Annotated in this window: 94 protein-coding genes, 1 tRNA gene and 10 pseudogenes (2 of these 105 only partly in view); 60 read left to right on the top strand and 45 right to left on the bottom strand. The window is 41.1% G+C overall.

What is annotated here, in order from left to right:
* Window positions 1-1,347 carry the 3' portion of an FAD-dependent oxidoreductase gene (locus V7O67_RS02040; protein WP_342303695.1) on the top strand. It extends 24 nt beyond the left edge of the window, so only the last 1,347 of its 1,371 coding nucleotides appear in the window; its start codon lies beyond the left edge, outside the window; its stop codon occupies window positions 1,345-1,347.
* Complete coding sequence (gene rtcA, locus V7O67_RS02035; RefSeq protein ID WP_406670683.1) at window positions 1,344-2,339, top strand: RNA 3'-terminal phosphate cyclase; 996 nt, start codon at window positions 1,344-1,346, stop codon at window positions 2,337-2,339. Before V7O67_RS02040 ends, rtcA begins: the two co-directional genes overlap by 4 nt.
* Window positions 2,340-2,342: 3 nt before the next feature.
* Here the strand turns inward: rtcA and V7O67_RS02030 are convergent, their stop codons facing one another.
* Window positions 2,343-2,978, bottom strand: coding sequence for an RNA 2'-phosphotransferase (locus V7O67_RS02030; RefSeq protein ID WP_406670682.1), 636 nt, complete (start codon window positions 2,976-2,978; stop codon window positions 2,343-2,345).
* 197 nt (window positions 2,979-3,175) lie between these two features.
* Between V7O67_RS02030 and V7O67_RS02025 the strand changes: the two genes are divergently transcribed.
* The 7 genes from V7O67_RS02025 to V7O67_RS01995 all read left to right on the top strand — a co-directional run bounded on the left by V7O67_RS02025 (window position 3,176) and on the right by V7O67_RS01995 (window position 9,784).
* Complete coding sequence (locus tag V7O67_RS02025; RefSeq protein WP_406670681.1) at window positions 3,176-4,303, top strand: OB-fold nucleic acid binding domain-containing protein; 1,128 nt, start codon at window positions 3,176-3,178, stop codon at window positions 4,301-4,303.
* A 213-nt stretch (window positions 4,304-4,516) separates the two neighbouring features.
* Window positions 4,517-5,125, top strand: a complete 609-nt coding sequence (locus V7O67_RS02020; RefSeq protein ID WP_342303699.1) for a CBS domain-containing protein — start codon at window positions 4,517-4,519, stop codon at window positions 5,123-5,125.
* A 330-nt stretch (window positions 5,126-5,455) separates the two neighbouring features.
* Window positions 5,456-5,596 (top strand): hypothetical protein, encoded by a 141-nt coding sequence (locus V7O67_RS02015; RefSeq protein ID WP_342303700.1) that lies wholly within the window; start codon window positions 5,456-5,458, stop codon window positions 5,594-5,596.
* A 250-nt stretch (window positions 5,597-5,846) separates the two neighbouring features.
* Window positions 5,847-6,686, top strand: a complete 840-nt coding sequence (locus tag V7O67_RS02010) for a CBS domain-containing protein (RefSeq protein ID WP_406670680.1) — start codon at window positions 5,847-5,849, stop codon at window positions 6,684-6,686.
* Window positions 6,687-6,731: 45 nt separating this feature from the next.
* Window positions 6,732-7,508, top strand: coding sequence for a CBS domain-containing protein (locus V7O67_RS02005; RefSeq protein ID WP_342303702.1), 777 nt, complete (start codon window positions 6,732-6,734; stop codon window positions 7,506-7,508).
* 18 nt (window positions 7,509-7,526) lie between these two features.
* Window positions 7,527-8,693: an RNA ligase gene (locus V7O67_RS02000; RefSeq protein WP_342303703.1), complete on the top strand. Its 1,167-nt coding sequence runs from the start codon at window positions 7,527-7,529 to the stop codon at window positions 8,691-8,693.
* Between the two features lie 53 nt (window positions 8,694-8,746).
* Entirely contained in the window at window positions 8,747-9,784 is a 1,038-nt protein-coding gene (locus V7O67_RS01995) for an EF-Tu/IF-2/RF-3 family GTPase (RefSeq protein ID WP_342303704.1), read from the top strand.
* A 20-nt stretch (window positions 9,785-9,804) separates the two neighbouring features.
* Here the strand turns inward: V7O67_RS01995 and V7O67_RS01990 are convergent, their stop codons facing one another.
* Window positions 9,805-10,314 (bottom strand): hypothetical protein, encoded by a 510-nt coding sequence (locus V7O67_RS01990; protein ID WP_342303705.1) that lies wholly within the window; start codon window positions 10,312-10,314, stop codon window positions 9,805-9,807.
* A gap of 12 nt (window positions 10,315-10,326) precedes the next feature.
* Window positions 10,327-11,070 (bottom strand): ATPase domain-containing protein, encoded by a 744-nt coding sequence (locus tag V7O67_RS01985; protein WP_342303706.1) that lies wholly within the window; start codon window positions 11,068-11,070, stop codon window positions 10,327-10,329.
* Window positions 11,071-11,188: 118 nt separating this feature from the next.
* On the opposite strand from V7O67_RS01985, the gene V7O67_RS01980 reads away from it, so the two are divergent.
* Window positions 11,189-12,202 carry a stage II sporulation protein M gene (locus tag V7O67_RS01980; RefSeq protein WP_342303707.1) on the top strand — a complete coding sequence of 338 codons (1,014 nt, stop codon included), beginning with the start codon at window positions 11,189-11,191 and terminating at the stop codon, window positions 12,200-12,202.
* A gap of 24 nt (window positions 12,203-12,226) precedes the next feature.
* On the opposite strand, the gene V7O67_RS01975 is transcribed toward V7O67_RS01980, so the two are convergent.
* The 3 genes from V7O67_RS01975 to V7O67_RS01965 all read right to left on the bottom strand — a co-directional run bounded on the left by V7O67_RS01975 (window position 12,227) and on the right by V7O67_RS01965 (window position 15,810).
* On the bottom strand, window positions 12,227-13,261 hold the full coding sequence (locus tag V7O67_RS01975) for a methionine synthase (RefSeq protein WP_406670679.1): 1,035 nt from the start codon (window positions 13,259-13,261) through the stop codon (window positions 12,227-12,229).
* Window positions 13,262-13,390: 129 nt separating this feature from the next.
* Window positions 13,391-13,696, bottom strand: coding sequence for a hypothetical protein (locus V7O67_RS01970; RefSeq protein WP_406670678.1), 306 nt, complete (start codon window positions 13,694-13,696; stop codon window positions 13,391-13,393).
* Between the two features lie 176 nt (window positions 13,697-13,872).
* Complete coding sequence (locus V7O67_RS01965) at window positions 13,873-15,810, bottom strand: sodium:solute symporter (protein ID WP_406670677.1); 1,938 nt, start codon at window positions 15,808-15,810, stop codon at window positions 13,873-13,875.
* A 294-nt stretch (window positions 15,811-16,104) separates the two neighbouring features.
* Here V7O67_RS01965 and V7O67_RS01960 point away from each other — a divergent pair, with 294 nt between their 5' ends.
* The 4 genes from V7O67_RS01960 (at window position 16,105) to V7O67_RS01945 (ending at window position 19,612) form a co-directional block, all read left to right on the top strand.
* Window positions 16,105-17,388, top strand: coding sequence for a DNA double-strand break repair nuclease NurA (locus V7O67_RS01960; protein ID WP_406670676.1), 1,284 nt, complete (start codon window positions 16,105-16,107; stop codon window positions 17,386-17,388).
* Window positions 17,378-19,216 carry an ATP-binding protein gene (locus V7O67_RS01955; RefSeq protein ID WP_406670675.1) on the top strand — a complete coding sequence of 613 codons (1,839 nt, stop codon included), beginning with the start codon at window positions 17,378-17,380 and terminating at the stop codon, window positions 19,214-19,216. Before V7O67_RS01960 ends, V7O67_RS01955 begins: the two co-directional genes overlap by 11 nt.
* Window positions 19,217-19,291: 75 nt before the next feature.
* A tRNA-Lys gene (locus V7O67_RS01950) sits at window positions 19,292-19,365 on the top strand.
* A gap of 76 nt (window positions 19,366-19,441) precedes the next feature.
* Window positions 19,442-19,612 carry a ribbon-helix-helix domain-containing protein gene (locus V7O67_RS01945; protein ID WP_406656033.1) on the top strand — a complete coding sequence of 57 codons (171 nt, stop codon included), beginning with the start codon at window positions 19,442-19,444 and terminating at the stop codon, window positions 19,610-19,612.
* Window positions 19,613-19,636: 24 nt separating this feature from the next.
* On the opposite strand, the gene V7O67_RS01940 is transcribed toward V7O67_RS01945, so the two are convergent.
* From V7O67_RS01940 to V7O67_RS01930, 3 genes are read right to left on the bottom strand one after another with little or no spacing between them, the layout of a single operon-like run.
* Entirely contained in the window at window positions 19,637-20,410 is a 774-nt protein-coding gene (locus V7O67_RS01940; protein WP_406670674.1) for a sugar phosphate isomerase/epimerase family protein, read from the bottom strand.
* Window positions 20,411-20,422: 12 nt separating this feature from the next.
* Window positions 20,423-20,866: an RNA-binding domain-containing protein gene (locus tag V7O67_RS01935; RefSeq protein WP_406670673.1), complete on the bottom strand. Its 444-nt coding sequence runs from the start codon at window positions 20,864-20,866 to the stop codon at window positions 20,423-20,425.
* A gap of 5 nt (window positions 20,867-20,871) precedes the next feature.
* The gene (locus V7O67_RS01930) at window positions 20,872-21,408 is read right to left on the bottom strand and encodes an AAA family ATPase (protein ID WP_406670672.1); all 537 of its coding nucleotides are present in this window, start codon (window positions 21,406-21,408) and stop codon (window positions 20,872-20,874) included.
* A gap of 176 nt (window positions 21,409-21,584) precedes the next feature.
* On the opposite strand from V7O67_RS01930, the pseudogene dusB reads away from it, so the two are divergent.
* From dusB to nth, 6 genes and pseudogenes are all read left to right on the top strand, one after another.
* A pseudogene (gene dusB, locus V7O67_RS01925) lies at window positions 21,585-22,540 on the top strand (tRNA dihydrouridine synthase DusB).
* A gap of 278 nt (window positions 22,541-22,818) precedes the next feature.
* Window positions 22,819-23,364 (top strand): pyruvate ferredoxin oxidoreductase subunit gamma, encoded by a 546-nt coding sequence (locus V7O67_RS01920; RefSeq protein WP_406656027.1) that lies wholly within the window; start codon window positions 22,819-22,821, stop codon window positions 23,362-23,364.
* Complete coding sequence (porD, locus tag V7O67_RS01915) at window positions 23,361-23,621, top strand: pyruvate synthase subunit PorD (protein ID WP_406656026.1); 261 nt, start codon at window positions 23,361-23,363, stop codon at window positions 23,619-23,621. The genes V7O67_RS01920 and porD overlap by 4 nt, the downstream gene beginning before the upstream one ends.
* Window positions 23,622-24,836, top strand: a complete 1,215-nt coding sequence (porA, locus tag V7O67_RS01910; protein WP_406656025.1) for a pyruvate synthase subunit PorA — start codon at window positions 23,622-23,624, stop codon at window positions 24,834-24,836.
* On the top strand, window positions 24,833-25,708 hold the full coding sequence (porB, locus tag V7O67_RS01905) for a pyruvate synthase subunit PorB (RefSeq protein WP_406656023.1): 876 nt from the start codon (window positions 24,833-24,835) through the stop codon (window positions 25,706-25,708). Before porA ends, porB begins: the two co-directional genes overlap by 4 nt.
* Before the next feature lie 139 nt (window positions 25,709-25,847).
* Complete coding sequence (gene nth, locus V7O67_RS01900; protein ID WP_406670671.1) at window positions 25,848-26,501, top strand: endonuclease III; 654 nt, start codon at window positions 25,848-25,850, stop codon at window positions 26,499-26,501.
* A 17-nt stretch (window positions 26,502-26,518) separates the two neighbouring features.
* On the opposite strand, the gene V7O67_RS01895 is transcribed toward nth, so the two are convergent.
* Both V7O67_RS01895 and V7O67_RS01890 read right to left on the bottom strand, forming a co-directional pair.
* Window positions 26,519-27,991 (bottom strand): ATP-binding protein, encoded by a 1,473-nt coding sequence (locus V7O67_RS01895; RefSeq protein ID WP_342303723.1) that lies wholly within the window; start codon window positions 27,989-27,991, stop codon window positions 26,519-26,521.
* 168 nt (window positions 27,992-28,159) lie between these two features.
* Window positions 28,160-28,531, bottom strand: a complete 372-nt coding sequence (locus V7O67_RS01890) for a type I restriction endonuclease subunit R, EcoR124 family (protein ID WP_342306437.1) — start codon at window positions 28,529-28,531, stop codon at window positions 28,160-28,162.
* Window positions 28,532-28,693: 162 nt separating this feature from the next.
* Here V7O67_RS01890 and V7O67_RS01885 point away from each other — a divergent pair, with 162 nt between their 5' ends.
* Complete coding sequence (locus V7O67_RS01885) at window positions 28,694-29,266, top strand: acetate uptake transporter (protein ID WP_406670670.1); 573 nt, start codon at window positions 28,694-28,696, stop codon at window positions 29,264-29,266.
* Between the two features lie 118 nt (window positions 29,267-29,384).
* Here the strand turns inward: V7O67_RS01885 and V7O67_RS01880 are convergent, their stop codons facing one another.
* Together V7O67_RS01880 and V7O67_RS01875 are read right to left on the bottom strand one after the other, a co-directional pair.
* Window positions 29,385-29,558, bottom strand: coding sequence for a hypothetical protein (locus tag V7O67_RS01880; RefSeq protein ID WP_406670669.1), 174 nt, complete (start codon window positions 29,556-29,558; stop codon window positions 29,385-29,387).
* Window positions 29,555-30,262 (bottom strand): DNA alkylation repair protein, encoded by a 708-nt coding sequence (locus V7O67_RS01875; RefSeq protein ID WP_406670668.1) that lies wholly within the window; start codon window positions 30,260-30,262, stop codon window positions 29,555-29,557. The genes V7O67_RS01880 and V7O67_RS01875 overlap by 4 nt, the downstream gene beginning before the upstream one ends.
* Before the next feature lie 276 nt (window positions 30,263-30,538).
* Here V7O67_RS01875 and V7O67_RS01870 point away from each other — a divergent pair, with 276 nt between their 5' ends.
* Window positions 30,539-32,200 (top strand): SulP family inorganic anion transporter, encoded by a 1,662-nt coding sequence (locus V7O67_RS01870; protein ID WP_342303726.1) that lies wholly within the window; start codon window positions 30,539-30,541, stop codon window positions 32,198-32,200.
* Window positions 32,201-32,471: 271 nt separating this feature from the next.
* On the opposite strand, the gene V7O67_RS01865 is transcribed toward V7O67_RS01870, so the two are convergent.
* Both V7O67_RS01865 and V7O67_RS01860 read right to left on the bottom strand, forming a co-directional pair.
* Window positions 32,472-32,636 carry a hypothetical protein gene (locus V7O67_RS01865; protein WP_342303727.1) on the bottom strand — a complete coding sequence of 55 codons (165 nt, stop codon included), beginning with the start codon at window positions 32,634-32,636 and terminating at the stop codon, window positions 32,472-32,474.
* A 476-nt stretch (window positions 32,637-33,112) separates the two neighbouring features.
* Window positions 33,113-33,247, bottom strand: coding sequence for a hypothetical protein (locus V7O67_RS01860; RefSeq protein ID WP_406670666.1), 135 nt, complete (start codon window positions 33,245-33,247; stop codon window positions 33,113-33,115).
* A gap of 292 nt (window positions 33,248-33,539) precedes the next feature.
* Between V7O67_RS01860 and V7O67_RS01855 the strand changes: the two genes are divergently transcribed.
* Window positions 33,540-34,222 (top strand): IS1 family transposase gene (locus V7O67_RS01855; RefSeq protein ID WP_406669886.1). Its coding sequence is split into 2 segments (ribosomal slippage): window positions 33,540-33,900 and window positions 33,900-34,222, totalling 684 coding nucleotides; the frame shifts between segments, so codons are not numbered across the junction.
* A 7-nt stretch (window positions 34,223-34,229) separates the two neighbouring features.
* Here V7O67_RS01855 and V7O67_RS01850 read toward each other — a convergent pair.
* From V7O67_RS01850 to V7O67_RS01825, 6 genes and pseudogenes are all read right to left on the bottom strand, one after another.
* Window positions 34,230-35,540: pseudogene (locus V7O67_RS01850) on the bottom strand (transposase); the annotation flags it as partial.
* Window positions 35,541-35,576: 36 nt separating this feature from the next.
* Window positions 35,577-35,885 (bottom strand): GNAT family N-acetyltransferase, encoded by a 309-nt coding sequence (locus V7O67_RS01845; protein ID WP_342303729.1) that lies wholly within the window; start codon window positions 35,883-35,885, stop codon window positions 35,577-35,579.
* 100 nt (window positions 35,886-35,985) lie between these two features.
* The gene (locus V7O67_RS01840) at window positions 35,986-36,225 is read right to left on the bottom strand and encodes a transcriptional regulator FilR1 domain-containing protein (protein WP_342303730.1); all 240 of its coding nucleotides are present in this window, start codon (window positions 36,223-36,225) and stop codon (window positions 35,986-35,988) included.
* A gap of 17 nt (window positions 36,226-36,242) precedes the next feature.
* Window positions 36,243-37,264, bottom strand: a pseudogene (locus tag V7O67_RS01835) (IS630 family transposase).
* Between the two features lie 44 nt (window positions 37,265-37,308).
* Window positions 37,309-37,848: a hypothetical protein gene (locus V7O67_RS01830; protein ID WP_342303731.1), complete on the bottom strand. Its 540-nt coding sequence runs from the start codon at window positions 37,846-37,848 to the stop codon at window positions 37,309-37,311.
* 354 nt (window positions 37,849-38,202) lie between these two features.
* Entirely contained in the window at window positions 38,203-39,408 is a 1,206-nt protein-coding gene (locus V7O67_RS01825; protein WP_406670665.1) for an aldo/keto reductase, read from the bottom strand.
* A gap of 168 nt (window positions 39,409-39,576) precedes the next feature.
* On the opposite strand from V7O67_RS01825, the gene V7O67_RS01820 reads away from it, so the two are divergent.
* Window positions 39,577-40,278, top strand: a complete 702-nt coding sequence (locus V7O67_RS01820) for a class I SAM-dependent methyltransferase (RefSeq protein WP_406656015.1) — start codon at window positions 39,577-39,579, stop codon at window positions 40,276-40,278.
* A 39-nt stretch (window positions 40,279-40,317) separates the two neighbouring features.
* Here V7O67_RS01820 and V7O67_RS01815 read toward each other — a convergent pair whose 3' ends face one another.
* On the bottom strand, window positions 40,318-41,472 hold the full coding sequence (locus V7O67_RS01815; protein ID WP_406670664.1) for a Vms1/Ankzf1 family peptidyl-tRNA hydrolase: 1,155 nt from the start codon (window positions 41,470-41,472) through the stop codon (window positions 40,318-40,320).
* A 300-nt stretch (window positions 41,473-41,772) separates the two neighbouring features.
* Between V7O67_RS01815 and epsC the strand changes: the two genes are divergently transcribed.
* The 7 genes from epsC (at window position 41,773) to V7O67_RS01780 (ending at window position 50,093) form a co-directional block, all read left to right on the top strand.
* Window positions 41,773-42,738 (top strand): serine O-acetyltransferase EpsC, encoded by a 966-nt coding sequence (gene epsC, locus V7O67_RS01810; protein WP_342303735.1) that lies wholly within the window; start codon window positions 41,773-41,775, stop codon window positions 42,736-42,738.
* Window positions 42,739-42,830: 92 nt separating this feature from the next.
* On the top strand, window positions 42,831-43,775 hold the full coding sequence (locus V7O67_RS01805) for an IS5 family transposase (protein ID WP_342303665.1): 945 nt from the start codon (window positions 42,831-42,833) through the stop codon (window positions 43,773-43,775).
* Between the two features lie 185 nt (window positions 43,776-43,960).
* Window positions 43,961-44,890 (top strand): cysteine synthase A, encoded by a 930-nt coding sequence (cysK, locus tag V7O67_RS01800; RefSeq protein ID WP_342306438.1) that lies wholly within the window; start codon window positions 43,961-43,963, stop codon window positions 44,888-44,890.
* Between the two features lie 244 nt (window positions 44,891-45,134).
* A complete protein-coding gene (locus V7O67_RS01795) occupies window positions 45,135-46,193 on the top strand; it encodes a GNAT family N-acetyltransferase (RefSeq protein WP_342303736.1) in 1,059 nt (352 codons plus the stop codon).
* 54 nt (window positions 46,194-46,247) lie between these two features.
* A complete protein-coding gene (gene dinB / locus V7O67_RS01790; RefSeq protein ID WP_342303737.1) occupies window positions 46,248-47,336 on the top strand; it encodes a DNA polymerase IV in 1,089 nt (362 codons plus the stop codon).
* 10 nt (window positions 47,337-47,346) lie between these two features.
* Window positions 47,347-48,201: an ion transporter gene (locus tag V7O67_RS01785; protein ID WP_342303738.1), complete on the top strand. Its 855-nt coding sequence runs from the start codon at window positions 47,347-47,349 to the stop codon at window positions 48,199-48,201.
* Between the two features lie 383 nt (window positions 48,202-48,584).
* Window positions 48,585-50,093, top strand: coding sequence for an ATP-binding protein (locus V7O67_RS01780; RefSeq protein WP_406670663.1), 1,509 nt, complete (start codon window positions 48,585-48,587; stop codon window positions 50,091-50,093).
* A 25-nt stretch (window positions 50,094-50,118) separates the two neighbouring features.
* On the opposite strand, the gene V7O67_RS01775 is transcribed toward V7O67_RS01780, so the two are convergent.
* From V7O67_RS01775 to V7O67_RS01760, 4 genes are all read right to left on the bottom strand, one after another.
* Window positions 50,119-50,904 (bottom strand): ribonuclease HI family protein, encoded by a 786-nt coding sequence (locus tag V7O67_RS01775; protein WP_342303740.1) that lies wholly within the window; start codon window positions 50,902-50,904, stop codon window positions 50,119-50,121.
* A gap of 59 nt (window positions 50,905-50,963) precedes the next feature.
* Complete coding sequence (locus tag V7O67_RS01770) at window positions 50,964-51,593, bottom strand: 4Fe-4S binding protein (protein WP_342303741.1); 630 nt, start codon at window positions 51,591-51,593, stop codon at window positions 50,964-50,966.
* 87 nt (window positions 51,594-51,680) lie between these two features.
* A complete protein-coding gene (gene tnpC, locus V7O67_RS01765; protein WP_406671409.1) occupies window positions 51,681-53,129 on the bottom strand; it encodes an IS66 family transposase in 1,449 nt (482 codons plus the stop codon).
* A 324-nt stretch (window positions 53,130-53,453) separates the two neighbouring features.
* Window positions 53,454-54,362 carry a CAP domain-containing protein gene (locus V7O67_RS01760; protein ID WP_406670662.1) on the bottom strand — a complete coding sequence of 303 codons (909 nt, stop codon included), beginning with the start codon at window positions 54,360-54,362 and terminating at the stop codon, window positions 53,454-53,456.
* Window positions 54,363-55,011: 649 nt separating this feature from the next.
* Between V7O67_RS01760 and V7O67_RS01755 the strand changes: the two are divergent.
* The 4 genes and pseudogenes from V7O67_RS01755 to V7O67_RS01740 form a co-directional block, all read left to right on the top strand.
* Window positions 55,012-55,447: pseudogene (locus tag V7O67_RS01755) on the top strand (HAD-IC family P-type ATPase); the annotation flags it as partial.
* Between the two features lie 40 nt (window positions 55,448-55,487).
* Entirely contained in the window at window positions 55,488-57,164 is a 1,677-nt protein-coding gene (locus V7O67_RS01750) for a hypothetical protein (RefSeq protein ID WP_406670661.1), read from the top strand.
* A 111-nt stretch (window positions 57,165-57,275) separates the two neighbouring features.
* A complete protein-coding gene (gene fhcD, locus V7O67_RS01745) occupies window positions 57,276-58,169 on the top strand; it encodes a formylmethanofuran--tetrahydromethanopterin N-formyltransferase (protein ID WP_406655994.1) in 894 nt (297 codons plus the stop codon).
* A gap of 283 nt (window positions 58,170-58,452) precedes the next feature.
* Entirely contained in the window at window positions 58,453-59,757 is a 1,305-nt protein-coding gene (locus V7O67_RS01740; RefSeq protein WP_406670660.1) for a hypothetical protein, read from the top strand.
* Window positions 59,758-60,008: 251 nt separating this feature from the next.
* On the opposite strand, the gene V7O67_RS01735 is transcribed toward V7O67_RS01740, so the two are convergent.
* The 3 genes from V7O67_RS01735 to mfnA form a co-directional block, all read right to left on the bottom strand.
* Window positions 60,009-61,418 (bottom strand): TraB/GumN family protein, encoded by a 1,410-nt coding sequence (locus V7O67_RS01735; protein ID WP_342303748.1) that lies wholly within the window; start codon window positions 61,416-61,418, stop codon window positions 60,009-60,011.
* Between the two features lie 28 nt (window positions 61,419-61,446).
* Entirely contained in the window at window positions 61,447-62,538 is a 1,092-nt protein-coding gene (locus V7O67_RS01730) for a CBS domain-containing protein (RefSeq protein ID WP_406670659.1), read from the bottom strand.
* 250 nt (window positions 62,539-62,788) lie between these two features.
* On the bottom strand, window positions 62,789-63,934 hold the full coding sequence (gene mfnA, locus V7O67_RS01725; protein WP_406670658.1) for a tyrosine decarboxylase MfnA: 1,146 nt from the start codon (window positions 63,932-63,934) through the stop codon (window positions 62,789-62,791).
* A gap of 826 nt (window positions 63,935-64,760) precedes the next feature.
* Here mfnA and V7O67_RS01720 point away from each other — a divergent pair.
* A complete protein-coding gene (locus V7O67_RS01720) occupies window positions 64,761-65,996 on the top strand; it encodes an ORC1-type DNA replication protein (protein WP_406655975.1) in 1,236 nt (411 codons plus the stop codon).
* On the opposite strand, the gene V7O67_RS01715 is transcribed toward V7O67_RS01720, so the two are convergent.
* Window positions 65,997-66,557: a signal peptidase I gene (locus V7O67_RS01715; RefSeq protein WP_406670657.1), complete on the bottom strand. Its 561-nt coding sequence runs from the start codon at window positions 66,555-66,557 to the stop codon at window positions 65,997-65,999.
* Window positions 66,558-66,701: 144 nt separating this feature from the next.
* On the opposite strand from V7O67_RS01715, the pseudogene V7O67_RS01710 reads away from it, so the two are divergent.
* A pseudogene (locus V7O67_RS01710) lies at window positions 66,702-68,269 on the top strand (DNA-directed DNA polymerase II small subunit).
* A gap of 61 nt (window positions 68,270-68,330) precedes the next feature.
* Here the strand turns inward: V7O67_RS01710 and V7O67_RS01705 are convergent.
* The 9 genes from V7O67_RS01705 to V7O67_RS01665 all read right to left on the bottom strand — a co-directional run bounded on the left by V7O67_RS01705 (window position 68,331) and on the right by V7O67_RS01665 (window position 79,697).
* Window positions 68,331-69,959, bottom strand: a complete 1,629-nt coding sequence (locus V7O67_RS01705) for a methylamine methyltransferase corrinoid protein reductive activase (protein WP_406670656.1) — start codon at window positions 69,957-69,959, stop codon at window positions 68,331-68,333.
* 15 nt (window positions 69,960-69,974) lie between these two features.
* Window positions 69,975-70,760: a 3-methylornithyl-N6-L-lysine dehydrogenase PylD gene (gene pylD / locus V7O67_RS01700; protein ID WP_406670654.1), complete on the bottom strand. Its 786-nt coding sequence runs from the start codon at window positions 70,758-70,760 to the stop codon at window positions 69,975-69,977.
* Window positions 70,761-70,762: 2 nt separating this feature from the next.
* Window positions 70,763-71,860 (bottom strand): 3-methylornithine--L-lysine ligase PylC, encoded by a 1,098-nt coding sequence (gene pylC / locus V7O67_RS01695; RefSeq protein ID WP_406670652.1) that lies wholly within the window; start codon window positions 71,858-71,860, stop codon window positions 70,763-70,765.
* Window positions 71,857-72,936 carry a methylornithine synthase PylB gene (pylB, locus tag V7O67_RS01690; protein ID WP_406670651.1) on the bottom strand — a complete coding sequence of 360 codons (1,080 nt, stop codon included), beginning with the start codon at window positions 72,934-72,936 and terminating at the stop codon, window positions 71,857-71,859. Before pylB ends, pylC begins: the two co-directional genes overlap by 4 nt.
* Before the next feature lie 9 nt (window positions 72,937-72,945).
* Entirely contained in the window at window positions 72,946-74,277 is a 1,332-nt protein-coding gene (pylS, locus tag V7O67_RS01685; protein ID WP_406670650.1) for a pyrrolysine--tRNA(Pyl) ligase, read from the bottom strand.
* Window positions 74,278-74,761: 484 nt separating this feature from the next.
* Window positions 74,762-75,157, bottom strand: coding sequence for a response regulator (locus V7O67_RS01680; RefSeq protein WP_406670648.1), 396 nt, complete (start codon window positions 75,155-75,157; stop codon window positions 74,762-74,764).
* 10 nt (window positions 75,158-75,167) lie between these two features.
* Window positions 75,168-78,026 carry a PAS domain S-box protein gene (locus tag V7O67_RS01675; protein WP_406670647.1) on the bottom strand — a complete coding sequence of 953 codons (2,859 nt, stop codon included), beginning with the start codon at window positions 78,024-78,026 and terminating at the stop codon, window positions 75,168-75,170.
* A gap of 54 nt (window positions 78,027-78,080) precedes the next feature.
* Complete coding sequence (locus V7O67_RS01670) at window positions 78,081-78,866, bottom strand: winged helix-turn-helix domain-containing protein (protein ID WP_342303761.1); 786 nt, start codon at window positions 78,864-78,866, stop codon at window positions 78,081-78,083.
* Window positions 78,867-78,899: 33 nt separating this feature from the next.
* Window positions 78,900-79,697: a helix-turn-helix transcriptional regulator gene (locus V7O67_RS01665; protein ID WP_406670645.1), complete on the bottom strand. Its 798-nt coding sequence runs from the start codon at window positions 79,695-79,697 to the stop codon at window positions 78,900-78,902.
* Window positions 79,698-80,186: 489 nt separating this feature from the next.
* Between V7O67_RS01665 and V7O67_RS01660 the strand changes: the two genes are divergently transcribed.
* The 10 genes and pseudogenes from V7O67_RS01660 to V7O67_RS01615 all read left to right on the top strand — a co-directional run bounded on the left by V7O67_RS01660 (window position 80,187) and on the right by V7O67_RS01615 (window position 89,982).
* Window positions 80,187-80,837 carry a methyltransferase cognate corrinoid protein gene (locus V7O67_RS01660; RefSeq protein WP_406670644.1) on the top strand — a complete coding sequence of 217 codons (651 nt, stop codon included), beginning with the start codon at window positions 80,187-80,189 and terminating at the stop codon, window positions 80,835-80,837.
* Window positions 80,838-80,851: 14 nt separating this feature from the next.
* Window positions 80,852-82,228, top strand: a pseudogene (locus V7O67_RS01655) (monomethylamine:corrinoid methyltransferase).
* A 217-nt stretch (window positions 82,229-82,445) separates the two neighbouring features.
* Window positions 82,446-83,837: an APC family permease gene (locus tag V7O67_RS01650; RefSeq protein ID WP_406670643.1), complete on the top strand. Its 1,392-nt coding sequence runs from the start codon at window positions 82,446-82,448 to the stop codon at window positions 83,835-83,837.
* 5 nt (window positions 83,838-83,842) lie between these two features.
* Window positions 83,843-84,106: a monomethylamine permease gene (locus V7O67_RS01645; protein WP_342303765.1), complete on the top strand. Its 264-nt coding sequence runs from the start codon at window positions 83,843-83,845 to the stop codon at window positions 84,104-84,106.
* Window positions 84,107-84,116: 10 nt separating this feature from the next.
* Window positions 84,117-84,362 (top strand): AcrB/AcrD/AcrF family protein, encoded by a 246-nt coding sequence (locus V7O67_RS01640; protein ID WP_406670642.1) that lies wholly within the window; start codon window positions 84,117-84,119, stop codon window positions 84,360-84,362.
* Between the two features lie 93 nt (window positions 84,363-84,455).
* A complete protein-coding gene (locus V7O67_RS01635) occupies window positions 84,456-84,938 on the top strand; it encodes a desulfoferrodoxin family protein (protein WP_406670640.1) in 483 nt (160 codons plus the stop codon).
* Window positions 84,939-84,975: 37 nt separating this feature from the next.
* Window positions 84,976-85,995, top strand: coding sequence for a methylcobamide:CoM methyltransferase MtbA (mtbA, locus tag V7O67_RS01630; RefSeq protein WP_406670639.1), 1,020 nt, complete (start codon window positions 84,976-84,978; stop codon window positions 85,993-85,995).
* A 334-nt stretch (window positions 85,996-86,329) separates the two neighbouring features.
* On the top strand, window positions 86,330-86,959 hold the full coding sequence (gene mtbC, locus V7O67_RS01625) for a dimethylamine corrinoid protein MtbC (protein ID WP_406670638.1): 630 nt from the start codon (window positions 86,330-86,332) through the stop codon (window positions 86,957-86,959).
* Window positions 86,960-86,973: 14 nt separating this feature from the next.
* Window positions 86,974-88,377: pseudogene (gene mtbB / locus V7O67_RS01620) on the top strand ([dimethylamine--corrinoid protein] Co-methyltransferase).
* A gap of 120 nt (window positions 88,378-88,497) precedes the next feature.
* Window positions 88,498-89,982 carry an APC family permease gene (locus tag V7O67_RS01615; protein WP_406670637.1) on the top strand — a complete coding sequence of 495 codons (1,485 nt, stop codon included), beginning with the start codon at window positions 88,498-88,500 and terminating at the stop codon, window positions 89,980-89,982.
* Window positions 89,983-90,634: 652 nt separating this feature from the next.
* On the opposite strand, the gene V7O67_RS01610 is transcribed toward V7O67_RS01615, so the two are convergent.
* The 3 genes from V7O67_RS01610 to V7O67_RS01600 form a co-directional block, all read right to left on the bottom strand.
* A complete protein-coding gene (locus V7O67_RS01610) occupies window positions 90,635-91,414 on the bottom strand; it encodes a helix-turn-helix transcriptional regulator (RefSeq protein WP_406655954.1) in 780 nt (259 codons plus the stop codon).
* Window positions 91,415-91,481: 67 nt separating this feature from the next.
* A complete protein-coding gene (locus tag V7O67_RS01605; RefSeq protein ID WP_406670636.1) occupies window positions 91,482-91,898 on the bottom strand; it encodes a response regulator in 417 nt (138 codons plus the stop codon).
* A gap of 20 nt (window positions 91,899-91,918) precedes the next feature.
* Entirely contained in the window at window positions 91,919-93,946 is a 2,028-nt protein-coding gene (locus V7O67_RS01600) for a histidine kinase dimerization/phosphoacceptor domain -containing protein (RefSeq protein ID WP_406670635.1), read from the bottom strand.
* Between the two features lie 318 nt (window positions 93,947-94,264).
* Between V7O67_RS01600 and V7O67_RS01595 the strand changes: the two genes are divergently transcribed.
* The 4 genes and pseudogenes from V7O67_RS01595 to V7O67_RS01580 all read left to right on the top strand — a co-directional run bounded on the left by V7O67_RS01595 (window position 94,265) and on the right by V7O67_RS01580 (window position 98,981).
* Entirely contained in the window at window positions 94,265-94,915 is a 651-nt protein-coding gene (locus V7O67_RS01595) for a methyltransferase cognate corrinoid protein (protein WP_406670634.1), read from the top strand.
* A gap of 14 nt (window positions 94,916-94,929) precedes the next feature.
* Window positions 94,930-96,306: pseudogene (locus tag V7O67_RS01590) on the top strand (monomethylamine:corrinoid methyltransferase).
* Between the two features lie 92 nt (window positions 96,307-96,398).
* Entirely contained in the window at window positions 96,399-97,418 is a 1,020-nt protein-coding gene (mtbA, locus tag V7O67_RS01585; RefSeq protein WP_406655951.1) for a methylcobamide:CoM methyltransferase MtbA, read from the top strand.
* Window positions 97,419-97,652: 234 nt separating this feature from the next.
* A complete protein-coding gene (locus V7O67_RS01580; RefSeq protein ID WP_406670633.1) occupies window positions 97,653-98,981 on the top strand; it encodes a M18 family aminopeptidase in 1,329 nt (442 codons plus the stop codon).
* Between the two features lie 497 nt (window positions 98,982-99,478).
* Here the strand turns inward: V7O67_RS01580 and V7O67_RS01575 are convergent, their stop codons facing one another.
* Both V7O67_RS01575 and V7O67_RS01570 read right to left on the bottom strand, forming a co-directional pair.
* A complete protein-coding gene (locus V7O67_RS01575) occupies window positions 99,479-101,404 on the bottom strand; it encodes a hydantoinase/oxoprolinase family protein (RefSeq protein ID WP_342303777.1) in 1,926 nt (641 codons plus the stop codon).
* Entirely contained in the window at window positions 101,405-103,360 is a 1,956-nt protein-coding gene (locus V7O67_RS01570) for a hydantoinase/oxoprolinase family protein (RefSeq protein WP_406670631.1), read from the bottom strand.
* A 42-nt stretch (window positions 103,361-103,402) separates the two neighbouring features.
* On the opposite strand from V7O67_RS01570, the gene V7O67_RS01565 reads away from it, so the two are divergent.
* The gene (locus V7O67_RS01565; RefSeq protein WP_342303779.1) at window positions 103,403-103,609 is read left to right on the top strand and encodes a hypothetical protein; all 207 of its coding nucleotides are present in this window, start codon (window positions 103,403-103,405) and stop codon (window positions 103,607-103,609) included.
* 514 nt (window positions 103,610-104,123) lie between these two features.
* A complete protein-coding gene (locus V7O67_RS01560) occupies window positions 104,124-106,694 on the top strand; it encodes a PAS domain S-box protein (protein WP_406670630.1) in 2,571 nt (856 codons plus the stop codon).
* Here the strand turns inward: V7O67_RS01560 and V7O67_RS01555 are convergent.
* The gene (locus tag V7O67_RS01555) at window positions 106,691-108,625 is read right to left on the bottom strand and encodes a hydantoinase/oxoprolinase family protein (RefSeq protein ID WP_406670629.1); all 1,935 of its coding nucleotides are present in this window, start codon (window positions 108,623-108,625) and stop codon (window positions 106,691-106,693) included. The two genes, V7O67_RS01560 and V7O67_RS01555, sit on opposite strands and share 4 nt — an antisense overlap.
* A gap of 609 nt (window positions 108,626-109,234) precedes the next feature.
* On the opposite strand from V7O67_RS01555, the pseudogene mttB reads away from it, so the two are divergent.
* The 7 genes and pseudogenes from mttB to mtbB (V7O67_RS01520) form a co-directional block, all read left to right on the top strand.
* Window positions 109,235-110,725: pseudogene (gene mttB, locus V7O67_RS01550) on the top strand ([trimethylamine--corrinoid protein] Co-methyltransferase).
* A gap of 17 nt (window positions 110,726-110,742) precedes the next feature.
* Window positions 110,743-111,390 (top strand): methyltransferase cognate corrinoid protein, encoded by a 648-nt coding sequence (locus V7O67_RS01545; RefSeq protein WP_406655947.1) that lies wholly within the window; start codon window positions 110,743-110,745, stop codon window positions 111,388-111,390.
* Window positions 111,391-111,674: 284 nt separating this feature from the next.
* A complete protein-coding gene (locus tag V7O67_RS01540; protein WP_406655946.1) occupies window positions 111,675-112,721 on the top strand; it encodes a hypothetical protein in 1,047 nt (348 codons plus the stop codon).
* A 1-nt stretch (window position 112,722) separates the two neighbouring features.
* Window positions 112,723-113,013, top strand: coding sequence for a hypothetical protein (locus V7O67_RS01535; protein ID WP_406655945.1), 291 nt, complete (start codon window positions 112,723-112,725; stop codon window positions 113,011-113,013).
* Window positions 113,014-113,026: 13 nt separating this feature from the next.
* Window positions 113,027-113,176, top strand: coding sequence for a hypothetical protein (locus tag V7O67_RS01530; RefSeq protein WP_406655944.1), 150 nt, complete (start codon window positions 113,027-113,029; stop codon window positions 113,174-113,176).
* Between the two features lie 339 nt (window positions 113,177-113,515).
* Window positions 113,516-114,160 (top strand): dimethylamine corrinoid protein MtbC, encoded by a 645-nt coding sequence (mtbC, locus tag V7O67_RS01525; RefSeq protein ID WP_406670627.1) that lies wholly within the window; start codon window positions 113,516-113,518, stop codon window positions 114,158-114,160.
* A 14-nt stretch (window positions 114,161-114,174) separates the two neighbouring features.
* A pseudogene (gene mtbB / locus V7O67_RS01520) lies at window positions 114,175-115,343 on the top strand ([dimethylamine--corrinoid protein] Co-methyltransferase); it runs 235 nt beyond the window's last position.

The following is a 115,343-nucleotide window of genomic DNA, read 5'->3' as shown; positions in this document are numbered from 1 at the left end:
GACAAAAAAGTGATTATAATAGGCGGTGGTGCAGTAGGAATGGCTGTAGCTACAAGCCTTACCCGTCACAGCAACTATTCTGTAACCGTGTTCTCTGAAGACAAACACACAGCATATAGCCAGTGTGGGATGCCTTTTGTCATTGGAAAGCAGATCAAGAATTTCGAATCGTTGATCCTGAGAGATAATAAGTTCTTCAAAGATATGGGAATAGACCTTCGACTTGAAAGCAGAGTAGATTCCATAGACATTGAAGGACAAAACATTAGCTCCAACGAACAAGAATACCACTTCGACAAACTTGTTATTGCCACAGGCAGCAAACCAAGGATACCCGGGAATATCCAGGGAACCTCACTTAAAAATGTATTCACCCTGAGAACGCTCTCAGATGCTATGAAAATAGAGGAAGCACTTGCTAAAGCATCAAGTGGTGTGATAATTGGAGGGGGAGCAATTGGTGCAGAACTTGCAGCAGCCATTTCCCAGAGGGACATAAGCACCATACTTCTCAACAGAAGTTCATCTATTCTCTCACATAACATCGACCCTGACATGGCAGAATCAGTAAAGGAACATCTTGAATCCCTCGGAGTTAAAGTCATAACAGAACAGACACCTGAATCAATAAATGGAGAAACACATGCTGAATCCGTTACAATTGCTTCTACTAAATTTCCAGCAGACCTTGTAATAATATCCACAGGAATTGAACCAGAGAATGAACTGGCTTCCAGTGCAGGAATTGATATAGGAGATACCGGAGGGATAATTGTGAACAAATATTTGCACCCATCAGTTGGAGGAAAATTTCATCAGGACATTTTCTGTGGCGGAGAATGCGTAGAAGTCCATGAGCTTATCACCGGGAAACCAATGCTAAGCCAAATTGCAAGCACTGCAAGGAGGATGGCAGGAATCATAACGAACAATCTTACTTCAAGCCCCGGTGAATTTGGCCCTATTCTCAATCCCTGGGTAGCTGTCATAGGAGAATTACAAGTTGGAACTACAGGGCTCACGTCAAAAGGAGCAAGGGAAAATAATATCAAAATAGTAACCGGCCTGGCAACTGGATCAACACGGGCAGATTACTATCCAGGAGGCAGTAAACTTTTTATCAAGCTAATATTCAGTGAAAGATATCTCGTTGGAGCCCAGGTAGTTGGAGGGGAAGGAGTAAAAGAACGTATTGATGCACTCACACTTGCCATCAAAAAAAGAACAAGCGTGGATGAACTGGCAAACATCGAGACCTGCTACGCTCCACCCGTATCAATGCTTATAGACCCTGTTAGTTTTGCTGCGAAGGGTGCGTTGAAAAAGATGCGTAAAATAAGAAAATGATAGAAATAGATGGTTCCTACGGAGAAGGTGGAGGACAGATACTCAGGACAGCCGTTGCCCTTTCAGCTATTATTAAAGAAGATATCGAAATAAATAATATACGTCATAATCGTCCAAAAAAAGGACTGAAAACCCAGCATCTCAAATCCATTGAGGCTGTTGCCATGATGTGTGATGCCGACATCAATGGACTTTTTCCGGGCTCCACTCAGATATACTTTTCTCCATCGGAAATAAGGGGGGTTGAAACACACATACAGATTGGAACTGCAGGAAGTATTCCATTGCTCATGCAGTCTATCATGCCAATAGCCGCTTATTCTCCAGAAAGGACAAAACTGAGAATAACTGGGGGAACCGATGTTGCATGGTCTCCATCAATAGACTACTTGAAAGAACTGACATTAAATGCTCTGTCAAAAATGGGGTACAAAGCAGATATAAGACTTATTGAACGTGGATATTACCCAAAAGGTGGAGGGGTCGCAGAAATAGAAATAAAACCTTCCACATTAAAAGGATTTGACTTTAAAACAGTGAAAAAGGAGATACATGGAGTATCACATTGTTCTAACCTGCCTGAACATGTCGCAAAAAGGCAGGCTGATTCTGCGCAGAAAGTGCTGGAAGAGAATGGAACAGATGTGCATATTGACATTGAAACAGAAAATTACCACTCAACCGGAAGCGGAATCACATTATGGTCTGGTCTTGCGGGATCTGTAAATACAGGAAAAAAAGGAATGCCTGCAGAAAAAGTAGGTAGTCAGGCAGCCCTGATATTGCTTGATGAACTGAAATCCCGGGCAGCTGTTGATTGTCATCTTGCCGACCAATTAATTCCTTTCATGGGACTTGCCGGAAGCGGATCATTTACCACAAGGGAGCTTACACCGCATTGCCTGACAAACATCCACGTGACCGAACAGTTACTTGACGTACACTTCGTAATAAATAAAAGCAACGGCCTGATAAAAATATCCGTAGAATGAGGATCATTCCTCAAGTTCTACAACACTGAGATATTCCGGTGGAATTCCCCTTGCAAGAACAATGTCAGCATTTACGGTAACAATATCGACCCCATCCTGCTGAGCAGCATTTGCATCTATTTCGAAAATCACAGGATTCTCCGTGTGTATAGAAGCAGCTCTCATAGCTTTATCCAGTGATGTGCTAAGATGCACGTAGCATTGCCTCACAGGGGTTATGCCGTTTTCAAGCAGCATATCAGCTTCTTCCTGACTGACTCCATAGTACAGGTACGGAAGATCGTTTTCAGGATAATCGGAAACAAGGTCTACCTCTACTGAATGACCGTAACGCGCCCGAATGAAAGATCCGTCTATCTCATAACGACCTTTTTTGTCCGATTCCACAAGAGAGACCAGACGCTCCATGGTACCCCATTTATAGCGTTTTTTCATGATGTCACACAGGATATCCATATCGACCCATCCCTGAAGATCCATCTCAAGGCCGACATCATCCGGGAAGTGTCTAAGTGAACCGGAGACAAACCTTCCAAGCCGCTCTTCCCTCTCATCATCCAGCACATAACGTCCTTCGTCATCACATTCAGGGCATAGATCACCCCTGAAGTACCCATGCTGTTTACATTTACGGATCATGATATCTTCCAGATATATCTTATAATTAATATATCTTATTAAAATGACGCAACAATCACAATATAATTCATAAAATATCAAAATACCAGGATTTTTATAAACATCTTCGTTAGATTAATTATCTAAGAGAATACTAGACTAGTTGAAAGGTAAATGGATGATTTTAATATATTCAATTCAGTTTTCAAGGTATTATCATGGATGAGATAAATGACATATATGAAAAGCTCGGCGGCATCATCAGTAAAGAAGATTTTACACGTGAGGTTGAAGAGAAAGTAGAACAAATGAGCGGACTCTGCGACATCAGGACCGCCGCCATGCTTGTGGCCCACGACCATGGAGCCAGTGACACAGGAGAAAACCAATTGCAGAAAATATCAGGCATAACTCCAAGCAGTGGTAATATCAAGTTCATTGCAAAGGTAATGTCAGTTTTCCCTGCAAAGGAATTCAACCGCAACGATGGCACGGTTGGAAGGGTTGCAAACCTTATAGTCGCAGACGAGACAGGGTCCATACGCCTGACACTCTGGGATGATAAGGCAGATCTTGTAAAAACCGGGGATATTGAGATCGGACAAAGTTTCCAGATAAGTGGTTACGTAAAAGAAGGCTATTCCGGAGTTGAGGTAAACATTGGAAACAATGGCATCCTCTGTGAAACTGATGAGAAGATTGAAGCCCGCATCGATTCAAAAAAGATAGAAGATATCAAAAGTGGAATGGGTGACCTTAACATTCGTGGCAGGATCCTTGATATAGCCGATATAAGAACATTCAACAAAAAGGATGGGACTGAGGGAAGGGTCTCAAATATCACAATAGGCGATGATACCGGAAAAATAAGGGTCACACTCTGGGATGAGAAAACAGAGCTTGCATCTGAATTGAAAACAAATGATGCCGTTGAGATTATCAACGCCTACGCAAGAGAGAATAATTTTAACCAGCAAGTGGAAGTGCAGGTAGGAAGCCGCACTATTCTGAAAAAAATAGATGAAGAAGTAGAGTTCAAGGAAGATTTCACATCCATAGCTGATATCATACCGGGAGAATCATATTCCATATCAGGACAGGTGTCAGGACTTGGGGAAATGAAGGAATTCGATCGGGACGACGGGACTGTGAATATGGTCTCCAATATCTATGTTTCGGATGATAGCGGAAGGATAAGAATTGCACTCTGGGGAGACCATGCACTGCTGGTAGACGAACTTGACATCGATACCCAAATAGAGATCATCGACGCCTTCTCCAAATCAGGATTCAATGATGAAATCGAGCTGAGTGCAGGTAACAGGACCAGAGTAGTAGTTCGTTAAATGAATTATATTTTATTAGAATGTCCGGCACATTCACTTTGAATTGTTCCGGAATCTTTTTTTTATTATAGCAACTTGTCTGCTGCTATTATCGGCAACATGCAAATCATATTAAAAAATCTACGAACACCTATTTATACGATAAAAGTAACATTTTATCTAGTGGACTATGGGTAATTGATTCCTTTAATCCAGAATTTTGGGGTACATTTTATGGTCTTGAAAGTTCAGGATGACATTCAAACCGATGTCTCCATAATGGAGATTCATAATGAGATGTTGGTCAAGGAAATAATGTCAAAGCACGTTTTTGGCATTGATGTCACTGCTAGTGTCCTTGATGTTGCAAGGAAAATGGCGGAAAAAGATACAGGTAGCATCATCGTAAATGAAGACGGTGATAGTACCGGCATCATAACTGAACGTGACATAATAATCAAAACGGTTGTCAGAAATGTACTCCCTGCAAAGATGACTGCCAGAGAGATCATGTCGACTCCTATTATAGCAACAAAACCGGCGACGAACATAATCGAAGCTGCTGAAATGATGGTGAGATCCAACATTCGCAGGCTTGCTGTGATGGAAGGTGACCAAATAATTGGAATGGTAACTGACAGGGATATAATAGCTATTGCACCCGGTCTGAACACTATTCTGGAAGGTCTGATCGAACTACATCATGAGAATAACTATACTCAGGAACCGGAGCTTGAACGTGGCATATGCCAACGTTGCGGAGCTTTTGTTGACAGCCTGACGAATGTTAATGAATTGATGCTGTGTGAAGATTGTAAAGAAGAAGAAGGTTACTATGACTAGTCCTTTGACTTGGTATCTATTAAGAACGCTTCAAGTTGGTGAAATAAATGTCTGTCCCGATATATCTTAAAAGAAGAAATGTATCGACTTTCAAAGCAACGCCTGGATTTAAGCTGGGAACAGTGATTAAAAACCGGGATATTGTGTTTGCTGGATCTACTGTTGCTATAAACAGGCATTGTACATTATCTGAGTTTTGAAAGTGCGATCTTGCACTTACATGCAGAGTGTAATCAACCATGAGGCATGGATATCGTTCGCAAAACTTATTGAGATTATAAGAACATATCCTCAGTAATTTTGTTATGTTGTGGAATATAGTGGTTTAGATTGATAATAAAATATCAGGTCAATGAACTGGAAATGAAGATAATGGGATTCCAGAGAAAAGACCCCGGATTGCTGACAACTTCAGTGCTTACTATGATCAAATCAGATGATACAACCATATCAACTGATATTATGACTTAATTAGGAGGTGGAAAAGAAAACCCGATTGCAAACGGGAATTGTCACAAATGTGGCTTTCATGAAAAAATGATAGATGGATCTGTTTTCATGAAACATAAACAGATTCACAGACAAGTATATGATTAGAAACAAAAAGAGCACATCGATCCGCTGAAACTGGAAATGATGAGTTCTTTGATGGATAATAGATTAAATATATCCTGCAGGCTTGTCCTGATGAAAGGTCAAGCTTCCAAAATGGAGGAACAACATGAATGTTGGAGACATTATGAGTTCACCGGTCTATACCATAGAACCGGAAGAAAACGTGGCACATGCAAGAAGACTAATGCTGAAGCACAAGATAAGTACGCTTGTGGTCATCAGAAATGACAAAATGGCCGGCATAGTGACAAAGACCGACCTGAGCAAAAGACTTGCGCAGGCCGAGCCCATGTGGCGCAGAAGACCGATCGACAAGATCCCGGTAAACATGGTGATGCATGAAAACCCCATCACAATATACCCAGGTGCTTCTGTGACCCAGGCAATCGATCTGATGATGGAGAATGGTATAAACTCACTGGCCGTAGTGAACAGGGAAGTTGTAGGGATTATCACAGGAACAGACATAATGAGGTACATATCTCAGCAGGACATCAACACAAAGGTTTCAGAGGTGATCGGCGACGATATCGTATTCGTACACAGACATCACACAATAAACCATGTGATACAGGAAATGGAAAAAAATGAGGTCAACAGGGTTATTGTGACCGACGATTCCGATGAAGCTGTGGGCATCATAACCACAAGCAATGTAGCGCTCAGCGCTATGGTTGACAATGAAGGAAAACTACCATCCAAGAGTATAAAAATGACCAGGCGTTCAACTCCTGCTGGTCAGAAGGAATATCGCTACGTAAAAGAAGTTCCTCTTGTTTCCGAAGATATAATGTCAGAGCTCCCACCAGCTGTAGATATCAAGAACAAGGCAGTGTATGCAGCAAAGATGATGCTATCAGAACACACTATTGCCCTACCGGTTGTTAATGATGGGAAAATTATTGGCCTTATCAGCAGGAGAGACATACTTAAAGCAGTACAGTAAGCATCGAATAACCAGAAAAGTGAAATAAAGATCAGAGGAATGACAATGGAAGTAAAGGATATAATGGCAGAACCACTGGTAGTAGATAAATCAGACACTATTTCCCATGCACTTGACATTATGGACAAGAAAGGGACAAGACGTCTTCTGGTAAGACACGATGATAAGCTGCTTGGCGTACTTACCATGAGAAACCTTACAAGGGAACTCGGAACTCGTAAAAAAGGAAGTAAGCCAGCTTCTTCCCTGCATGTAGCAACAGCAATATCAGATAATTTCACAAAAGTACTGCCGGATACGAAGGCAACCGATGCTATCACGCTGATGGTAAAGAACGGAGGAGTGATAGTTGTTATGGAGAATGACAAGATTCTTGGTTGGGTGACTCCTAACGAGATACTCAAGAACAACATTTTCAGCGGGTATGCCGGAGAGATAATGCAACCGGATCCTATTGTAGCAAGTCCTGCAGACCGTGTCAGCCATGTAAGAAGACTTATGCTTGACAACAATGTTGGAAGAATACCTATCATAGAAGGTGACAAACTTGTTGGAATGGTAACGGAAACGGATATTGCAACAGCCATGCGCTCTTTCCGTGACCTGGTCGAAGGCAGTAAACAGGATTCCCGTATAAAGAATCTTATTGTCGAGGATATTATAAAGATGAGTGTAAAAACAGTCTACACAAACACCTCAACAACTGATGCAGCAAAAATGATGCTAGAAGAGAATCTTGGAGGACTGCCCGTTATCAACCTTGAAGGTCAGATGGTTGGGCTAATAACCAGAAGAAGCATTATCAGAGGAATGGCACAGTAAAGAACCAGGTGTCTGGGGATGAAATATTACCCGAAGATAGAACTTGATATTGAGAAGGCGGCAGACTGTTTGGAACTTCCGCCTTCCAGACTTCAAGAACTTGTTGAGAAGAAAAACCTGCAACAAAACTGGGATGAATACAACAATATTTACAGATTTGAAGGACACGTACCAAATTTTGAAGACGGGACCGTGTTGATCGATAAATCTGGCTCTTTTGAACTCATAAGGGGTTTTCCTAAGATTAAAAGAGCAATGCTTCTTGAACCTGCAGTAAAGAAAAATTTCGGTGAAATAGATTCTGTAGCTGTTGAAGAGAAAATGAACGGATATAATGTCCGTGTTATCGACTACAACAGTAAACTCATTGCTTTTACCCGTAGCGGCCATGTTTGCCCTTATTCTACGGAAAGGGTACGGAAATTCCTCAAAAGGGATTTCTTCATAGATCACCCTGATATCATTGTATATGGAGAAATGGTGGGCCCTGATAATCCATATGTGCAAAAATATGTCTACAATATAGAGTCCCTGAAATTTTTTGTTTTTGACTTGAGGTATAAGAATTCAGGAGAAGCCCTGACAGTCCACAAAAGGAGAGAATTGGCAGAGGAATATACTTTCGATAATGTTAGGTTATTTGGTAAATTCAACATCAGTGAAGCACCTGGCGAGATTACAAAAATTATCAAAGAACTTGGAAAAAAGGGACACGAAGGCGTTGTTATCAAAGATCCTGAGATGGTATTGCAACCAATGAAATACACATGTTCAGAAAGTAATTGTTCTGACCTGCACCATGCATTCAAATTCTACAATGAAACCGGACGGGATTTCCTCTTCTCCAGAGTAGTACGTGAGGGGTTCCAGTCTTACGAATGGAAAGAAAATGAGGAAGATTTCCAGAAAAGATGCCTCAGGCTTGGAGAAAGTTTACTCAACCCGATGAAAAAGACGATAGCTCAGGTCCAGGCAGGCCAGCGGATCTCCGATGATTTCAAGATCAGAGTAGGGGACAAGGAAACCATCCACAAATTCAGATCATATCTGCAGAGATTTGGTCTTTATGTTGCGTTCGAGATACAGGAGAAAAAAGGTGATGAATATATCATCAACATCAGGAAGGTAAACAAGAGCACAAATGATAAGACCCTTGCAATGTTAGAAGGACAGTTGTGGTCGTGAAAAAGACATATATCCAAATAGATTAATTCGTGAACCACAAAAAGGGTGCCCATATGACAAAGATTACCATCATCGGAAGTGAGCAAAGCGGTAAGACCACGCTTGCCGGAAAACTTGGAAAGAGAAGTAACGTTACAGATGTCACAATGTATGATTATGCCAAGAACAACAGGATACTCACAACCATTGATGCTACCGGTTATCCGGCATCTGTAAAAGCGTTGGTTACAGCACTTAACCTTTCTGATGTTGCTCTTTTATGTATACCTCCAACAGGACTTGATCCACTGGCTGCAGAGTGTATCATTGCACTTGACCTGATGAAATATAAACATGGTATTGTTGTTCTCACAAAATCTGATGCTTCATATCCTCTTGCACAGGAAGAGCTACAGGCCAAGTTACAGAAAATTACAACAGGAACTGCACTTGAGAACTGGGATTACATTTCCATATCCACTACTTCTTTTGAAGGCATGGAAGAGCTAAAAGAACTCATATTCACAGTTGGTGACAGGGCAGCTGAAGATTTAAAAGAACTTGACAGCCTGCGCCCACGTATAATAATAGACCAGTCTTTCAACGTTACCGGTATCGGATGTGTAGTGCTTGGAGTTACGACACAGGGAACCATTAACGCAAAGGACAAGATGATAGCATACCCAACCAAAAAGGAACTGGAGATCAGATCCATACAGATGCATGATGTAGATGTCAAATCTGCCCCTGCGGGTGCCAGAGTTGGACTTGCCCTCAAAGGTATCCAGTCAAAGGACATTGACAGAGGCTTTATAGTTTCACAGGAAGAAACTGTTGCTACGGATTTTATATTAAAATGCACTCTTTCACCACTGGCAAAAGAATTCAATCTCGGTGATATGCTACATCTTTATGTTGGACTCCAGTCTTCACCTGTAAAAGTTACAGAAATAACTGAAGGTGAGAATAAAGTTGAAAAGGCAAGTCCGGGAAAAGAATATATCTTTAAATTAACCGGCTCAAAGGAAGTTGCCTACAGCAAAAATGACAGATTTATCTTTGCAAATCTTGATGAAAAACAGAGGTTCATTGCTTTTGGCTATGAACAATGATACCTTTTCAATAAAAATCCCTATTTCTTTTTAGGTGTCAGATGTCTGGCACCATCCAAAAAAGAAGGCCTATCTATAGATTTAGGACGTTCTACATTTTCCGGCAGGTCCACAAGACCTGGTTGACGGATCATATCAGATGAACCGGAAAATACAACATTGGAACTTTTGTAGCCGGAACCGATATTTGAAGTTGTACGGTCTTTTTTCGTACGGTCAATTGAGATAGCAGAAGGTTGCTCAACTTCATTTGATGAGCTTTTTTGGGAAAGTCCTGATTTTGTATCTCTTTCCTTTACTTTAGAACCTTCTTCTTTGCCACCATTGTATTGCTCTTTTACAAAATCCCTGAGTTCATATTCTTCAGCAAACTTGTATATTTGCGATAGTTTTTCCTGGACCCAGCCAATTTCAGAGTGGCGATGGTAACCTACTTCAAAACCTAACCTGCGGGATGCATCTGCAAGCTGCACCTTGCCTTCTTCAGGAAGAATTTTTTTTTCTTCCTTTTTCTTAAAGATCTTTACCATAAGAAACAACCATTATTCAAGATAGCCCTCTACTTTCAGCCCTTTTTCAGTGAATGAAACGCTATGCATGTTACAATCATGTTTTGTACCGCGCATCTTAATCACCTGAATAGCACGGGTCATGGTCTTACCATAAAGGAAATTATGCATGAAAACAACACCATGAGCAGCAAACTGCTCTGTGGAATAAGCACCTGGATCAGTCATTTCAGATAGTAGCACTGTTGTACATCCTAATTTCTTAAGATTACGTATGAACCTACTCATCTCTTTTTCCTGCAGGGATAGATCTTTAGAAGTGAACCGGATTGCAGATACTGAATCAATGACCAGGCGTTTTACCTCATATTCTGAAACATAAGCAGCTATTTCCTTAAAAACAACTGAAGGAGATGGAGCCTCACTTTCAGTCGAACTTTTGCTAATGTTATAATCCGTTGTTATAAACTCATTGATCTCATCCATATATCCATATTCCATACGTGGGCCAAGATCTGCAAACAAAAGTTTCTTCATTTTTATCAGTGTCATGACATTCATAGCATAGTTAGACATGTCATTGATAATGTTCTGTGGGCATTCAAGTAAAGTTACGTATAATCCCACTTCTCCTATCGCCGCTCCTTGAGCAAGAAACTGAACTCCAAATGTTGTTTTTCCACTTCCCGGCGGACCGCTCAGCACATAAACCCTCTCTGAAAGAAAGCCGCCCTGGACCAAATCGTCAAATCCCTCAATCCCTGTAGGTATTCGCATTGATAATACTTCCCATAAATAATGAATAGTAATATAGTATTATAATTATACTATACCTAAAGTATTTCAATCCATCGATGTATAAAAACTAACCAAACGTGTGCTTTACATGAACAATATGAAAAATAGAAATAGATTCGATATCAGTGCCAATGATTTGAAATGGTCTGCCAGAGTATTCATGTTATCAGTGGCTTCTGCATTTATTATAGGCATATTTGCCTATATACTGATGCTAGTATTTGCAGAACCAGAACCTGTGAGTGAAGTTATTATAAACACAGCTTCTGCCGCAACGGCCAAAGTAGCTGTAACTTCAAATTACATAAATCCAATGTGGGCCATATTTATTTTTAACAGCATTGCAGCTTCATGTGCCGTTGTAGGTACAGGACTTTTCATGATGGTCCATCAAATGTTGATAAGTGATATCAATATCCGACCAGGACATCATCTTTATGCACGCTTTTCTCTTTTTTTCGAAAAGATGATTATGCCTGTAAACATGTTACTTATCAAAATAACAAGTATGGTGGACAAGGATTTCTCTTCTATCAAAAGGAATAGTGAGGAAAAACAAGGCACTATATGGCAATACTGTGGTTATGGAAAAGATGAGTACAGAATGTTTGCCTACATGATACCATATATTGTGCCGCTCATGATACTGATGGTAAATGGTTTTTTGATGGGTATCCTTCTTGCATTCTTCACTTTTAACGGGGCTATGACAGGCTTCCAGTTATTTGGAATGAAAGGTATCCTCATTGGCCTGTTCTACAATGTGATCTACTTCTTCATTTCCATAGTTCCTCATGGGATTATTGAAATTCCTGCAATCCTTGTGGCGGTAGCCCTTGGATACCGCTTCGCACACATCCAGGCCCACGATGTAATTGACAAAGAATTGTTCAACGGAAATGACATAGAGAGTCTGAAAGAAGATTCTGCATACATCCTTGCTACTTCAAAGGATTACATCCTGTCAAAATATACATGGAAAATGCTAGGGATTATTATTCTGACTCTGCTGGTTGCGGCATATATTGAAACTTATGTGACATTGGGCATTGTTGACAGGGTTATGCAGATGCTTGACAATAGTTTGCCGTCAATCATAAATCTGGAATGATGAAAAAGAAAAAAAGTGGTGATCTTACAGCCCTTTCTTAAAATCAGCCATACCTTCTGCAACATTACTTAATAGCTGTGCAGCGATTTCCTGGGATGGCCATGCCCCAAGGCCACAATCCGGACCTGCATATTTGATGCCTTCTCCAAACATGGAATATGCCTTTGAAAGCCTCTTCGAGATGACTGCCGGAGTTTCCAGATCATTTATGATCTCAGGGAAATATTGAGTCTCTTTCCAGACATTGGTATTGTACTTCTCGTTAAGCACTGCAACAAGATTGAAGATATCCGTTCTTGCAATTCCCACCCTCAGGAAGGAATCGCTATCCTCAATTTCCTTTTTCTCTATCAGGTCGAGGTATGAAGGAGTTGCTGCGGATTCCACACCAATAACACTGATATTCTCAGCCTGGCAGGCGAGCTTGTAATGTAAGGGTGAATGCAGATGTATTTCCACATCAAGACCGGCCTTTTTTGCAGAACTGCATGCAACATCCATAGCTTTCACAAGGTCGTTATCAGAGAACATGACCTGGGGATTTATACCGATGCTTGGCTCATCAATAGAAATAGTCCTTATGTTGAAATCCTTCGCGTTGGAAAGCGAATTTTTCACAAAACGATCGACACTTTCTGCAAGTACGTTCAATATGTCAACGTATTCAGTACCTCCAAATTCTTTGAGATAAAGTTCAAGAGGACCTGTGACACAGACACGTACATCGAGTTTTTCCCCGTACTCTTCCCTGTAGAGCTTTGCAACGGATTCAATTGCTTCGAGCTCAATGATACGGGCATTGGCAAGTTTCACTTTGAATGGTTCTTCAGTGCAATCCGAATCTCTAATGATTGACAGGAACTGTTCATTCATATCCTGATATTGCGGATAGGTGGGGACTTCCACGCCGGCTTCTACCTTCTTCATAAAAGCATCGTTTATGATCCTGAAGAGGCCTGCATCGTTCTTTTTTTCTGAGAACTTATCTACCATCCATTCTTTGGACGTCCCTGCCGGAAGAGGAAAACTGCCAATATCATCAAAGATAATCTCTGCCATGGCAGCATTATTATCTTATATTTCACTTATAAGTTTTGAGTGAAGAAAGGGTACGAATCTTCCCAAAGCTGAAATGAATAAAATATGAAAAAAGAAAGAAATCAAAAAGAAATGGTACAAAGTGCCGGTTTACTTCTTCACAGCAGAAGCGATCTTTGTAATATAATAATTGATACACAACTGGGAATAATCCAGAGACCTGGGAGACATATGGGAAATTATCTCATTTGCATCCCTTTCAGTTTTCTGCTCGTTCTTTGGTATCCCATACGTCTCACGGTGATAGGATACTTTTTGAAGCATAATGTTCTGGAGTTCCACAACATCAAACTTCTCTTCAGAGCTCAGATTTTCAAAACCTTCTTTTAAGGATTGAATTTTTGCTCTATTCTCTTCATTCACGTCAATGTCTAAAATAGGGTTTTTCAATTCCATATGTACCACAAATATACATGGATTTTAGAATAGATATAGTTTCTGAAAATTATTTTTATATAATATATAAGAAGTGAATAAAGATGTAAAATTTGAGATTATATTAACACAAAAATAAGAAGTAAAAATAAAAATTTAGATTACTCTGGATTTTACTCCAGAGTAGACTTATATGCTCAATAATTGTCACCGGATGGCAGGGTCAGGAGTATACCGATATTTTCCAGAGCCTGCGAAACCTGTTTGAAAGCACTGAAGAACTCCTTTCCATGATTTTCCAAATCCTGTGCCATCGGTTCGGAAGCAAACCATATTTCCTTTTCAGTTTCTCCACGGCTGAGGGATACACAGGCAAGCATATCACCCTTTGTCAACCTGTAAACTGAATTTACGCCTGTAGGTGTTACCCAGGAAGGATGAATGGTTTTGAGCTCACCTACGAACTTGTCCCAGTTAACCGTTGCAGATGCCTCCAGGTTAAGCTTGAAGATAGCACGGTCACCTGTAACTTCTCTTTCAAGGCTGCCAATCAGTTTCTTGTAATCTGGATCAGACTCGTCAACTACAGTAACCTCTTCCTCAAGCTTCTTTGCTTCGTCGGCAAAGAACGGAGCCAGATTTACAGTACTGGATGGTTTTGTTGCAAGGGATACACCGAAAAAGGCTATTCCGCTGAGCAGCATTCCTACGATGACACCGTGGTTTGAAAGTATAGGGTGAATCATATCAAGATAAGCTGGTGCAAACGGAGCAGTATTTGCAAGGTCAACAACTGTCAGTCCTATCTGTGCTATCGCACCGACTATAAGTCCTGCAAGAGCACCTTCCTTTGTTGCACGCTTCCAGTACAGACCTCCCATAAGAGGGAAGAAATATGATGCGCTTGCAATGAAAGTAGCTATGTGGATAGCCTCGATGATACCCTGAATGTAAAAGGACAGTACAGTTGCAGCAGCGATGATTATCAGTACGCTTATCCTGTTGATAGCCATCATTTCTTTCATGGTTGCATCAGGTTTTATGTACCTCTGGTATATGTCACGGGAAAGACATGAAGCACCGGATGTTGCAAACGTGTCAGCAGAAGACATTGCAGCTGCGGCCAGGCCTACAGCACAGAGACCGATTGCTATTGGCGAAAGGTTACTCACTATGTAGACCAGCAATGCAGGTTCTGCCTCTGCCATTGCACCCATTCCTATATCTGCAAAAGAAGCGGGTATGGAGGGATATATATGGTTTAGACTTATGGCAATTACCGTACATACAACACCAAAGATAAGGAAAATACAGAAAGAACCAAGTATCATACCTGTCCTTGCAGACTTTTCATCTTTTGCTGCCCATACCCTCTGCCACGGGTCCTGCTCCGTAACCCATCCGGGAATTATCGCAATTATGGCTATCATTACAGCAGGAACACCAACTATGAATGGATTCCACCATCCTGGAGAAACATCACCGAAAAGCTCGGATGTACTTATAGCAGGGACATCAGCAGAGCCTGTTGTAGCTGCATTGACAACCACAAGGGCAATTATAAGTGAGAAGGTAGCCAGCAGGATGAATTGCAACATGTCGGTCCATATTACAGCTGAGAATCCTCCAAGAGTCACATACAGGGAAATGGCAATAGCTACTATAGCAGCAGCATAAACCGGATCAAGGCCAAAGAAGATACTAAGCACAAGTGAAAAACCGATTATATCGGCTACCGCAAAAAGAATCATAACAATAGCAATGATAATTGCAACCGGAGCTCGAATAGAACTGCTGTATCTCTGCTCCAGTAATTCCGGCTGAGTGATAGCAGGCAGATGTTTGATTTTACCTACAAGCAGGGCAATGAGCAACAGGGCCAGGACATTCGGAGCAACGAATCCCCAGACAGAACCCATACCAAGCAACATATAAAGACCAATGACAGCAAGAATTCCTCCGGCTGTCATCCATGAAGATGCGGCTGAAAAACCAATGCCTAATGTACCGATCTTGCGGCCTGCAAGCCAGAAATCAGTGACAGATTTCTGACGTTTTGTAAAATACAATCCTATACCTATCAGTCCAAGCACGTAGACTGCCATTAATAACAAGAATATTTGATAACTTTCCATAACTACAACCTCTTAAATAAGTAACAACATGACTTCAGGAGACTAACTGCCGAAGACCTTTATATATGTAATATAGTTCATATTATGGTTACTATTTAAGGGTTTTTAAAAAATTAGCTTTACCTGTAATCAATTTCATTTAAGTTAAGCATGTGAAACACTTTCTTCCAGCACACATTTGTTTTTGGATATGATTTGAAAGGCAAAATCAGATTGATTTTTACAAATGGAAGGGTTCAAAATAAACAGAATCCAATCCAAAATAATATTATCATTCAGATACTATTCTACCCCATGACCCTTGAGCCTATTCACATAAAAGAGATACATGAGATAGTTGACCGCATTGACAACTGTTTCAAAAAAGATGAGAATGAATGTGATGACTCTGAAAATGTAAAAAATATCCTTGAGCGGCTCAGAAAACTTGAATATAACGGAAAGATAGTTCTAAGATCCATAGGACCGGTCAGGCGTGGAAAAGCAAGTATTGAAAGGATGCTACAAGTTGAAGATCCTTACCCAAAAACATACTCGTGTGACAGCGGGAGTACCACTGCAAAAACATTTGATAACGGCCTTTATGTTGATCTTTGCCACTGTGCAATGGCAAGCACCCCTACTGACCTTGACATCCACAGCAAACGAACTATAGTGGCAGCAGCTTACACAGCAAGTAAAAAAATATACCTGAATACCAGCAACGACTGGGAATCATTTGACAATAATATGGGACGGAAAAAGATAATCCGTATTCAACCCGGTTTGCTGAATAAGAAGGTCACGGATATACTGCACGATGTAGCTCTTTATCTTTGTGAATCCGAACATATACTCTGGATGCTTGACAGTATTGAAAATGAGGATTTTTTCATAATGGATGGTCCTATCTATCCAAAAAGAGTCATGTACTGGATGGTTATTGATTCCGGGGATGTGAACATACGCCTCGATGAAAGCAGCACTAAAATAATTCAGAACTACATTGATATCATGGACCATCATATCGGCACACAGAAACCTCTTGTGGGTTTTGTTAAGAACCCCGAGGATATGCAGATAATGCAGATCCTGAAAAAGAAGGAAAGTGACCTTGATCTGCCCTGGATGCTGGATGCCCAGTTCTTCAAGAATGCTCTCTCTCCTGAGAAGGCAGGGATCAAAAGTAAAGATGCTAGAAAGTACATAACGTATACCAACTGGTTTTTGCAGCCAAACCAGTTCTATGAAAAAATGATCAATACCACCTCTCCACTGGTTGCAGAACTGGCCAACGGGATATTTGAGGCGGAAGATTATGCCCTCTGTTTCTTTATGGCATACGTCCCGAAACTGAATACTATTTTCAAGATAGAGTCGCCTTATGGCCTTGTAAAAAACGAAGATATGAGAAAACTGATAACAAGAAAAGTGCTCTATGACATAGCACTCAATGGCATACCGAAAACCCTGTCAAAGGCTGATTCAGTGGCAAAGATACAGTTGTCTGAGCGGCGCCAGATAATTGACAGGTTCAAAAATTCAAGGATCGACACCAATTATAACGACATCAGATGGGGTGAAATGGATGAGAGATGAGGACATACTGGCTTTTGCAAAAGACAGGAACGATGAGGCTGACAAGAATAATGAGGAACTCAAAACTGAGATTTCTGGCAGCGGAGATGGAACAGATGAATTATTTGAGGATTTCGAACCTGAGACAGCAGCCCTCAAAAAAGGACAGAACGGTGTTTCAGATGGAGCCTTTGGTATAATCACAACAGGTATCGACCCACTGGAGATTACAGAATCCGGTGCAAGAATCACCGGATACATTACAACATCAAGTCGTGGGGACATACGCCTGGGAACCTATGTCCTTGTACCCTACGGAGATGAGGACCTTTTTGCCAGGATATGGAAACTGCAATATCTGCAGGAATATGCAGTTGACGATGCTACAGAGATCCACTCACGCAGGATGCTACAGTTCAATCACACGGATGAAGTGGACTACAAATTCCTTGCATACCTGGACCCCATTTGTATACTCTACGAACAAAAGACAGCAAATGGAAGCTTCCTTGCCAGGAGAATGGGAGACAGGATTCCACGTCCTAACACACCAATACTGCCGGTCACTGAGAAGATGAAGATACAGACCGGTCTCAACATACCCAAAGAAGGCATCTTCCTTGGACACTTAAGTGTCGGGGGAGAACTTGTGAAGACACATGCAGTACCCCCTACGGTTCCGTATTACCTTAGAAACGACTACTCCATGGGCGATCCCCTGATTTTCAGGCACATGCTGGTATGTGGAAGTACAGGTACCGGAAAGACTTTCCTTACAAAGAATATCCTCCGCCAGTTCATGAACGAGGAGAACAGGTATAACCTGCGAGGTTCCCCGGAGAAGAAGAATCCCTGCCTTGTGGTGATGGACCCCCAGGATGAATATTCGCAACTGTTCGAGAACAATCCCGAGCTTACGTCTGACGATGATTTCACATTCAGGGCCGAGAAAGTTAACTACGGAGCCTGTAAGAATACAAAAACCTTTGTTGCAAAAATTGACGGGGAAGCCTATAAAGGAAGGTCAAGGGCCGAACAAATCGAGTTTACCATACCCTTTGAGATGGTACGCAACAATTCCTGGCTTATAGCACCCGTGGGCATGACCGAACTGCAGTACGTGGGTGTGGACCTGCTGCTTGATGACTATTTCAAGAGAGGAGGACAGCATACATATAGCGGCTTTATTGACTTCGTGGGTGATGATGCCGCAAGGGATCACTACGTAGAGAGTGGAAAGATACACGAGTCATCCTACGATGGTATCGTACGCAGGGTAAAGAATCGTGCTCTTTCAAGAGTATTTGACCAGCCTGCAAGACCTATCACCGAGATTCTGGGCCAGATATTCAAGCCTGGACAGGTCAGCGTCTTCCCAACCGAGTACATTACCAGTTCCCGAATACGCGACCTGATAACCCTCACTTTGATGAGCATGATTGTGGACAACAAGCTCAACACCTCGGGAGAAACTGCGGTGAAGGAAACACCCATCATCCTGGGTCTTGATGAAGCACACCGCTACCTTGCAAAAGCAGGTGGAGAGCACTCAAGGATGCTCATTTCCAAGTTTGCAGATGCTGCACGCCAAGGCAGAAAAGAAGGTCTTGGACTTTTCCTTATTACCCAGGACCCTCAGGATATCGATGAGACAGTCTTCAAGCAAATCAACACACGCATCATTCTCAACCTCAGCAACGATGCAGCCATAAGTACCATGAAAGTGAAAAAAGAGTTCGAAAAGCGCATTCCATACCTAAAGAAAGGTCAGATGATAATCCAGAGTCCTGATAACAGTGACATGGTGGAGATTGTCGGGCTGTCAAAATGTGTTGTGAAGCATGTTTGAGTTCACCCCTCAAACACCTTTAACCGAAACCTATATATGAAGCAATTACGTATGGGAGTCTCGCTCACTCAGCGCGGGCCGGTAGCTTAGCCAGGAAGAGCGACGGACTCTTAATCCGTAGGCCAGGGGTTCAAATCCCTTCCGGCTCGCATCTTACAATCACTTTTTCTATAAAAGGTTAAATCTCATTAGATTAATCTATCTTTGTTTTTAAAAGGTGAAACCATGCCAAAAGTGAGTGTTGACATTCCACAGGAACTCCTCAATGATCTTAACGAACACGTAGGGGATAACAAGAAATTCGTTACGCAGGCAGATGCTATAAGAACTGCCATCCGCAAAATGCTGGACCAGATGGACAGCATAGACCGCAGGCATGGCAGGCTTGAAGAATAAAACAAAAATACATTTTTTACTTAATCACAGGCTTTTCAAAAACTCAACACACTGCCTACCTTCCTCTAGATCACCCATCTCCGTAACCATGAAGCCTTTGTAGCCTGAAAGACTCTCCATAAGTTTTTTCCAGTTGATATTGCCCTGTCCAAGGGGAAGATGCTCGTCATGTGCACCATAGTTGTCGTGGATATGCATGTGTGAGAGCTTGCTTTTGCACTTTTCCACAAATTCATTCACCAGGCCCATTGTGTTTGCATGTCCTACATCCAGGGTCATGCCTACGTTATCCCTGTCCACCTGTTTTAGTATGTCCAGCATCTCACCTGGATAGCGACCAAATATTTTAGGGAAATTTGGCATATTCTCAACAGCTATTGTAATGCCCATATCAGCTGAGTGGTCACACAATATCTGAATGGACTCTATACACGTGTCCCATGCCTTCTCAGGAAGCTTTGCACCGTATGGAGAAAGATAACCCGGATGCAGTACCGCAACCTCTACAAGACCCGAAGCCATCTGGAGGTAATGCTCCATTTGCCGCAGGACCTCGTTGTGTATTCCCGGATTGAGGCTTGCAAGGTTCATATCAGAGAACGGCAGGTGCATACTCAGTTTAAGATTTGTTGTCTCCTTGATCTCCCTGACCTGTGGGAGATTCTCATCTGTCAGGCATTGGGAACCTTCCTGTACGATCTCCCATCCCTTGTATCCAATATCCTCAAGTTCGTACGCCCACAAAAACGGGTCATCTAAAACTGCGCGTGATGAAAAACTCAGGTTCCTGATCCTCATAAACAAAGCTCCTTAAACGCTATCAATGTTGATTTCAAAGTCTGGAATTCCGTTTTCTGTGGGAGGGGTCAGCCAGTCGAAGAATCTTTCCATCTCTTTTTCGGAATCTGCGACTACCTCTATATTTATAGAACCAAGAGGCTCTTCCTTTGCAGGGTAGTTCAGGCGACCGACAGTTGCTACCTGCTTGCTGATGATAAATGAAGTGGACAGACCATCCTCCGACAAACCTACATTTAACCGGGTGCGGGATGTATCGATGATCTCCTCTTCCCTGATTAGATAGTGGAGATGTTCGAGAGTATAAACGTCACCTTCAGCTGAGAATTTCCCACTATGCTCCGGCAGTTCTTCATATTCGAAATCTGTGTCAGGAAATATCTGTATCAGTGCAGAGTGTACTTTGTCCTTGCTCTCCGTGGGGTTCACATTCGCAGAAACTGTAACCTTTATCATTGCATCTATTCCAGAAGTGCTGTTATCTTTTCCGTAAACTCTTCAAGGGTTGAATTATTGGTGATAACGATATCCGCCACTTTCATAGCTTCACCCATCCCCCAGCCAAGCTCCCTCTCATCCCTGACCTTAAGGGCATCGATGTCCTGCATATCGTCGCTTCTTCCACGGGCCATCACTCTTGCAAAGCGGACCTCAAGGGGAGAATCAATGGATACGAGGGTGAAGTCATCTCCAAATGCCTCTTTAAAGAGCTCGACCTCAGGAACGCTACGCACACCATCGATACCGATGAAGTCTTCGTTTGCTTCCCTGATCTTAGGGATACATCTCTTTGCAACGGCATCCCTGCCTTCCTTTTCACGAAGATCTGTACCGACGCCGCCGGTATTGGCATCAGTGGGCTCCAGTCCCCTGCGGACAACTTCTTCCCTGATGACATCACCCATGTTTATAACTGCAATCCCCTTGCGGTGCAGGACCGCAGAAGCCTCTGATTTACCCGAGGCCGGCATACCTACAAAAGCTAGTATTCTGGTCATTGATTAACCTGTCGAAATTTGTAAAAGAACACTGTTATTATAGCTCTTTTTCCATACATTCTACTTATATATTAGTATCCCCTTCGATAGAATACTTCAAATCACACTTTCATATTTATAAGATTACAAAAATCAGGTGGCATTGAACTTTCAATACCACCAATAAAACGATTAACATGAAGATTGCAGATCTTAAGATTCCGGGAAACATTCTTCTGGCTCCAATGTCCAATGTCACAAACCTGCCTTTTCGCCTGATGTGCAGGAAATACGGAGCTTCCATGACCTATTCAGAGATGATAAGCTCTGATGCCGTCATCTATGAAAATGCTAAGACTTTCAATCGTGGCAAAAGTTCCAGAGACGAGAGACCCTTTGGGATACAGGTATTCGGCAATTCGCCTGAAACAATGATAAAAGCGGCTCTTAGAATTGAAGAGATATACAAGCCTGAAATCATTGACATTAATTTTGGATGCCCTGCAAAAACCCTGACAAAGGATGGCTGTGGATCCGCCCTTCTCAGCTCACCTGAGCTTATTCATGATATCGTAAAAGAACTATCAGAAAATCTGTCCACTCCTGTTACTGCCAAAATACGAATTTTGCAGGATATGGAAAATACTCTGGAAATAGCCCATCTGATAGAAAGTGCCGGAGCCTCTGCGATAACGGTGCATGGCAGGACAAGGCAACAACAGTATTCAGGAAAAGCCAATCATGACTATGTGCGGAAAATAAACAGGAACTTTCCATTCCTGTCATTGCTAACGGGGATGTCGTTGATGAGTCCTCCGCAGAGCGTATCCTGGAATATACCGGCTGTGACGGGATAATGATAGGAAGAGCTGCAATGGGGAATCCATTTCTTTTTAAACGGATATCGCACTATCTTGAAACAGGAGAACTGCTTGAGTACAAGCAGTGCAGCCAGAGAGTTGCCGATATTCGGGAGTATTTTAGTCTTCTTGAGGAACATGAACTGATGCATACGGTTCACGTAAAGGCGCAAGCACAATGGTTCACCCGCGGGATGAAGAATGGCAGGCATGTAAGAAAGAATATTGATGTGGCAAAGAACATTGATGAGATACTTCTAAGTTTGGACAGAATGTGCAAGGATGCCAATTGACATTGTTTTTATAATTCTTTTTCTTTTTTAATTTTATAATATTTTATAAAAATTCAGCAAATTAACGGCGTAAATCACCGAAAGACTAAATACTAATTAACCGATTCTACACAATTAAACATTGCATTTTACGACAGATGACGAAATCCTGATACTTTTTAAGTATCATTGTTCGACACTAGACATGTGCAATGTTACCCAACTAAAAACGTTTGGTCGAATATCTGAATAAATTGTTATATCTATTGTTATCTCACATGGTTTATGGAGAATTTTAGATGAAAGAAATAAGAATACACGGCAGAGGCGGTCAGGGTTCGGTAACTGCTGCCGAACTCTTGGCTGTTGCTGCTTTTGCTGACAGCAAGTTCAGCCAGGCTTTCCCCGCTTTTGGAGTGGAAAGAAGGGGGGCACCAGTCCAGGCTTTCACCAGAATAAGCGACGCTCCGATAAGACTTAGAAGCCAGATCTACAAACCGGACTATGTAATAGTCCAGGATCCTACATTACTTGAGGTTGTTGATGTTGCCAGCGGCCTGCAGGATGATGGAATCCTTATTGTGAATAGTGATTTCGATCCTGAAAAATTCAACCTCGATACAAAGGCCAGGATCATGACTGTCAATGCTACTAAGATTGCACTCGACATCATCGGAAGGCCAATCGTAAACACCGTACTGCTCGGTGCTTTCGCAGGAGCCACAGGTGAGATCAGACCTGAGTCCATCATGGAAGCAGTCAAGGAAAGATTCCCGGGCAAGGTTGGAGAAAGGAATGCAGAAGCTATCATGGAAGCATACAAGATGATGGAGGCTAACAAATGAAGATCCTACCGGGAGGCGTCTGTGAGGGAGGTACCACCAGGGTCAACAAGACCGGCGGATGGAGAACCTTCAAGCCTGTTTACGATTACGACAAATGCATCAAATGCAAGTTATGCGAACTCCTGTGTCCGGACATGTCCGTACTCCCAAGAGAAGACGGATTCTTTGAGTTCGATTACGATTTCTGCAAAGGATGCGGAATCTGTGCAAATGAATGTCCGAAGGACGCAATTACCATGGTGCTGGAGGAGAAATAAATGGCACATGAAATGCAAATAGACAAGAGTAAGATGGTCGTTGTTGAGGGTTCATATGCAGTTGCACATTCTGTAAAGGTGTCCAGGCCAAATGTTATATCTGCTTACCCTATCACACCCCAGACACATATTGTCGAGGACCTCTCACAATTCATGGCAGACGGTGAGATACCAAACTGTGAATACATCAACGTAGAATCTGAGTTTTCAGCACTTTCAGCACTGGTCGGATCATCTGCTGCCGGAGCAAGGTGCTACTCAGCCACAACCTCACAGGGTCTTGAACTCATGCACGAGGTACTGTTCAACATCTCAGGTATGAGACTGCCTGTTGTGATGACAATCGCAAACAGGGCTGTCAGTGCACCTATCAGCATATGGAACGATCAGCAGGATGCAATCTCCCAGAGAGATACCGGCTGGATACAGCTCTACGCCGAGAACATACAGGAAGTCTCGGACATGACAGCACAGGCCTACAAGATTTCCGAGGACAAGGACATACTTATGCCTTCAATGACATGTATGGACGGTTTTATCCTCTCACACGTTTACGAACCTGTCGTACTGCTTGAGCAGGACCTGACGGATGATTTCCTGCCAACCTATGAACCCGAGCATGTGCTTGATCCAAAGCACCCATTGACCTTCGGTGCATTTGCAGATCCTAACTATTACACAGAGTTCAGGTATATCCAGGAGCAGTCAATGCAAAAAGCTCTTAAGAAAATAGAGGATGTTGCAGATGAGTTCTACGATGTATACGGAAGACACTTTGGAGGACTTATCGATGAGTACCAGACAGATGATGCAGAAATCATCATCATGGCAATGGGATCCATTGTTGGAACCATTAAGGACGTCATTGATAAACTCAGGGACAGGAATGTGAAGGTAGGACTTTTGAAGGTCAGGGCATTCAGACCATTCCCTGCAGAAGCTATCAAGAACGTTGTAAAGGATGCAAAGGTCGTTGTTGTCCTCGACAAGAACATCTCACTGGGACTTAACGAAGGAGCTCTCTTTACCGAAACCAAATCCGCACTCTACAACACCGATATCCGCGTACCTACAGTCGGTTACATGATCGGCCACGGTGGACGTGACATTAAGGTGGACACGATCGAGAAGATAATCGATGAGGCAAAGGAAGTCATGAAGACAGGTATCAAGATCGAAAGCCAGTTTACCGATGTGAAGGAGGAACTATTATGAAAACATTGTTTGCCTCGGGACACAGAGGTTGTGCAGGTTGCTGTGATGCAATGGCTGCAAAGTTCACACTTATGGGCGCCGGAGAGGACTGTATAGTTGTCAATCCTACCGGATGTCTTGAAGTTATGACAACTCCGTTCCCTGAGACTGCATGGAATGTACCATGGATTCACTCACTTTTCGAGAATGCCGCTGCTGTAGGATCAGGTATTGAGGCAGCCCTTAAGGCCCTTGGAAAGAAGGGAGATACAAAGGTCATTGTTATGGGAGGAGACGGTGCAACTCTTGATATAGGCATGCGTTCTGTTTCAGGTGTCTTTGAGAGAGGCCATGACATCACTTACGTCTGTATTGACAATGAGGCTTACATGAACACCGGTGTGCAGAGAAGTGGTGCAACACCATTCTATGCATCAACCACTACAAGTCCTGCAGGTAAGGAGTCTTTCGGAAACCCAAGACCAAAGAAGAACATGCCTGCGATTATGATTGCACACGGTTCACCATACGTTGCTACAACATCCCTTGCATACCCAAGAGACATGATCAACAAGGTGAAAAAGGCAACGGAAATTGAAGGTCCGACTTATGTCCACTGCCACGCACCATGTACTACAGGATGGGGATTCGATACATCCAAGACTGTGGAGGTAGCAAGGCTGGCTGTACAGACCGGTCTCTGGCCACTTTATGAGGTAGAGAACGGCGAAGTCACCAAGGTCAGGAAGATCGGCAAGAACAAGAAGCCTGTTGAAGAATATCTCAAGATGCAGCGCCGTTTCAAGCACCTTTTCACTAAGGAAGGCGGCGATGAAGAGATCGTAAAGATCCAGGCACTTGCAAATAAGAACATTGAAGAATTCGGGCTCTAAAACCCGTAACTTTTATTCTTTTCTTTTTAGTAGTTACATTTGCCTATATTTTTTATATTAATAGTTATTATTTTTAGTTCGAGTCGAAATGATGGGGTATTGAATAAACATAAGAAGTAACAAATACCTATCTATCCTCATGACCACGCAATCTCGATCACCTGATAACAGTAAAAATTTTAACCAGATTTTCAAACTACTGCAGAATGAGTATCCCAATGCTGCTCCTATGCTTCATTTCAGTAATCCCCTGGAGCTGATGGTGGCCACGATTCTCTCGGCCCAGTGCACGGACAGGCAGGTCAATCTGGTTACAAAAGTGCTGTTCAAGAAATACCGCAGTGTGGAGGATTACGCCAGTGCTGACCTTGAAGAGCTCGGAAAAGACATTTACACAACAGGCTTTTACCACCAGAAGGCAAAGCATATCATCCGCAGCGCCCGGATCATTCTGGAAGATTATGATGGAAAAGTCCCCAACACTATGGAAGACCTGCTGAAACTCCCGGGTGTGGGCAGGAAGACAGCCAACATAGTTCTTGCAAGAGGTTTTGGCATCATCGAGGGTATTGCAGTTGACACGCATGTAACCCGCCTCTCACAAAGGCTTGGATTCACCCAGCACCATGACCCTGTAAAGATCGAAAAAGACCTCATGGCAATTGCAAAAAAACAGGAACTTGAAAACCTTTCTATGACATTGATACTGCACGGACGCAATGTCTGCATTGCACGAAAACCCAAATGCGGGATATGTGTAGTTAATGAGTTGTGTCCTTCCAGTGAAGTCTGATATTAAGCTAGCAATTATCATATTAATAATAGGAAGAGAGAAACGGGAATTGTAAGATAATTGCCAGGCTCAAAGTTATTTTTGGAAAGCATTATACCCTTTGAAAATGAGGATAAGGCTTTATAATCACTTTTTTGAAGTTTATTTTGATATTTTAATTCAACAGACAATAATTCATTGTCTTTTGACTTTAATACATAATCAACTTCTTTTCCACCTTTGCCTCTCCAGTAGAAAAGATGTTCTTCGGGAGAAAAAATATCACTTGGAAATGTATTGTACATGAACCTTACAAAATGGCTTTGGACAACAGATTCAACTAGTTTGCTTTTATTTTCCGGACTAGAGAGATATTCAAGACTGGATTCAAAGTAATTCACTGAAGCAGAAGTCCATGATCTTAGAGAATGAAAAATAAACGGATCTTGCGGATATATCTTTTTTTCTTTTCTAAAACTTGGAACCTTCTTGTTAAGGTCAAGAGCATATAATATATTTAATACGAATGAACTTTCAAGACTTTGCACATATTTTGATATCGTATTATGCGAGGAAATATCAGTCTCATTAACTAAGCTCTGCCAGCTAACATTTGTAGTGAGCTTTTTAAATAAAGAACTTAGAATTTGCTTCACAGCAATTTCCGGAATTTGCCATCTTGCAAGATCACCCATAAGAGAGCGCACATATAATTCATAGGTACTATTGTTGATAGTTCCATTAGAAAAAAACTCATTTACCGGTCTTGGAATACCTCCGGTCATGAGATACTGATCAAATAGAGTGTTTATATCATCCTGATAAAGTTGCAAAATATTGAGAATAGGATCGATCTCTCCCTCAAATAATCCATGAATTATTTCCTGCCTTTTAGAATTATGGAAAAGACCATGTTCTTCAAATAGAGCCTTTATTTCAGGGCTTACACTTTCAGCAAATTCGGCAAATTTCATTGGTAAAAGAATTTTGTCAATGGTCTCATTAGCTTCACCTCTTCTTCCTGGAAGCCTTTCAATGCTCTTTTTTATGTCTATGGAGTGAGAGCCTGTTAGCATAATAGAAGTATTTTTTAAAACAGCTGTATCTATCAGGTGTTTCAAACCTTTTTCCCAGTTTTTCACAGAGGAAATTTCATCAAGGAAGAGATATTTCCGATCAAGGTCAAAAGCTGATGACCAGTCCATATATTGATGAATTACATCAAATAATTCTTTTTCATTGGATACCAGATCACAACTGTAATAAAAAATACTTTTTGGATCATTCTCTGTCAGTAAATCCTGTATCAATGTCTTGCATAATGTTGTTTTGCCTACCTGTCTTGGACCACGGAGAGTATAGACTTTATCACGGTCAAATTTAAGATAATATTTCAGGCGTGGTTTCCACTGGATATCAGATGCATCTAATTGCTTTATTTTTTCATCATTAAATATTTCAGACGCATTTTTCCACCAGGGATTCTGCCGGGATACCTCCAAAAAGTCCATATATATAAATATATGTTTTTACTATATAAGCATACTTAATTACATATAAATAACTGGTCAAACGTTTGACTAGCTATTTATATACACATGGTCACGAGCTTGACTAGCACTTTATATCCAAACAAGTAAAGTTAAAATTTATGATGGGAATTTTACGATAAATATAAATCAATTTGTATCCATACCATCGATGAAAGTATCAACAAAATCCTTTATTCTTGTCAATATTCTAGCACCTATCTTTTTGCGCTTCAGAACAGATGGTTGTGCACCTTCTATTAATTCCAATATCTCATCTAATATTGGTTCTTGTTCAGCGTAGAGGTAGTTTTCTATGAGTTTTTGGGTTCGCTCTTCTGATAGAACTTCATCTTTTACCAGTTGCTCAAAAGCTTTTTCCTGTTCATTATTCCAGAATTGCTCAAATTCCTCTGAAACACTATCACTAGTGTGGATATCAGGGAGATTTTCTTGTATGAATTTCTCTATCAATTCTTTTTTGCTTCTAAGAGTTGATTTAGAATTTAGTACTCTGGATATTTCCTTTTAAAATATTTGCAACTATAGATCTGAAGCTGTGAGTTTCTGGAGCTAATTAGATATCCTCTTGAAATAAGCACCAACAATCGATAATATTTATATCCTACTCTCCCATAGACTACAATGTCATTTTTTTAGGAGTGAATATTAGGGGGTATTAGCATGGATGAAACTTTGATCAAGGATATAACAGCAAACCCAGCTCCATTGGGATTGATGGGTTTTGGGATGACTACGGTACTGCTTAATTTACATAATGCAGGATTTTTTGGACTGGGATCAATGATCTTAGCTATGGGTTTGTTTTATGGAGGTTTTGCTCAAATTATAGCAGGGATTATGGAATGGAAAAAAGGCAATACCTTCGGGACAACAGCGTTCACTTCATACGGTGTATTCTGGCTCACTTTGGTCTTCATACTGATCGCACCAGAATTTGGCTTGGGAGACGCTCCAAGTGCAATCGAAATGTCAGCATATCTGTTTATGTGGGGACTGTTCACCTTTGGAATGTTCATAGGAACTTTCAAAGCTAACCGGGCATTGCAAATCGTTTTCGGAACATTAGCATTGTTATTCGTGTTGCTGGCAATATCCGATTTTACAGGAAGTGAAATGTTAAAGCAGCTCGCTGGCTATGAAGGAATCCTTTGTGGTCTTAGTGCAATCTATTTGGCTCTGGCTGAAGTATTAAATGAAAAATATGGTAAAACAATTTTGCCACTAGGTGCATGAGAAGTTGTTTGCATCTACTTTATTTAAAAGTAGTTTCTGTAATTGAATAGCTGGTATTACCACGAATATTCTGATTATTGATCAGAATAATAATGCCAGCCAAAGTTTTTGTACCCTTCTACTGAGTTCCTGAAATATGGATGGATAAGAAGGGTGGATGAATGTGCAAGAATATAATAGCATTCTGCCCGGTAACAACCGGCTCAACAATCAGTGAAGGATTAGAATAATTAGAAACAGAGTCACTGGAAGAAACACGCATAGCAACTTCACTAAACAGCTCAGAAATCATTTTTCCATAGCTTTAGTCCTCAAATCCTTCGGCATTTTCTCGATAGCATACCTCAGTGCAGTACAGGGCATTACCTTCTTATTTTGCATGACGTAGTCGAAAATCTCCTGCTGATGTTCCCTGCTTGCTTCCTTGAGCATCCAGCCGTACCCTTTCCTGACAAGATCATCTTCGTCCGTCAGCAGGAGGTCGGCGATCTCCAGTACATCATCCAGATAATCTCCCCGTCGGGCGGGCAATATCAGTGTAACGGCAGCAGCCCGCCTGTACCAGCGGTTATCAGAAGCCGTCCAGGTTTTGAGTGATTCGATATACTCGGGATACATGTCGATAAAAGTCCCCACTGCATGATTACAAAGGGTGTCACATTTTGCCCAATTGTTTATGTACTCCCCGATCCATCTCTCAAAAACTGCAAAATCCTTGGGCTCGTAGTGAGGATTAAGATAGTCAGCCCATTTGAGCGCAATGAAGGCTTCCTCGTTGTAATCTGAACTCAAGAGTTCCTCACAAAGCGCAAAAATGTCTTCCTTACTTTCGGAGGATATGCTTTTGAAGTACTGTTTTGACATTTTCGTAACTATGGCTGTTTTCACGCCGTAAGATTTCGTTTCCTCTTTGAAAAAACGGGCGGAACTGATCTTTGTTTTTTCATCGGCGTTTTGTTCCAGGTCTTTTCTAATTTGGGAGATGATGGGGTTCATATGATTTTATTGGGAGGATTGAGAGATAATTATGATGGATGAAAGATTCCGGAACATAGTCATCCTTAGGCCTCTTAAAGAACACAAACTTCCCAAAAAAGTCCTTCTTGACCTTTATTTCTTTAATTTCATGTTCGAAAAATGAATAAAATGAGCTTTCTCATAACTTCTCATAACATTTATAACTTTTTTTCATTATCAATTTGTTTTATATATCTAAGCACTGTTCTACGCATTCATTAGAACAATTCTTGACTCGGGTCAGCTGGCTTCTATATGAAAACGGAAAACAAAGTTACACAATATTTCAGAGAATCGTTTACGAGCGACTTAAAGGCTGGATTTATCACGGCCATTGTGGCGCTGCCGCTGGCTATTGCTTTTGCCATTGCTTCAGGTGTAGAGCCTCAGATGGGGCTGTACACAGCTATCATTGCGGGTATGTTAGTATCAGCAACAGGGGGATCGAAATACTCTATTTCCGGACCCACCGGGGCAATGACTGTCATCATTCTTTCAACACTGCACGGCTTCGGGCTTGAAGGACTACTTCTTGCAGGCTTCTTTGCCGGTGCATTTCAGATACTGTTCGGGGTCCTGAAACTTGGTAAGGTTGTTAAATACATCCCCCTCCCCGTCATATCAGGATTCACGAGCGGTATCGGTGCTATCATTCTTATCGGCCAGATACCAAATGCTCTTGGAATGATAATTCCTGCAAAGGAACACGTATGGGAAACGCTATACACCATCATCTCCAATCTGAGTCTTCTTGACACAACTGCCATAACGGTATGTTTTGCCACCATTCTGCTTCTGTTATATCTGCCGGGAATGCTGGCAAGAATCAGATACATCAACAGCCTTCCAGCTTCCATTATCGCACTAATACTATCGGTAATGCTGGTCTTTTTCTACAAGATAGACATCCCCATCGTTGGCAGCATCCCTGCCGGGCTTCCACAGATACAGATGTTAAACTTCAACCTTGGACTACTCATGGCAATCTTGCCAGCTGCCCTTACAATCGCACTTCTGGGAACTATTGAATCACTACTCTGTGCCGTGGTCTGTGATGGTATGACCAACACAAAACACAACAGCAACAAGGAACTCATTGGTCATGGAATTGCGAACATGATTCTGCCCTTCTTCTCAGGAATTCCCTGTACAGCAGCCATTGCAAGAAGTGCCGTGAACATCAGGGAAGGTGCAAAGACGCAGATGTCAGGTATCTTCCATGCCATTATACTGCTGATCATATTACTCTTCCTGGGTCCGATTGCTGCTTTCATCCCCAAAGCATACCTCGCAGGTGTGCTCATTCTCGTCTCCGTGAGGATGATCAATCTAACAGAACTCAAAACCACAATGCATATCAGCAAGATGGACAGCGCTGTCCTGCTTGTCACTTTCCTGCTCACAGTGCTCACTGACCTTGTGTTTGCCGTACAAATGGGTATGTTCCTTTCAATTATCCTGCTCTTCATCAGACTGACAAATGTAATAGACATTCATACAATTGAGAACTACGATAAGACAAAAGGCATCAACGCCACCATTTTTGCCGACTCCTACCTTGAAAAGAACGTCTCGGTCTACACCATCAACGGCCCCTTCTTCTTTGGAGCCATGAACGTTTTCGAGGGCAAACTAAACGAACACATAACCATTAGCAAACCTCACATAATTATGCGTATGCGTTATGTTCCCTTCATAGACACAACAGGCATCGAACGACTTAAGAGTTTCATCAAATCAAGCAAAAAACTCCACCAGAAGGTCTACCTAACTTCAATACAGCCCGAAGTCATGAAGAGAATGAAAAGCGACAGAGAGCTAACAGAGCTCATGGAAAAGCAGCATGTGCACGTTTGTGATAGCACCCAGGAAGCACTGGCTTATTTGAAGCAAGAGAATGAGAGTGGAAAAAAATGATTATTAGAGAAAAAGGTTCAATACTAAATTATTAGTAACTATTCAGCCTGATAAAAACACTATCAATAGCAATCTTGACAAAAAGTTGAGACCTACATTTTATTAGGATCATTAATTTTGATTGTTGTCATTGATTGCTTTTTTGATTCTTAGGTTGTTAGTGAGCAAACATCTCCGTTTTGATTAAATCAGTATCAATAGGCTAATTGTGGTAGGCTGAATAGTTACAATTATTAATTTGCATCATGTGAGTTGAAATAATACTCACATTTTATAAAATATTCGGATTATTGAAAAGGTAGGCCCACAGACCACCAATTGCCAGAGTTTCGACCAATGGCAGACTAGAGTGAAGGGAATTCGTCATCGCATAGATGAAAAAACTTACCAGAACACCAATAGCAAGAGTACAGAGAACAAGATCTTCCATTTCCATTTTTACACCTCATTAATTTATGAGAGTTAGAGATAATTATGATTTTATTACTGTTTTTAAGAAGGGACAGTAAGATGGTAAAACCCATTAACCATATTTATATTTTTTGGAGAACACATTCCGAATTATCATATTTAAATATTGTGGAAAGAATCAGTCACAAGATACTAAAATATAAATAGAAATGCTATTGAATGTGTTTTTGTGTTGACTACAAAAACACTTAATTATTTTTTTCATCCGTATCAAAATGTATAGTCGTGAACTTTGACTTTATTCTTGGCTTAAAAGAAGCGTGTCATAAAAGCAAACTTCACAAATAGTATTTATATTTTTCGGGAACCTTTTCAAATTACAGGAACCAAGAGGAACTGTAAGTAGATTAAATTAAGCTGAATAAAATAGAAAAATAATTCAAGAAGATAACATACTTGCCCAATATATCTTACACTGCCAGATTCCTTAAAAGCCTTATTTTAAAGTTCAACCATCATCCCATAACCATGCTCATCCGTAGGCCTTTTGAAAAAGCCGAATTTTTCGTAAAAGTTCTCTCTTCCTTTTGCTGACATCAGGGTAATGTACGAATATTCCTGAACGTTCTCTTTCAACCCAAGTTTGACAGTTTCGTATCTTTTCGAAAGAGAATCTCTTCTATTTCAGCCCATATTTTTAGTTTTTTTGTCCAGAAAACCTATTTGACAGTTTTAATAAATTCACTTAAAATATCATGAAATTCCCCATTTACGCTCCAAAAACAGAGTATTTATCGCATCAAAATTTGAGTAAATGTACTTTTTTGATTTTCTCTGCCATGAATCCACAGTAACTGTCAAATTCGAAATGGATTTTTGGCTTTGGTAATTAAACATCGTTATATAATATGATGGCCTCTTTTTATATATGAATTGTCCAAAGTGTAAGAGTTCCAGTCATAAGAAGAACGGTAGGATTGATGGTCGACAACGCTACAAATGCCATGATTGTGGATACAACTATTCAGTAGATATAAAATCCACCGCTAGCCCCGTATCTGTTAAGCGACAGGCTTTACAACTCTATCTGGAGGGGTTGGGATTTCGTTCAATTGGACGTTTTTTGGGCGTTAGTCATGTTTCTGTTCAAAAATGGATTCGAAAATTTGGTAGTGAATTAGAGGATCTAAAAAGTGAAAATGAGATTTCTGTTGTGGAATTGGACGAGATGCATACTTATATTGGGAATAAAAAAACTACTGCTGGATATGGATTGCTGTTGATAGATATGGGAAGAAATTCATCGATTGCTCTTTTGGCAGCAGAGGAACAAAAACAGGACAAAAACTCTGGAAAAAGTTAAAGACAAAAGAGGTTGGGGAAGTAATGACGGATTATTGGAGGGCATATGCCAAGTTAGTCCCCAGAAACATCCATACTCGATCAAAAGCAGAAACATATACTGTTGAAGGATACAACAGCATATTTAGGCATTTCCTGGCAAGACTAAGGAGAAAGTCAAAGTGTTATACTAAAAGTCTTGAAATGCTAAAAATCTCCGTTTTGCTCTTGATGAAATATAGGAATAAAGAACTAGCTATGTTTAATTAACAATGCCGGATTTTTTAATGAATTTTGTTGACATATGTTTCAGTTCTGTAAATTCATATCGCATCACCGATATGAACAACTGTGCAATGAATCCAATGATTATAGCACCATAAATGCTATCATCCGTCCACACTCTCAAAGGTTTGATCTCAATCTCGTTCTTCAGGGAATGAAATATCTTCTCAATTGAATCTTTTTTTCGATATGTTAGAATAGCTTGTTTTAATGTCAAATTCTTGCTTGATTTTAGGCAGAAAAATCCTTCTCTTCCAGTGATGAGCTTATCTTCAAGAAGTTTAATCGCTTCATTTTCACTGAGTTCGATAAGTTTCGTCTGAAATGAATAACTTACATCAATCAGTACATTATTGATCCTGAAACGTTTTGGAATCTTTTTATTCTTGTCAATAATCTCCTGTAATTCTCTCGCCTCATGAATTTGTCTTAGAACTTTTCTTCCCTTTGATTCCAGTTGTTCTTTTTGAAGCTTCTCTGAGAAGTAAATATAGTTTACACTACTGGGTTTAGTAATCTTAATTCCATAGATTCCATTCTCCTGATCAACTATCTCAGGATAATATCCAGCAAAATCTGCGATGATCTTATCATCGCTTTTATTAAGCTTTTTTGCAGTTATGTACTGCATCTCATCTGCTCTGACCAAGGCAATATTCTCTATACTGTTTGCACCTTTATCAAACACAACAAGAGAACCTTTTCTAAGTCTCTTATTTACCTGATGATATGTCCTCTTAAAATGAGTATGATCATTCAAATTCCCTTTCTCTACAGTGATTCCAATAGGAAGGTTGATGGGATCAGCGAGTTCGCTGATACCTATGGTTATTTGCTTCTTATCTGGCCTATGATCACGACTATATCCATATTTACCAAGTGGAGCTTTATCGCCATACAATACAACACTTGTCCAATCCATGTTGATATTGGTATGTTCAAAATCATACCTCGCAAACAGTCGATCCTGAATATCTGAAATAATCGTTTCACGATTATTTCCCAGGGTTTCAAGAACCCTGTACAGAGTTCTTTCACTAAATTCCTTAAGATTAAAGATATCAAGGACTTCATTACGGTTAATCCATGTATGTGCTTTTTTGATGCTAAAATTATCTGTGAGCTTATAGCTCACAAGAGCTTTCAATAGCTCGTTGATGTCAATACCATGTTTTTTGTGTTTGCCAAAAACAGTGGAAAAGTCAAGGAGTTCGTAAAGTTGGTTTACTGCCAGAATGGTTCCGATGGGAAAGCATATATTCTCGTTAGGAATAATCTCGTATGTTCTTAGTTTTGTTTGCATTTTTGGTCGAATACAACAAAATTAAGAACACATTTATTACTTTTGACTGTCAAACTTGGGTTTCAAGTAAAACATTATTCTTTCCATAAGTGCAGTGCCAATTCCCTGATTCTGGTATCTTGGCAGAACGATGACATCAGCAACAAAAAAGATGAAACTGTAATCTCCTACTACACGGGACATGCCTATGACCTTGCCATCTTCAATAGCACAAACGCAGTAATTAGAATTTTTCAGACTCTTGCAAATGTATTTATCTTCCGGGAAAGACCAGTCAACCGATTCTCGTAGCTCTTTATACTCTTCAACTGAAGGAAGCTTTTCTTCGATTATGTAATTAATCATATTCAACCTAAATTTGTCACCAGAAATAAACAAATATCAAAGAGAATTAATCCCACTTTAATTAAATTACTCTTTTTGCCAGAAAAAGAAACATAAAAAATTATATTTCAGTTATCAGCTTTGCATCTTTAAGGTAATAATCATAAAGATCCTTACCCCACTTGCGCCCTTCTGGGCTGGAGCATGTCACCTGCTTATTACTAAATTCATTATCTTTGGAAAGTAGCCTTAAAAGAAAACCAGTGTCACAAACCGTGAGTGATGAAATTTCTACATCTTTTTCATAAGTATATATCTTAACATTTTCAAGTCCAAGAGCAGATTTAGATTCATCATACATTTCATCAATTATAGTTACTAACTTAACATTTTTAACTTATCATCCAGAAATGTCTCAATCCATTTTCTTGCGAAGCTAATCTTTGATGAACAATCAATAAACGCCTCAGCAATCAGATTTTTCATATGATCCAGATCTTTCACAAAATTGCGAGAAATAATTCTTTTGACACTTTTCCAGATGAATTCGATTGGATTCAAGTCGGGTGAATATGGAGGTAAATAGACCAATTCAATATCATTTGCCTGTGCAAATTCCACTGTATATTTTGCTCGATGTGATCTAAAATTGTCGAGAATAATTACGATTCTCTCTCCCATGTTATTGTTTTTAACAGCTGATAAAAACGAACATACATCCTCCTTGGTTGAATGTTCTTTGAAATCAATAACAGAATTACCATTCAATGCATAAAAACCGAAGGAGTTTGCTTTTATCCTGGTTGTGTTTTTGAAGATGGCAGGTTTATTGAAAGACCATAAACGAACCGTATTTGATGTTGTTTGGGGAGATGATTCATCAAGAAATCCGATAACGCAATCATCATCGATTAACGGTAAGTTTTTTTTAAACAATCTTCTGCATTTTGTGGTCTTCGATAATCATGCGCATATGGTTTGGCATGATGCATGCCAAACTTCTTCAAGATCACTAGTATTTGCTTAATGGTGTATTGAACCTTAAATTCATTATAAATGAGTTCCTGAACTTCTTTTGTAGACCAATCATCTCTTTCATGTAACATGTCCCTTAGTTTTTCTTTTTGATCATCAGTGAGTTTGGAAGGACATCCTCCTGAAAACCTAGGCTTTAATCCTTCATATCCGTCTTGATTCCACCGCTCTTGCCATTGATATGCAACGGGTTTTGATATCCCTACAAGTTTAGCTGCTTCATTAACAGAAGCTCCTTCATAACGATGTTTAACAAAATATAAACGTTGTAGAACTCGTGTGTCTTTCTCTAATGACTTAATATGTTTAAGCAATTCTTCTGATGAAAGATGATGCTTTATCGGAATTTGTTCGGGTTTAGCCATACAGTATTGTTATACTCAATTAGTATTAATAGTTTGGTTAATAACTATAATTTAGAGATAAGTTCTTTGGAAAAGATCATCGAAACCTCTATGCCTTTATTGACCAGCTGATCCAAAACAGATAGGGCTCCTGGATGCATAAAAGTATAAACAAAGTAAACAGCTTTAGATTCAAGGCAGTCTGTAAGATAATCTGCATTCAGTTCAATTGAATTAACATATCCGGGTTCTACAAGAGTTAAACCCCTGATATCATTTATCCTTCTCAGGAGATGTTTTGGAATAGCATCTAGTTTGTGTTGCGCGAAGTAGCGACTGCTTTCATCCAGCATTTCAATAGTATCCAGAAAGGGTTTCATTTCATTGACTATCAACTTTCCAATACTTGTCAACCCGTAACTGTCATCCGATTGATAAATAAGATTATGCTCTTTCAAGATCTTCATCTGCGGAAGTAATGCCTGCCTTGAAGTATTGAGATTAACAAGCAGAAAACTCATTTCCTGATGGCTATCTTTCAGTAATAAAATCACATTCTTTCTTTTTTCAGAAGCAAACAGAACATCAAGTAATGTCTTTTTCATAAAATACAACTCGTTTTAGTTGATAGAGGAAACACTCTACAAAAAAATGTAGAATAACCGTATAATTAACAAACCCAATTATAGTATTTAATCAATTTGTTATTTGTATTTTATAAAATTTCAATGTAAATAAATATCATACCTTCTACCTGCTAACTTAACAAAACTCCTTTTCAGCACAGGAGTAAATGCCGGTATCAGCACACAGATTCAAGCGCAAGATGAGACTTCAGTTGTGCAAGGAAAAGCATTCTCAACACCTCCCTCACTATAACTGAAACCCAGCTGATCTTTTAAAACATTCTTTACGTTATCAAATTTCCCTATCTATAATCATTGTATTATTCTAACGATCTAACAGCTATCGTTAACAAACAACTGCTTGACAAAACCCCTTCTCTCTTCCATACCAGGACCTTCGAACTCCTCTGCAACCTTCTCCAGCATGTCAGGAATGGCAATATGCTGCGGACATGCATCAAGGCATTTTCCACACTGTATGCACTGCGAAGCAAAACTCTTCTCGGGTCCTCCCAGGATACCACCCAGTCTTGCAGCATACATCAGCATCAGCATATCATCTGAGCCGAACATTTGCAGGTTATTGTACATTTCAAAACACGAAGGGATATCAACACCCTCAGGACATGGCATACAGTACCTGCATCCCGTACAACCAATCTTCATAAGTTCGCCGTACTTCTCAGCTACCCTGCTCACAAGCCCGAGCTCTTTTTCCGTCAGCGAATTTGGCAAACCTTCCTTTGCAAACCTCAGGTTCTCTTCAACCTGGGAGGGTTCACTCATACCGGAGAGTATAACTGTAACCTCAGGATGGTTCCATATCCAGCGCAATGCCCATTCCACAGGGCTGCGTTTTACATCTGCCTCATTCCAGATATCCATCACCTGGGAAGGAACAGGATTTACCAAGTTGCCACCTCTCAGGGGTTCCATTATCACAACACCAAGCCCTTTAGATGCAGCATATTCAAGCCCTTTTTTTCCTGCCTGCACATTCTCATCCAGGAAATTGTACTGTATCTGGCAGAAATCCCAGTCGTAGCCATCAACTACCTCACTGAAATCCTCACTTGCACCGTGGTATGAAAAACCTGCATTAATGATTCGCCCGTCAGCCTTCGCCCTGTCAAGGAACTCAATAACACCAAGGTCCTGAATAGTCTTCCAGCTCTCACCGGCAAGACTATGGATCAGGTAATAGTCGATATGATCGGTATTCAGCTTCTCAAGCTGGGCATTCAGGAACCTGTCCATATCCTCAGGCTTTTTCACCATCCACTGGGGCTGTTTCGTAGCAATCTTCACCTTTTCCCTGTATCCGTCTGCAAGTGCACGGCCAAGGAAAGGCTCACTCTGTCCCATATGGTAGGGCCATGCAGTATCGATATAGTTCACGCCATTATCAATTGCATAACGGACCATCTGCGTAGCCTTTTCCTCATCGATACTATGATCTTCCTTAACCGGCAGGCGCATGGCACCAAAGCCAAGTATTGAAAGTTCATCTCCGTTTTTTGGCATTTTCCTGTATAACATTGAATTCCTCCTCTTATTCAATAACTAATTGCAATTATAATTGTACTCTTTCAGCATTTGTTCTTCCATAGTCTACTTCTGAAATTGACTAATCAGTCATTTGGTTGCTACATTATATAAAAGTTCTTCCAAAGAATATATAAAGTAGAAAATAGTCCAGCTTTTTACATGTCTTCCGCAAACCCTCCAGGAAACAAAACGCCTCATCTACCCGAAGATTATGATACCAAGATAAAATCTGTCCTTCCCTACTACTCATCTTTCCATCTTGAAACAATCAACTTTGTAAAGTCACTTCCTTCTACCCCAAAGATCTGGATGGATACGGGCTGCGGGACAGGCTCACTCATTTCAGAGGCAATTGAACAATTCCCGGACACGAAATTTCTGATGCTCGACCCATCAGAAAAAATGCTGGAGCTGGCAAAGGATAAATTCCCCTCATACAATCACAAAAGAGTTGAATTTCTGAAAGCTTCACCAACCCAGGAGTTCTCCCAAAAACTCGAAAAAAAGCCGGATGCTATTACTGCAATCCAGTGCCACCATTACCTTGATCGTGAGAATCGTACAAAAGCTTTGAAGAAGTGCTATGAACTGCTGAAAAAAGGCGGCATTTTCATCACCTTTGAAAACATCAGTCCGCTCACTGAGGAAGGGATCTCTGTCGGGAAAAGATATTGGGGAGAATTCCAATCTGTACATGGAAGAAGTGAGGATGAAGTGGAAGCCCACCTTAAGCGCTTTGGAGCCGAATATTTCCCCATAAATGTTGAAGAACACCTGAAACTGTTAAGGGAAACGGGATTCAGGACAGTGGAACTCTTCTGGTACTCCTACATGCAGGCTGGTTTTTACTGCATCAAATGATCAGAAAGAATCATTGAAAAACTGAGAGATAATTATCTCTCAGTATCTCAGCAGCGCACCCACCGCATCATCAGAATCAAGGAAATCCCTTTGTTCAATGAACTCCACTTCTGCACCCGTGCGCTGGGCAAGTTCATAGAGTTCTTCCACTATATTTACAGATGATGTCGGTCCTCCACACCTGTCGCATTGTTCCGGTGGCCGGGTGTTTGCCTGCAGGTTCTGGCATCTCTCACATATCCATCCCGGGACTGAAGAGCCTTTAACAATCAAGAGTACGTTTACCCTTGCCTGCTCCAGGGCATTCCGGACGTCTTCCACACCGGCTACAGCCAGACCACCTTTTAAGATTGCGTTTTTCAACTCATCCGCTTTTTTCTTTGATGTGGAAAGTTCATTTTCATGCAGGACAGAGTCGCTTTCCTCTACCAGTTCATCGCGGGAAATATCCATTGCTACGTCAATAACACCCAGTACGCTCTGCCGGACATCCTGCGAGAGCAAGTCCATAAGTTCCTGCTTTGCCTCACCAGGTCCGGCAATTACCAGTCCCCTTGTCTGCAACTCATCACATGTACCCTGAACATTCTCTACCACCTCTGAGAAAAATGATTTGATCGCCTCCTTTCTCAAATGGTTGAAACGCATCTGGCTCCATCCTCCCTTCTTGTGCTTTTTCATAAGGTCTGTAGACAGGTGCTTTTTCTCTTCTGCAATATCCGAACGTATGCAAACAAATCTGGCTTCCCTTGAATCCACAAGGAGCATGCCGTAGTCTTCATAATCTGCCCTCAGTCTTGCCAGAGGCAGTAAAAATGGAGACGTATCAAGAACCAGAGACTTTTCCGGCTCCACAGCCAATCTATAAACATGCAGGAAAGAATCGGGTGCAGATGCAAAAATTATCCTTCCCCTCTCACCTGAAACCGCAGGTTCAAAAAGTAGCTCTTCTGCCATGTCAAATGTCTTCTCGAACTCCGGTCGAAGATCCGCAGGCAAAACTTTCTTTATCGCCCCAACCCTGGAATTCACAAATACCCTGTTCACATGCTCATTTTCCCTGCTCACAGGCAGATAAACTGAAAGGTAAACATTCTCCTCAGCATATATCTCAGCCAGTGCCCTTATATCAATTTCAGTTACAGGCATCAGGTCTTCACTTATGATCTTCAGCAGACTTCCGGAAGGTTTCATAAAAGATTTAACGTTGCCTGGTATTTAAAGTTGTTTAAGTTCACTAAGAAGCAGATGAAAGATGTTCCCGTCCTAGATTCCAGACTCTCAATTTTAGAGTGGTATTTCTGTAACTTCAAAGCTTTTAAATCTCATTGTTTTCAATCATTATACGGGAGTGCTGAAAGTAGACTATTAATTAATTTCCGACAGACATGTTGCCGGAAAATGAGTAATACATACTGCTTCGATTCTTCAAAGCATAATCTGCATTCACACTGTTAACAATTCAAACTAATCAAAAACAGGTGGGGGTTAACTATGGATAAAAAATCACCAGCGCAAAAGCAAAGATGCGTGATACTGGATTCTATGATCGATAATGAATACCGGTCAGAAATTCCTGGAATTGTGGACATGGTCATAAACAGTTGCTCTGAAAAGGGGTGCTTTGACCATCTTGATGCTGCAGTAATACCATCAAAAGAATCGCTTATAGAAATAATTGATCTGATAAAGGACATTCTCTTTCCTGGTTATTTTGGGGACCAGACCGTTGACAGGAACACACTTTCATATCACATCGGGAACGAGATTACCGAACTCTTTAGCAAACTCTCAAAACAAATAACCAACAGCATCATACACGAATGTAATCGTTTTGAAGAAGAGTGCACCGAATGTATTGACCGCGGACATGAGGAAACATTGAAGTTCCTGAAAAAGATTCCTGAAATAAGATCCATGCTGGCAGCGGATATTATCGCCGCATACGAAGGAGACCCTGCAGCTAAAAATTATGATGAGATTATTTTCAGTTACCCCGGCCTACTTGCCATGACGGTTTACAGGTCAGCCCATGAACTACACAAACAGGGAATTACCATAGTTCCGCGAATAATGACAGAATATGCTCACAGTATCGTTGGAATTGATATTCACCCTGGAGCCAGGATAGGAAATGGATTCTTCATCGACCATGGAACCGGTGTCGTCATAGGCGAGACCTGTGAAATTGGAAACAATGTCCGTATCTATCAGGGTGTTACCCTTGGTTCCCTTAGTTTTCCAAAAGATGAAACCGGTGAGCTCATTCGTGGAGAAAAGAGACACCCTACCATAGAAAATGATGTTGTCATCTATTCAAATGCAACTATCCTTGGCGGAGAAACTACAATCGGAGCTCGTTCGGTTATCGGTGGTAGTGTGTGGCTAACCAGATCCGTTCCACCGGATACGAAGGTTGTCATTGAGGAACCAAGGCTCATTATTAAGGAAAAAAAGTGAGGACATAAATTCCAAGGAGGATTTCGATAAACTACCATCAATACCCATACAATTTAATAAAATATAAATAATAGCAAAGCAAATTTACTATTATGGATTCTTTTACTGATTTTGCCTTAAATGAAGAATATAAGCGTCTCCAATCTGTCGGAGATAAGCTTGCTGAAATTGAATATTTAGTAGATTGGAAGCCTTTTCGCCCTATTCTGGAGTCAATGTACATAAACAGAACAGCTTCAGGCGGACGGCCTGAAGCTGATGTTATTGTAATGTTCAAGATGCTTGTTCTGCAACAATGGCATGGTCTTTCTGATGCTGAGCTTGAAAAGCAGTGTATTGACAGGATATCCTTTAGGAAATTCCTGGGATTTCCTGAATATGTACCAGACAGTACAACTGTCTGGTCATTCAGGAAGAGAATTATCGACAATGGTAAAGAAAAAGCGGTGTGGGATGAAATGCAGAATCAGCTTGATGCTCTTGGTTTGAAGATTAAAAAAGGAATGATCCAGGATGCAACTTTTATTCACTCAGATCCAGGACATGCAAAAGCAGATGTACTCAGAGGAAAAGATGCGAAAACAAGAAGAAGCAAAGATGGAACCTGGACTAAGAAAAATGGTAAATCTCACTTTGGATACAAACTTCATACAATTATTGATAAGGATTATGAACTAATCAGAAGATTTGAGACAACAACTGCATCACTTCACGATTCACAGGTTGATCTGTCTGAAAAGGGTGAAGTGGTGTATAGAGATAAAGGATATTTTGGAGCAATAGCAAAAGGTTTTGCAGCAACAATGCAACGAGCTGTAAGAGGACATCCTTTAGGAATAATGGATATCCTCAGAAATGAAAGAATAAGTGTGAAAAGAGTCCCTTGCGAAAGAGTGTATGCAGTGACAAAAGAAATATTTAAAACCAGAAAGGTTCTTGTTACAACTGTAGAAAGAGTGAATGCAAAAATGTTGATGACAGCTTTTTGTTTTAATCTGCATCAATTGAGGACACTAAAAACCAAAGGAGTAATTTAGGATAGCGGGAGCTATACTAAAAATAAGGATTAATGAAGAGAAATAAACAAAATGATAAAAAATGAGAGGATATAATTGAGTTTGAATACTTTAATGATCTAAAATGAGGGAATATCGAAATCCTCCAAGGTATTTTCATAATATTTTGGAACATCAAGAGCTGACTAATATAAGGAGTTGGGAAAATCCAAATCTACGAAGACATTACTAAAACCGTTGGGAATACACCACTTGTGCGCTTGAACAGAATAACTGAGGGATGTTATGCAACTGTGATTGCAAAAGTAGAATCTTTCAACCCTTTAAGTTCTGTTAAGGACCGTATTGCCCTGAACATGATAGAGACTGCAGAAAAAGATGAGTGTCTCAATAAAGATACGGTCATTATTGAACCAACTTCGGGAAATACGGGTATTGGTCTTGCATTCGTCTGTGCAGCAAAAGGCTACCGTCTCATTCTGACCATGCCTGACACAATGAGTATCGAAAGAAGGAAAATACTGAGATTGCTAGGTGCTGAGATAGTGCTCACACCTGGTAGCAAAGGCATGAAAGGTGCCATAGAAGAAGCCAATGAAATGGCAAAGAAAACTGCAAACTCTTTTGTCCCTCACCAGTTCATGAACCCTGCAAATCCTGATATTCACCGCCGAACAACGGCAGAGGAAATATGGAATGATACAGATGGAAAAATAGATTATCTCGTGGCAGGCGTCGGTACAGGAGGAACAATTACCGGAATCTCAGAAGTTATCAAGTCCCGGAAACCATCTTTTAAGGCAATAGCAGTTGAACCGGAAGATTCAGCTGTTCTTTCTGGAGGAAAGCCTGGTCCTCATAAAATACAGGGAATCGGTGCCGGCTTTATTCCTGATGTACTGAATATGGAGATGATTGATGAGGTTGTCAGTGTCAGCAATGACGATGCTTTCGAAACTGCAAGGCAGCTTGCGAAAATGGAAGGAATACTTGCAGGAATTTCATGTGGAGCGGCTCTACATGCGACTTTACAGGTGGCAAGAAGAGCAGAGAATGCCGAAAAAATGATAGTTGTAATATTACCTGATACCGGTGAGAGATACCTCAGTACAGCACTCGCTGAGTTTGAAAATTAAGCACTCCTAAGAATAGAAATGCTCAGGAAGGCAGACACTATTGTGAATAATTCACCAGCTGCCTTTTACTATTTTTATTGTTTTTGATTAATTTATATCCAAAACTTATATATCCAATCAACTTCAAGATTTATTTGGGAGTATTTAAACACGGAGAACTTGTGACATTGAGTTGCAGCTTTGCTTTTACGGTGTTTTTGTATCGGAAAATCAACACATAAACAAGATGGTTTGGGGTGATCAAATGGTAAATATCAGGGCTTTTAAAGAAGAAGACAACAAAACCCTGCTGAATATTGAAAGAATGTGTCCTCAGGGAAATGAAGAATGTGCAATGATGGTTGACAAAGGACCAGACATAACCGCAAGGTATGAGCTTTACGATAACTGGGAAATTCGTGTTGCAGAAGAAAACGAGAAAACTGCAGGCTGGATAGGCTGGACTGTAAAACAGGGTTCCAAACAAAAATATGTTTATGTAGCTGAAGTAATGGTTCATCCGGATTATCGGAGGCAGGGAATAGCGGTCAAACTCCTGAGAGAAGCAGAGAAAGCTGCGCACGAAGCTAAGGCTTCATATATCTACAGCTATGTATACGAACCAAATGAACCTTCAATGAAGCTTTTTGAAAAGCTGGGATACATTCAGGAAAAGGATGTCAGAATCGTTGCAATGTCCGCATATAAGAAAGAACATGCAGAAAGAGAGTATGAACTTTCAAGAGTAGACGGGAAGGACCTGCCCGAAGCTGTAAGACTTATTAATAGTTATTACAATGGAAAGACTCAGTTTTCTTCATTTACTGCTCCAGGTTTCAGGACATACGCAAATCGTATACTTGGATACGGACTTGAAAATTTCATTGTGGCAAAGTGGAAAGGTAATATAGTGGCCTGTGCCGGCTTCTGGGATTCTTCGGTTCTCATGGAAATGGCATATACGAAAGAACCAATGGTATGGAAGATCATGGCAAATGCCTACGGAATACTCAGGCATTTCGTCAGTATGCCAAGAATACCACCTGAAGGAGAGTTCTTCAAATTCCATTCCATAGTAGACCACGCATTTAAGCCCGAACATGCACTTGCAATGGAAGAGATACTTAATTACTGCAATAACCTCATGTTCGACACCAAATGCGAATTCTTCGGAACCTATATAGACCCTGATGACCCGATACTTGAAGTTATGAAGAAATTCAAACCACTTTCTGAGACAATGTACCTCTACGCAAAACCAATCTCAGGAAGACTGCCAGATTTCAGCAGCATCTATGTGGATTGCAGGGACCCGATACTCTGAGAAAATAAAAGTGTCAGTTAACAATAAAAAGCACCCGAACCTTCTTACCTACTAATGGAACGTGTGATAATCCATGTGGATATGGACTACTTCTACGCTGCTATAGAAGAGAGGGAAGACCCTTCCCTTAAAGGAAAGGCCGTTGTAGTCTGCATGTATTCGAACAGAGGGGAATCGGGTGGAGCTGTAAGCACATCTAACTATGTTGCCAGGGAAGCTGGTATACGCTCGGCTATGCCCTGCAAACTGGCAAAATCCAAAAAACCTGATGCCGTTTTCCTGCCGGTGCGCAAGCTGTTCTACGAGGAAGTTTCTGCAAATGTAATGGAAATATTGAAAGCCAATTCCGACAGCGAAGAAGCCTTCGAGAAGATCAGCATTGATGAGGCTTTCCTTGATATTACTGAATCCTGTAAAGGCAATTATGAATTTGCAAAGGAAATTGGCCTGAGAATTAAAGAGGAAGTAAAGTCACAGGAAAGAATAACATGTTCTGTGGGAATAGGTCCAAACAAGCTTATCGCCAAGATGACATCGTCTTTCCAGAAACCTGATGGAATCACCATTGTCAAACCAGAAGATGCACAGGAATTCCTTAAACCCATGCCTGTGAAGAAATTATGGGGAATCGGAAAGGTCACTGAAGATAAATTAGCTGAAATAGGTATCAGGACCATTGAAGAACTTGCTGCCTATGATGCCATGGAACTGATTTCTGTTTTTGGGAAGAAAAAAGGTATTTGGCTCAAGCAAGCAGCAACCGGCATTGATGAAACTCCTGTAAAAGAAAAGACAACAAGTGACCAGATAGGCAGGATGGCATCACTTAAACATGACAGCAGAAATGAGAATATGATATTTTCATTGCTGGACGAACTCATGGATGATGTCATAAACAAAGTTAATGTAAGAAAAGTGTCTTTTCGTTCTGTAACAGTAACAGTTATATTCTCTAACTTCAAAACTTCAACAAAAAGCCGCACATTAAACCATGTTGTAAATGACAGGGCTATTCTCAATGAGAATGCAAAGGAACTGATGAACCAGTTCCTTGAGGAAAGTGAGATGAATTTCAGACGTATAGGTGTCAGAGTAGATAGCCTGCAGCAAAACACCGGTCAAAAGAGCCTGTTTGATTTTTGAGGTAAAGATAATGGCTGCATATGAGAATATATATTCTAGCAACAGACCCGATGACAATAACTGGAGAAGCCGGCTCTATGATGTCATATTTGAGGCAGATAAACCTATAGGAAAATATTTCGATCTCTTGCTTATAGTAAGCATCCTGTTGAGTGTCCTTGCAGTTATGCTGGACAGCGTCAGGTCCTTTCGGATTGGAAACGAAGAATTGCTCTATAATATAGAATGGTTTTTCACAATACTTTTTACGATTGAATACATTCTTCGCCTTATATCCGTTAAAAGCAAGATCCAATATTCAACAAGTCTTTTTGGAATAGTTGATCTGCTGGCAATAGTCCCGACCTATCTGAGCCTGTTCCTTCCAGGAAGCCAGTTTCTGCTGGTTATAAGGATACTCAGGGTTTTAAGGATATTTCGTATTCTCAAGCTGGTTAAGTACCTTAATGAAGCTGAATTACTAATCGATGCTTTGAAGGCCAGCAGCCGGAAGATAACTGTTTTTCTTTTTACAGTGCTAACGCTTGTCATTGTCCTGGGATCACTCATGTACCTGATCGAAGGAGAGGAAAACGGATTCACAAGTATACCAATGAGCATATACTGGGCTATTGTAACCCTGACAACTGTAGGTTTTGGTGACCTTGTGCCACAGACATCACTTGGAAGAGCTCTGGCTTCTGTTGTTATGATAATGGGTTACAGTATTATTGCTGTTCCCACCGGTATTGTAACAGCTGAGATGAGCCTGGCCTCTATTGATGCACGGGATAGGGCAAGACCTAAAATTATCTGCAATAATTGTGGTAATCAGAATAATGATGTAGATGCCCGATTCTGCAAACATTGTGGAATAAAATTATGAATATTATATCAAATATTGCTGTTCATTAAATATATGATATTGAATATAATAATTTCTTATTTTTTTATCAGACCTCTTCATATAGATTTTAGATTTATTTTTACAGAGCAGTTCGGAAAATATAAGCATATATCAACATCATCCTCATTATGATATCCAGTCATGCCGGATACATATAAATATGAGAATCCAAGACACCTTTCACTTGTAAATGAATGCTATAAAATTATACTATTGGCATAAGCAGTTTACAGAATAATCTTGTTACTTTCAATGAACGGGGAATCTATATTTCAATCTGCGAACCAAAAAACGATGAGCTAAAGAATCAACAGCTCAAGCTTCTGAAAAAGGCCTTTGCATCAATACAAGACCTCATAGTCGTGATAGACCGTGACCTGAAAATCGTAACAAGCAACTGGAAGGATTGTGACTCAATACCTGCAAATGAAAAACAGGGGCATCCTTACTGTTATAACTGCCTTATGAAGCGCAGCACCCCATGTGAGCCATGCCATTTGCTTGAGGTCTTTACCACCGGCAAATGCAAGAGATTTGAAATTGAGGACCCTCTGGATAATAAAACGAAGCTTGTTGAACTATCCCCTGTTTTTGATGATTATGGCAATGTCACAATGGTCGTGCGACATTCAAAGGATATCAGTGAGCGTAAATCTGTAGAAAGAGTCCTTCAGATGAGGGAAAAACAACAGGCTGCTGTAGCTAAACTTGGACAGGACGGACTTGCCGGGGCAGACCTTGATACTCTGATGCTGGAATCTGTCATACTTGTAGCACAGACACTGGATGTGGAATATTGCAGGATAATGAAACACGAGGATTCCAATTCTGTCATGATTGCAGGTGTCGGCTGGGGAGAAGAATGCCACAGTGATTCTGAAACAGAGAATGATGGGAAAAATATAATCTTTTGCTACACTCTCTATTCAGGTGAAAGAGCTATAGTTCATGAGAACAAGACACAGAAAAAATTCAGTGGTTTATCCTTATTGAAAGATCATGGTATGGTAAGCGGTATGGATGTGCTCATTGGTTGCAAAGACAAGCCTTTCGGAACTATGAATGTCCATACGACCCAGAAACGAATGTTCACAGAAGACGATATACATTTTGTCCAGTCCGTAGCCAACGTGCTTGCCGAGTCCCTGAGCAGAAAGGAGACTGAAGAGAACCTCAAGGAGTATGCAAAAGAGCTTGAAGATGCAAATTATCTCAAAGTATTGTTCACTGATATTCTCACCCATGACCTTCTCAATCCTGCCAACATCATTCGTGGATTCACTGAGGAACTAATCATCCTTGAGGATGATTCGGGCAAAAAGAAACTACTCAATAAGGTCCACAAGAACAATGAGAAACTAATTGAGATGATGAAATCGGCTGCAAAGTTCATTAAACTGGAATCTGTGGATGATATCAGATTTGAAGAACAGGATATCGTACCCATTCTGGAGAAAGTTATCAGGAACTTTGGCCCTGAAATGAATAAAATGGATATTGAACTTGATTTTAAATCTGCAAGAGAATGCCCTTCACTTATCAATCCTCTGATAGAAGAAGTATTCCTGAATCTGCTTTCCAATGCCATTAAATTCAGCCCTCCAAAAGGAAAAATAACAATTGATATCTCAGATATAGGGGACGAATGCAGAATTCAGATCACTGATTTTGGTCCCGGTATCAGTAACGAAGATAAGCCGAGGATATTCGAGCGATTCAAGCAGGCAGATAAAGGCAGCGTTAAAGGAAGTGGCCTTGGACTTGCTATCGTAAAAAGAATCGTTGACCTTCATAAGGGAAATGTCGGGGTCGATGACAATCCGCTCGGCAGCGGAAGTATCTTCTGGGTCAATCTGAAAAAAGCATTGTGAACCGAACTAAGTAAAAAGGAGACAGCTATCTCTTTTTCTTTTTACTGATCTCAACATCCACCTGGACCTTCCTGACAGCAAGGTCTGTTGCCAGTCCCCGCAGCATCCATCTCAATGCAGAAGCCTGATGAGTGAGATTTTTTGGAAACTCTTTCTGGACGATGGATGACACTTTTTCCCCGGCTTCTTTCTGCAGCTCAGCAAGTCTTTTTCTGGAAAAAGAATCCATACCACCTGTTTTCAGTTGGGCGAATGATTTAAAACCGGGGGATGGACTGGTATTCAATTCATTTATTCCCAGTTTTAACTGAGGAGAAACAGATATTGAATTAACATTCGCAATGAACTTCCTGTCTGCCGGTTTAACGGATGAAGATTTTGATGAGGTCTTAGATGAATTCTTTGATGAGGATGTTGGCATTGCCAGTCTGTCAGCCGTGCTGTTCTGTTCCCTCGGGACCCAGTCGAATTTAACCTTCAGATCATGTTTTTTGATTATGGAGGCTGTTTCCTCTTTTATCACTCCAAGGTTCTGGTTCTTAACCTTCCATTTACCTGACATCTGGCTTATCACAAGCTTGCTATCCCCGTAAACCTGGAGAGGACCTTTTCCTCCAAGATTCAGATAATTAAGTATTCCTTCTTTAAGTGCGGTATATTCAGCAACATTATTGGTATTGCTGGGAGTCGGTTTTTTTTCCTTGCTTCCTTCTGTTGGAGCTTTCCCACTGCTCCAGTTGATTACCCAGCCAAATCCCATTATTCCTCCCGGATTTGGATCGCAGGAGCCATCAAAGTTCATCGTGTCCATGTTACATTTAAAAGTGGGTCATTGCTTTTGTATCTTTAGGTGAAGAGACAAAAAAGAACTTATGAGCTTCTGGTTGTTTTTTTAAAGCTCAGTGCATCCTTCGGACATATATCAATACATCTTCCGCATTTGATGCAGTCTGGATTGTGCGTTATCTCTACTATATTCAGATGCATAGGGCACACTTTTTCGCATTTGTAACATTTTATGCATTTATCAATATCAACCTGTAACGGGTATTTATTCACTCCGACAATGCTCTGCAAAGTTCCCATTGGACAAAAAGTACACCAGGTTCTTGGAGCAATCGTTACTCCCAGTATAATTGCAATGGATGATGTTGTCAGGCACATAACAACCAGAACCATACCTATCTGGTTCACAAGTCCGTGAGTATTCATTAGCCTGTAACTCATAAAGACCATCATCAACAGGAAAAGAGGAACTCTTATCCAGTAACTTTTGAGCACCTTTGGTATCTTTTTCTTCTCAGATACCCGACCGACCCAGAAGTCCATGAAACTTCCTCTGGGGCATAGATTCCCGCAGAACCAGCGTCCTCTGAATGGTGCTATCAGAAAAATAGCGGCAAACACCAACAGCATAAAATAACCAAGTATCGGGAACCATAATCCTGCAATTGAAACGATTATGACAAGCGGTCCCATATATGGTGTTATCTTTAACATAATTTCACCTTATAGATATTTTTATATTCTTGTTTTGTAACTATTCAGCCTAGCTCACTTCCACCAAGCTGATTTCTTCATCCACGATCAATTCTGCAACTTTGGAACAAATGAATTGCCATAAAATATTGCACTAATTGCATCGATAACAGATTCAGAATTCTTATTAACAGTAGACACGTATCCTCTTATACGGCAGAAATTTTTTGCACCCTGTTTACTGCGGAAAGTACCTGATATCTTCTGCTGTACTTTCGTCATTCTGATATCTCTTTCAGCCTGATTGTTATCAAACGGAACGTTTTGGTCGTACATAAATCGCAAGATATCCTCTTTATGGCCAATAAACCTATCCAGCAAATTCTTTACCGTGGTCTGCTTCTTACGTCCTCGTTTTTTAGACCGCACATTTGATTCCGGATCAGGAGGATTTTCATTCACTCCTAAACAAGTTATGTGATCATAATCCTCACTGAACCTTTGAATTAGCTCAGTATCTAAAAGATCATTATCAACATGATGTTTAATGCATATCAAGAGATCACTCATTATCTTTGGCCACTGTTGATCCCTGTTTTCGGAAGCTCCAGTTAACTCTCGTAATAAATGTGCATTACATAATGAATGTTGACATTCATATTTGTTGTACGGTTTCCAAAAATCATGTGTTGCAACACCAGTGTAACCTGGTAATATGCCCATAGCATCCATTGCTTCTGAGCCCCTTTTGCGATGTGCAAAATAATAGGTCAGTTTGTCTGTACCTGCCACATGAAGCCAATTACGAACTGCATTTATTCTCATTCCTGTTTCATCCAGATTGATGACAGGAGATTCTTTCAGGAGATGTTTCACTGTATTTTCAAAAGCTCCAAGCTTCTCAAAACAACTACGTTCCGTGTTCACCAAAGTAGCAGGACTTATCTTGCATCCCAAAATATCAGAGAACAACTTGGTAACACGCTGATAAGGAAGTAATTGGTAAGTGTGCAAATAAACTGCAAATGACTTAACTCGATGACCGTATTGAGTCGGCTGAGTTACACCATCTGGAAAAAGAGCTTTGTTTACATGAGAACATTTGGGACATGTTTTAATCTCGCAACGATGTTCAATGCAATTGATAGTTATAGGAGGAATGTCAAAGACCTGTCTTCTTTCATAGTCAGAGGGAACAGAAGCTAACGATCTCCCACAATTGACGCATTGATTAACAGGATGAACAATAACTTCATCCGGATCATCATTTATTCTTAATGTAGTACCAGGATGACCGTTTTGACCACCTACATGCTTATTGGTCTTTTTTCTTTGACTTTTAACGGTTGGTTTATTCCGTGCATAAGAATCAGTAGAAGGTGGTTTGCTACTGTTGCGACTATTCTTTTCAAGCATTTCTTCCAAATGCCTGACACGCTCTTCAAGTTGTGCAATTTGGAGAGATTGATGTTCAATTATCCCAAGTAATCGAGTTACAAGTTCTACTACTGCTTCTGGACCAGCTTCATAAACTGCAAGTATTTCTTCGCGGTCTATACAAATCCCCTCAGATTGATAGACGTTTTTTATGATATTTTACTGAATATTTTTTAACACATAGAATGAAGCCATAGTATATTGTTTTTTGCATCATTAAAACAGTTAGGCTGAATAGTTACCTTGTTTTTATTAATGGTTGTTGGTTTCAAAGAATAAAAAAAGTAAAAATAACTCCATTAGCTTTAATGAGTAAAAATTAGTTTTCAAACTGGATTAGTATACATTGCCTGTTGATAAAAAGTGAGGATAATGTCACCGCACATAATCCTCAATTTATATGTTCTATATTTTGTTTATTGGTGATGTTTCAAATCTCTAAATTCACTTGTTGTACACAGCTGCAAACTCCACAAAATCATCAAAATCGACATCATTGTCTTCGTCAAAATCGAATATTGAAGAGTATCTTACATCACCTGAACTTGAATTATATACTTCGGCTAATTCCACGAAATCATCAAAATCAACATCATTGTCTCCATCAAAGTCCCCTTTTATAGATTCTGGAGGCAACACTTCCGGTATCACTTCTAACAGCCAGCTAACAGAATCACTTCCTTTAGCAGCCACAACAGTTGCTTCAATATCATATATACCCTCTGAAAGTGATTGTGTATTGTAGTAAGATTGTGTTACATCTTCATCAGTTTTAACAACGGTACCAGCCACAGACCAGCTTACATCACATACATCGTTTGTCTGTATGCTAAAAATCTGTTCAGCGCCATTTGAGAATATGCTATTTGAAGCAGGTTGGGAAGAACTTATAGAAAAGAGAGCTACCACATTCGGATTCCATCCAAAGTCCTGAGTATACATGGCAGTGTTCGAATATGAAGAATATTCTCCAACCCATATTCCAATGCCCATCTCGTTATAATTGGAACTCAGGATATTTGCCCTGTGCCCAGCTGAGTTCATCAAATTTTCGTGAGCCTTTACAACATCAGGAGGATATTTCATAGCAATGTTCTCACCAACACGGTAGAGCGAATAGCCTGCATCACTTAGCCTTTCCGAGAAAAGAGTACCATCAAATGAATCGTGAGAGAAGTAATCATTTTCTATCATCTCTTTACTATGATCTCTTGCAACCTGGGTAAGAACAGGATTCAGAGTTAATGACTCAAGTCCATAACTCAGCCTTTCGTCGTTGATCAGATCCAGCATCTGTTGTTCCTCCAGTACATAAGTCTCTTCTGCGTAGACAACGCTTGTGAAAAAGGTCAACAGAAAGATAAATACAAAAAAATATCCTGGCAAATAATACGTTTTATTCATGGTAAGATCCCTCATAGGAACGTTTTGCGGGAGTGTTCCTTAAGGGCAGAGGTATTCAATATTTTATATACATTCTTATATAATAAATTGTAATTGATAACTTTATTGAACAAATAAAACAATAAATGTAAAACGTTTATACAATCTTCAAAAGTACTTTCCTAAAGAGTTTTTGTTCTCTGTTCACCCACCTATATATTGGGTTTAGGCTACAATTTAAAACAAGGGAAAGCCCATGAGGAAAATGACAGAATATCATATCATGATTCAGTGCGAATAATGTACATGCGGAGTTATGAATGTGGAAAACGGTGCTGCAAAGGAAGTGGAACTTATGCTCGAACATATCGGGAACAATCGTAAGAAACTGGGCATCTGAACCTGAAGTGGAGAGGGAGTAAAGCATGGTGCATAAAAATACAGGATATCATAGCGATGAGCATGCAATGAATTGACATGAGAATGAGCATGAAGAACACATGGAACATCAAGGGCATCAGGGACATTCCAATCACCATGCAAAGATGGTTCATGATTTCAGGAACAGGTTCTGGATATCGCTTGCATTGACCATATCGATTCTTCTCTTATCATCCTTCAATTATTTGCAGGGGTTCTTCCAGAAAAAAAGCTTCCAGAATTAAGGAAGTTCAGGAGAGAGGACTTACTGTGGCAATGGTCGGGACGGTATCAATGATGCGCCTGCACTGGCACAGGCAGACATCGGAATAGCCATTGGGGCGGGGACTGATGTTGCAGTGGAAACCGCGGACATCGTACTTGTAAAGAGCAATCCTCTTGATGTTATGACAATCATCGATCTTTCCCGCACAACATACGGCAAGATTATACAGAATCCTTTCTGGGCTACAGGCTACAATGCCCTGGCAATTCCACTTGCAGCAGGGGTGCTTTTCCAGCATGAAATATTGTTATCACCTGCTGCCGGAGCAGTACTTATGTCATTGAGCACGATTATAGTCGCTATAAATGCCAGATTGCTGACCATTGACAGGGACAGAAGTGCCGTATAATTTCAATATATATATAAATAAACATGTACAATATATTCTCATGCAGATCCTGATACCAGATATCATTGACACAGCCCTAATAAGTGGTGTAATATCAATTTTTCTTTTTGCAAACATCCTTATAAAGAATTACCTGAAAATAAACCTCAGGGATGTAGGTGCTGATCTTGCTATTGGAGCACTGGTAATCCAGCTTGCTTTCATCGCAACTTTACTCATTGACCAGCAAATGGACTTTTTCTGGAACAATATCGTTCTTGTAATCTGTTTTGCACTTTTCTGGATCGCATCCCTCTGGCTGGCCGGTAAGAAAGATGCTTTGACTGACATGTTTTCCTATACTATCGGAACATTTGCTCTTGCAGCATCGATCATGCATTTTCTGGGAACGTTCAGGCCAACAGGTATGGTAATTCTCCTTACATATTGTTTTATCCTGTCAGTATTAGCTTTCCTTTTAGCTGACTACCTTAGGACAGAAACTGTCAAACTTGATTTTGAAAAGTTTACCAGAGACCTGCAAATATATGATATGAATGAAAGCTACAGAAAACTGGAAACCGGGACAGGAAATATCGACCCTCTACAACCTGTTATCGATCTTATACGTGGGGCCATTCGGAACAAGGATAACTTTGTTTCAACCGTAGGTATCAGAAAGATACCTGAAATATGTACAAAAGTTTTGGCATCAAGCGGGAACAAAGCTCTCATCATAAAACACTTGAATGCGCACCTGTACCAGCTTGCAATCCTTGCAGGGGATGAAAAGGATAGATTTGCACTGATAGAAGTTATCGATGCTTTTGGTTCTATTGGAAAACAGTGTTCAAAGGCAGATATAGAGAGTTTCACGTTGCATACCATAAACAGTATGACCAGTTTTTTTGAAATGTACAGGGAAAGAGAACATTTCTCACAGCTGGATAAACTGGCATTGATCAAACGTTCAAAAAGCCCAAAAGACCTTGTTAATATCGTTACCAATAAGGTAGTATCCACCCCCATGCATCAACTTTCGATTGCAACCGGTGACATCGGAATCTCATCTGCGAAAAAAGAGATGTCGGAGCCCACCGAGAATTCAGTGGTCCTCTTGAAGAAGATAGCTCTTGATGCTGCAGTAAACAGGGATACTGCTACTCTTGAGAATATCAGGAAAGTCCTTATTGATTTTGCAAGAACTGTTGATAGTAAGGATCAGGACCATCTGAAAAAACTAATCATCTATACACTAAGAGACATTGGAATAAAAACGATTCACGAATATCCTAATCTGAAAAGGCATGATTGTCTTGATAAAGTAATAGAGACATTGAAAGAAATTGGAGAAATATTTGGAAAGAGTTCTGTAGTCGATGTAACAGCAGCTTTAAAAGATATCGGAATTGTTGCCGCAAGAAAACATTCTGATGATAATGTTTCAAGGATCATTCCGGTTATGGAATATTTCTGCACGGTTGCGGCAGATAATAATCTTGAAGAACAGGCATCAAATGCTGTTAATTCAATACTCGCAGTTTGTGAGATATCCATCAAGGAACAGATGGTTGAATCCACTGCAAGTTCTTCAAAGAGCTTTGCGAAACTTTCAAATATTGATTCTATTTCCATTTTTGTGAACGAAGCTGTTTTAGAACTTGGAAAATACAGAGAAATGGACAGGGAAATGTTCGCACTGTTCGAGAAGACCTATAATAACTCCGGCGGCAAGTAAAACCGGCTTTTCGAAGATTATATGTACTGTCATTGTATTCTAATATTGCTATAGTTAGGTGGCATGTAATATGTTCACAACTATAATTTTAATTTAAACCAAGGGATTATCATGGAAATCAACGGAGTAGAAATTGAAGATACTTTCGCAGAAGCGTTTCCGATCAAGATTGCAAGGGTTCTCATAACCGCAGCTACAAAACGCTGGGCAGAGATAGCCGCCCTGGAAGCAACAGGATTCGGTACATCTGTTATCATGTGCCCTGCAGAAGCAGGTATTGAAAAGTTCGTGGGTCCTGATGAGACACCTGACGGAAGACCTGGTGTTTACATCCAGATCTGCACCTTCGGATACGAATCACTTGAACACCAGTTACTTGAGCGCCTCGGACAGTGTGTGCTTACGGCACCAACCACAGCTGTCTTCAATGGTCTTCCAGATGCAGAGAAGCAGTTTAACGTAGGTTTCAAACTCAAATTCTTCGGTGACGGTATGGAATCCGAGACTGAAGTTGGTGGCCGCAAGATGTACAGCATCCCAATCATGGAAGGCGATTTCCTCGTAGAAGAGAACATCGGTGCTGTTGCAGGTATCGCAGGTGGTAACTTCTTCATCTTCGGTGACAGCCAGATGACAGCACTCACAGCAGCAGAGGTTGCAGTGGACGCTATCAAGGACCTTGAAGGCACCATCACTCCATTCCCAGGCGGAATCGTCGCCAGTGGTTCCAAGGCAGGTTTCAACAACTACAAGTTCATGAAAGCAACAGCAAACGAGAAGTTCTGCCCATCCATCAGGGACAAGGTTGAAGACACCCAGATACCTGAAGGTGTAAAAGCAGTATACGAACTTGTCATCAACGGCCTTGACGAGGATTCTATCCAGAAAGCTACAAAAGCAGGTATTGAAGCAGCTATCGCAGTTCCTGGCGTTTCAAAGATAACAGCAGGAAACTATGGCGGAAAGCTCGGTAAATACCAGTTCCACCTGAAAGACCTCGTGTGAGGGTCTTTTCTTTTTCTTTTTTTTTCCTTATCTTAGTCTATTCCGTATTTCCGGCAGAATCTTTGAATTCCATAGGTTTATATCTTTCACATTTACTAATGTGCTGTTAGATATGTATCCATTGGAACTTGTAGAAAACTGGATTGAAGCATTTAATAATACAGATTATAGTTGATTCTATAGATTGTTATAGTGAAGCAGCCATAAATCATCAAGTTCCCAATTCCAGATGAATAACTTAGTTTAATTAGGATTCATTCAAAAATCATTAAGGCAGATTGCTATGGAACCAATAGACAAACTAAGCAAGCTTCTAAAGAACACAGCTCTTAATGCATTAGCTGGTTGGTCAATGGTACTACTGCTTTCACTGCTGTGTATCGGGAATTTTATCTACGGCAGGTTCATGTGGACCATACTTATTGCTTTTGTGATCTGCATAATAATAGCTCCTGCAATTATAATGCGCAAGCTCTCAATTATGCCTTCGTGGTACTTTATAGTATTAGCAATCATACCCATTGTCGGAAGTACGACGGCTTATTATTTCTTTTCCACCAGCATACCATTCTATCTTTCAGTAGCTACCATCGCTCTGCTGCTGGCGGCTGAGATTAATTGGTTCACTGCTGTAAAAATGAATTACAAATTTGCCATACTCCTTGTGCTTATCGTGACACTTGCAATGTCAGGCCTCTGGCACTTGATACAGTGGCTTTTAGACATGAATTTGGGTACCAGTTATATCCTCAACAATCAGACATCTGATGCCATAAATAGTGCTATGATGCATGAGTTCATCTATGCTGCAATAGCGGGTATTGTTGCTGGACTCATATTCGGTTGGTACTTCAGGCCAGGTGGATCTATCGGTAATGTAGAGATTCCTATCCAAATGTCTGAAGAAGCATCTAATTACATTACATCCAGGCCGCCTGCACCTATCCGCAAGTTACTCGGCATCTCTAGCAATAAACAAAAACTTGCAGCAAAAATCATGCAGATATGCCTTTTCATATTACTGATAGCAGGAATCCTTCTAAAGGATCTATCCACAACCATAAATGCAGCCGCAGGTTTGGCTATCACATTTATACCGTATTTTATCACACGCAAATTTGATATTCCACATTATACAGGACTGACACTGTGGATAACACTCGCCATTTTCCTGCATTCCATCGGGACTTTTGCGTTCTATGAGAGCATTGCAAGATGGGATAATATAACCCATGTCCTCTCAGCCAGCATTGTAGCAACTGCGGGGTACACAATTATAAGGGCTATAGATATCTATTCCAATGATATTTTTATACCACCAAAAGTGCTGTTCCTTTTCATCCTGCTTTTTGTGCTGGCAACCGGTGTCCTGTGGGAAATTTTTGAATTCCTTAGCGGAGGAATTAGCTCAGAATTAGGCTACGAAGCAGTACTGGCTCAACATGGTATTAACGACACAATGGTAGACCTGTTATTCAACCTGCTGGGAGCTATCCTTGCAGCTGCATGGGCAACTGTTTATCTTTCCGATATATCTTACCGGCTTGCGGACAAGTTTGAGGAAATTGGTATTAAAAAAAATAAGTAACTATTCAGCCTACCACAATTAGCCTATTGATACTGATTTAATCAAAACGGAGATGTTTGCTCACTAACAACCTAAGAATCAAAAAAGCAATCAATGGCAACAATCAAAATTAATGATCCTAATAAAATGTAGGTCTCAACTTTTTGTCAAGATTGCTATTGATAGTGTTTTTATCAGGCTGAATAGTTACAAAAATAATTGAGTGTACGTATCCAAAAAAGAAAAATGGATTGAGATTTAAGAACTAAGATTTATCCCATTCCAATAGCCATAAGTCCTGCACTAATACCATTCTGAATGATTTCTTGTGGATTAGCACCTGTGACCTGAAGCATGACATGTATACCAATGAATGTTCCAAGCATGCTACCCAGATTAGCCAGAGATGCTACCAATACGACACGGAAGAGATTATTGTTCATCATGTCTTTAGTGGTCTCGATCTCAACCAGTTCCTTGAAATCATCGGTAGTAGGTTTTCGGTATTTGGCTTCTGTAAGACCCGCAAACCATCCGGCTGCTATCATTGGGTTCAGTGATGTGAGCCATGCAACCAAGAATGCAGTAAGTACTGAATAAGGATGTCCTCTTGCGATTATCGCTCCGGCGGCGCTGAGCACCCCATTGATTATGAACCACCATGCAAAAGCAATAGCTAGGCTCTCAAGAGAAACTCCGGATAGAATAAGAAGAGCAAATGTTCCAAGGGCAAGTGCTACAACTGCGGCACCAAATATTTTCATTATATTGAATCGCTTCTTTGGAGCTTCTACTGCATAATTAGTCGTGGGGATGGTCTTGGGATTCTCAAGATAACGCTGGATACCTGCCCTGTGGCCCGCACCTACAACAGCAACTATCTTTTTATTACCACCAACTGCGGCTCGCACAAGATTGTTAGCCATGTATGCGTCCCTTTCATCAATAAGAACCTTGACAGCATTTGGTGATGATTCCCTGAACTCTTCCACAAGCATGGAAACCATGTCCTGGTTTGTGATCGTATCTATATCAATATCCTTGGTACCACCTATGCCAAGAACTGCAGCTATAAGGCCTGCAAGCATCTTCAGTTTCTCAATGAAACCCATCTTGCCCCAGAAACGCTGCAAAGTAATCTGAATATCCCTGTCAATAAGAAGAATCTGTGCACCACTTGCTTCTGCAGCCTCAATAGCACTTATCATTTCAGCACCAGGTTGCACACCCATGTCATCAGCGAATTTCTTCTGGATATGAGCCAGCAGCATGTGTACAAGATAGAAATAGACCTTTCCTTCTTTGAGAAGTTCTTTTACAGGTATGTCACTATTTTGAACATTGCCTTTGATGGCCTCATACCTTGGTCTGCAAAGTTCCACGGCAACAATATCCGGTTTTTCCCTATCTATTGCCGCATTTACTTCCCTGACACTCTTCTCAGATACGTGGGCTGTTCCCACAAGTATAATCTCAGTGGGCTTTTTAATATCTTCAGAATCTGAACCTGAAATTGCTTCTTCAGGCTCTATTAATTCTTTTATCACTTCGATCTCAGTTGGGCCTGAGCTTGAAAATGATGATTCTCCAGAATCCTCTCCCGAGTACAAATTACCGCCACTGGTATTGTAATTGTAGGTGGAAACATTTTCCTGTGAATCACTCAAATTATCATTTTTCAATGTAGATCCTCTTTTAAGACTACTAAAACTATTCACTCTCTAACATTAACAATCGCATAAGATCTGTTCTAGAAAGGATACCTTTTACATCATCATCGTCTGCTATCAGAACACGCCCTATATTATTGACAGTCATTATTTTGAAAGCTTCTGCCGCATTGGCACCTGAAGATAATGAGATCACATCCTTTGTCATAATATCAGATACAAGGGTCGCAAAACGATCATTTGGAAGAATGTTGCGTATATCTGTAAATGTCACAATCCCTTTTAAAGAGTTGCCCTGAATTACAGGATAACCCAGATGTTTGTTCTCGAACATGAAATGTGAGAGATCCTCTACTGTCATTTCAGGGAGAACGGAGACCACTTCCTTTGACATTACATCTTCAACCTTGTGCTTCTCAAGACCTATTGTCACAGTTGTTTGTTTGTCCTCCTCGGAAGCACCGATATAGACAAAAAGTGCTATAAGAATCAACCAGGGATTGAAGAACAGGCCAAACAATCCCATCATAACCGCAAATATCTTCCCGAAACTGGCTGCATAATGAGTGGCCTTGATGTAACTCATTCTTTTTGCATACCATGCCCTGAGAAGACGTCCGCCATCCATCGGAAATGCAGGCAGGAGATTAAAAAGCCCAAGTACTATATTAATAGAAGCCAGGATTCCCACCATCAGATAAATAGAAGTACCACTGTACGATGGAATGAATGAAATTGCCATTATGTGCAATGCGAGAAGACCAAAACCAATTACAAAACTCACGAAAGGACCTGCGAACGCCATTCTCAGCTCCTGGGAAGGTTCTCTGGGAATCTCTTCCATAGAAGAGACACCACCAAACAACAGCAAAGTAATGTCCTTGATCTCAACACCATAACTCTTTGCGATATAAGAATGCCCGAGTTCGTGCAAAAGTATACAGACAAAAAGCAGAATTGTTGTCAGAAGAGAGAGTGCATAATTCAGGATCAATGGAGTCGTTCCTGCAAAACCAAGAGGTGGCTCATTGATAGAAAATACTAAAGCAAAAACAGGAAGAATCAGCAAAAAAGTAATGTGGAGTTTTACAGGTATACCCATAATGCTTCCAATCTTCAATGAAGTATTCATGACAACATGTTAGATGGATTCATATTTATCTTTATCTAATTTTTATTTGAAGTTAAATCCATAGAATGATATGTATAGAATACTTTCACCCTGCTTGGCTTAAGAGTATATATAAAAATGATCTATTTTAGCTTAAGACGGGCAAGATGCACACACGCCTTACACGTTTCAAGGCATGGTGTCATCAGCCTTTTCCCCTCTCAATTTTTATTTTTCAAATATCCGGTTTTTACTTTAAGTTTCAAGCAGATTAAATTGTTTGAAGAACCTGTTTTAGATCCTGCACAAAAGAATCTATCATTTCAAAAGTTACATGAGGCATTATCACAAGACGTAAACCATGAGGATTCTGGGTTATCGAAACCTGCCAGTTGAATTCATTTGCCAGCCTGCTTCTGACAATATCTGATTTTGGAACTTCCAGTGCAACTACATTCATTACAGGTTCTATTAATGGATGGACATCCATGTCTGCAAGTTTTTTCAGGAGATAATGGGTTAAGTCCATACACTCTGAAACCATTTTTCTGTAACCTTCTTTTCCAAGGAATTTCATAACCGCATAAGTCGCTGCAACAGCCGCCCCGCTTCGGGTTCCTGTAAGAGTATATTGGGTCGAAACTGTCAGGTAAGGAGTATCTGCCTTGAGACTTTCAAGAAAATCAGAACTTCTGAATAGAAGAACACCGGATGGTATTGTACTCAAACCCATTTTATGTGGGTCAATTGCTATTGATGTTACACCTGGTAATAGGAAATCAAATTTATATACCTCCTCAAGAAATGGAAGTACAAATCCACCAAAAGCAGCATCAATATGCAGAAAAATATTATTTTTTAGTGCAATTTCAGAGAGTTTATCAATGGGATCGACCTGACCAAATTCCGTTGACCCTGCTATGCCAACAAGACCTATAGTATTCTCATCTATAAGAGAGTTAACCGAGTCAATAGATACTCTCAGATGTTCATCAAGACTGGCTTTTCTTAATTCTACATCAAGAATATCAGATACTTTATCGAAAGAAAAATGAGCTGAATCCGGAACAACAAGATTGGGTTTATCGCATTTTGATCTTTGAAGGAAAAGGTTTCGCATGGAACGTATGGCCTGGATATTCGATTCAGTTCCACCTGTAGTTGTATAGCCTGATGCATCAGGATGATGCAAAAGATGACTTAACATACTAAGTACTTCTTTTTCCAAATTATAAGTACCTTGAAAAAGACCAAAATCACCCATATTTGATTCTATGAACTGCATATGAGCTTCTACTGCTATTCTATGTGGGTAAGTACACATGGAACTCAATACGTGTTCATATTTGAGGTCTTGCCTTTTTGAATCGTCTAAAATATTTCTTATTTTCTCTTCAGATAGGCCGGTTTCTTTCATTTGCTATATGAATAATAGAAGATGTTTAAAAGAATTGTGTTACGAAATAACCAGATAACTTTTATTGCAATAAATTTTAAAACTTTTTTAAGTTTTTATTTTGAAATGTGATTAGCTTAGGGTCAATAAGATATGTTGTATTAGAATTGTTGAGCTATATGATATTAGAATTCAAATAATTGATTCTACATTATTTTAACTTGATAAAGGATTAAAAATTTGTTTCTAATTTGGTAGTCTGACCCCATCATTTCAAGTGGAACTTTTAAATACTAAATTTAATTAGGTTGTAATTGGGTTATACATTCTTAAAAAATGTAGTAATATGTGCTACCCCATTGTTTCAACTGGAACATGCATAAAAAAAGGACTAAAATCTATTTTTATTAAAAAACTCATCTTTTTGAGAGACAATTATATATATGATTATTGAGATAGTAACACTGAAATCTTTTTTTTTGAAATTTTTAAAAAAGTGTTCAACATCTTTTTTTCGTCTTCCAATTGAAATCATAGGGTCACTCTGGTTTATAAACACTCCAGTAGAAACAAAGGGGTTATTTCCATGAGAAACATAATTGTTTATATACACCTTTTATTATATTTTTTTAAATGTTTTTGTGCATACTGATTATTTAACATCATATCTTTTTTATATCTAGTTCCATTTGAAGTAAAGGGGTCTTCACCATAACCATTAATAACCTACTCTTCCTATGTATCCTTTGGAACAGAGAGAATAAAACCAATCACATTATTGATTGTTATCTTCTACATAGATGCGTTATAAAATCTTTAAATTTTTAGGATAGGGTGAAATAAGCAAATGCAGAATAAGTCGTTGGATGGTTTATTTCAGGAATTATTGGAGAGCGAGCCAATCTTCAAGAACAAGGAGGTTTTGAGGCATTCCTATACACCGGATTCTTTAGTCCATAGGGATGACCAGATAAACGGTCTTGCTTCAATTCTGGTTTCCGCTTTAAGAGGAGATACTCCCTCAAATATTCTTATTTATGGTAAGACTGGTACGGGAAAAACAGCTGTTACCCGACATGTGGGTATTGAACTGGAGAGAAAAGGGGAATCTCTTGGTACTTCCTGTAAAGTTGTATATTTGAATTGTGAGGTTATAGATACTCAGTATAGGTTGCTTGCCAATCTTTCAAGGCAGTTCGGGGAAGATGTCCCGATGACCGGATGGCCTACAGATCAGGTTTTTGCAAAGTTCAAGGAAGCTATTGATTCTGAAAAACAGGTAATTATCATAATTCTTGACGAGATAGACAAGTTGATCAAAAAAGGTGATGATGTTCTTTACAATCTTTCCCGTATAAACACAGATCTTGAGCAGGCAAAAGTAAGCATGATAGGTGTTTCAAACGATCTGAAATTCACCGAATTCCTGGATCCAAGAGTTAAAAGTTCTCTCGGTGAAGAAGAGATTATTTTCCCTCCGTATGATGCTGATCAGATAAGTGATATCCTTCATGAAAGAGCACAGATAGCGTATAAAGAAGACGCACTTGATGAACTGGTAATTCCCCTCTGCGCTGCATTTGCTGCTCAGGAACATGGTGATGCAAGACGCGCACTGGATCTTCTGAGAGTTGCAGGCGAGATCGCAGAACGCGAAAACAGGTCTCAGGTTGAGGAGCAGCATGTCAAGAATGCTCAGGAAAAAATCGAGATTGACCGTGTTGTTGAAGTTGTGCGTACACTTCCTACCCAGTCAAAACTTGCTCTCTATAGTGTCATGCTCTTAAGGAACAATGGTTACAGAAACGTCACTACAGGTGAAGTCTATAATGTTTATCGTCAGTTCTGCATTCATGTAGATATGGATATTCTTACCCAGCGCAGGGTAACTGACCTGATGTCGGAGCTTGACATGTTGGGTATCGTCAATGCAGTGGTAGTAAGTAAGGGAAGATATGGCAGGACAAAGGAAATTGTCCTGAGTGTGCCCATAACAAGTACGAAAAAAGTTTTGTTTGAAGATTACAGGTTAAAACCGCTGGATGGTTTTAAACCTGTAATGACGACTCAACTTCATTTATGATCAAAAGCTTGGGAGCATCAGTCTCAGATATCCAAGATAGGGTATTCTGTACTCTGCAACACCTATCACCCATTCTTCTTTCACGGGCAAAAGGTAACTTACCTGACCTTGCTGGTCATAGTATTTGTTCGTTACTTCATTGTCACCTTTTGTGATATAACCGGAATGTGGTGCGCTTGGTCCTCCTTCCCACATGGGTTCTCCCTCTTCAACATAATACATTGCCCTGTGGATAATAGGCGTGACTCCCTCCTGTCCATAGGGTTTGTACAATATTACGTTTCCATAACTTTCAAAGGAGCTGAAATCGTTCATACCTTCCTCATAGGTTACGACCTCTGTGCGGTCAATACTTTTGATGAAAATGATATCACCGACATTCATATGGGGCTCCATGCTTCCGGATTCAACGGCAACCATGGGTGTCCACATTCCAAAGACTATTTGTGAAAAAGAGGCAAATATCAAGACGGCTAACAGGACAGTTAGAATGTCCCTAGCAAGTGAAACAAAGAAGTTATCACTTTCTTTGAAATTATGAAAAGTGTCTTTTAAGTTCATTGTTTTTACCTATATTCTGGCCAAATGAAAGAATGTATTTATGATTTAAGGAGTATATTTGCAAAAAATAAAATGTTTATGGTTTAAAATCATTTTGTAAGTTATTTTATTGTAATATGATCTACATTTTAACCTGTTATTATTATGAATGAAGTTGATGTCCTTACGGTTTTTGTCGAAGAAGGCTATCAGATAAGTTCCGAAGCAGTGGAACTCATATGCTCCCACTGTTCTCCTAAGGAACTTGTTGCATACATACTGGAGAATATCGATCTTTCCGTGCTTGTAATTGATGTTGACCATATTGACCTTGAAGGATTTAGTGATATGCCTTCTGAGGGAGAAGAAAGTTTCAAATCATCTTCGGAACTAAGTTCACAGAATGAGGTATTCAAAAATGCTTATGATCCTTCTTATCAGATACTAAGCAGCTCAACAGATGCTTCCAGTAATGTTTGCTATCTGATAATCCTGTATCTATCGTTTCAGACATCTCTGACAATTCCACCTGCGTTGGGGAATACATGGAATTTGTCCAGTTTTTCAGGAATCGTTACAGCAGGCTAAGTGAAATAATTCGAGGTAGAGTAAATGCCCGTCCTATAGAGAGTCTGAAAACAGGTAAAAGAAGCAATTTCAGGGGAAGTAAGGAAGCTGGAGAGATCTCTGTAATCGGTATGATATCAAATATTAAAAGTACCAGTAATGGCCATAAGATCCTGGAGGTCGAGGACCCCACTGGTTTGTTTTCGGTGCTTGTGCGCATGGCGGATAAGGAGCTTTATGAACAGGCCACACATCTCGTACTGGACGAGGTAGTGGGCTTTTCAGGAATCCTCACAAATGATGGGAAACTCATGATAGCTCAGAAGATAATTCTTCCCGACCTGCCAAACAGCATGGCCAAAAAGAGTGTCAGCTTTGGGAAAGCAGTGCTCACTTCCGATGTACATGTGGGTAGCTCTACTTTCATGGATGAGCCGTGGGAACGTTTCATAGATTTTTTAAGAGGAGATACTGACAATGAAGCTCTTGCCTCAATTTCCAGGGAAGTGCGATACCTTGTAGTTGCAGGTGACCTTGTCGACGGAGTTGGTATTTACCCCGGACAGGATAATGAGCTCAATATTCCTGATGTATATGACCAGTACAAAAGGGCTGCCGAATATTTTGACGAGATCCCAAAGCACATAAGGATCATCATTTCTCCTGGAAACCATGATGCTGTACGCCAGGCAGAACCCCAGCCCAAATTACCTGAGTGCATAAGAGCTGATTTTTCTTCCAATGTAACCTTCGTGGGCAATCCTGCAATGGTGGATCTGGACGGTGCGAAGATACTGATTTATCACGGTCGATCCATCGATGACCTGGTAGCTGCTGTACCTGGTGTATCATATCACGCGCCTACCAAGGGCATGGTCGAGATGATGAAATTCAGGCATCTCTCACCTATGTACGGGAGCCGTGTTTCCATTGCACCTGAAAAGAATGATCATTTCGTACTAAACCAGGTACCTGATATACTACACTGCGGTCACGTTCATACTGTGGGTATAGAATGGTACAAGAATGTACTGCTCATAAACTCAGGCACATGGCAGGACCAGACTGAGTTTCAGAAAAGGATGAATGTCGTTCCCACTCCTGCACAGGTTCCAGTGGTTGATTTGGCAACCCTCAAAACAACAATTTTGAAATTTGATGAGTGATTATCTTTAGTTTCCAGTAGAACTAAATACTGAAAATAGAAAATCAGTAAACTCTCACTTTTTACTTCTTTTCCTGTATTTTCAGTATATTATGGTTTATGGTCTGCTCGGGACAGATGGCGACACATCGTCTGCAACTGGTTCCCAGGCAATGCTGGCTGTCGATATTGGCAAATCTCTTTCCTTCCTTTTCAACAATTATGACTGCATCCTCGGGACATTCCTCTTCACATTTGTGGCAAAGTATGCATTTTTCCACCGGAGCTTCAAGTATTATTCCAATATTTGCTACAATATCAAGACCAAAAGTCCCAACATCATCAATGTCCCTGATGACCCTCTTTTCAATTTCCACATCTTCGCGGTCCTCCGGGAAAGGTGTGATATTATACATTTGCAGCATTTGGTTGTACATTTCATGTGGCATACCATGCTGCCATGTTGAAAGTTCACAGACATATATGTCCTTGAATGTCTCGCTGGTTGCCATCATTAAATGGTCGGCCTTTATCTTTTCCGCAACATCTTTAACTTCCTCAAGCCTGGAGCTGTCGATGGCAAGCTTTCTTGCGAGCCCTATAGAAGTGTTACCGAACTGGATGATTCCTTTGGAAAAACCAGGAACAGAGCCTATATGTCTTGCTTTTTCAGCGTCTACATATGTGCCGGTTGCTCCGGACATGTATGAGTACTTAAGGTCCTCGTATTCCATGCCTGCCTCAACCATCAAAGTCATATGTGCCGCCCTGATGGCCCCGATTGCTTTTCCAACTTCTTCTACATCTTTTTCTGTTATTACTATACCGTCGCCGAGTATTAATTTCCCATTGGGCAGTTCAGGTAGCTTTGTTATGAGCCCCTCTTTCAATGCAAGTGCTATTGTTGAGATAACTCCTGTACCGGTGATCCCTTTGGGTATTATCATGCAGCCTTCAATGGTATCTCCCACAATAGGATCTACGAGAGGTCCTTTTACAGGGTTCATGGTATCATCGAGAACAGTTAGTCGCCACAGCTTCCCTTCGCTGTTGACATCGCTTATAGCCCCTGGGCCTGCAAGCATTCCACAGTCTATTCCCTGACCTTCGATTGCAGGACCTGCAGCCGCACTTGCAGTCATTATCCGGTCACCTATCTTTAATGCCATTTCTGCATTGGTACCGTAGTCTGTTACAAGACATGTCTCTTCCTGGTGGATGAAATCAGTTTCCAGCATCATGGCAAGGGCATCGGCCCCGATCTCATGTTTGATCGCAGGCGGTACAACGATCTCACAGTTGTCCATTTCGAAGATATCCTTGAAAATCTCGTTTGCGGGAAAAATCCTTGCCTCCCTCTTGACGTCTTCGACACCCAGGGCAGCCAGTTTGTTCTTTCCTGCGTATGCAAGATCCCTGATTTCCAGGTTCTGGAAGATTGAGAGCTGGATGGGGTTTCCGCAGATCGCTATTCTTGCTATCTCTTCAGGCTTGACTGCAAATTTTTTCAGTATTTCTTTCACTGTCTCAATCATAAGCCTGTGTGCCACATCTGCACCGGTAGTGATAGCAAAATCCAGATGGTCCATCACATTCCCTCCGGGAAGAGGATGACCCATAGTTATAACTGTTTTGACGGTTTCCTGCTTTTCAAGATCGATTAGCTGTGATCTGAAACCGCTAGTTCCAAGGTCCAGTGCAATTACGTACATTTTCTTGACACTCCGTTAGTTTTGAATTACGGAATATAACATTGAAGCAACTCCTATCACAAGGGGTTCCATAACAAGGTCAACACGATATTTACTTCCTATTTGGGGAGGTAAGCCGCAGGGTATCCCGGGAGTCGAGACCAGGCATCTTTCCTCAATCATGCCTTCGGAAATGGTATCGGCATTTGGTGTAGCTTCAAGTACCATAGAGAATTTCTTGCGGTCATCACTGCAGTAGGGTTTTATGCCTAATTCGTCGACAGCTTTCCTGAGGAATTCCTTGTTAGGATCACAGGCATAAACATTGAAACCCTTATTCACAAGATGGCTTGCTCCTGCATAACCTACTCTTCCGAGGCCAATGACAAGTATATCTTTTGAAGAAGCTTCTTTGAATTTTGATGCAATCTCAGCATATATCACTCCGGTTGCAACATGATTGCTAACTATCTTCTCGTTGCGTAGGTTATGTGCAACAAAGATATGGTCATCTGCCATCAGTAAAATGTCAGCACCCTGGGAAACAGCTTCATGATAGCCTGTAATGTCAGGATGTTCTGTAATAAAACCTTCAAGCCCGAAATACTGCACTATGAAAAGCAATGATGAAGTAAAGTTGCTGATTATCCCGTTTCCTGCTGTTATGGGGATAATTCCGATTTTAGGGGAATTAAGTTTTGTTTCGTACAGTTCCTCGCATATTTCTTTGATATTAAGGCCGGTGACTCTTTTTATTATTTCATCGTTTTCCTCAATTTGTACCGACAGGTTTTCGAGGTCCTCTGGTGTTAAAAGTGCCATTTTTATTCCTCCTGTGGTTTCATCTGGAAATGTTCAACTATCATTTCCATTCCGCTCTGTTTCATTTTTTCAGTTTCTTCCCTGTCAGTTCCCCAGCTTATAAGAGTGAAAACACTGTTCTTTCCCTTTGACTCGAATATTTCAAGCCCCTCAGAAGCATGGAACTGTACGTATTCGTAGCCCTGTGAGAGCACATGTTCACCAACAGGTTTCAGGTTTCCACCATCAAGGAGCAGGTGCTCATAGATGCAGTAATTCTTCTCAGGAGTTATTTCCATCTCTTGAACTTCTTCTGAAAACGCTTGCATGAGCATCTCTACCAGATTAATTCCTGTAGAATAGTAGACAGCAGTAGGCGTCTGGCTGGGAAATCTTGCATCTATCTCCAGCACTTTAGGCCCGTCGGGACTGTCTATTGCTTCGATGTCCATTATTCCCCGAAGTTTCAGGTTTTTTGCCAGTTCATAACTTATTTTTCTGAACTCAGGATAGTTATCGACGGGAGTCACCATTTGGCAATCGTACGTATCATCGATATGTATCTTCGTTTCCTTTAGAACTGCGTAGTTTCTGCCGTCACCTATGACTTCGAGAGAGACAACATCTCCTTCTACATACTCTTCCACCAGCATGGAAGGGTCAAGTCCTTCCAGCTCTGTGTCATCGTATATTATAGAAGTACCCACGCTGCTGCTTTCACACGGAGGTTTGACGAAATACGGAGGTGATCCGGGATTGTCAGCAGGTGTGGGTATGTCAATTGAATAAAAGAAATCCTTCGAGCGCTTCTTATCCATGCTGGTATAGTAGGAAGTAAAATCAAACAGCAGGGGGCAAGATAGTCCATCTTTCAGGTTTTTCAGGGATTCGATGGTCTCCAGGTTTTCATTTACGGGTATTATAGCATCCACATTCTCTGAAATTTCCCTGAGTTTTTCAGGTTCCCTGATTATGTCAAAACATTGAAAATCGTCCACAACATTTTGTATCAAGGGTTTTTCCTTGCGGTCCACCAAGACTACTTTCATTCCTGCCTTATGTGCAAGGTATGTTACCTCAAATCCCTGCAGTTTGCCACCTATGATGCAGATTTTCCTCATAGTGGTACCGCCGGGATTTCATGTTTCCTTTCCAGAATTTTGTTAAAATCATCCTGGCTTGCAGGTTCCATGCCCATGGCTTTGAGACTCTTAATAACACTTTTCGGGTCCCTGTCCCTTTCTTCGAGGTCCCTGTCATAGTTGACAACACCTTCAAGGGTTGAGTTTGAAGGAATTATGGATGTAACTACATTTGCTCCGGCATTTAACCTGTGTACCATGCCGGGAATACCTTCAAGGTCGAGAGATGCCGGTATGAGCCTGTCAGGGAACATGAGTCTCAGTATTGCTATTATTTTGAGTTCTTCGATGCTTGACTCCGGGTCCTTCTTTCCAAGAGGGGTTCCTTCCTGTGGAACAAAAGTCATGACCCTTACCATGTCAGGTCTGTTGTTTTCCATACCTCTAAGGGACTTAATGGTCGATTCTATGTCGTTACCGACACCTGTCAGTATACCGTCCTCGACGCAGTAACCTATGCTTTTTGCGAAACTGCGTGCATTGACCCTGTCTTCAAAGGACTGTCCTACTCTCAGTTTTCCGTAGAGTTCCCTGTCATGTGTCTCCTGGTACAGTGCAAGGAAATCAGCTCCGCTTTCATGAAGTCTGCTTAGTGTTCCATCATTCATGACTCCTGGTGAGATCATAATTGGAAGACCGGTTTCTTCTTTGACTGCTTTGACAACATCAGTGAATCTTTCAGGGTGCTCATGGAAATAAGGGTCTTCTCCCATGGTCAGGTCTACCATGTGAATGCTTTCGTTTTTCAGTGTCCTGCAAATATTGCGTATCTCATCCATACCAAGGCGGTATCGCTGTATATCGTTGCATCTGTTGTAATAGCAGAATGTGCATTTATTCTTGCAATATGTTGAAAAATAAACGAAACTGTAGAGGAAGACCTTATTTTCGAAAAAGTGGTCTCTGACTTTCCTTGAAACATAGTGCAATTTTAGGAGGTCTTCTTCTTCTGTAAGGGAGAGCAGTTCTCTTAGGTTAGCATCTGTGAGCTGAAGGCCATTTACAATATCCTGTGCGAATATGTCAAGGCCATGGTAGTCAATATTTTTAATCATGCTACCACCTCACAGGTTTATGCTGACCCCGTTGTAGTAGGACTCAGACCTTGCGGCACGCTTTATGTTCTTGAAATTGTGTTTTGCCTTCAACAGTCTTTCAAGACCAAAGCCAGCTCCTATCCAGGGTTTATCGATACCCCAGTCCATATCCATGGGTATGGGTCCGACCACTGCGGATGAGAGCTCCATTTTCTTATGCATCACATCCATGGTCTCTCCGTAGACCATGCAGCTATCAGCAACGATCTCATACTCAATTCCCAGAAATTCCAGGAATTCATCAATCAGAAACTCGAGGTTCTTTCTTGTGCAGTTTGATCCCATCTGGCAGAAGTTAAGCATGGTGAATTCTTCAAGATGGCTGCTGCCGTCCGATTCTTTACGATAACATGGTCCGATCTCGAAAATCCTGACCGGGTCCGGAAGTACATTATCCAATTTGCGCAGATGATTGTACAGGCCGGGTGCAAGCATGGGACGCAGGCACATATTGTCATCGACCCTGAATATCTGCTCGGAGAGCTTCTTATCTTCCCCGACTCCCATTCTTTCCATATACTCGAATGGGATGAGTATGGGTGATTTTACCTCAAGGAAACCCATATCCACGAAGAACTCTGTTATTGTTCTCTCAAGTTTTCCAAGCAGGTTTTCCCTGCTGTTTTCATAGATTTCCCTGATGTCTTTTTTCCTTTCTGTTACCATTGCGGATTCCATTTCTGCAAAGGAACGCTTTTCCTTTGAAAATGATATCATTTCCCCTGGTCCGAGCAATGATAGAATTCTGTTCTTTTGCGAGGGTGTGAACTCGGTCTTTTTGGATTTGGATTGTGACTGTGAAGTCTTATTTGGATTTTTGGAAGGGCTGGAATCGCTCCTTTTTGGTTTTGGAGCTGATTTGTGGTTGTTGGTATTGTTGTTAGGTAATGTCCCAGCCCTTTGTTCATCCTGGGGATGAGAAGAAGGGTTTGCTTTTATTTCCTCTGTCTGTTTTGTTTCGGAAATTTGTTCCTGAACTGGTTTTTCAGGAGCTAAGCGAAAAGAGCGGATGATTTTGATATCTGCATCATTTTTTCTTGCGATTTTCTTTGAAAATTCCTGAACCCTATCGTCTGCAAGGCGACATCGTTTGCAGGGTTTCTGGAATTTATGATTCCTAAGTGATCTTGCGGATCGGCTTGATTTTGAATTGCGTACAGTGATAATTTCTCCACAATCCATTTCGATTCTGATGTATTTCTGGGATGTTTCACACGCTTTTATCCCGTGGAGGTTTCCGTTACGTGAAACCCATAATCCGTTTTTACTAATAAGTGCATCAAGTGGCTTTTTTTCCATGCTAACAGCTCCTGGATCTTAACCTTTTTCCGTACCAATTCCTAGAATCCTAGGTACGTAAGTATCCAATCGTGGTTTTTGTTGTTCAATCTCATATCTTCGCTTCCTTTGGTTTTGGTATATTGATAGATTCTTATGTCGCTGACTTGTATCGACTAAAGAAACACGTTAATGTTGGTCATCGACATATATATATATTGTCCATAATCAGCAGTACTTATAGTTTTTGTATATGATGGTATATACCCATCATATATACTTATCTCATAACCAGGAATATTTTTGGGAAGTACAGGGATACTGACCCATATCCCCGCCTATGGATTAGACCCTTATATTAAGGGATACTTTGTTCTAGAACAGAATAATATATAGCATAATTTGGTGTTATTATTTGTATGGAATGTGAATTGTCATAGGGTATGATAATTTGTAATATCTAAATGAATCCTCATAAAAGTTCCCAGATGAATTCAAATATTGCTCATTTTGTAGAAGAATTTTCTACTTGATATTTATAAAGTGCTATTTCGATTGCAGTTCGCAGGTCGTCTTCTTCAAAAGGCTTTAGTATATATCCTTCGGGAGCTGTCTGTTTTGCCCTTTTAAGCGTTTCTTCATCCGAGTGGGCGGTAAGGTAGATCACGGGGGTACCGAACTGCTTCCTGATCTCATTTGCAGCTTCAATACCATCCATTTCCCCTTTGAGCCTGATATCCATAAGCACTAGGTCAGGAAGAAAGCCTTTTGCTTTGCTGATGGCATCTTTTCCAGATGCAGCCACACTGGGTACCACGTATCCAAGTTTTACCAGTCTCTTCTTTATTTCCAATGCTACAACGTTTTCATCTTCGACAACCAATATTTTCGGCTTCTCCATCTCTCCACCTCTAATTCACTTCTTTAAAATCTATGGTAAATTCAGTTCCTTTCTCAGTATTCAGTTTGATAGTACCATCAATTTGATCCACCAGGGTAATCACAAGTTGTAAACCTAAGGATTCTGTATTCCTGAAGTCCATATCAGATGGAAATCCGATACCGTTATCCTTGATTTTAAGGACAAAACGATCATCCCGGACTCTCAGTCCTACATTGATTGTCCCTTGTTCACCATTGAGGAAAGCATGTTTCAATGAGTTTGAAACAAGTTCGTTGATAATCATTCCAAGTGGAACAGCAGTATCAACATTCAGATAAACATTCTCAATATTCGAACTCAGTTTAATGTTTTTGTTTCCAGTCCCGTAAGATTTGGATAAATAATCCATCAATTTTTCCGTGTAATCAGAAAAATCGATATTGGACATATCTTTTGACTGGTAAAGCTCTTCGTGTATCAGGGCCATTGATCTTACACGATTGCGGCTATCCAGAAAAGCTTCTATGACATCCTTGTCCTTGAAATTATCAGATGCAAGGTAAAGCAGGCTTGATATTACCTGCAGATTATTCTTAACACGATGATGGATTTCCTTCTTACGTATTTTCTCGTTTTGCAACAGTGCTTCTTCGGCCATTTTACGCTCGGTGATGTCAAGTATGATACCCTGTAGTGTGATTCTGCCGGAATGATCACGCCTTGAGAAAGTCCTTTCATCTACCCATCTTATGTCGCCTGATTTTGTGATTATTCTATACTCATAGTTCAGTTCTGCATCCTTTTTCATATAATAATTGGAAATATGCAAATGCGTTCTTTCACTGTCATCCGGGTGTATGATATCAGCATAGTTTATGCGATTGGATGTGAAATCTTCAACTGTATACCCGATCTGTTCTACGTTACTAGATACGAATTCCACAGGCCAGTTTCTTTTTGATCTCCATTTAAAAACGATAACAGGACTGTGATTGATAATGTTTTCCATTTCTTCTTTTAATTCATTGGAGCGCTTGAGTTCTTCTGCATAATCTTTCAGGGCTCTCTCAGTCTGCTTTCTTTTGCTGATATCACGTGCAATTGTAATTACTGCGGTACTTCCGTTATACTTGACAATTCGACTGCTAAGTTCCACAGGAAAAGTCGAACCATCTTTTCTCATATGGACTGTTTCTAATAGGTTGCTTTTGATCTTACATAACTCTTTGATAAGTCTAAGGAAATCCATTCCACGGTTGGAAGCATCAATATCCATGTGCTTCAGGGAAAGGAATTCATCGCGGGTATATCCCATTCTTGAACATGCGATCTCATTTACTTCCAGGATATTTCCTTGCATATCAGTAAGGTATATCGCATCATTAGGGCTTTCAAACAATGTCCTGAACTTTTTTTCAGAATCTCTCAGGGCCTTCTCGGCTTTTTTCTGCTCTGAAACGGCCATGCTTAAGGAATTTCTGGTCTCTTCAATTCCATCGGTCAGTATTTTGAAATCTCCTTCACCATGTACCCGTACACCACGTGAAAAATCGTCATTCTGTATGGCAGTAAGCACTTTATTGGAGTCTGCAACAATGTCATTCAGAGAATCTGCAAAATTGTTAAGCGTATCTCCCAGTTGTTTGAACTCGCCTTTCAGTTCCAGCTCAGTACGTGCCTCCAGTTCACCCTTTGCAAGGGCATTTGTCACTCTGATAGATTCACGGATTGGTGCTATTACAGCATTCAATATCATATTGAGTCCGATTGGAATTTCCTTGAAGTCTCTCTCTACATTGGTTTGTGCTTTTGTATCCAGGTTTCCGTCAACTACATCCTGAGCGATGGTCCTGAAGTTATTGACTATTTCATTTATAGGTGAAGTTATTGATGTTGCTATCAGATAAGCGACTAAACCCATAAAACAGATCGATATCACAGATATGATGATAAGTGTGTTCCTGAGCTTAGTGACCCCTGCATACATTTCTTCTTTTGGGACTACCAGCACGAAGGAATAATTTCCGGTCTTAACAGGCTCATAGAACATGATAACTTCTTTACCACTGGCTGGATCAATGGTTTCCAGGCTTCCTCCTTTTCCATGCTTGATATCGTCAGCAGCTTCTGAAATTGAAGGTATGTCAAAATCATAAAGTGTCTGGGTGCCCATCCTGTCTTTATATTCAGGATGAGATACGATAATTCCGGTGTTTCCGGTTACAAACGCATAGCCCGTGTCAAAGGCCTTTATGTCGCTTACTTCCTCGTCGATATACTCTAACGATACATCTACACCTGCAATTCCCACAAATTCCTCATCCCGGAAAATCGGTGCATCAAAACTGACCATGAAAATACCCTGATAAAAGTAAGGCTCGGTGACAACATCGTCATGTGTTGTTTTTGGAATTTGATAGTAATCCTGTGTATCATAATTTACCAGGGGTTCCACTCCTATTTGCCCCTGAATAGTGTTCCAGTAAGGTACGAATCTCCCGGTGGAATCGTGAAATGGAGCATTCACATATTCATCGTCCCTGCCATCAAATGCATTTTCCTCATATCCTACATAGACTCCGGTGAGAGAAGGATACTCCTCAAGTACGTTTTGAAGGATATCGTTGACTTCTTCCCTGTCTGCTGACTGGTATCTTTCCATAGTGCGGGCAAGAGTATTTGCAATTGCCATGTTTGCTTTCATGTCCCCGTCAAATTGGTTTGCATAGTGTCTTGCCATTTCTACGGATTGAAGATATGCAAGTTCTCTTTGTTGTATGGTCACGTTTGTAATACTGACGGCAGTTGAAACAACAAGTACCAAAAAAACACTAATCACTATGTAAATAATCAACTTGGTTTTTATTGACATCTCATTATTTTTCATTCATACACACCTTCTCATCAGTATCTATTTGATATTGCTGCAGAATCAATTTCATCATACTTTGTGAATCTCATTTGCCATTTTTTGGTAATATCCGAACAGTTCCTCTCCCCATTTTCGAGATTTTTGGGAAAAACTCATGATATCTCTATGGTCATACATTCCTTTGTCATTGAAAAAACTGGCAGAAAATAAATTATCCGTAACTACAATTGGTGGAGGACACACTTCTTTTTCGTATAAGAACAAGTTTATATTTTCGAGATGTTGCATTTTTTTCAGTTCTTCCTGGCTGTCTTCGCGCAATCTTTCAAGTACAGCCTCAGTTAGAATGATTGATATTTCAGTTCCCTTTTCTGCAAGTTTATTGTAAAGTGACGGATACAATGGATGATATATTGAAAAAATAAAATGTACATGTTTTGAATTCATAAGATGTTCAGTAAATTCCCTTGTAGGTTCAAACATATCGTTCAATTCTGGCTCGGCTATTATAGAATCCTCTATTTCTCCGATACTTTCCAGCAGATGTCCCGGGATGGCATTCATGTCTCTTTTAACCCAGTAATCTGTATCTTTCCCAAAGAGATTCAAAATACCTTCTATTGGTTTTATGTTTTCTACGATAAGTTTCCCAATGTTTGATAGTTCATAAAATCCTTCAGGGTTACGGACCAGTCCTTCTTCTTTTAACTCCTTTAGTGGAAGTATTAAAGAACGCCAATCCACGTTAAACTCCTTCTTCATTTCATCGGGACTCTTTGGTCCGCTTAGTAATAATAATAATACTTTTCTTCTTTTTTCAGAAAACCAAACGATTTCAGTTAGTGATGATTCCATTATCTGACCCCCCTACCCCAAAGAACATGTCTCTTATTCAACCTCTGTTATTTGACAGAGCTTTTGTGAATTTATCCTGTAATGCTCAAACAGGTCTTGACACCAGCTTAGGGCACTTTCATCAAAGCTTATTATGTCTCTGTGATCATACCTTCCTTCCTTGTTAAAAAGGCAGATGTAGCTGAACCAATCAGTTACCGTTACCATCGGGATTTTCGGGTTCTCTTTGCAAAGGAAAACAGTTATATTTGTTATTTTCATCAATTCATTGAATTGTTCAAAGTACTCTTTTTTTATTTTTTCCAAAGCTTTCTCTGAAACAAAAAGCGATATTTTCACACCTGAAAGGGATGCTTCTGAGTAAAGTGAAGGAAAAGCAGGATGAAGATATGAAACAAAAGTTGTAACATGCTTCGATTTTGGTATGTTTTCAATAAATTCCCTGGGAAGTTCGAATAAATGGTTTATGTCGGGCTCAATCAGAAAATAGTGCCCAAGTTTCCTGATATTGCTGAACAGGTGCGGGGGTATTGCATCAAAATTCCTGCTAGCCCAGAAATCTTTATTCTCTTCAACAATCCTTGATGTACAAAGAAATGGCAGCATACTCTTCACAATTGTTTTTCCTATAGTGGTCAAACTGAATTGGTCTTGTTCCTGCTTTATAAGGTTGTTATGCTTAAGTGTCTTTATCTGTGGCATTATAGACCTGCTTGTCACATTCAGGGATTTTTTTATCTGCTCGATATCCCTTTCCCCTTCATATAATAGTAGCAATACATTCTTTCTTTTTTCAGAAAACCAAACAGTATTTATCAGTGACGTTTTCATACCCATCATCTTCCCCGTTTCTGCTGCAATAGTCCTATTTTCAGGGACTTTTGATTGTGAGTTTCCTTAAATCCATTGGTCAAAATCCTTGTTTAGTATGACAAATACATTTTTGCGTTCCCCTAATCACGTTTTAATCTAACCTTATATTAATGTAATTTAGCTGTAAATTCATATAGGTTCTTACAAGTCACGAGGTATATGACAATTCACAAGGACTATGATAATTATGCCTCCTTTTTAATAATCAGTCAGAAACTGAAATCTTCATACCTATTTTAAAGTAATAATCGAGGAGCTATATACTGTAAATATTGAAAAATCGGGATGAATTATGCTATATGCTGTCAGTTAATTCTGTTACATGCAGTCGTTATCAATTGGATAACTTCTCTTAAGGCAGTTGTTTCTAAGAATAGTTGTACTGGTAGATGCAACTCTGTAAAAACAACTTCAAAAATAATATGAAAAATACAAAAGGTGGATTTAATGGGAAATCAAGAACTTTTAGACAAACTCAGAGACGCTATAGTCAATCAGGATATCAATGGCTGTGCCGCAGCTACCCAGGAAGCCCTGGATGCAGGTATCGGTGCAGTTGAAGCAATCGAAGGCGGTCTTTCCGTAGGAATGAAAATCGTCGGTGACAGGTTTGAAGCAGCCGAGATCTACCTTCCACAGATCATGATGTCTGCCAAGGCAATGAACGCAGCAATGGAAATTCTCACCCCTATCCTTGCAGAAGAAAAGACTGGAGAAGGTGTAGGAACCGCAATCACATATGTACAGGAAGGAGACATCCACGACATCGGTCACCGCTTAGTCTCAACCATGTTAGGTGCAAACGGATTCAACATCATCGACCTTGGTGTAGACATACCAAACGATGACATCATGGATGAGATCAAAAAGCTCGAGGGTAGCAAAGTACTCCTTGTGGGTTCAGCACTCATGACAACATCCATGCTCGGCCAGAAAGACACAGTAGAGATGCTCAAGGAAGAAGGTCTCAGGGACGACGTCAAGATCATGTTCGGCGGAGCACCTGTATCCGACTCATGGATCGAGGAAATCGGCGCAGACGCAACAGCAGAAAATGCAGCAGATGCAGCACGTGTAGCTCTTGAGATAATGAAATGAGGGAGAGTTCAAAGATGGCATTTTCAAGATCATTAGATTGTTTTGAATTCTATGAGCGTGCAAAGAAGGGAGAGAAAATGACCCAGGACGACTGGGACCTCATGACAATCCCTATGAAAGCAATGGAGCTCAAACAGAAATACAACCTTGACTTCAAGAACGAATTCGTTCCAACCGACAAGGACATGATGGCAAACCTGTTCAAGGCAGGTTTCGACATGCTTCTTGAGTGCGGTATCTTCTGTACCGACACAAGCCGTGTAGTAAAATACACCGAGGATGAAATCTGGGACTCAATCAACAACGTGCAGAAGGAATTCGTACTCGGAACCGGTCGTGACTCCGTAAATGTCAGGAAAAGAAACGTAGGCGACAAGAAAAAGCCAATCGTTCAGGGTGGTCCAACCGGTTCCCCTATCTCAGAAGACATGTTCATGCCTGTTCACATGAGTTACGCTCTTGAGAAAGAAGTCGACACTATTGTTGATGGTGTTATTATGTCTGTTCGTGGAAAGCCAACAATTCCAAAGAGCCCTTACGAGATCCTGGCTGCCAAGACAGAGACAAGACTTATCAAGGCTGCAACTGCAATGGCCGGAAGGCCAGGCATGGGCATATAGGGACCAGAGACTTCCCTGTCCGCTCAGGGAAATATCGCTTCAGACTGTGCCGGTGGCCAGACATGCAGCGACAGTCACGAAGTATCTCAGCTCAATGAGCTTAAGATCGACCTTGATGCTATCAGTGTAATTGCACATTATCAAGCTAACAGTGACATCATCATGGATGAGCAGATGCCAATCTTTGGTGGCTATGCCGGCGGCATAGAAGAGACTGCTATCGTTGATATCGCAACCCACATCAATGCTTTTGTTATGAGCAATGCCAGCTGGCACCTTGACGGTCCTGTGCACATCCGCTGGGGCTCTACCAACACCAGGGAAACTCTGATGATCGCAGGCTGGACCTGTGCAACCATCTCAGAGTTCACTGACATGCTTTCCGGTAACCAGTACTACCCATGTGCTGGTCCATGTACCGAGATGTGCCTGCTTGAAGCATCCGCACAGTCCATGACTGACACTGCATCCGGCCGTGAGATTCTGTCCGGTGTTGCAGCTGCAAAGGGTGTTGTTCAGGACAAGACAACAGGTATGGAAGCAAGGATGATGGGAGAGGTCGCAAGAGCAACATCCGGTATGGATATTGGAGAAGTCAACAAGATTCTCGACTCTCTTGTCAAACTCTACGAGAATGACTATGCAAGTGCACCAGAGGGTAAGACTTTCCAGGAATGTTACGACATCGCTACCGTAACACCAACCGATGAGTACGTGAAGGTCTACGAAGGTGCACGCAAGAAGCTCGAAGAGCTTGGACTTGTATTCTAAGCTACTTGGAACAGTTTGCCAGCGAAAGCTATCGCTGGCATTTTTTTTATCTAAATAAGTAATGAATAATCATGTAGAATATACTAAAAAGGAGGTTTTCCAATGGACACTTATTGGACAATCATTAACGGACTGATCTATTTGCTGGCTTTTGCATTGATAGCTTGGGTTCTACTGGACGCCAGCAAAGTATCCAAAAAGATAAAGAGGTGATTATGTGACTGATAAAGTTATAGAATCACCGGGATTTGTGAAGACCCTGCGTCCCTATCATGTATGGGCTCTGGGAGTAGGCATAGTTCTGGTGGGCGAGTATATGGGATGGAACTTCACCATAGCAAAGGGTGGGGTTCTTGGTGCGCTGCTGGCAATGCTTGTCGCGGGAACAATGTATATCATGATTTCTTTGTGTGCAAGCGAACTGGGAGCTGCAACCAAACTTGCAGGAGGACCCTATGACTGGGCAAGACTGTTTGTAGGGCCGGGAGCTGCGGGAAGTGTAGGACTTGCCGTGTATATGGAATTCATAGCTCTTGAAGCTGCGGATGCAATAGTTGTTGCTTTTATTGCGCAGGAGATTTTCCCCCAACTGGAGGTATTTCCGGTAACATTACTGGTAATTGCGACCCTGACATTCATTAATTATAGGGGTGTTGTGGCTGCTCTGACTCTTAACTTCTTCATGACTGCTATCGCATTTGTTGCTATTATAGCGTTTTTCTTCTCAGGAACACTAGGAGTATTTGAACTTCACCCTGAAAACCTGTTCCAGGGAGCAGTTCCGAATGGGTTGATAGGTCTTTTTGCAGCTTTGCAGTTTGGTCCCTGGTTCTTCCTGGGAATAGAGGGAGCCGCAATGTGTGCTGAGGAATGTAAGAGTCCTTCAAGGGCTGTACCTCTGGGACAACAGGCCGGAATGATTACACTGCTCGTCGGAGCAGCAATGACTCTCTTTGTATGTACAATGCTGCTTGATTCCAGTTTGCCTGGAGAAGGTCTTGGAGTATCTGTCTACCCGCTATTTGAAGCAGCGCAGTCAACTGGTGTATTCTTCCTGGTAGCTCTTCTTGCGCTTGGAACCCTGCTAACATGTCTGTCAAGTGCTAACGGTTGTGTATGTGATTCCTCAAGGTCATGGTTTGCACTATCAAGAGATCACTTCGTGTCCAACTGGTTCTCTTCAGTACACCCGAAATACCAGAGCCCTTACAAGGCTGTTATTTTCACCATGCCCATTGCCATAGCATTTGCTTTCAGTGGATATCTTGACCAGGTTATTACCTTCTCTATTGTATCGGGTCTGGTATGCTATGTTTTGATACCGTTCTCCCTGATACGCTTCAGAAAGATGTTCCCGTCACATATCAGCAAAGTACGTCCCTTTGCAAGTCCTTTGCAGCCCTGGATCGCCTGGTTTGCAATGGCAATCGCAATAGTGATCATGTCAACATTGTTCTGGGGTTACAGGTACAACCTGCTCTTTGCGCTCATATTCTATCTGATAGCATATTTCTACTTCCATTATAAGCATAAGAAGCACATGAAACATTTCGACTGGGAGAAAGAAATGGGCTGGCCGAATCCGAGCCATCATGAGGCAAAGGAGTGATATGAATGGTTGGAGTTAGCGAAACAAAATATAATGCAGCATTCGCAAAGGACACATATTTGATAGTAGGTGCAATAGCACTGTTGATAGTTGTGCAGGGTTATGTAGTCTTTACTATACTATCCGCAGCAGGTTCAGCGGTCTCTCCTGCAATCAGAGGAATCTATGTTGTGTTCTTTGTACTGGTAGTGGGAATTGAAACAATGGGTTACTGGCAGGTACGTCACTCAATTAAGCAACACATGTTCGATTTCAAATACTATGACTGAGGTGGGCAATATGGATGAAAACACACAGAAACAGAGTGCACTGAGGGAAGTATTTGATATAGTTTTCATATTCGTGCTTGCTTTTGTCTGTCTTGTGGTGCCCACAGAGATACAGGGTTCAGTACTGGTAGGATGGAGTGAGACAGGTTCCATAGTTTTCCTATGGGATCCTGTAGGCTACTTCAGCTTGCTAGCAGGAATACTGCTTTTCTTTGTGGTAATGTTGTACCATTCGGTTAGTCACTATAAGTTTTAGAGGGGTATGTCAGTGGGAGCACTGACATTTACTTTTTTTAAACGGAGAAGCCTATTTGTAAAACAGATAAATATCAGATGACAGGTGAAATTTATGAAATCAGATATCAATGTTCAACGAGCAAAAGATAATGAAAATCTCACTGACATGGAAAAAAAGCATCTTCCGCTAATTGAAGCTCCTGATGAAGTAATAGCCGGAGAACCTTTTGAAGTAAAAGTCAGCGTCGGAAGTCTTCCTTATGAGGTGGAAGAAAAACATTCCATACAATGGATAGAGTTACATATAAATGGTGATTTTGTCGAGAAAAAAGAATTGAAAGTAACAGACGGAAAAGCTGAGGTAGCCTTTACAGTAGTTGGAACTGAGGAGATGATTGCTGCACGTGAAATAATGAATTGTACCATACATGGATTCGGTGTATGTGGTACGTGTGGTACGAAGTCAGCCATTGTTAATCTAAAGGCGATCGAAGGTTGTAATGTACATGGTCTATGGGAAGGTTCAACGGGAATTGAAATAACTTCTGCGACTTCAAAACCTGGAAAAAAGTGTGGATGGGGTCCAGAATTGTAATTCTGGATTTCAATTTTATTTTTAGGAGCTTAATATTATGGTTGAATATACACCAAAAGAAAGATTAGCAAGAGCACTTAAAGGTGAGCCTGTTGACAGGATGCCTGCAATATCAGTCACTCAGACCGGAACCGTTGAACAGATGGAAGCCTGTGGAGCATTCTGGCCCGAGGCAAACTATGATGCTGAAAAGATGGCAACACTTGCAGAGGCAGGCCACACCGTAGTCGGTTTTGAAGCTGTGCGTGTTCCTTTTGACATCACCGCAGAAGCAGAATTCTTTGGCTGTGAGATCAAGGACGGTACACAGGAACAGCAGCCATCCGTTGTTGGTCACGTTGTCAAGACCATTGAGGACATCGACAAGCTCAAAGGCTATGACCTCAACGAGGGAAGAATTAACGTTGTCTGTGATGCTATCAAGATCCTTGCAGACAAGTACGGAGACGAACTTCCTATCATGGGCAGTATGATCGGTCCTTTCTCCCTTTCACAGCACATCAATGGTGATGACTGGTTCATGGCTATCATGACAAATGAGGAATTCGGTCTTGCACTCATGGAATTCACAACAGAATTTAATGTCGCATACGCAAAGAAAATGGTAGAGAACGGTGCTGACACAATGGTCATCATCGACCCGACAGCGAGTGCAATGCTCATTGGCGCTGAGTTCTACGAGAAATTTGTGGTACCTTATCACAAGAAGATCTGCGATGCTATGCGTGAACTCGATGTAACTACCGTACTGCATATCTGTGGCGATACTACCCAGGGTCTTGCACTCATGGAATCTTCAGGTGTTGACGCTATCAGTGTAGACCAGAATGTAGACGTGGCAACTGCTGTGGGTCTGGTTGGAAAGTCAGTCATAGTTGGAAACCTTGACCCGGTGAACATGCTCTGGAACAAGACACTTGAGGAGATCAAGAAAGAGTCAGAGAAGGTTCTGGACGCAGAAGTAGGATTGCTGGCTCCAGGATGCGGTATTGTAAGTAAGACGCCAAATGCCAATCTCCAGGCAATGGTCGAGATGGCAAAAAGCCACAAATATTGATATTGATTTGCTTCTCCGGGTCAAATCCTTCATGTGACTAGTCATCATCTTTCCACCCGGAGAAATTATTTTTTGTTATTTACAATATTTTTATTATTCTTAGTTTAATTGTTTTAATGATGACCTAAGATTACAACGCCGTTGTAATACTATCAAAGCAATAGATTATTTTCGTGAGGGTAGTGAATTCAAACACAGTAAGCACATTTGATTGAGTTTATGATATATACATTTTCTTCTTATGCTTTACTATAACTGATTGCTCTTCAAGTTTCATGTTCTATACCAACTGAAGGCAAAAAGTGATGGAGGTATTATTATTAGTAAAGAAGAAATGTTCAAAGAATTATCAGATGCAGTTATCACATGCAAGAATGATGTTGTAACAGCAGCTGTAGAGAAAGCAAGAAATGAAGGTATTTCAGCTCCTGAAATCATCGAAAAAGGTCTTGCAGCCGGAATGAACGAAGTGGGTATTCTCTTTGAAAGAGGTAAGTTATTCCTTCCACACGTTATGATGGCAGCCGGTGCAATGGAAGCTGGTGTAGCTCTTCTTGAAGAAGACATGCCAAAGGACGCTGCAAGCAGTAAACTCGGCGTAATCGTCAATGGTACAGTCGAGGGAGACGTTCACGACATCGGAAAATCCATTGTGTCCACAATGCTTCAGTCCGCAGGATTTGAAGTCCACGACATTGGCAGAGATGTTCCTCTCCAGGACTTTATTGACAAGATTAAGGAAACTGATGCTGACATGGTAGGAATGTCCGCACTCATGACCACAACCCTTCCAGGTCAGAAAGATGTCATCGAGATGCTCAAGGAGAATGGTCTTAGAGATGGTATAAAGGTCATGGTAGGTGGCGCACCTGCAACCCAGGCATGGGCTGAGAAGATCGGCGCAGACTGCTATGCAGAGAATGCAAGTGAAGCTGTTGCAAAAGCTAAAGAATTACTCATTTAAGTCAGGTGTTATTCATGACAACAGAATATGCATTGAGAATGGGAGACGGAAAAAGAATCTCCATGACAAAGGAGCAGATCATGGCAGACCTCAGGGAAGGTATGGCAGATGCTGCAGACCTTGGAGAAATCCCCAACCTTAGTGAAGATGAACTTGACAAGCTTGTTGAGATTATGACAATGCCAGCTAGAATGGTTGGTGTTGAAGCAGGTAAGGAAGTTCCTGTAACCCACGATATCGGTACCATCAGAATCGATGGTGACCAGGGTAACAGTGGTGTAGGTATTCCATCCAGCAGGCTCGTTGGTGCAATGATGCACGAGAGGGCATTTGGTGCTGACACAATGGAACTGGGCCATATTGACTACAGTTTCAAGCCAGTAAAACCTGTCATTGCACAGGAAATGCAGACCATGGAAGTTTGCCAGCAGAACATGATAGTTCCTCTTCTCTACGGTGCAATGCCAAACATGGGTCTTTACTACACTCCTGATGGTCCTTTCGAGAACCCAGGAGATCTGATGAAGGCTTTCAAGATCAGAGAAGCACAGGAATCCATGGAACATTCAGCTGAGCACCTTACAAGGGACATTGTCTGGATCATGCAGAGACTCATGGCATCCGGTGCAGACGGTGTTAACTTCGATACAATTGGTGCTGCAGGAGACGGTGACATGTTCGCATCCCTCCATGCAATCGAGGCATTGAGAGAGCAGTACCCTGACATCTACATTGAAGCAGGTATGGCAGGAGAACTTCTGCTCGGTCTTCACGGTGAGATGGAATACGACGGTACAGTACTTGCAGGTCTGTGGCCACACCAGCAGGCTCCATTGGCAGCAAAGGCCGGTGCAAACGTATTCGGTCCTGTTGTGAACACAAATACCAGCAAAAGTGCAGCATGGAACCTTGGAAGAGCTGTTACATTCATCAAGGCAGCTGTTGAAGCTTCACCACTTCCATGTCATGTAGACATGGGTATGGGTGTAGGCGGTATTCCAATGTTCGAGACCCCTCCAATTGACGCTGTTTCAAGGGCCAGCAAGGCGATGGTCGAAATTGCTGGCGTCGATGGTATATAGATAGGGGTCGGCGACCCAGTGGGTATGCCGATCTCTCACATAATGGCTTCCGGAATGAGCGGTATCAGGGCAGCAGGAGACCTTGTTGCAAGGATGCAGTTCGAGAAGAACATGAGAATTGGAGAAGCAAAGGAATACGTTGCAAAGAAACTGGAAGTTTCAACTCTTGACCTCAGTGACGAGTATGTCATGAGGGAACTCAGAGAAGAGCTTGGTATCGGTGTAATCACTTCTGTTGCAGGAGCTCCAAAGGGAATTGCAGCAAAGATGAACATCGAGAAGATCTTGGATATTAAGATCAACAGTTGTGACAAATTCAGAGGACAGTTGAAGTAAATGGGGTTTATGCTGCCTTATCAACCAGTGGTTGATAAGGCAGCATAAATGGCATCTGCAATTTTCTTTTTTTGGGAGTTGCAGGTGTCACATTTTACCTAAAACAAGGGGTGAATATAAATGGATAAAGAAGAAGGAATAGACTGGCACCATGCAGAACAGTGCTCCAAAGTGGTTTGCGAAACCGGTGACGATAGCGGACTTGAACGTTCGATAGACTGGAAACAGGGTCTTGCAATTGCTGTGGGTGTGCCTCTGCTTATCTTGCCATCAATCGGATACTTTGCTAGCTGGCTATGGTCGGCTGCTATTATTGTATGGGGACTCTCTGTGTTCCAGGGTTTCATGCAGAATCTGGCCTACGGTGAACTTGCAACAACTTTCCCGAAGGCATCTGGTCTTCCCGGATTTGCACAAAATGTCTTCAAAACACCAAACTTCAAGGGAAAGTATGACAAAAGTAAACTAATAGGTGGATTCAGTGCATGGAGTTACTGGTTTGCCTGGAATCCCGTGCTTGCTATCTTTGCCATTCTTGTAGGTTTTTACCTGCACAGCTTGTTCCCTTCATTGGCAAATACTTTCAGTGAATACCAGCTTTCATTGGCTGCAGGTATTGTTATATTCGGAGCTCTTATACTTATTAACTACCGTGGTGTCTCAAGCGGCGCATTGGTAGGTTATATCCTCGCAGCATTGGCATTTGTTCCATTGATTATTATTGCACTGGCACCATATGCAACAGGTGATTTCGTACTTACAAATATCACCAGCACCTGGTTGCCAACCGACTGGGTATGGAATTTGAACAGCATTCTGATCCTGTTGGGTATCTTTGCAATGGCACAATGGAGTGCATGCGCATGGGAAACAGCAGCTATCTATGGTCCTGAGTACAAAAATCCAGGCAAGGATGTACCAAAAGCACTCTTTACCTGTGGTGCAATTTGTCTTCTGGCATTTGTAATCGTACAGACCACAGTTACCGGTGTACTCGGTATTGATGGAATTGCTAATGCACCAATCGACCCTATGCTTCCTGTTGCACAGATCGCTCTTGGTGACATGGGTTCAACGATTGCTATCGTAATGCTCATTGCTGCAATGGTCCTCATCATCCAGACTGCATACCTTGGTTCTGCAAGGGCAATGCACTCAATGGCAGTTGAAGGAAACCTTCCAAGAGTATTCGGTAGAGTTAATTCCCACGGTACTCCTATACTGGCAATGGTTGTTATCGGTATCTTCAACCTGGCACTCATTTCAATGGGTACTCCAACAGCTATCCTCGCAGCATCCGCTATAGGATACGTTTGTGCAAACGGTATCAGTCTTTTTGCATACGTAAAAGCAAAGGCAGATCCACATCTTGTAGGTCTTGAAAGGCCTTTCAAAGCACCTTCTGGCTGGAAGAATGTTGCATTGATGTTTGGTCTGTTCAACCTTCCTCTCTGTTTGATCGGTATTATTTACCTCAACAGTATCGAAGGAAGTTGGTTCTCTACTGGTGTAGGAATTCTTGTACTGGGTCTGTACATACCCATGTGGTATTACTCACAACATGAGAACCATGTTACAAAACAGGTGGAACCGCAGAGTGTATAAAATCAGAAAATCGTGGCAGTGGCATTGAAAAGTTCACTGCAATATTTTTTTAATTCGCATAACCTCCAATTATGCAAAGTAGTTAATTTGGCAGTTGCTAAGAAACAGTAGCAAGCTGCCAGATACTTTTTAGTTATTATGGAACTCATTTTAAAACTTAAAATACTATTTCTTAAATGATTGTGCTAAGGGTTTGCCTGGAGTTCAGATAACTCTCTGATGAACAATGGAAATATATTATACGTTTTTTGCCACCATAACCAATAACTGGAAGAAAGAGAACTGATGGCCGTAAGTTAATCACTGGTTTCCTCTTTGTTCTGATAACTGGCTGTAGATAAAGCCATGCCGGATCATTATGCTTCAAACTTAGCGTATGAGATGATTAAAGAGGCGGTATAAGGAAGGTATTTAGAATCCGATCATAGAATAGTGTGATTCCACGATATCAAAAAGGCGAAATTTTAATGGACACTGTGCATGTTGATATCAGTTCCATCGAAACTAAAAAGAGGAGAGGACACGGCTTATAGCGGCCACAAGAAATGAAAAGGAATAAAGATCCATGCGTGTGAAATCCATGAAGTTTTTCCTTTGAGGATTCAATAGCTTCTGGAAAAAGTACAATCCATTTTTTTAATTATATTCGTTTTTAAGAAATTTTTTCTGCTTTAGTTTTAAAAGAGGAGAACAATTCCTTACTCCATTGGAGCGCATTACTGTTAAAGCTCATAAGAATAGTATGGTCATATTGTTCCTGGTTGTTAAAGAAACAAAGGAAAAGGAAGCGATCTGTGCTGACCAATGTCGCAAGTCCTGTCTTTTCACCTGATACAAGCATCTCAGTATTTTCAAAATCCATGAATTTTTTCATATCTTCCGAATAGTCTTTTTTCATTCTTTCATGGACGGAACTTGTTACAATAAGGGAGACATTGATTCCCTTCTCGGCAAGACTTGAGTAGAGGGCAGGATATTCGGGATGGAAATAAGCATTAAATGCCATCACATAGCTGGATTTGGCTATATTTTCCGTAAACTCCTTCGGAAACTCAAAAAGGTAGTTAAGATCAGGCTCAATAATAACGCAGTTGCCAAGCTCACCGAATCTTTTTAACAGTGGTTCGGGAATTCCTTTGAGATCACGATTCAACCAATAACCGCTGTTCTCTTCAAAAACATCCACTGCATTCAAAAGAGGCATCATGTTTGCTACGAGCACTTTTCCCATATTGGTTAAGATGTAATAGTCTCCATTCTGGATTACAAGGCCATGTTCTTTGAGTTTCTTGATCTGGGGAATAAGAGCTGTAGATGTAACGTTTAGACTTGTTTTTATTTCTTCACGGCTTTTTTCTCCTTCTACTAGAAGAAGCAGAACATTTTTCCTTTTTTCAGAATTGAGAATTATGTCTATTAGTGAACCGTTCATTCATACCAACTGTTCTGATTTTATTGCAATAGTGTCTGAATTTTATGAATATCGTTATTCAAAGATTTCATATGCTGTTACTACATACTTTTTCTTGCGCACTCTTTTCTGTTTTATGTCTGTATAATGCCATTTCAATATTGCTACGCAGGTCATTTGCCTTGAAAGGTTTGACAATGTATCCGTAAGGTTTTGTTTTTTTTGCTTTTTCAAGTACTTCATCATCCGAATATGCAGTGAGATAGATTATCGGGATGTCAAATTTTTTGCGGATTTCCTCAGCAGTTTCCACTCCGTTCATATTCCCCTTCAACCTCACATCCATTAAAATGAGGTCAGGAAAAGTTATCTCTGCCATCTTGATAGCTTCTTCTCCGGTTGCTACTATAGCTGGTACAGTGTATCCGAAACTTTTCAGTTTTTTCTTTATATTAAGACCAATGATGCTTTCGTCCTCTACTACAAGAATTTTTACATCTTCCATGAGTTCACCTTAATTCTCCGTTATTTCAAAATTATTTTGAATTTTGTGCCTTTGCTTCTGTCGAGTTCAATGGTACCATCGATTTGGGATGTCAGGGTTGTGACCAATTGTAACCCCAGGGATTCAGTCTCTTTGAAATCGATATCATCAGGGAAACCTACGCCATTGTCCCCAACTGTCAATGTCAGTTTTCTGTTTTCAAGATTCAAGTAAACGTATATCTCTCCTTTTTCCCCGGGCTTAAATGCATGTTTGAATGAATTCGAGACAAGTTCATTTACAATCATACCCAGAGGAATGGCAGTATCCATGTCAAGGAAAGTGGGATCAACGTTCATTTTAACTTTAATGCACTCTTTGTTAATTGCATATGAATATAATAGCTCGTTAACAAGTTTTACGAGATAATCGGAAAAATCTATGCTCTCCATATCCTGTGACCTGTAAAGTTCTTCGTGTACCAGAGCCATAGATATCACACGGTTCTGGCTTTCCTTGAAAGCTTCGATAATTTCTTCATCTTCAAATTTATCAGATTCAAGATCTAGCAGGCTTGAGATGACTTGAAGATTATTTTTTATCCGGTGATGTATCTCTTTTTTGCGTATTTCCTCGATTTTCTCACGCTCATCCATCATTCTTGACAGTGTTTCTCTCGTTTTCTCGATTCCTTCTGTCAGTATCCGGAAATCACCTCCTCCATATACCTGTACTTCTCTTGAAAAATCGTTTTTCTGTACTGATGTAAGCACCTGGCTTAAGTCTTTAATTATAGTATCGAGTAATTCGGCAAAATTATCCAGTGTATCTGCAAGTTGTCTGAATTCTCCCTTTACATTCAAATGGGATCTTTCGCTAAGATTTCCTTTAGCAAGTGCGTTTGTAAGTCTTATAGTATCACGGATAGGTGTTATTACAGCATCAAGAATTTCATTGAGACCCATTGGTATTTCCTTGAAGTCGCTTTCCACATCTGTTTCAGCCCTTGAGTCAAGTTTTCCTCTCACTGCATCATTTGATATACTCTTAAAATCACTAACAATTTCTTTGATAGGTCTTGTGAAGGACAGTGCTATGAGGTATGAGATTCCGGCCATGAAAATTATGGCGACAAAAGATATATGCAAAAGTTTGTCACTGAGGGTATGTACGCCTGCGAGCATCTCATCTTTCGGAATTACCAAAATAAATGAAAAATTGCCTGTTTCTATTGGCTCGTAAAACATTACCACTTCTTTACCTGTAATAGGATCGATGGTTTCAACATGGCCGCTTTTTCCCTCTTTAATATCATCTGCAGCTTTTGAGAATTCTTCAATTCCAAGATCATAGAGTGTTTTTTCTCCAATCCCTTCTTTTCTGGTAGGATGTGAGACAAGGATGCCGGTGTTACCGGTCATGAAGGCATAGCCAGTATCGAATGCTTTTATTTCACTGGTAATTTCGTCCAGGTAATTTAGTGAAACATCAACTCCGCCGATTCCGACAAATTCACCATTTTTCATTATCGGGGAAACATAACTTACGAGGAAGACCCCTTCATAATAGTAGGGCTCTGTTATTACTTCATTTTTTGTGCTTTTTGGCAGTTGATAGTAATCAAGTGTTTCATAATTCAGAAGAGGATCGATTTCTATGGGCCCGTCTATCTTGTTCCAGTAAGGAATGAATCTTCCGGTGGAATCGTGCCCAATAGAGTTCACATATAAATGATCATTACCGTCAAAAGCGTCAGGTTCGTAGGCAACATATGTGCCGAGCAGGTGAGGATGTTCGACTAACAGGTTGTGAAGCATGTTGCTTGCTTCCTCCCTACTCATAGAATCATAGCTGCCCATGCTCACAGCTATGGTTTCTGCAATAGCAAAGTTTGTTTCCATATCACCATTGAACTCATTTGCATAGTTTCTGGCCATTTCTATGGATTGCTGGTAGGCAAGTTCCTCTTCCTGGGTGGTCACAGTAGAAATGGTCATTGCAGTGCTTGCTGCAAGCACAAGTAGGGTACCTGTTACTATGTACAGAATGAGTCTGAATTTCAGTGACATATTTTTCAATTTGTTTTGTAAAATCTGTAATTTATTTGGCATTGCATTTATCCGCAATGTTTTATTGTGTTAACAATAGGTTAGACGCATTCTACTTTAAAATATACCCATATTAAAATTACAATGGCTTTGTAATAATGCAATGTTATTACAATCATTCTGATTGGTACGAATATTTTTTTCTATTTTACAAATTCAAAATCAATAGCATGTTTTGCTGAGTTTATGATTTATACCATTTTTTATATTTGGCACATGTAGTCCTTATTCCTACCCGTAATTTCAAAAGCGAATAAAGGAATATTTAGGAGGTAAAACATGTCCAATCAAGAACTTTTAGACAAACTCAGAGACGCTATAGTCAATCAGGATATCAATGGCTGTGCCGCAGCTACCCAGGAAGCCCTGGATGCTGGTATCGGTGCAGTTGAAGCAATCGAAGGCGGTCTTTCCGTCGGAATGAAGATCGTCGGTGACAGGTTCGAAGCAGCCGAGATCTACCTTCCACAGATCATGATGTCCGCTAAGGCCATGAACGCAGCAATGGAAATTCTCACCCCTATCCTTGCAGAAGAAAAGACCGGAGAAGGTGCAGGAACAGCAATCACATATGTACAGGAAGGCGACATCCACGATATCGGTCACCGTTTAGTCACAACCATGCTCGGTGCAAACGGATTCAACATCATCGACCTTGGTGTAGACATACCAAACGACTCAATTGTTGAAGAAGTAGCAAAGAACAAGGGCCAGAAGCTCATCCTTGTGGGTTCAGCACTCATGACAACATCCATGCTCGGCCAGAAAGACACAGTAGAGATGCTCAAGGAAGAAGGTCTCAGGGACGACGTCAAGATCATGTTCGGTGGAGCACCTGTATCCGACTCATGGATCGAGGAAATCGGCGCAGACGCAACAGCAGAAAATGCAGCAGATGCAGCACGTGTAGCTCTTGAGATAATGAAATAAGGGAGAGTTCAAAGATGGCATTTTCAAGATCATTAGATTGTTTTGAATTCTATGAGCGTGCAAAGAAGGGAGAGAAAATGACCCAGGACGACTGGGACCTCATGACAATCCCTATGAAAGCAATGGAGCTCAAACAGAAATACAACCTTGACTTCAAGAACGAATTCGTTCCAACCGACAAGGACATGATGGCAAACCTGTTCAAGGCAGGTTTCGACATGCTTCTTGAGTGCGGTATCTTCTGTACCGACACAAGCCGTGTAGTAAAATACACCGAGGATGAAATCTGGGACTCAATCAACAACGTGCAGAAGGAATTCGTACTCGGAACCGGTCGTGACTCCGTAAACGTCAGGAAAAGAAACGTAGGCGACAAGAAAAAGCCAATCGTTCAGGGTGGTCCAACCGGTTCCCCTATCTCAGAAGACATGTTCATGCCTGTTCACATGAGCTACGCTCTTGAGAAGGAAATCGACACCATCGTTAACGGTGTCATGATGACTGTCCGTGGCAAGCCTCCAATTCCAAAGACTCCTTACGAAGTACTCGCTGCCAAGACCGAGACAAGGCTTATCAAGACTGCAGCAGCAATGGCCGGAAGGCCAGGAATAGGCATATAGGGACCAGAGACTTCCCTGTCCGCTCAGGGAAATATCGCTTCAGACTGCGTCGGTGGCCAGGTCTGCAGTGATAGTCACGAAGTATCCCAGCTCAATGAACTTAAGATCGACCTTGACGCAGTTTGTGTCATGGCACACTATCAGGGTAACAGCGACATCATCATGGATGAGCAGATGCCAATCTTTGGTGGCTATGCCGGCGGCATAGAAGAGACTGCTATCGTTGATATCGCAACCCACATCAATGCTTTTGTTATGAGCAATGCCAGCTGGCACCTTGACGGTCCTGTGCACATCCGCTGGGGCTCTACCAACACCAGGGAAACTCTGATGATCGCAGGCTGGACCTGTGCAACCATCTCAGAGTTCACTGACATGCTTTCCGGTAACCAGTACTACCCATGTGCCGGTCCATGTACCGAGATGTGTCTGCTTGAAGCATCCGCACAGTCCATGACTGACACTGCATCCGGCCGTGAGATTCTGTCCGGTGTTGCAGCTGCAAAGGGTGTTGTTCAGGACAAGACCACAGGTATGGAAGCAAGGATGATGGGAGAAGTCGCAAGAGCAACATCCGGTATGGATATTGGAGAAGTCAACAAGATTCTCGACTCTCTTGTCAAACTCTACGAGAATGACTATGCAAGTGCACCAGAGGGTAAGACTTTCCAGGAATGTTACGACATCGCTACCGTAACACCAACCGATGAGTATGTGAAGGTCTACGAAGGCGCACGCAAGAAGCTCGAAGAGCTTGGACTTGTATTCTAAGTCCTAAATCCTCGTGATAAACTAGTTTATCACTTCCCTAATGGCCAGCGTCTAATCACCGCTGGCTAACTTTGTTTCAGGAGCTTACATTTATGACAGAATATACTCCAAAAGAACGATTAGCAAGAGCGCTTAAAGGCGAGCCTATTGACAGGATGCCTGCAATATCGGTCACCCAGACCGGAACCGTTGAGCAGATGGAAGCCTGTGGAGCGTTCTGGCCCGAGGCTAACAACGATGCTGAAAAGATGGCAACACTTGCGGAAGCAGGCCACACCGTAGTCGGCTTTGAAGCTGTGCGTGTTCCTTTTGACATCACCGCAGAAGCAGAATTCTTTGGCTGTGAGATCAAGGACGGTACAAGAGAACAGCAGCCATCCGTTGTAGGTCATGTAGTAAAGAACACAGAAGAGATCGACAAGCTCAAAGGTTATGACCTCAACGAGGGAAGGATCGGTGTTGTATGTGATGCTATCAAGATTCTTGCTGACAAGTACGGTGATGAACTTCCTATCATGGGAAGTATGATCGGTCCTTTCTCCCTTGCCCAGCACCTCAATGGCGATGACTGGTTCATGGCAATCTTTACAGACGAGGAATTCGGTCTTGCTCTTATGGAATTCACAACCGAATTCAATGTAGCTTATGCCAAAAAGATGGTCGAGAACGGTGCAGACACAATGGTCATCATTGACCCAACCGCAAGTGCACAGCTCATTGGCGCTGAGTTCTACGAGAAATTTGTGGTACCTTATCACAAGAAGATCTGCGATGCTATGCGTGAACTCGATGTAACTACCGTACTGCATATCTGTGGCGATACTACCCAGGGTCTTGCACTCATGGAATCATCAGGTGTGGACGGTATCAGTGTTGACCAGAACGTGGATGTTGCAACTGCTGTTGCAAGCGTTGAGAAGGCTATCATAGTCGGTAACCTCGATCCTGTTAACATGCTTTGGAACCAGACACCTGAGGCTATCAAGGAAGAGTCACAGAAGGTACTGGATGCAGGAGTAGGTCTCCTTGGTCCTGGCTGTGGTATTGTGAGCAAGACTCCTACCGAAAACCTCCAGGCAATGGTCGAGATGGCAAAAAGCCACAAATATTGATATCGATATTAATTTTTTACCTCCGGGTCAAATCATTCACGTGAGTAGTCATCACTTTTCCCGGGATTCTTTCTCTTTTTATTATAAAGTTACAACATTAAGTATCCTGAGAATCTCTTATCTACTATGGTGCTAAAAACAAAAGATAAAAGATCTTGTCATTACGTGATATCTCACACAATGAAACGCTATGTAGAAAACTAGGTTCAAAGCCCGTTGCAAAAATGAATTCGCATGGGCATCATGAGAAAGATGGTAAATATGGTAAATATGGATTATATCAGTGATTTTTTTGGATTTATGAAAAAAGCGACGACAGCAGTTCAGACAGTAGATGCCATAAGGGAGCGTCTGGATGCTGAAGGTTTTTTGGAATTGAATATGAATGAGCCGTGGACATTGAATGCTTCAGGGAAATACTATCTGACACCTTATCCTTCCATGTTGCTGGGCTTTACTATTGGAAGCGGTCAATATCTGACAACAGGTGTGAAGATGATTGTTGCGCATACGGATAATCCCGGGTTCAGGATAAAACCCAGTCCTGAGATGAACAGTGAAGGAATGTTGACATTGAATGTGGAACGCTACGGCGGACCTATTCTGAATACATGGTTTGACCGTCCTTTATCTATCGCCGGAAGGATAGCGGTGAAGTCCGATGAGGTGTTGAAGCCTAAAGTCATTCATCTGGATTTTCAAAAACCGATACTTACCATTCCTAATCTGGCCATCCACATGAACCGCGAGGTCAATAAAGGTGTGGAAATTAAAGTGCAAAAAGAAATGCAACCTCTCTTAACCCAGTTGATCGAAGATGAGATCAAGGACAATTATCTGTTGGATCTGGTCGCGGAGGAAGTTGGAGTCGATCGTGAGAATATTCTGGACATGGACCTGAGTATCTATTGCAGTGAAGAAGGTATGTTGGTGGGAGTCAGAGAGGAATTCATCTCTTGTCCGAGAATCGATGATCTGTCCATGGTGTATGCTGCTATGGAAGCTCTTGTAGGATCAAAGCATAAAAATGGAATCAATATGGTGGCATTCATGGACAATGAAGAGATAGGTTCCATGACCAAACAAGGTGCTGACTCCTTGATGCTGAGAACTATTTTGGAAAGAATCCATATATCAACGGCGAAAACGGAACAGCAGTTCACCCGTCAATTGATGGACACCTTTGTGATCTCAGCTGATGGCGCTCATGGATTGCATCCCAATTACGGTGAAATGAATGATATTACCAACAAGCCTGTAATGAACAAAGGGATGACCATCAAGATTAGTGGCAATCGTTCCTATGCATCGGAAGTTGAAACTATTGCAGCTTTTCAGCAACTGTGTGACAAGGCCGGTGTGAAATATCAAAAATTTGTAAATCATTCGGATCAACCGGGAGGAACGACCTTGGGTCCATTGCTCAGCAAATATATACCTGTTCACGTGGTGGATGCGGGATTGCCGATGTTGGCAATGCATTCAACCAGGGAGCTGATGGGCAAAAAGGACTTCCTGGATTCCATCGAGATATTCAAGACATTTTTCCAATTGGAGGAATGATACAAAAAAGCCGTTTATTTCTCCGGGCTGAATCCTTCTGATGAATTGTAGCTTTTCCCGGAGAATGTTTTTATTTTTCCTGTCACTCATTTTTTCTGTGGAGAACTGAATATGAGAAAGTTCAATGGAATATCATGTACACTAAAAGGGTGTAAGGTTTAGTAAATCCAATTAAAATCTGAGATAAGACATTAAAAGAAAACAAAAAAGATTTCGTCATTATGTGACTTTGCACATAATGAAACACAGATTGGCGGAAACCCCGGGAATTTAACCCGACTGAACGGATTTAGAGTCCATTCGATCAACCTGATCTGATTTCCATGATGATTGGAGTTTTGTATCCACTTCTAAGTGTGAATTAATACTATTTATATTTTACGTACAATGGTATATGCAAAATATGATAATTGTTGCTTGTTGCCGCTTAATAACATTTTATCATCCAGTTAAACGCAAATTATATAGTAAAGGAAAAATGAAGGCTGATGCCTTTTTCATTTTTCCGCTTGTGGAATTCCTGTTCCAAGGAACATGAGTTTTGTTTCAACAGGAGCTCCGCCTTTTTCCATCATTGTGATGTCTTCTCTCTTGATTTCGATACTTACATCTTCTGCTTTGATACCCGAGTTTTCCATATAATCAAGTATTAGCTTATTCCCACGCTCCGTAGCGTATTCGATAGCTTCTGAGTAAAGTGAGAACTCCTTTCTTTCCATTGGAGAGAACACCAGAATAGTCCTCTTCGTTTTCTGGTAGAATGACTTGATAAGTATCTCTACGGTCTTGACACCTTTTCCAACAAGTGCTCCCACTGCATTTCCCACATCTGCATGTTCGGGAACTATAATAGTTGCATCTATCAGCTTGTTAAGTTCTTCCACATAGGCATGCACAGGTCCTCCAAGTAAGACCACCGGTACATTCACTTTGAATTGCGAGAAGAACTCGCCGCGGATTATTTTTTCTATCTCTGATTTTTCAACACCTTTGAACATGAAACTCATAAGGTCCAGTGCCATGTTGATGGCCACTTCTTTTTTGATGTGGATGCAAAGCTCATTTTCGTCCATGGTTGTAAGCCTTGCAAGTATCTTTGCACCTGTAAGTGAGGCTTCCCGGCTCCATATTGTGTACTCTCCAAGCACATGCAGTACATCTGTAGGGGTAAATCCGATGGCCTGGACAAGCCTTTTTTGTATCAATGCATCTATCTGGTCTGCAGATATCGGAGTTTTCATATTCCAGAAGATATCATTAATTGAAACAGGTTCCGTCCCTATTGTTCCAAGAAGCTTTTTTTCAAATTCACTAAGGTTTGGTGCTTCTTTTCCTGTTCTTACAAAGAATTTTGTGGGCTGGATATTCTCTGCAAGAGGAACCCTTGAAGGTGTTCTGCCTGATTTGAGTTGTTCCATGAACCCGGGATATTTTACAGCAGCAAGGCAGAGTGGTATCACCCTGCGAGGTCCGATATTGATATTGCGGTTCTTTATCCATATATGGCTATCTCCACCCATTGCGGAAGTTTCCATACGTATGGCTTTGACTTTTGTGTGCCATCCACCTACCACGGCTCCTGTATCAACAAGTTCGGGTAGACCGTTGTGATTTAGCGAAACATCGGTGCTTGTCCCGCCTACATCAATAACAGCACATGTATCGTTTTTAGAGAGGAAGGATGCTCCCATCAGGCTGGCAGCAGGTCCAGAAAATATTGATTCTATTGGTCTTTCCATGGCTTCATGGATTCCGATGACCGAGCCGTCACATTTGAGCATCATTAATTTTGCATCGATTCCTCTTTTTTCAATATCGGTAATAATAGCATTTATGAATTGGTCCGCTATGGGGAGAAGTTGAGCATTAAGGTATGCAGTAACACCCCTTTCATAGGCTCCAAGATCCTGCGACAGTTCATGACCGCAGACTACCGGAAGGCCTGTAAGTTCGGTTATTAGTTTCTTTACTTTTAGTTCATGGTCAGGGTTTCGAATACTGAAATATGAGGAAATAGCAAATGCGGACACTCTGTCTTTCATTTTCAGGGCATATTCTTTGACAGCTTCAATATCAAGCACTTCGTCTTCGGTTCCTACTACATTGTGTCCTCCATTCACTACAACATAGTCAGTGATAGGCATATTTGCAGGCAGGGTGTGTTTTCCTATAAGGATAAGAGCTACAGGATACCCTGTTTTCTCAAGTATTGTATTGGTGGCAAGAGTTGTGGATACTGATACAAGTTTAATGTCATTCAGGTATTTGCTGTTCAGTCCGTCCATTGCATTCTCTATACCGGTCAGCAGATCAGGATAGGTTGTGAGTGCCTTGTTCGAGTCGATAACTGTTCTGTCCTCATTCCTGATTATCACTGCATCAGTGTAAGTTCCACCGGCATCGATTCCCAGACTATATTGCATTTAATCTACCTCCATTGTTGCCCTATTCTTCCTTGCCTGACCTGTACCCGAAAAAGCGAGTCTTGTTTCCACAGGAAGTCCTCCTTCGTGTGTAATAATATCATTTCGATGCATATCAATGTTTACTCCATCGTTGTCCATTCCTGAATTGATCATATACTTCATGATGAGTTTGGTTCCCATCTCTTCTCCAAATTCCAGAGCTTCGTGGTATGATGAGACCTCTTCCCTTCCTCCAGGGAAAAAAACCACAAAAGATGATGTTTTCAGATTATATTTTGACTCTGTGTAATTTGCTTTTATCAGCACTTCAAGTTTTTTGGAGCCTTTTCCTGCAACCGCACCGACAGCATTTCCAACACTACAATTATCTGGTACAATTATCTGTGCATCTATGAATCTGGCAAGCTCTTTTGAATAGGCACCGACAGGCCCCCCAAGCAGAACAACAGGCAGTTCTACCTTAAATCTTGCAAAGAATTTACCCATAAGGACTTTTTCGATCTCTTCTTTACTGATGCCCTCAAGTAGAAAAGAAATTAGATTCAATGCCATGTTCCTGGCTACATCCTCTTTTATTTGCAGACAAAGCTCGTCCTCATCAATTCCGGCAAGTGTAGCCAGTATACTTGCTCCAAGTAAAGATGCATCTTTGTTCCACTGCGTATATTCTTGAAGAACATGCAGGGCGTCGGTGGGAGTAAATCCAATGGTTTTGATAAGCCTCTTTTGTATCAACAGGTCAAGTGTTCCTGGATTTGGAAGCCTGTTCTCATTCCAGTATATTTCACTGACAGTCAGTGGCCTATCTCCAATCCTTGATAGTAGCTCTTTTTCTGCAGAACTGATATCTGAAGCTTCAAGTCCTGACCTGATGAAGAACTTAGTAGGCTGCAGGTTCTCACCGATCTGGTTACGTAAGATTACCTGGTTTTGTTTGAGCTTTTCAACGATCTCAGGATATTCCACAGCAGCTAAGCAGAGTGGTATAACCCTTCTTGGGCCAATACTGATGACATGGTTCTTGATCCAAACATGGCTGTCTCCTCCCATGGCTGATGTTTCCATGCGTATGGCTTTAACCTTCGTATGCCATCCACCAACCACAGCACCTGCTTCGCTAAGTTGTGGTATTCCACGATATATCAGTGAAACGTCTGTACTTGTTCCTCCTACATCTATGACGGCGCAATCTTCATTTCCTGAAAGATATGCTGCTCCCACAAGACTTGCTGCAGGCCCCGAAAACACTGATTCGATCGGTTTTTTCAAAGCTTCATTGATAGCTACCACAGATCCATCACATTTGAGCATCATCAGTTTGGCATCTATACCTCTTTTCTTAATATCAGACTGGATAGCATCTATGAAGTGGCTTGCTATGGGAATCAGTTGAGCATTCAGGTAAGCAGTTACTCCACGCTCATATGCACCTAAGTCCTGAGAAAGCTCATGTCCACATACAACCGGAAGACCTGTAAGTTCAGTTACGATCTCTTTTACTTTAAGTTCATGATCTGGATTTCTCACGCTGAAATAGGAAGATACAGCAAAGGCAGAAACTTTGTTTTTGATGCTGAGAACAAAGTTTCGTGCAGAATCCAGGTCAAGGGGGCATACTTCATTTCCTGCACTGTTATGCCCTCCTTTTACAAGAACAAAATTTTCTATCTTTGCTCTGTTTGGAATGTCTGCATCATTAACAAGGATTAGTCCTACTGGATAACCAGTCTTCTCCAGAACGCTGTTAGTTGCCAGAGTAGTTGATACTGATACATAGTGAACGTTTTCAAGATAGTGTGGGTCCAGTTGATCCAAAGTGTTCCTGATACCTATTAACAGGTCGGGATAAGTTGTAAGAGATTTGTTGGATTTTACTATGCTCCCATCGGAATCCCTGATTATCGCAACATCAGTGTAGGTGCCTCCGGCATCTATTCCAAGACTGTAATGCATCAGAAGTCCTCCAGGGAACTTTCAGCATTTAGGATATTATTCTTGAAAACAGTAGATGTGGTCTTTAAGGGTAGGGTACCCATAAAACTAAAAATTTCAATATATGTTGTTTTTGATAAAGTCATTTATAACCCTCAAAAAACGGATTGGTTTGTAGAAATATTTGCTCCTTTCTGTTTTAGTGGAGGTAAAACAAAGGAGCAATTGAAAGAGGTAGAATTTCTACAGAGATCATCTGCCAGGATATAGACCCAATTTAAATCAAGGCAACTTGTTTAATCTCCATTTCCTATTATAGCATATCTCCTATTTATATTTTTGCATTAAGCTGAATCTGTATAGCAACTTATGCATGACATGAATACATCTTCTGATATTGTTTATGCTTATGCTCCTCTGGCACATTGTTTTTAAAATTAAGAAGAAAGATATATATGCATAAAAAACAACATGATAAATTGGGTGTGACTTTGTTCAGGATTGAAACTAAAACAGTATGCATATATATATTTTGTGAGTAGGTGCATGAACTTTCATTTGAAAATAAGCATTATATGCCTTTTTTTAGTGAATGATTGCATTTTTTGTCTTAAATCACAACTTTTATGTAACATTGATTAAAACACTCACCGTTATTACTATATGGCAGCACAAGACTCCCATGATAAAACTTAAATAATGGCTAACATTAGGCAAGTTTCACGAGATTATGAGTTTCATTCCATTAAAAAAGTTATTTAAATCAATTGATTTTATTTAGGAAGTGATTGATATTTCAGTTGTTAAAGATTCGGGTAAAAATAAAATGCATGGGGCAACGTCGTCTGCTCTTGATCCTGTTGACAAAAAACTGGAAGCTGTTTACAATAGTAGCCCGGTTATATCTTTTCTGTGGAATGCAGAAGGTAAATGGCCTGTTGAATCTATATCCGCAAACATTACCCGGTTAGGGTATACACCTGAAGACTTTACCACAGGGAAGTTGGTTTACGGTGATATTGTCCATCCTGATGATATTGACAGAATCCTTCTAGAGGTGAAGAAACATTCTGAGAAAAAGAATACCTCTTATTTTTCTCTTAATTATCGCATACTGACAAAATCAGGTGAAGTGCGCTGGGTGACCGAGAGGTCATTTATAAACAGGGATATAAAAGGCAATATCACTCATTTCCAGGGTATACTTATTGATAATACCGAGCTTGAGAAAACTGAGAGAGAACTGCTGGAAACCGGACAAAAATATCAGATAATAATTGAAAGGTCTCCTGTGGGTCTCCTCTATTTTGACGAAAATGGCCTTATTACCCACTGTAATAAGAGCTGTTCGGATGTTATTGGTGCACCTGCGGAGAAGATAATTGGTTTCAATGTTCTTTCATCGTTAAATGATGAAAAATTAAGGAGTGCTATTGATGTTGTTTTCCTGGGAAATCCTGGTTATTATGAAGGTGAGTATGTTTCCAGCATAAGTGGGAAAACAATGATGATCAAGGCAAGTTTTTCTCCTGTGATGGATGATGACGGATCTTTGATGGGGGGCATCGGAATAATGGAAGACGTTGCATCCAGAAAGAAAGCCCAGGAAACTATCCATCTGAATGAGATGCGTCTTGAAGCTCTCCTGAAATTATATCAGATGCAGGATTCCCCGTTGCACGAGATTGCTGAGTATGCCATCCAGAATGCTGCAGAGCTTACCAATAGCAAAATAGGTTATCTTGAATTTTTGAATGAAGAAAAGAATATGCTTGAAACATATCAGTGGCCTAGCGATCTTAATGATTATTTTGGTGAAGAACCTTTTATGCATCCTGTAAAATCTACAGGTTTTTGGGGTGAAGCTATACGTGAACGCAAAGCTGTTATTGTCAATAAGGATTATGATTCTGAACGTGTTGATGATATATATCCTGGAACAAATGATGAAATATTGCGACACATAACGATTCCTGTATTTGACAAAGAGCAGATAGTTGCAGCGGTAGGGGTGGCTAATAAGGATTCGGATTATGATGAATCAGATGTCCGGCAGTTGACACTATTGATGGAGGGTATGTGGAAACTTGTCCAGTACAAACAGGCGGATGATCTGCTGATCGAAACCTTAAAAATGCGCAGGGTCTTGGAATCTGTGATGAGCTCAAGTCCTGCTGTTGTTTTTCTATGGAAGGCTGAAAAGGATTGGCCAGTAGAGTTTGTTTCGGAAAATATTTCACAATTCGGTTACGATGTTAAAGATTTCCTTACAGGCAAGCTGATTTACGGAGATATTATACACCCTTCGGATCTTGAAAGGGTTCGCCAGGAAGTCGCCAGGGCTTCAAAGGAAGGCTTTTCTGATTTCAGCCAGGAGTATAGAGTACTTACGAAATCCGGGGAAGTTAGATGGGTTGATGAGAGGACGATGCTCCATTATGATATACATGGAAAGGTTGATTATCTGCAGGGTATTGTGGTAGATGTTACTGAACGAAAGCAGGCAAGCAGTTTCATGCGCCTGGAATGTGATTTTGATAATGTTATTGGTGCAACAGGCAATCTTCAAGATACATTTGAAAAGTTGCTTGATTTTACCCTTGAGGCCAAAGCAATAGATTCCGGTATCATCTACATGATCGACCAGATAACTGGTGATTTTAATGCAGTTGCTCATCAGAATCTTTCAGAAAAATTCGTGGCTTCATTATCTCATTTTGGTTCGAACACTCTAATAGCCCGCCTTTTTACGACAGGATATCCTGTTTACAAGTATTTTTCGGAGATCAACACGATGGTGCATGGCGAGGACCATGATTCTGAAGGGTTGCAGGCAATGGCGTTCATACCTGTCAAATTTAATGATAAAATGGTTGCAGCTATTGTTCTTGGTTCGCATACAGAACTTGAGATACCGGCAAATTCAAGGAATCTTATAGAAACAGTTGCAAATCAGGTAGGCATCATAATATCCAGAATAAAAATGGATTCAGGTTCCCAGAAAAGTAAGAATTATCTGAGATCATTGCTTGATGCACTTGATGAGATAGTATTTATCATGGATCTCGAGGGAAAGGTGCTTCATACTAATGATTCACTACGCAAACAGCTTAACTATTCGGATAAGGAGCTTTTCATGAAAGATTTTCTTAAACTTTATCCGAGTGGATGGGAAGATGACGTCCTGTCAAACCTTGATGAAATAATGGAGGGTAAATCTTCCTCTTGCGAGATTCCGCTTATAAGTAAAGAAGGAATACTGGTTCCAGTCAAGTCAAAGTTTAAAATTAGTGATTGGGGAGGACAGGATGTCCTCATAGCCATTTCTTCCATTACAAAGGAGCTAGGTTCTTAACAACAATCCTGTTCGGTGTTCCTGTTACCAACTCCAAGGACAACAAGTTTTGTCTCCATTGGTTTTACCCATCCTTCCGGGATTATTTCTTCCTTTTTAACGTCTATCTGGATGTGTTCTGACCCCAATCCTGCATCCTTCATGTAATCAATTATCATAGTTTCCCCGAGATTGATTGCATATTCAAGGGCTTCCTCATATTGATAGAAACTGTCTTTCCCTCTTTCGGAGAAGACCAGGAATTCCCAATCAGGAGCAGCCATTGATGCTGGTCGGATGAGTATCTCTGCACGGCGAATTCCTTTTGCAGCAAGTGCACCGGCAGCGTTTCCTACATTTGAAAAAGTAGGCAAGATTATTTCTGCGTCCAGTATTTTACGTAAGTCTTCTGCAAAAGGAGCAACAGGTCCTCCTATGAGAACTATGGGAACATCTACTTTGAACTTAGCCGGAGAATCAATGTCAAATATTCTTCTGACCTCGTTTTTAGGAATGCCTTCCAGGAAGAAGGAAACAAGATTAGATGCCATATTTTTGGTAAATTCTCTCTTTACATGATTTGCAAATTCATATCTGTCCATATCTGCAAGTGATGCCAGCATGTCAGCACCGGTGTTTGCAGCTTCAACATTCCTTTCGGTGTAGTCTCCGAGCACATGAAGCGCATCCGTAGGAGTGAAACCGATTGCCTGTATGAGTCTTTTCTGTATGAGACGATCTATCAATTCGCTTGATGGGTACTTTTTTATCCTGTTGAATATTTCCGTAATAGATGTAGGTTCTTTTTTGACCGAGTCCAGTATCTCCTTTTCACCATCACTTATTTCAATGGCCTCATAATCGGTTCTCACATAGAATTTTGTAGGTTGATGGTTTATTCCAAGTATTCGTTTTGAAGGAATAGGATTTACTTTCAGATGTTTCAGGAAATCAGGATAAAGGACTGCTGCACGGCAAAGTGGTATGACTCTTCTGGGTCCGATGCTGATTTTTTTAGCTTTGACCCATATATGGCTGTCTCCTCCCATTGCAGATGTTTCCATTCTAATGGCCTTGACTCTGGTCTGCCAGCCACCTACGACGGCTCCCGCATCACTCATTTCGGGAACACCATTGTAGATTACTGAGACATCCGTGCTGGTTCCTCCCACATCTATAACGGCACAAGTTCCTTTTTCTGCAAGGAATGAAGCTCCTACAAGGCTTCCTGCAGGTCCTGAGAATATGGATTCAATTGGTTTTCTGAGAGCTTCCTGTATTCCTACTACTGAACCGTCACATTTGAGCATGAACACCTTTGCATCCATTCCCCTTGACTTAATCTCTGATTTTACTGTGCCCATGAATCTTTCTGTCACCGGTATTAATTGAGCATTCAAAAAAGCAGTAACTGCTCTTTCATATGCACCCAGGTCCTGGGAAAGTTCATGTCCACAGACTACAGGTAATCCTGTAAGTTCCCCTATTATTTTCTTTGCTTCAAGTTCATGATCATGGTTTCTTATACTGAAGTATGATGAGATAGCAAAAGCTGAAACCCTGTCTTTAACCTTAAGTGCGAACTCTTCTATGGAACGAAGGTCTACTGCCTCGGTTTCAATGCCATTATGATCGTGTCCTCCAGCTACCTGTATATGGTGTTTTGTGGGGAGTTCTTTTGTAATTTCATACTTGCCGATAAGTATCAAAGCTACCGGAAATCCTGTTCCCTCAAGGATACTGTTAGTGGAAAGTGTGGTTGAAACTGATACGACCTTAACCTTATCCAAATAACTCTGATCAAGTCCGTTAATAGCGTTCCTGATTCCTTCGAGAGGGTCAGGATAACTTGTCAATGCTTTGCTTGAGTCGATTATCTCTTCATCAGTATCTCTCAAAAGCACTGCATCTGTATACGTTCCACCTGCATCGATTCCAAGGCTGTATTTCATATTTTGTAAACTCCTTTTTTATTGTATTATTTGTTTGTTGAATTGTTGCAAAAACAAGCTACATATATTTATTGGTTGATTTTTAACACTGTGAACTCAAAAAACACCATCAATCGATGGCATACATAATTTAATGTATATGTGTTCATAATACAAATTAACAGGATTTATGTACGATTATTAAATTTTATTTCCTAAAGTTGTCATCAAAAACCCTAATTCTTGTATATGTTGTTTATTTGTATGCTAATCACAATTTTATAGGAATCATTATATTATATTGTTCTCAACTAACTACTCGTAAAATTTATATACTACAGGACGGTCATTGGGGGTGTACTTAGTAATATTTTTTAAATACAATTTAGCAAAAACGATTTCAATCTCGTTTTAATGTTTATTTTATCCTTGTGTGGGGTGGGATATCTTTATATCTTATGGCTGATTTGCAGCAAATGCCAAAATATATATACTAGTTCCATAAGCAACGTTTATATACTACTTCATTCTACACTTTAGCAGGAACATATTGCTACAATGCATGTTCACTTATCCAAGATTATCTTTACGATGTCTTGAATTTAAATTGCATAAATTGGAGGTTAAGAAATGGTAAAACAATATTTCCCAGGTAGAACTCCATTAGATGGTGTAAAGCTGGAGCTTTTCTCTGAGGACGATCTCAGAGCTCTTCACTATGCTACAATGGATGTCTTTATTAACACTGGTATCCAGGTTTCAGACGCTGAAGCAAGAGCTATCTTTAAAGAAGGTGGCTGTTTAGTCGATGAAAAAACACAAATCGTCAGGATTCCTGAGTTTGTAGTTAACAGAGCATTACGCGACTGTCCTTCTAAGTTTGTCCTCTGGGGCCGTGACAAGAAGAACAATGTCAAGCAGGAGCACAAAGGAAAGGTACACTGGACCTGCTTCGGTACCGGTGTCAAGATGTGCAACTACGAGGCTCCTGGTAAGTACGTAACTGTTGATTCAACAGACAAGGACCTCGCTGACACAGCAAAACTCTGTGACTGGGCAGAGAACATCAACTACTTCTCACTTTCAGTTTCCGCAAGGGACTGGGCAGGAAAAGGTGCACAGGATGTCCACGAGACACTGACACCATTGATGAACACAACAAAGCACTTCCACCACATCGACCCTGTAGGCGAGAACGTGGAATACTATCAGCAAATAGCTACCGCATACTATGGCGGAGATGATGAGGAAGCACGCAAGAAGCCTATATTCTCAACACTGCTCTGTCCTACAAGCCCACTTGAACTCGGTGACAATGCATGTCAGGTTATCATAAAGGGTGCAAGATTCGGTACACCAGTTAACGTACTCAGTATGGCAATGGCCGGCGGTTCATCCCCAGTACACCTTGCAGGTACACTTGTAACACACAACGCTGAGGTACTCTCCGGTATCGTACTCGCACAGCTGGTCAAGCCAGGTGCAGCAGTATGGTACGGCAGTTCCACCACAACATTCGACCTGAAGAAGGGTACTGCTCCTGTAGGTTCCCCTGAGCTCGGTCTTATAAGTGCAGCTGTCGCAAAGCTTGGTCAGTACTATGGCCTCCCAACATTTGTGGCAGGCTCGTAGGCAGATGCCAAGATACCTGATGGCCAGGCTGGCCATGAGAAGACAATGACTACTCTTTTCCCCTCATTGGCTGGTGCAAACACCCTTTACGGCGCAGGTATGCTTGAGCTTGGTATGACCTTCTCACTTGAACAGCTCGTTCTTGACAACGACATGATCTCAATGACAAAGAAGGCAATGCAGGGAATCCCTGTGAACGAAGAGACCATGGCAGTTGACTCTATCGACCAGGTAGGTATTGGAAACAACTTCCTTGCACACAAGACTACAAGGAAGAACATTGATCTCCCATCCAGCCCAATGCTGATTGACAGGCTGATGTACGGAGACTGGGAAATGGCTGGTGCAAAGGATATCGCAACGGTTGCTCATGAAAAAGTCGTTGACGTCATGAAGAACCACGAAGTAGCACCAATAGATGCTGACCTGCTCAAGGACATGCAGGCAGTCGTAGAAAAGGCTGACAAAGCATTCAGAGCCAGTATGTAAATATGGAGGTTATAAAAATGGCAACTAAAGAAGAAATTATTGCGAAAGCAAAAGCAGCTATTCTCGATTTCGATGATGAAGAAGCAGCAGCAGCAGCCCAGGAAGGCCTTGATGCAAATGTAGATCCTGTAGACCTTATCCAGGACGGTTTCACTGCAGCTATGAACGAAGTTGGAGATCAGTTTGAAGCAGGTACATTATTCCTTCCTCACGTAATTGCAGCATCAGAAGCAATGAGTGCAGGAGTAGCTGTACTTACACCTGCACTTGAGAAGGCAGGAAGCGAGACAGAGAGCAAAGGTACAGTCGTTATCGGTACCATCGAGGGAGATATCCACTCAATTGGTAAGGATATCGTTGCAACAATGCTCAAGATCGCTGGTTTCAAGGTTGTAGACCTTGGAAGAGATGTAGCAATTAAAGACTACGTTGAGAAAGTAAAGGAAACCAATGCTCAGGTAGTTGCTTCATCTGCTCTTATGACCACAACAATGGTCAGCCAGATCCAGATCGAAGAGCAGCTCAAGGAAGCAGGAGTTCGTGACTCAGTCAAGACAATGGTCGGCGGCGCACCTGTAACCCAGGACTGGGCTGACAAGATTGGTGCAGACATCTATGGCGAAAATGCAACCGATGCTGTAGCCAAGATCACTGAACTCTTCTGATATCAGTATAGTTAGTTGTGAGGATGTACCTTTTAGTACATCCTTCGGCTACAATACAATGTTCAGAAGTTTTATCTTTCTTTTATGGGTGCTTTGGGAATATCCTTTATTTCCCGTTTTTAATGCACCCCGGAAGAAGATGATTATTTATCGGTTGGAGGACTGGTGCTGTATCATCTTTTTTGCGTATCCCCTTCCCAATTCCGGTTTTTCCGGAAAGACATAGGACTGTCATCTATTGGCAGATCATATTTATGAAGGTTTAAAAAGTTGGAGGTATTTGCGTGGATTTAAAACTATTAAAAAAACAGGAACACCAACGTCGAGTAAAGTTCGGTTATATGTGGGCCCTATTTTGTGCAGTGCTCTGGGGTCTGTGGTATATCCCCGGTACTGTCGTCTGGGTACTTAATCCTTTCGATGAGATGTATGGTGAAATAGCTGCAGGAAGTGGCGATGGGGTCGCACTGGTAATAGTGGCGGTTCTCATTACGGCGCTTAATGCATTAACAGTTATTATTGCTCTTGGAGTCTGGAATGGAGTTCTTGGAAAGTTCGGAGAAATGAAGAGAACGGTAAAAGAATTCAACCCGTGTTCCAAATGGTTCTTCCTTGCGTCTATTTTTGGTGGCCCTATGGCCATATTGGGTTCTTTCATTGCTATGGGTTTTGTAGGAGGAGCTTTTGCAGCAGTTGCAGCTCTTATGTATCCTGTAGTAGGTTCAATACTTGCTTCCAAATGGTATGGTGAAAAGATAACCAAGCGTGCATTTGTAGGTATTGGTTTCATCATTGTCGGTGGTATCACTATATTCGGTGGCGGTCTGCTTACAGAACTTGGTAACGGCAACGTTGCGTGGATCGGCTACGTTGGTGGACTTATGGCAGCTGCCGGCTGGGGTATTGAAGGTGCTGTTGCAGGTAAGGGTCTTGATATCGCAGAGCCTGATGTTGGTCTTACACTAAGGTTCCTTGGTGAAAATATCATCTGGTGGATCATTGCTATTCCTCTGCTTGTTATAGCTGGATTCCCAATGATCAAGTACGCACTCCTTGCATTCGAGCCACTTACAATTCTGGTATTGATGTTCGCAGGAATTACGTTTGGTTTCTGTTATGTTGCATGGTACAAATCCTTCCCGCTTATTGGTGTGGGCAGAGGACAGGGTATCGGAAACCTCTACGGTCTGATGGCAGTTGTCTTCATTGCACTTTTCTTCGGAGATATTCCTGGATGGACTATCCTGCTTGGAGGTGCTCTTTGTCTTGCCGGAAGTACTATAATGTTCTCAGAAGATACAGGTGAAATGGAATCTTTGAGAGGTGACTAAAATGGCGGAACTACGCCCGATAAAGTTCAGAATACTTGAGCTGTGTAGCGATAGTAAATGGAACTACGAAATCGTTCAGCAGATTCAGAAAGAGTACAATCTCAAAGGAGATTTCCGAAGAGATTCTATCAACTTCGATATAATCGAACTTGCTTCAGGTGGAATGCTCAAGGATGTTGAGGTCAAGGTTGATGAAGACGGAATCTACAAGAAAGGTTTCCTTCTTCATAGATATGTGCTCACCGACTTTGGAAGAGCAAGGGCCGCAGATGCTTGTTTGACGTATGTCTGATGGAGGATTTCAAATGGTACAATCAGAAGCCGCAATGGAAGCTTACAACGCTTACTGGGTAAATTCACCTTTGCCTGCTGCAGATGTGTTATGGATGGTAGTGATTCTTGTCGTTGCTTTACTTGCACTCTGGCAGGCACGAACTTTCGTTTCACAATTCTAAGCGGGTCTAAAAAGAGTATCGACAAATTAGTTGAGTAGTCCATAAGGCACAGAGATGTGCAAGTCATTATCCTATTTGTGGATTAGTGATCTTGCAATTGCTCTGTGCCTTTTAGTCTTTATTTAGTCATCTGTGTCCGAAGCTTCAATAAGAAAATATAATGGAAAAATATAAATACTAGATATAGAGGACGCATAAGGGTAATGTTTAAATACCCTTCTCAAAGGGAACATATATATCTATCCATTATGTATCTTATTTTGCTACGGGTTACATTCCCTACAAGCAAAGCATAATATCAAAATTGTTTAAATTATCAAAATTTAACGAGGTATAGTAATGAGTAACGAAGAAATGTACAAAGAACTGTCAGATGCCATCGTTTCCTGTAAAAACGATGCTGTCGAGGCAGCTGTAGAAAAAGCAAGAGGTCAGGGCATCGCTCCTGCAGATATTATTGAGAATGGTCTTGCAGCAGGAATGAACGAAGTAGGTATTCTCTTTGAGAGAGGTAAGTTATTCCTTCCACACGTTATGATGGCAGCCGGTGCAATGGAAGCTGGTGTAGCTCTCCTTGAAGCAGACATGCCAAAGGACGCTGCAAGCAAGAAGCTCGGCGTAATCGTCAACGGTACAGTCGAGGGAGACGTTCACGACATCGGTAAATCCATTGTGTCCACAATGCTTCAGTCCGCAGGATTTGAAGTCCACGACATTGGCAGAGATGTTCCTCTTCAGGTCTTTATTGACAAGATTAAGGAAACTGATGCTGACATGGTAGGAATGTCCGCACTCATGACCACAACCCTCCAGGGTCAGAAAGATGTCATCGAGATGCTCAAGGAACAGGGCATGCGTGACAACATAAAGGTCATGGTAGGTGGCGCACCTGCAACCCAGGCATGGGCTGAGAAGATCGGCGCAGACTGCTATGCAGAGAATGCAAGTGAAGCTGTTGCAAAAGCTAAAGAATTACTCATTTAAGTCAGGTGTTATTCATGACAACAGAATATGCATTGAGAATGGGAGACGGAAAAAGAATCTTCATGACAAAGGAGCAGATCATGGCAGACCTCAGGGAAGGTATGGCAGATGCTGCAGATCTTGGAGAAATCCCTGAACTTAGTGAAGATGAACTTGACAAGCTTGTTGAGATTATGACAATGCCAGCTAGAATGGTTGGTGTTGAAGCAGGTAAGGAAGTTCCTGTAACCCACGATATCGGTACCATCAGGATCGATGGTGACCAGGGTAACAGTGGTGTAGGTATTCCCGCCAGCAGGCTCGTTGGTGCAATGATGCACGAGAGGGCATTCGGTGCTGACACAATGGAACTGGGCCACATCGACTACAGTTACAAGCCAGTAAAACCTGTCATTGCACAGGAAATGCAGACAATGGAAGTTTGCCAGCAGAACATGATCGTTCCTCTTCTTTACGGTGCAATGCCAAACATGGGTCTTTACTACACTCCTGACGGTCCTTTCGAGAACCCAGGAGATTTGATGAAGGCTTTCAAGATCAGAGAAGCACAGGAATCCATGGAACATTCAGCTGAACACCTTACAAGGGACATTGTCTGGATCATGCAGAGACTCATGGCATCCGGTGCAGACGGTGTTAACTTCGATACAATTGGTGCTGCTGGAGACGGTGACATGTTTGCATCCCTCCACGCAATCGAGGCATTGAGAGAGCAGTACCCTGACATTTACATTGAAGCAGGTATGGCAGGAGAACTTCTGCTCGGTCTTCACGGTGAGATGGAATACGATGGTACAGTACTTGCAGGTCTGTGGCCACACCAGCAGGCTCCATTGGTAGCAAAGGCCGGTGCAAACGTATTCGGTCCTGTTGTGAACACAAATACCAGCAAAACTGCAGCATGGAACCTTGGAAGAGCTGTTACATTCATCAAGGCAGCTGTTGAAGCTTCATCACTTCCATGTCATGTAGATATGGGTATGGGTGTAGGCGGTATTCCAATGTTCGAGACCCCTCCAATTGATGCTGTTTCAAGGGCCAGCAAAGCGATGGTCGAAATTGCTGGCGTCGATGGTATATAGATAGGGGTCGGCGACCCAGTGGGTATGCCGATCTCTCACATAATGGCTTCCGGAATGAGCGGTATCAGAGCAGCAGGAGACCTTGTTGCAAGGATGCAGTT

This window comes from Methanolobus sp. ZRKC4 (genome assembly GCF_045291305.1).
Classification (GTDB): Archaea; Halobacteriota; Methanosarcinia; order Methanosarcinales; family Methanosarcinaceae; genus Methanolobus.
This window is presented reverse-complemented; position numbering and strand designations above follow the sequence as displayed.

Excerpts from the sequence above, each read along its gene's own strand:
- rtcA (WP_406670683.1), top strand. The coding sequence starts at position 1,344 with ATGATAGAAATAGATGGTTCCTACGGAGAAGGTGGAGGACAGATACTC.
- V7O67_RS02030 (WP_406670682.1), bottom strand. The coding sequence starts at position 2,978 with ATGATCCGTAAATGTAAACAGCATGGGTACTTCAGGGGTGATCTATGC.
- V7O67_RS02025 (WP_406670681.1), top strand. The coding sequence starts at position 3,176 with ATGGATGAGATAAATGACATATATGAAAAGCTCGGCGGCATCATCAGT.
- V7O67_RS02020 (WP_342303699.1), top strand. The coding sequence starts at position 4,517 with ATGGTCTTGAAAGTTCAGGATGACATTCAAACCGATGTCTCCATAATG.
- V7O67_RS02010 (WP_406670680.1), top strand. The coding sequence starts at position 5,847 with ATGAATGTTGGAGACATTATGAGTTCACCGGTCTATACCATAGAACCG.
- V7O67_RS02005 (WP_342303702.1), top strand. The coding sequence starts at position 6,732 with ATGGAAGTAAAGGATATAATGGCAGAACCACTGGTAGTAGATAAATCA.
- V7O67_RS02000 (WP_342303703.1), top strand. The coding sequence starts at position 7,527 with ATGAAATATTACCCGAAGATAGAACTTGATATTGAGAAGGCGGCAGAC.
- V7O67_RS01995 (WP_342303704.1), top strand. The coding sequence starts at position 8,747 with ATGACAAAGATTACCATCATCGGAAGTGAGCAAAGCGGTAAGACCACG.
- V7O67_RS01990 (WP_342303705.1), bottom strand. The coding sequence starts at position 10,314 with ATGGTAAAGATCTTTAAGAAAAAGGAAGAAAAAAAAATTCTTCCTGAA.
- V7O67_RS01985 (WP_342303706.1), bottom strand. The coding sequence starts at position 11,070 with ATGCGAATACCTACAGGGATTGAGGGATTTGACGATTTGGTCCAGGGC.
- V7O67_RS01980 (WP_342303707.1), top strand. The coding sequence starts at position 11,189 with ATGAAAAATAGAAATAGATTCGATATCAGTGCCAATGATTTGAAATGG.
- V7O67_RS01975 (WP_406670679.1), bottom strand. The coding sequence starts at position 13,261 with ATGGCAGAGATTATCTTTGATGATATTGGCAGTTTTCCTCTTCCGGCA.
- V7O67_RS01970 (WP_406670678.1), bottom strand. The coding sequence starts at position 13,696 with ATGGAATTGAAAAACCCTATTTTAGACATTGACGTGAATGAAGAGAAT.
- V7O67_RS01965 (WP_406670677.1), bottom strand. The coding sequence starts at position 15,810 with ATGGAAAGTTATCAAATATTCTTGTTATTAATGGCAGTCTACGTGCTT.
- V7O67_RS01960 (WP_406670676.1), top strand. The coding sequence starts at position 16,105 with ATGACCCTTGAGCCTATTCACATAAAAGAGATACATGAGATAGTTGAC.
- V7O67_RS01955 (WP_406670675.1), top strand. The coding sequence starts at position 17,378 with ATGAGAGATGAGGACATACTGGCTTTTGCAAAAGACAGGAACGATGAG.
- V7O67_RS01945 (WP_406656033.1), top strand. The coding sequence starts at position 19,442 with ATGCCAAAAGTGAGTGTTGACATTCCACAGGAACTCCTCAATGATCTT.
- V7O67_RS01940 (WP_406670674.1), bottom strand. The coding sequence starts at position 20,410 with ATGAGGATCAGGAACCTGAGTTTTTCATCACGCGCAGTTTTAGATGAC.
- V7O67_RS01935 (WP_406670673.1), bottom strand. The coding sequence starts at position 20,866 with ATGATAAAGGTTACAGTTTCTGCGAATGTGAACCCCACGGAGAGCAAG.
- V7O67_RS01930 (WP_406670672.1), bottom strand. The coding sequence starts at position 21,408 with ATGACCAGAATACTAGCTTTTGTAGGTATGCCGGCCTCGGGTAAATCA.
- V7O67_RS01920 (WP_406656027.1), top strand. The coding sequence starts at position 22,819 with ATGAAAGAAATAAGAATACACGGCAGAGGCGGTCAGGGTTCGGTAACT.
- porD (WP_406656026.1), top strand. The coding sequence starts at position 23,361 with ATGAAGATCCTACCGGGAGGCGTCTGTGAGGGAGGTACCACCAGGGTC.
- porA (WP_406656025.1), top strand. The coding sequence starts at position 23,622 with ATGGCACATGAAATGCAAATAGACAAGAGTAAGATGGTCGTTGTTGAG.
- porB (WP_406656023.1), top strand. The coding sequence starts at position 24,833 with ATGAAAACATTGTTTGCCTCGGGACACAGAGGTTGTGCAGGTTGCTGT.
- nth (WP_406670671.1), top strand. The coding sequence starts at position 25,848 with ATGACCACGCAATCTCGATCACCTGATAACAGTAAAAATTTTAACCAG.
- V7O67_RS01895 (WP_342303723.1), bottom strand. The coding sequence starts at position 27,991 with ATGGACTTTTTGGAGGTATCCCGGCAGAATCCCTGGTGGAAAAATGCG.
- V7O67_RS01885 (WP_406670670.1), top strand. The coding sequence starts at position 28,694 with ATGGATGAAACTTTGATCAAGGATATAACAGCAAACCCAGCTCCATTG.
- V7O67_RS01880 (WP_406670669.1), bottom strand. The coding sequence starts at position 29,558 with ATGATTTCTGAGCTGTTTAGTGAAGTTGCTATGCGTGTTTCTTCCAGT.
- V7O67_RS01875 (WP_406670668.1), bottom strand. The coding sequence starts at position 30,262 with ATGAACCCCATCATCTCCCAAATTAGAAAAGACCTGGAACAAAACGCC.
- V7O67_RS01870 (WP_342303726.1), top strand. The coding sequence starts at position 30,539 with ATGAAAACGGAAAACAAAGTTACACAATATTTCAGAGAATCGTTTACG.
- V7O67_RS01865 (WP_342303727.1), bottom strand. The coding sequence starts at position 32,636 with ATGGAAATGGAAGATCTTGTTCTCTGTACTCTTGCTATTGGTGTTCTG.
- V7O67_RS01845 (WP_342303729.1), bottom strand. The coding sequence starts at position 35,885 with ATGATTAATTACATAATCGAAGAAAAGCTTCCTTCAGTTGAAGAGTAT.
- V7O67_RS01840 (WP_342303730.1), bottom strand. The coding sequence starts at position 36,225 with ATGTATGATGAATCTAAATCTGCTCTTGGACTTGAAAATGTTAAGATA.
- V7O67_RS01830 (WP_342303731.1), bottom strand. The coding sequence starts at position 37,848 with ATGAAAAAGACATTACTTGATGTTCTGTTTGCTTCTGAAAAAAGAAAG.
- V7O67_RS01825 (WP_406670665.1), bottom strand. The coding sequence starts at position 39,408 with ATGTTATACAGGAAAATGCCAAAAAACGGAGATGAACTTTCAATACTT.
- V7O67_RS01820 (WP_406656015.1), top strand. The coding sequence starts at position 39,577 with ATGTCTTCCGCAAACCCTCCAGGAAACAAAACGCCTCATCTACCCGAA.
- V7O67_RS01815 (WP_406670664.1), bottom strand. The coding sequence starts at position 41,472 with ATGAAACCTTCCGGAAGTCTGCTGAAGATCATAAGTGAAGACCTGATG.
- epsC (WP_342303735.1), top strand. The coding sequence starts at position 41,773 with ATGGATAAAAAATCACCAGCGCAAAAGCAAAGATGCGTGATACTGGAT.
- V7O67_RS01805 (WP_342303665.1), top strand. The coding sequence starts at position 42,831 with ATGGATTCTTTTACTGATTTTGCCTTAAATGAAGAATATAAGCGTCTC.
- V7O67_RS01795 (WP_342303736.1), top strand. The coding sequence starts at position 45,135 with ATGGTAAATATCAGGGCTTTTAAAGAAGAAGACAACAAAACCCTGCTG.
- dinB (WP_342303737.1), top strand. The coding sequence starts at position 46,248 with ATGGAACGTGTGATAATCCATGTGGATATGGACTACTTCTACGCTGCT.
- V7O67_RS01785 (WP_342303738.1), top strand. The coding sequence starts at position 47,347 with ATGGCTGCATATGAGAATATATATTCTAGCAACAGACCCGATGACAAT.
- V7O67_RS01775 (WP_342303740.1), bottom strand. The coding sequence starts at position 50,904 with ATGGACACGATGAACTTTGATGGCTCCTGCGATCCAAATCCGGGAGGA.
- V7O67_RS01770 (WP_342303741.1), bottom strand. The coding sequence starts at position 51,593 with ATGTTAAAGATAACACCATATATGGGACCGCTTGTCATAATCGTTTCA.
- V7O67_RS01750 (WP_406670661.1), top strand. The coding sequence starts at position 55,488 with ATGCAGATCCTGATACCAGATATCATTGACACAGCCCTAATAAGTGGT.
- fhcD (WP_406655994.1), top strand. The coding sequence starts at position 57,276 with ATGGAAATCAACGGAGTAGAAATTGAAGATACTTTCGCAGAAGCGTTT.
- V7O67_RS01740 (WP_406670660.1), top strand. The coding sequence starts at position 58,453 with ATGGAACCAATAGACAAACTAAGCAAGCTTCTAAAGAACACAGCTCTT.
- V7O67_RS01730 (WP_406670659.1), bottom strand. The coding sequence starts at position 62,538 with ATGAATACTTCATTGAAGATTGGAAGCATTATGGGTATACCTGTAAAA.
- mfnA (WP_406670658.1), bottom strand. The coding sequence starts at position 63,934 with ATGAAAGAAACCGGCCTATCTGAAGAGAAAATAAGAAATATTTTAGAC.
- V7O67_RS01720 (WP_406655975.1), top strand. The coding sequence starts at position 64,761 with ATGCAGAATAAGTCGTTGGATGGTTTATTTCAGGAATTATTGGAGAGC.
- V7O67_RS01715 (WP_406670657.1), bottom strand. The coding sequence starts at position 66,557 with ATGAACTTAAAAGACACTTTTCATAATTTCAAAGAAAGTGATAACTTC.
- V7O67_RS01705 (WP_406670656.1), bottom strand. The coding sequence starts at position 69,959 with ATGTACGTAATTGCACTGGACCTTGGAACTAGCGGTTTCAGATCACAG.
- pylD (WP_406670654.1), bottom strand. The coding sequence starts at position 70,760 with ATGGCACTTTTAACACCAGAGGACCTCGAAAACCTGTCGGTACAAATT.
- pylC (WP_406670652.1), bottom strand. The coding sequence starts at position 71,860 with ATGAGGAAAATCTGCATCATAGGTGGCAAACTGCAGGGATTTGAGGTA.
- pylB (WP_406670651.1), bottom strand. The coding sequence starts at position 72,936 with ATGATTAAAAATATTGACTACCATGGCCTTGACATATTCGCACAGGAT.
- pylS (WP_406670650.1), bottom strand. The coding sequence starts at position 74,277 with ATGGAAAAAAAGCCACTTGATGCACTTATTAGTAAAAACGGATTATGG.
- V7O67_RS01680 (WP_406670648.1), bottom strand. The coding sequence starts at position 75,157 with ATGGAGAAGCCGAAAATATTGGTTGTCGAAGATGAAAACGTTGTAGCA.
- V7O67_RS01675 (WP_406670647.1), bottom strand. The coding sequence starts at position 78,026 with ATGAAAAATAATGAGATGTCAATAAAAACCAAGTTGATTATTTACATA.
- V7O67_RS01670 (WP_342303761.1), bottom strand. The coding sequence starts at position 78,866 with ATGGAATCATCACTAACTGAAATCGTTTGGTTTTCTGAAAAAAGAAGA.
- V7O67_RS01665 (WP_406670645.1), bottom strand. The coding sequence starts at position 79,697 with ATGAAAACGTCACTGATAAATACTGTTTGGTTTTCTGAAAAAAGAAAG.
- V7O67_RS01660 (WP_406670644.1), top strand. The coding sequence starts at position 80,187 with ATGGGAAATCAAGAACTTTTAGACAAACTCAGAGACGCTATAGTCAAT.
- V7O67_RS01645 (WP_342303765.1), top strand. The coding sequence starts at position 83,843 with ATGGTTGGAGTTAGCGAAACAAAATATAATGCAGCATTCGCAAAGGAC.
- V7O67_RS01640 (WP_406670642.1), top strand. The coding sequence starts at position 84,117 with ATGGATGAAAACACACAGAAACAGAGTGCACTGAGGGAAGTATTTGAT.
- V7O67_RS01635 (WP_406670640.1), top strand. The coding sequence starts at position 84,456 with ATGAAATCAGATATCAATGTTCAACGAGCAAAAGATAATGAAAATCTC.
- mtbA (WP_406670639.1), top strand. The coding sequence starts at position 84,976 with ATGGTTGAATATACACCAAAAGAAAGATTAGCAAGAGCACTTAAAGGT.
- mtbC (WP_406670638.1), top strand. The coding sequence starts at position 86,330 with ATGTTCAAAGAATTATCAGATGCAGTTATCACATGCAAGAATGATGTT.
- V7O67_RS01615 (WP_406670637.1), top strand. The coding sequence starts at position 88,498 with ATGGATAAAGAAGAAGGAATAGACTGGCACCATGCAGAACAGTGCTCC.
- V7O67_RS01610 (WP_406655954.1), bottom strand. The coding sequence starts at position 91,414 with ATGAACGGTTCACTAATAGACATAATTCTCAATTCTGAAAAAAGGAAA.
- V7O67_RS01605 (WP_406670636.1), bottom strand. The coding sequence starts at position 91,898 with ATGGAAGATGTAAAAATTCTTGTAGTAGAGGACGAAAGCATCATTGGT.
- V7O67_RS01600 (WP_406670635.1), bottom strand. The coding sequence starts at position 93,946 with ATGTCACTGAAATTCAGACTCATTCTGTACATAGTAACAGGTACCCTA.
- V7O67_RS01595 (WP_406670634.1), top strand. The coding sequence starts at position 94,265 with ATGTCCAATCAAGAACTTTTAGACAAACTCAGAGACGCTATAGTCAAT.
- mtbA (WP_406655951.1), top strand. The coding sequence starts at position 96,399 with ATGACAGAATATACTCCAAAAGAACGATTAGCAAGAGCGCTTAAAGGC.
- V7O67_RS01580 (WP_406670633.1), top strand. The coding sequence starts at position 97,653 with ATGGGCATCATGAGAAAGATGGTAAATATGGTAAATATGGATTATATC.
- V7O67_RS01575 (WP_342303777.1), bottom strand. The coding sequence starts at position 101,404 with ATGCAATATAGTCTGGGAATCGATGCCGGTGGAACTTACACTGATGCA.
- V7O67_RS01570 (WP_406670631.1), bottom strand. The coding sequence starts at position 103,360 with ATGCATTACAGTCTTGGAATAGATGCCGGAGGCACCTACACTGATGTT.
- V7O67_RS01555 (WP_406670629.1), bottom strand. The coding sequence starts at position 108,625 with ATGAAATACAGCCTTGGAATCGATGCAGGTGGAACGTATACAGATGCA.
- V7O67_RS01545 (WP_406655947.1), top strand. The coding sequence starts at position 110,743 with ATGGCAACTAAAGAAGAAATTATTGCGAAAGCAAAAGCAGCTATTCTC.
- V7O67_RS01535 (WP_406655945.1), top strand. The coding sequence starts at position 112,723 with ATGGCGGAACTACGCCCGATAAAGTTCAGAATACTTGAGCTGTGTAGC.
- V7O67_RS01530 (WP_406655944.1), top strand. The coding sequence starts at position 113,027 with ATGGTACAATCAGAAGCCGCAATGGAAGCTTACAACGCTTACTGGGTA.
- mtbC (WP_406670627.1), top strand. The coding sequence starts at position 113,516 with ATGAGTAACGAAGAAATGTACAAAGAACTGTCAGATGCCATCGTTTCC.